Here is a 115,343-nt window from a genome sequence, read left to right on the forward strand (position 1 = left end):
TTCCGCGTGGGGCTCGACGCGAACCGGCTCACCGCGTCGGGAGTGCCCGGCACCCGCCAAACGTAGATCAGACTGTCGTTGACCACGGGGAGCTCGTAGCCCGCGGGTGCCAGCTTGTGCGACTGGTAACCCCGGTCGGCCATGGCCTCCAGCGCGTCGTCGAGAAGATCGCGCCACTGGCTGCCGAATCCCATCGAGTAGCGCGATCCCTTGGCCAAGTGCGCCTCGGCCTCCCTGTCGTGCCTGGACCGGACGACCTCGACGAGCAGGTCGCGGGCACCGGGAGCATGCGAGCCGAGAGCTTCGGCGGGAGATAGCGAGACCATCGTGGACCTCCTGAATCCGCGTCCGGAGCCGCGGATTCGGCAAGGACGGCGACTTCAGTATGGCACGCGTTTCGCGCACATGTACTTCAGCTTTGTGCTGAAGCGAGCAACCCCAGCCGTGCCCAGTGATCAACAGCTGTCCATCACCGGCCGTTCGCCGTGGGTAGGCGCCGGTGACGGTCACCGATAGCGCGGGATCACTGAGCGAAGTAGCTGTGCAGGGCGGCGCTGCATGCCGCCTGGCGGGTGGGTCGTGAGGGAACCGGCGGTGGCACTCCCTGCCGATCGAGCTCGGCGTCCGGTGCCGCGGCTCTTGCACCTGCCGGCCTCGGGAGTAGTGGAGGACGCGTCGGTGCCTGCGCTGCGTTTCGCGCGGAGCGGCAGTCCAATGCCGCTCGGTTGCTGTCTCGGTCTTGGGGTGCAGATCGGTCGAGGCGCCCCGCCGCCGGGGGGTGATCTCCGATCGTCCGCCGGGGTAGGCGAGGCTTGAGGAGACGCGCGCGGGGGGAGCGGGTCGGCTCCGTTCGCGGGAGAGAGCCGGGAGGTGCCCCTGTTTTCGCGGCTTGGAACTGCGGACGCTCGGCCTCTCTCGACCAGCGGCCGAGCGCGAACGCTGTGACGCTGCCGGCGACGAGAACGACCGAGTTGACGATCACGGCCTTCCATTTGCTGTCGCGCTGACGTCGTCGTCGGTGTCAACGGCGCGGCGCGAGGAGCCAGGTCTCGTCGAACTCGGTACGTGCATGTGATCCGGTCACCGGCGGGAGGTCCTTCACCATCGTCCCTGCCCACCGGGAGGAATGATCTCCCTTCGAGGGACGCCCGTCGCTGCTGCCGTTCACACACCGGAAGATGGTGATCGCTTGACGGATGCGCCGCCGGACGCCGACGCGGGTGGTTCGGTCGGGAGGGCGGTGGCTGCTTCAGTCGCTCGTGGAGGTGAGGGAGTGCAGCAGGGCGGCGAATTCGCGGTCGGGGCTGATGTGGCGCTTGTGGAGGGGGCTGCAGGGGACGGCCGCCAGTCGGGCGGCGAGCTCGGGCAGTTCGGGGTCGCCGTCTCGGTAGTAGGGGGCGAGCCGGGTGAACTCGTTCAGGATGCCGGTGACACTGCGGTTGGCGGTCTTGCCGACGCGGACCTCACGCATCCGCTGCGTCTCGTCGTCGATGACTGTCTGGGGCGCGCCGTACTCGGCGAGGACGGCGGCGACATGCGCGGGAAACCTGCGCAGCAGGTCGGCGGATGGTGCCAGCGGGATCAGGATGGGCAGCAGTGTCGGCTCGTTGACGAACAGGGCGACCTGGGGGCGCCAGAACAGGACGGTGGCGTACCACTGCCCGAGCAGCGTGTCGGGCTCCTCGTCGTCGAGGTCGGGCGGGTCGATACGGTCGAGGAGCTTCTTGGTTGCGCGCACCAGGAGCATCAACCCATTGTCGCTCAGCCCGTTCAGCGTGTGCCCGCCGCATCCAGCGTGCTGCCGAATGCGGCGAAAAGCGTCTGTGTGGGGAGGTATGCCGAGGCTTCCTGTACCTCGAGTGCGTTGTCAAGTGAGGTGATGTGATCGCAGAGCACCCAAGCGGTAGGGCTGACGCCTTCCCACCATGGTGGCAAAGCATCAGCCCTACCAAGCATGTCGGTCACGGAACTACGACTCGCGGGAACGCCGCAGGCGTGTCGGAGTTGTCAGCAGGGGCAGCGCTCCGTCCCGAATCATGTTGCGAGCCCATCGACACCCCTACCGGACGAGGGAGAAGCTTGATCGCTCCATCCTTGGGGCGTTCGCCAGATGACGGTGAGGTTGAAAATCGCGGATAGTTCACTGACCGCCCATTCCTCGACGGGAGGGCGCGGGAGGACCAGCACAGAGCTGTCCACTTTGGAGTCGAGGGCATGCACGACTTCCTTAAGTCGCATGGCTCCGGCTCTCATGCACCTGAAAGATTCGCCATTCACTCCCAGTACTTCGTACACCACCGTTTCAGTAGGCCCTCGCAGGATGATGTCAGCTATCGGTGATGATTCGTCCGGGGAGTGCCCTGCTCTGAGGAGCCGAACAAGAAGCTCGTTGCGAAGGCGTTCATGGAGGTCGTCCTCGCGGTCCTCTGCCACCTCTGATTTAAGTAGATCGAGGTATTCATTGGCTATCTTAGTCGAGTCGATGGCCGGGGCATTCGGCTTGAGGTCGACTTCGACGTCGTTTCGCTCTTCTGTTTCGTGGGAATATTTTGCCTGAAGTCGCTTGTGAGCAATGGGGAGCTGACGTGCCCATCCAGAAGCGTTCAACTCGGCAAGGATTTTGGTCAGCTCGGCTTGGTTTCCTGACTTGTAGGCCTCGCGAGCGAATTGTGCGAGACGGGCTAGCGTTTGCAGGTGCGGGCGCTCAGGCCGTCCCAGTAGCTCGAATACGCTTAGCCAGTCTTTCTGGTCGGCACGCAGGCAGCGGTTAGCCATCCCTTTCAGATCGGACAGCCGCTCCGGTATGTCGACGCTGCCGCCATCGCCTACTTCTTCGAAGGCCGTCAATGCTGCGGCGTAACGCTCGCGCATCGCATCGGAAACCGGCAAACGTCCGAAGGGGTTCCGTGAAACGATCAACTTGTCGGAGTTGCCTCGCACGACCCAGGCGCGAACCTCAGCGCCTGGAGCGGGCCGTGGATCCCCGTGGCGCAGGACCAATACGGCAGGAGCGGGAAGGGGAGTGGCCGGGTCGAACTCGAAATGGTGCGGAGCAATCTCCTTTCCTGCTCGGCCTTCCACCCATTCACCGAGGAGCGTTGTGAGGTCGCCCAGGATGTGAGTGGAGTTGGCGGTGGAACCGTGGATGTCGGTGGATGGATCGCCCCACTTGAGTGGCTGCAGCGAAGTAACGACCCGGCCGTCGAGAGAGAAACTCCAGATAAATTCCTCTCCGGTCAGGAGAATGTCGTGGTCTCGCATGAGGAGGCGGCTGCGCTGAAGATCGAGGCTGAGTCGCTCGCGGATCGCGGCATCAAAGTCGTCGGCGAGAAGCGTTCGACTCTCCGGCACGAGTTTGTCGAAGGACTCGCAGGCCCTTGCGGTAAAGAAGAGGGTGCTGACGTCGTTGTTCCGGATGGATTCGGGATTATCGAGAGGCATCCCGGGGCGCGGTCTAGTGCCCACCGCCGATCGCGTGGCCGCTTTGTCTTTCCTGCTGACCCGTGATGGCACGCCGGCTGCGAACTGAAAGTAGGTTCGGTCGAGATGTCCGGACCGGTAAGCAGTGACGGCATTTCCTTCGGGGGCGAGGACCAGTCGGTAGCCCTCCAGGTCCAGGAGCCAGTAGCCATCGACTTGTCGGGCGTGGCGGGCGGTGTTCAGGAATACCCGCAGCATGTTCCTGATCTCGGCTTCGGCCGTCTGCTCGTCACCGCCGTGCAACTGCGTGAACTGAGTGCGTGCCGCCCAGGTGACGTTGATTGATGTGTGTGCGTCTGCGGGTAGGTTCAGCTTGGCGGACAGGTCCGCGTCAGGGGCAAGGTGGAGCGTCCGGTAATGAGGCGATCGGTTCACCGGTGTGGGCCTGAGGAAACCCTCACACCCGTCGATGCGGCACCAGCCGTCAGCCTCGGAGGTGCGGTGCTTGCACCGTTTGCCGTTGGCGTGGAAGCGGTTGCACTGACGTTCAGCTGTGTCCTGATGGTCTGTGGTTGGGGTGTCTGGTTCAGGGCTTAGTTCGACGGGGAGCGGAGAGGTATGGACGAGGGTGAGTGACTGGGTGCATCGGGTAAGGGCAACGTAGAGGCGGTGCAGACCCGCGTAATCCAGGTTCGCGATCGAGGCGGGTTCCAGAACGACGACGTGATCGAATTCCAGGCCTTTAGCCAGTCTGGCGGGAAGCACGGTAATGCCTGTGGCGGATTCGGTTCCATCGACTTGTGTAGTCTCGATGCGACGCTTGACTTGGTCGAGGCAGCTGTCGTCATCTGGCACGATCAAGGCGATCGAGCGTGGACGGTCTCCATCGGTTTCGCCGAGGCTGATCGCCTGTCCGACCGCATCTTCGACGAGTTGCCATGGGTTGGATGGGATAACCGTGACGCTGGTTCCGTCTTTCTCTCGGAACGATGCAGGAAAGGCTGTGTTCGGAGAGAGGTGCGCGGCCAATGGGGCGACCAGATCCATCACCTCCCCAGGGACTCGGTAGCCGATCTTCAGTTCGGTGAGGAGCCAGCCTCGTTGAGCAGCGAGAATCTGTGCAAGCTCCTGCCATGAGGCATAAGTGTGCGGCCCCGTGGCCTGAGTGAGGTCTCCGAGTACGGTCATGGATCCGCTCGGGCATCGGCGCGCGATGGAGCGCGCCTGCATAGGCGTCAGGTCCTGTGCTTCGTCGATGACCACGTGGCGATACCGTCGGGGGACCTCGCCCGTGAGTAGATACTCGATCTCCTCGCGGCATACATGGTCCTCAGCCGACCAGGCGCGGTTCGGCGCCTCGATAAGAAGTTCACGCTCGTCGTCGGTCAGAATCTGGTCGGCTGCCGCGTCGAGAACTTTTTTGCTCGTGAGCAGCTGCTTGAGGATCTGGCGTGACGATCGTTCGGGCCACAGCTTTTTCATCAAGGACTTGACTTCAGAAGTGCTGCGGAGCCTTCCTCTGATTTTATTGTCGACGTTTGCGGAGATCCGGTGATCGGCAGCGATAAGTTGGTCGATGATGCTGTCGATGGCGCGTTGGCGTTGGGCGCGGAATGTGCCCGGTCCGTCGAGCGCCTGCCGGACGATTTCCTCGATCTGCGAGCAGGGGATCCGCAGTACAGCGCCCGGGCGGCGGACCTCGAAGACGCCGCTCTCGTATGAGTTGAGCGCGTCGAAATCGACGGTGTTGTGCACCGCGCGACGCAAGACTTCGGCCATCCGCTCGCTGGACTTGATCCGACGAACCTCGAGGGAGTCGGTGACGCTGCCTTCGTCCCAGAGTTTGTCGAGCACGATGCTGCGGACCTTCTCGACGCCAAGCTGGGGCAGCACGTTGCCGACGTAGTCGAGGAAGCCCTTGTGCGGGCCGATGACAAGAACCTCAGCTGCGGTGTAGCGCTTGTTGTCGGGATTGAGCAGCCACGCCACACGATGTAGGCCTACAGCGGTCTTGCCGGTACCCGGACCGCCCTGAACCACGAGGACGCCTTCGTGTTCGTTGGCGACCAAGGCGAGCTGCTCACGCTGGATCGTCTCAACGATGTCGCGCATGCGACCGTCGCGTGCCCGGAGGAGGTCTGCGAGCAGGAAATCCTCCATCGAACCAGCCGTGGTCTCTGCTGGGGCGCTCGCAGGCGGTGCAGGGGCCGGTCCAGTCTCGTCTGCTGTTTCTTGCGGTCGAGATGGTGCACTGACGATGTCGTCGGCGTAGTCGGTCACGATGCGGCCAGCGCACCGGAGCCGTCGCCGTAGCCGGACCTCGCCAGGATCGCTGGGCTGCGCCATCTGCCAGCGGATCGCAGCAGGACTCGACCAGTTGATGACCAGCCGCCGGTCGTCGGCCGGGTCCTTGACCGTGCGCCGACCGATGTAGAAGGTTTCTCGTTCCGCTACAGCTTCGTCCTCGACGTCGACACGCATGACAACCAGCGCTCCACCCCCGCTGTCGATCGCGGTTCGCTGCAACTCCGGCGGGACGTCGGGGATGAATGACGTGCCGGATTCTGGGCAGTCCTGTCCCCAGCGCTTCGGAGAGGCATGAGAGGCGGCAGTCGAAACCTGTAGGTCCAGGCACTCGTACACGTGCGTGACGGCGGCCTGCTCCTCCTTGAGGATTTCCCGACGGTCGACGGTGCCCACTCAGCCTCCAACTCTCCAGACATCGTTAAAGCTTGCGCACGGGTAGTAACGAAGCTGTTTACGCGATGTCGGACGACCTTGGGATATTACCGAAACTGAGCTTGACCTGAATATGGTCTTGCGACTGGTCAGGAGCGCTGGAGAGCGGTGAAGCAAGTGGCTTCGCCGAGGACCTTCTCTGCGCTGTCGAGGTCGGCGAGGCGGGCGGCCACAGTTGCGACCGCCAGGTGGGCGGGGAGGGCGGCGGAGAACTTCAGGCCGCGGACGGCTCGGGGGTCGACGTCCGGCAGCACCAGTGGTGCTTCTGCGCGCGCTGCTTTCCACATGTCGGGGGTGAGGTCTTCGCGGAGCCGCACGTACAGGTCGGTGGGGCGCTGGGCCTGGTCGGTCACGGAGGAGAGCGTCGCGGTCAGGGTGGCGTTGGCGCGGTAGCCCGCCCATGTCCACCAGCGCACGTCGGTGCCCGCGCGGGTGATGACCAGGCCGGCCGGGTGGACCGATGTGGGTGCGTTCTCGGTCCGCATCTGTTGGAGCCGTGTGGTGGCTCTGTGGGTGAGGGTGATGGGTGGGTCGGTGCCGAGCAGGACGTCGCGCATGGCGCGGGTGAGGGCGTAGGACAGGCCGGCGATGCCGCCGGCGGTCCATTTGGCGATGCCACCGCCTTCGGCGGGTTCGACGAAGCAGCGGCGCCGTTTCCAGTCGATGTAGGTGACCTGCCAGGTGCGGCCGGCGAGCAGGAGGCGGCGCGGGCCGGGGCGCTCCTCGGTGAGGACGGACGGGTCGGTGCGGCCGATCTCGGCACGCCCGGACAGGACGGTGAACTGCGGCGGTGCGGTGAAGGACGCAGTGAGGTCCATGAAGTGGCGGTGGCCGAAGCGTTTCTCGGCTTCGGGTCCGATGAACAGCATGCCGCCGTCCTGGTCGAGGAAGCCTTCGGTGACGAGGTGGCGCACGATCGGTTCGGCGGAGCGGTCGAACGGGGCCAGGTCGTTCCACTGCTTCGACCAGAGTCTGTCTCCGAGCCGGTGTTCCTGGAGTACGGCGGCGAGGACCTGCTGCGCGACCAGGTGGCGCGGCATCGGCGGGGCGGCGACGTCCTCGACCCATCCTCGCCCCCACAGCGTAAGCAGTCCCGCCGATTGCAGGAGCGCGGGTTCCTTGGAGGCCAGGAACAGGCAGGAGCGTTCGGCGCCGGCGCGGCGGCCGGTGCGTCCCAGGCGCTGCAGAAAGGACGCCACGGTGGCGGGTGAGTCGATCTGGATGACGCGGTCGAGGTCGCCGACATCGATGCCGAGCTCAAGGGTGGAGGTGGAGACGATCACGCAGTCGCGTGCCTCGGCAAACGCCTGTTCCGAGCGGTGCCGTTCGGCGGCCGACAGGGAGGCGTGGGAGAGGAAGGTGGTGACGTCGCGGGCCCGCAGGGCGGCGCCGAGCTGTTCGACCTGGCTCCGCGAGTCGCAGAACACCAGGCGTTTCTCGCCGCGGTGCAGGGACGCGATGACCTTGGCGGCGTTGTCGATGGATCCGACGTAGTCCAGTTCGATCCGCGCGGCAGGCGATGCGGAGGCCGGGGCCGAAGCGGTCTCCGGGGCGACGACACGGGCGGGCCGGGTGCCGGCTCCCGCGCCTTGGAGCCAGGCCAGCAGCTGGTGCGGGTTGCCGACGGTGGCCGACAGGCCGATCCGCTGGATGGGCTGGCCGGTGACGCGGGTGAGGCGTTCCAGGACGGCGAGCAGATGCCAGCCGCGGTCGTCTCCGGCGAAGGCGTGGACCTCGTCGACGATCACGGCGCGAATGGTGCCGAGAACGGTGGCGTGGTCGGTCTTGTAGCTGATGAGCATGGACTCCAGCGACTCGGGTGTGGTCAGCAGGATGTCCGACGGGTCCAAGCGGATACGGCGCCGCTCAGCCTCGCGGGTGTCGCCGTGCCAGAGTCCGGCGCGCCGACCGAGCCACTGCGCGTACTGGTCGACGCGGGGCGCGAGGTTATTGAGCAGTGCCTTGAGCGGACACAGGTAGAGCACCGAGATACCGGTCCACTGGTGTTCGGCCATGGCGGTCAGGACGGGGAACACCGCCGCCTCGGTCTTGCCTCCTGCGGTCGGGGCCAGCAAGAGCGCGTCGTCCCCGTCGAGGATCGGGCCGATGGACCGGCGTTGCAGCGGGCGCAGGTCCGGCCATCCGAGCGTGTTGACGATGTGGTGCAGCAGGACCGGGTGCAGCCGGTCCATCACACGTCCAGCTCGATGTCGTCGGCTGTGAGGTTGCGTTCCACGTCGGTGAGTTCGCCGCCGGAAACGGTGAGCTTGTAGTGGACGCGGGGGTCGAAGTCGGGGAACTGGTCGATGCGGTCGAGAACGTCACCGACCAGTTTCTTGAGGAACAGCCGGGGCGCGACGCCGACCTGTCCGCCGAGCGCGCCGCCGACGGCGCGGGCGAGGTCGGTGATGTAGGCGTCGTCGGCGAGCGTCGTTATCCGGTCGGGGGCGTCGGCGCCGCCGGCGTACAGGTCGCGGATGGTGATGCCGAGCCCGGTCAACGACTCCAGGGTGAAGCCGGGCAGCCGGACCTGGACGGCCCGGGGATTGTCGAAACGCGGGTCGGTGCTGAAGTCGGTGGCGAGGCGCTGAGCAAGCGGCGCGAGGCGCTGCACGCCCTGCCGCCCGTCGTAAAACGCAGGCGTTCCGGTGATGACCAGGTACAGGCCGGGGAACCGGCCCGCATAGACCTCATCGATGAGCTGCCGCAGCGCGTTGAGCGCTTTCTCCCGGACGTCCGTGCGAACGCGCTGCAGCGTCTCGACCTCGTCGAGAACCACCAGCAAGCCGGGATGTCCGCTGTCGCGCAGCACGGTCAGGAGTCCCTGCAGGAAGCCGAGCGCGCCGAAGTGGTCGAGGTTTCCTTTCACTCCCGCGCTGTGGCGGACGGCGGCGGCGACATGTGGTTGCCCTCCGAGCCAGGCCAGGACGGCAGCGGCAGTGGCCTCGTCGCCGGCGGCGAGGGCCGTCCGGTAGCCGCGCAGCGCGGCTGCAAACGCCGACGCCTGCCGGGACACCTCCGCGAGCCGCGCGGTCAGCAGCCGGTCCACTTCGCCGGGCAGTTCCTCCTCCGTGGCACCGGCGGCCAAGGCGTCTTCTTCCAGCGCATAGAACCAAGCGTCGACGACGGGGCGTAGCGCACTCGGCGGGAAGCTGGAGGTGGTGAGCCGTTCGGTGAGTCTCCGGTAGACGGTCTCCAGCTTGTGCAGGGGCGTCTCGGTCTCGGAGATCTGGATCTCGGCGACCGCGAAGTTGCGGCGTTTGGCGCGCTCACCGAGCCACCGGGTGAAAAACGTCTTACCGGACCCGTACTCGCCGCGGACGGCCTTGAACACCGAGCCACCGGACGCGACCGCGTCCAGCTCCGCGTCGAGAGCGGCCTCGAACCGGTCGAGCCCAGTGGCGAGCAGGTCCAGTCCGGTCTCCGGCACCGCGCCGCGACGCAGAGCATCGATGACGGCGCGCCGGCGTGCGGCACTGACCTGGGCGGATCGTGCGGTGCTCACACCCACCAGTGTCCCATCACCCCACCTCACCATCACCCGTCGCGCCGCACGTTGAACTGCTCGCGCAACAGAAGGGGGTTGAGCCGCAGCGTGCGTCCGTCGGGCAGGGTCTCCAGCACCTGGACGCCGTCGTAGTTGAGCACCTGGCCGAGCACGGCGGCGAAACCGTCGGCGCGGGCCGCGGGGTGTCCGGCGCGCTGTGCGAGGGCGGTGATGGGCAGCGTGCCGCCGGACTCCAGCAGTGCTCGCACCGCGGCCTCGATCTTGTCGAGGGGCGGTTTGCGCGCCACCAGGCTCAACTGCTCCTGGAAGATCTCCGACGCCACCAGCGCGGCCGCGAGGTCGGTACGCGCCGGCGCGGGCTTCGGAGCCGAAATCGGTTCGTCGGAAAGGGCGGCCTGCGTCTCCGGGACGTCGTTCTGCTCCGTCTCCAACTCAAACAGAGCGTCGACCGATTCCTTCACCGTGACCGGCGCCGGAGACGGCGCGGCCTGCGCGGACTGCTCGGTTTGCGTGGCGGGCTCGGACGATTCCTGCGCGGTCCGGTCAGCGCCTTCGGTCTCGAGCTGTTCGTGTTCCAGCCGCCACCAGGCGGGGTGCTGGTCGCCGAGCTCCCGCCACCCCTTCGGCGGTGCGGCCCGGAACGGCAGGAACGCCAGAATGGGGATCGCGACCTCGGCGAGCGCCGCGCCGCCGTGGTAGCCGGCGTGCTGCGCGGTGTACCGCAGGTCGCGGTCCCACAGCGCGACGATCTCCCCGACCGGCACGTCCTGCACGACGCGCGGCCCCGACAGCGCCACCTCGCCGTCCGCGAGCGGGTCTCCGGGCAGCCGGTGCCGCGCGGACGCGACGCCGGCGCCGTCGACCTTGGTTCCACGGCGCTCGATGACATGCCCGTGGTCACTGGTGAGCAGGACCGCCATGCCGCGCTCGGCGGCCTCCCGCAGCAGTTCACGCAGCGCGCTGATGTGATCGAGGCGCCAGGTCGCGTCGCCGAGGCGGTGCTCCTTGGCGAGACGGTCGTCGATGGTGTTCAACACGACCGCGATGTGGGTGCCGTCGTCGGCGAGGGCGTCGGTCAGCGCCTCGCCGAACGGGGCCCCGGCGGTCTGCCCGCGCAGGTCGTCCTTGTGGAACACGGCGGCCTTGGCGTTCCCCCAGAACCGGTGCAGGGGGAACAGCCGCTTCTCGTCGGCCTGCCCGCCCTTCACCAGGTCCGCGGCGAACAGCGACGTCCTGGAGACGGCGGTCACGGTGGGGAGGGCGGCCGCCATGGCCCGCCGCCGGGGTGCCGCGCCGGAGGAGTCCGGGAACGGGTCGTATTCGGCCCAGTCGCGTCGCAGCTCCTCGGCGAGCTCGGCCGCGATCGCGGCGCTCATGCCGTCCAGCACTAGCAGCAGCACGCGGCGCGGCGCCTTGCCCGTCACCACCGGTTTGACGATCCGGGGCAGGAACGTCTCCACGGTCAGCATCGAGCCGGGATCGGTGCCCGCGGCCGTCCAGGTAGCCAGTGCTTGCGCGAAGGAACGGTCGATTCGCCGACGGGCCTCGCGCACCCGCTCGCCAATGCGGTCATAAGCGGCTGTGAGCACCGGGTCGGAGTCGCCGCCGGCTTCGATGTGGTCGAGGGCCTGGTCGACCCAGCCGGTCTCGGCCATGTGCCGGTCGATGCCCGCCGCGACCGTCGCCACGTCCGCGTCCGGCTCGGTGGCGAGCCAGCGGACGAGCCGCGTCGCCATCGCGGCCCGTTCGACCCGCACCACGGCATCGCGGGTCTCGGCCAGCTCGTGCTCTTTGACGCGATCCAACTGCGACCGGATCGCGTCGACATCGTCTCCCAGTAGCGCGTGGCCGAGGCCGGTGAGCCGTTCGTCCAGTCCTTCGCGCAGCACGCTGCTGTGCCTGGCCTGCGCTTCGATGCCGAACTGCCGGGACAGTTCCGAGGCGCGACCAAGGATCCGGTCCGTGGCTCGCCGGGCCTCCCGTCCGGTTTCTCCGTCGCCGGTGGCGCCGGTGCGGAGCAGGGCATGGACAAACCTCTGGCAGGACCGGCCGAACGCGGTCAGCAGGGCGTCCAGGGCCTCCCCGGTGGCAGGTGGCGGGTCGCCCAGCCAGCGTTCGATCCGTCCGCGTGCGCGATAGGTGTCGGTGTCGTTGGGCGCGTCAAGCCACAGGACGGCACACAGCAGCCCGAACGGGACGGCGTCGGCGCCGTGGTCGGCTTCGACGAGCGCGAACAGGATCTGGCCAGGCGCCCCTGCCTGCTCCGGCTCGCCGAGGAAGGCGGTGAGCCCCTGGCGTTCCGCGCCGCGCAGAGCCCGCAGCCGCTCCGGCCCGCCCGGATCGAGCGACCAGCGCAGCAGCAGCCGGACGTCGACACCGTCGGATGCCGGAGCGGTACCGGAGCCGACCTGCGGCGTTTCGGCGGCGTAGCGGCCGATCCGCAGCCGCCGCTGCGCCAGCAGTGACAGCGCCGTGCGGCGGTCCAGGGTGCCGCCCGCGAGCCGGGGCCAGCCGCCGGGCGGGGCGGCGTCCAGCAGCGCTTCGGCCGCCCACCCCTCCTCGCTCAGCCGAGGATCGCGGTCCTTCGCGCCGAACGTCTCCAGCACCAGGTTCCAGTTGTCGACGACCTCGACGCGCTGGCGAAGGACACGGGCGAGGATGGCGGGATCGAGCTCATGCTCCTCCCGGTCGGTCAGCACCACGAGAATGTCCGGGCCGTCTGCACCCGGCGCGAAATGGTTCAGAACCAGTTCGTGGATTGCCAGCGGCGAAGGCGCGGGAACGATCCGCGCCCGCTGCCCGCTGCCCCACGACAATTCGGCCGGCCCATCCCACGCAGGAACGGCGCGCAGCAGCACGACCCGCCGCTTGGGGTTGTCGTTCAGGCTCTTGCGCGCGGCCAGATACTGCGTGACGGCCGCCACGGTGAGCCGCATCGCGCCGCTGCCGGTGGCGCCTGCACTACCCGTGGTACTACCAGTAGAGCTTGCAGTCGTGGTGGTGGCGGGCATCAGTCGACGACCTGCCAGGTGATCTCGACGGTGGCGTCCGCGGGCAGCTTGGCGAGTTCGTCACGCAGCTCGTTCGCCGCGCGGGACGCGGCCGTGCGCCTCCTACCGGCCCGCGGCGCGCCGTTTCCGGCGCCGGTCTTCTTCTGCCCGTCGTCGCCGGTGATGCGGGGGTCGCTGGTTTCGGTTCCGAGGTCGACGTCCTCAGGCTTGCCCGGGCCGGGCTTGGGGCCAGGCCCTGGCTGCGGCCCCGGTCCCTGCCCCGGCTCCGGGCCCGGTGGCGGAGGGGGCGGGGTGCGCTGCAGCAGCTTGGTGACATCCGTCCGGGCCTGTTTGAGGGCGTCGACGAGGTCGGCTGTCCGCTGGTCGACGCGGGCCTTGCCGCGAAGCGATTCCAGCAGGGCTTCGCCTTCGGCTCCCTGCCCCTCGGCGAGGCGGATGACGTCCCAGGCCGCCCCGGCGAGTGCCTCGGCGACGACGCCCGCACGCGTGATGGACGTCCCGTACCGGTCGGGCGTCACCCCGTGCAGATCGAACCGGGCGAACGTCTCGACGGTCTTCTTGGCACCCGAGACCCGCTGTCCGGCCGACTGCAGCTCCTTCAGCAGTTCCACCGAGCAGCGGGTGATCTGGAGCCGCCCGCCGTCGTCGGTCTCGTCCAGGCCGAGGAAGGCGGCGTGCTTTTCCAACTGCCGCAGGAGATCCTCGGCGGCGGTGCGGTACAGGCCGGCTTGCTCGGTGATCTGCCGTGCGAAATGCTCCACCATCCGGCCGCGCCGCAGTGTCGGCGCGGGCCGGCCGAAGATCGCCGCGAAGCGGTCGGACGCCTCCTGCCAGTCCTGCTCGCTGGGTAGCGGCTGGGCGCGCAGCGCGTCTCCGTCCTTGATCTGGTGCAGCTCCGGCGGCGGGGTGAGGGGGACGCCGCCGCGCACCCAGACCCGGTCGTTCATCTCGGCGAAGGACGCGACGATCAGGTGGGCCAGGAACGGGTCCAGCCCGCGCGGCTGCGGCCGGTCGATCCAGTCCATCAGCTGGATCAGGGTGAGGTCGCCGGTGACGCCGTCCTTCTTGGCCTGCTGCATGAAGTGGTCGGACCATTCGTGCGACAGCCGGAAGTACGCCTCATGCTGCGTGCCGAGCCGTAGCGGCTCCACCAGCCGTGTCATCAGCTTGCGGTCCTTGTAGGGGATCTCCGCCTGTCGGTCGCGTGCCTCGGCCGCGGCCCGCACGTAGCCGAAGACGGTCCTGGCCTCCGACGGCTTGACCGCGGTGCCGGTGCCGGCCGGGTCGAGGTCGGGACGCAGCGGGAACTGCGCTTCGAGCAGCCGGCCCGCGATGTGCCGGACCGCGGCGTGCATCGACTGCCCGAACTGCACCTTCAGCTCAAGGCCGTCGGGAAGCGGATGGAAATGCTGGTCGAAGCCGAGCTGGACGTGCGCGGCGTCCTTGCTCTTCAGCCCGTACGCCTGCCGGAACGCGTCCTTGACCTGCTGGAGCAGCGCGTCGCGCTGGTTCTCCAGTAGCTGCTTGGCCCGGTCGCGGTTGTCGGCGTTGAGGTGGCCGGCGTACTGGGTCTCGAACCGCTGGTCGTCGGCGAGCGCCCGGTCGATGATGACCAGTTTCTGGAAGTCTTCGTAGCGCTGTGCGGACAGGTGCGTGGGCAGCCAGGCGACGGTCCGGGGCGCCTCGCCCGGCTTCTCGCGGAGCTTCTGGACGCGGTTGACGTCCTCGACGGGCCCGTAGTTGCTGTCGTCGAACGGCAGGTCGATCACGATCCGCCAGTGGCCGTCGATCTGCGGCACCAGGTCGTGGTCGGGCAGCTGGTCCTCGTCGGCGACGTTGCCGAACACCACCTCCAGGGTGCGATGCGACCCCTTCCAGACCAGGTTCAGTTCGTCGGCGCCGCCGATCCGGCCCTGGGTGCGCTCGATGCCCATCTCATCGGTCAGCAGGCGGCGCGCCAACGCGGCGCGGTTGCCGGGGTTGTTGTTGACGCGGGCATTGGCGATGACGGAGTCGACGTCCACCCCCGCCAGCTCCAGCCGGACGCCTTGGGCGGCGCCGGTGCCGACCATCTTGATCTCGGGGAACTGCGCGGCCCACGCCTGGATCTTGCTGCGGATGATGCCGTCCTCGCTACCCGGAATCGGCGTGGACACCGATCCGTGGTTGAGCGCGGCGAGCCGCCGGAACGTCAGGTCGTGCAGCGCGGGTACGCTCGGGGCGAGCGCCGACAGCAGCAGCGTGCAGATCAGCCGGTTGTCGCCGACGAACGACCGGCACCGCTGCGCGAGCCGCTGGTCGGCCACCGCGTCGGGGTCGCGCAGGTACCGCTGGACGTCCTCTTCGGCGACGTCGTGGGTGTCCAGCAGGAACGGGCGCAGCTTGGTCTTGTAGAGCTTGTCGGCGGCGGCGAACACCACCTTCAGGTCGTCGACGAACGGCTTGTCGCCCCCGGCGGCGATCACCGGATACAGGTCGCCGACCGCGATCAGGTCACCGAGCCGCAGATGGTCGCGGTTGGCCGCGAGCAGCTCGCCCATCAGCTTCAGACCGGTCCGCGACCGCTGCAGCGCCGAGGAGATGTGCACGAGCGTGTCCATGAACGCCGGCGAGAACGGGTACGTCAGCCGGAACGACTCCTCGTCGGCGCCGGTGGTGCTCTTGTCGGAGCCGAGCAGGGTGTCCCATATGCCCGGACCGAGCCTCTTGGTCTTCTCGAATTCCGCGTTGATCTGTTGCGCGGCAGAACTGCCCGGACCGTCGATGGGGGTGAGCAGCCGCGCGTGCGCGATCTGCGGCAGGTTCCGGTCCTCCAACGTGATCTTGTCGAAGCGGCCGGACGCCAGGTTGAGGGTGTCCTGGATGGCGGCCTCGGCCGCCCCCGACACCTCCTCGCCGACCAGCTCGCGCAGGTCGCGCTGGCGGGCGATGAACGACACGATCGGGATGGCGCGCCGCGCGTCGCCCCCCTCCACGAAATTGGTGATCTTCCCCGCCTCGCGGGCGACGAGCTTGCTGTCGTGGATCAGGGTCGCCAGCCACAGCACCAACTCGTCCAGGAACAGGATCAGCCCGTCGTAGCGGAGCGACTTGGCGTGCTCGGCGATCACCGAAAGGCCGGCATCGAGGGAGATGAAGCCGTGCTCGTCCTCGGCGGCGTTCCTGGCGAAGCCGGGCAGCAGGCGGGTCGAGGCGTCCTGGACGAGCTTGGCCCGCAGTTCCGCAGGAGTCGACGGGTTCACCAGGTCGAGTGAGACGCCCTCCTCATGCGATTCGGGCGCGGCCAGGGCCTGGTCGAGCAGTTCCGCCGACCACCCGAAGGACTCGCCCCAGTCGTCCTCCTCCTCGTCGGTGCCGCCGTCCCCGCTGAGGCCGCGCAGGACGGCGTCGGTGCCCATCGTGGTGAGCAGCCCGCGGATGTCGTCGAACAGCGCGTCGGTCTTGTACACCTGCGGGACGGGCGCGTCCGGGTGCAGCTTCTTGACGTACTCGACGTACCGGCCGAGGACGCGCTGCTCCAGCGACCGCGCCCCCAGCATGTGGTACGGCACCAGCAGGAACTTCTTGCCGTCGTTCTGGATCCACTCGTGCCGCGTCAGGACGTTGTCGAAGTCGCGGTTGCCCCACACCTTCTGATTGCGCGACAGCAGCGCATACAGCACCGCCATGAAGTGCGACTTACCGGAACCGAACGAGCCGTGCAGGTAGGCGGCCTTGGAGGTATGCCCGTCCACCGCAGCCTTGATCAGGTCAAGGGCCTCGATGAAGTTGTCCCGCAGCCGCTCGGTCAGCACATAGCTGTCGAGGGCGCGCTCGGCCCCCTCGGGCGTGGTGGCCTCGGCGAGGCTCAGCACATAGTCCGAGGTGGAGATCGACTCCTTGATCGGGATGAGGTCGCGGAGCAGCGGCGGCCGCTGTGCCATCTGTTCTTCCCTGCCTTTCCGCCGTTGCCGGTACTGCCCGGTCCTGCGTCTGTCGCCTGGATGTGGTTCCGGACGACTACTGCTTGGCCCTGCGGCCCCGCCGCGCGGCCTCCGGCCGCCAGGCGCGCAGATCGTCGTCGGTCAAACCGTGCTCGTCCCTGACCTGCTGCCGGTAGCCGTCGAAGTACGCGGCCGGGGAACCGCTGTACGCCGGGTCGAAGTCATCGTGCCACTGGTTCAGCCACGGCTGGAGCTCCAGCAGACCCGCCAGGAACGGCGTGATCTCCTCGCGCGTCATCGACTGGCCGGTGAAGTACGTCGCGAGCGCCAGCGCCTGCTCCCGGTGGTCCCACCCGGCCCAACCGAACAGCTCCGGCTGCACCCCGAGCGCAGTCGGATACGAGATGAACCGCTCCTTTGGCACATCCAGCTTGCCGCGCGCCCGCCAGTACGACGGCTTCAGGAAGTCGGCCGAGGTGTACTTCGGCGGCGTGGGGATCGAATCCCGGATCTTCCGCTTGGCCATCTCGTCGGCCGCGGCGTCCTCCTGCCGCTGCAGATCCCAGACGTTCTCCCAGTCGGCCCGCTTCCTGAGCCCGGACGGCTTGTACCGCAACTGCGGCAGGAACGGGACATGCTCGTCGGCCATGAGGCCAGCGGCGACCTTCCGGAGCTCTTCCCGGGGCCGGTAGATGCCCGCCACCGACACGAAGTCCTCGTCCTGCCCGAGCATGCTGATCAGCCGCGACAGCGACTGGATGACGGGGGCGCCATTCGCGTCGAACCAGTACTCCCGGTTCTCGATCCGGTCGAGCAGCCAGGACCGCAGCGCCTTCTCCTGCAGCGCATCCCACCCCTCGGTTGCCCACCGTCGCTTGTACTCGGGTCGTTCGATCATCCCGATTGCACGTGACGTCTCGATCGCATCGATCCGCTTCTGCGCGATCGCCTTGTAGGACTCTGGCCAGTGCGCCGGAATCTCCGTGATCGGCATGGACCCATGCCGCTTGAACCACTCATCGGACGCCTCGCCCTTGGCGACCCGACGAGCCAGCACGATCTCGAACGCCCGCTCACCGAGAGCAAGCTCCGGCACGTCGCCCTGAGGCGCGCGCAGATCCTTCGGGTGAAGCCCGTAGATGGAGTAGATCTGCCAGTCCAACTCCTCCTGCAACGCAATCATCCGCGCCCGGATCGACTCCCACTTCCCCTTGGCCTCTCGAAGAACAGAGGAGGTGGGCGAACCCGACGAAGCAACAGCCGACGGCATTACTGCGGAAAGCTCCTGTGCAAGCCCGTCGAGCGCAGTGGCCAGCTCAGTCGGGTAGGTGCTGGGCAGCGGGAACTGCTGCAACTTTGTTCCAGTGAACTCGAAGAAGCGCTCCCAGTCGTCGCTGGTGAACCCGCCACCTTCGCCGCGGATCCCCTTGTCGTGGCTGACCATCTTGAGCCAAAAACAGGCAGTGGAGCTGTTCAGCAACCCGAGCAGGCGCAGGTGGTCCTCTTCGGTAGCGCCTTTGGGCAGCTTGATAACTGGGCTCGACTGCTTGAATACCCTCTTTTGTCGATCGATAATGAAGTGGTTGTGTGTCGCAACAAAGGCGAACGCTATCGATGTCTCGGAGGCGCCGGAGTCTTTGGGGAGCTGGTGCCACTCCCACCAGGGTCTCCCTTCTTGGAAGTAGGTCTTCCCTGAAGGTGACACTCGTTTGCCGAGTTCCGTCCTATATGGCCAAAGGAGGGGGGAATTCGACTCCTCTGCCGTCAGTTGTTTCAGAGAGTTATCGCGATAGTATGGAAAGAAGGCCAGGTTGTTGGTAGATGCACACCAGTCTCGCAGTTCGTCTCCTGCGACGAGTGGCCGAGTGATTTCTCTAAATCCCTCTCCCCAAGAACGCCGTGGGCGGACCATAAGTTCGTCAGCATGAGTCATGCCGACGAATCCTATCCTCGTCGCCAAATCGGCAAGGCGTGATCCTGGGGCAGCCTCAATTACTTCCTTCATTTCAAGGCCGTCATCAAGCAAGATCCATGGGTGGCGACTAAAATAGCGCTCCCGCTCTAGGTCTGCCGTAGACACCCACGGGTTGACGAACTCCGGATCATCAATGCTCCGGACGATCGCCCTCCACACTAGGCCTGCTTCTCCGTCTGTGGGCTCGGAGGGTTCGCCTTGGATGCTGCGGACCGTGCGGACTGATGTCGACCGGCCACTGCCGCCGCATGGCTTTCCGATGATGATTACTGTAGGAGTGCCGTGCCCAGGAATAAATGCACCCGAGGCGTCGATTACTTCAGTCAACTCAACCTGATTGGCAAAGTACTCGTTGATGAGTTTGCTGCCAAACTCTCGCTTCATAAACGAGTTTGACGTGATTTGCCCCGTCAAGCCGAATCCGCGACCGTCGACACCTCCACGCTTTGCCAGCTCAAAGAACCGCTGGGCAAAGGGAACGGTTAGGGCATAGAGACCGGTGCAGGCGTTATAAAGATTCCGGTAAAGATCCTTTAGCTTGCGATCCTTTACCGTGATGTACGGAGGGTTTCCGACGACGACGTGGTAGCGGCCGGGCTGCAGGATCTGCGGGTGTTCGTGGACGTCTTCTGTAGCGTAGGAGAACTCCGCCAAGGGGTCGCCGCTGTGTTCGCCTGTGAGAGTGAGTTCGAGTTGGCGTGCCTTGATCAGCGAGTCGCCGATGGCGAGGTGGAGGGGCCATTCGTACTTGCCGGCTTCGCCGAGGGTGCGGATGTCGGCGGCGGCCATCGCGGCGACCAGGAGGCGGAAGCGGGCGACGGCGATGGCGAACGGGTTGATGTCCACGCCGTGGACGGAGTCGAGGGCCGCGCGGACGCGCTCGTGGAGGTCGCGGTCGGGGCGGCGGTCGTTCCAGAGGCGGACCAGGCGGCGGAAGGCGCCGAGGACGAAGTGGCCCGAGCCGCAGGTCGGGTCGATCATCTTGAGTTCTTCGAAGCCGAACTCGCGGATCGCCGGGTCCATGGTGCGGTCGAGGATGAACTCCTCGACAAACTCGGGGGTCTGCAGGAGTGCGTACCTCTCCCGCGCCGACTCCGACAGGTCCTGGTAGAGGTCGCCGAGGAAGCGGGTGTCCCAGCCCTTCGTGCCGTCGTCGTTCAGGGGGTCGGTGAAGTCGTGGACGAGGGTGCCGTCCTCGTCGCGCGTCTTCCAGAAGTCGATGAGGGCGCCTGCGGCGTCGTGGCTGATCGGGATCTGGTACAGCGCGTTGTGGTCCGGGTCGAACAGCAGCCTGCCGGCCTGTCCTTCGCCGAGTTCGGCGAAGGCGTGTTCCAGCCAGCCGCGGTAGGTGGGGTCGTCGTCGGCTTCGACGTATGCCTCGTAGCGGACGCGGGCGAGGTCGTGGCGGTCGGGCTCCGGGGCGGCGAGGTAGGGCTCGGGGATGAGGCGGTTGTCTTCGCAGAAGCGGACGAAGACGCTGCCGAGCACCCACGCCACCGCGACCTGCGTGATGCGTTCGTCCAGCCAGGAGCTTCGTGTGGCGGCGGTCCGGCCGAGTTTGAAGGCCTGGTCGTACTCGCTGTCGAAGCGGGCCCTGATCTCGGGAAGTTCCTTGACCTGCTGGGCCAGGTCCTTCTCGAGTTCCTGGACCTGCTTCTTCAGGTCGGCCAGCAGGGCCTTGCGGTCGATCACGGGGGCCGTCCGATCCACTGTGAATCTCTGGGGTGTGTTAGAGCACAGGGTATCGGCGACCGCTGACAGAAACGGCTGGTGCGAACGAGGTCGTCAGACCTGATCAGGCCAGTGGTTCATGTCAACCGCGAAGCGTCCGGGTCACGCTGCGCGGTGAAGGTTGGTGACCCAGGGGTCCGGCAGCTTGATCCACTCGCCGAGCGCGTCCTGGTACGGGACGGCCGTGGTGCCTAGGCGCGGCTCCCGGAACGGGTCACCCTGCGGGCACAGCAGCCACAGGCCGCGTCCGCCCATGCGGGCCGCGGCCGCCAGCGACGACAGCACACCCATCGCCTGGTAACGGGCGAACACCGCGGTCTCGGTCAGCAGCAGCGGACCGGAGCCCGCCGCCATCCGCTCCCGGATGGCCGACTCCACGCGACCCCACGCAGTGCGCGCGTACTCACTGAACTTCCCGGCGGCCTTGCTGCCGGGCTCGGCGACGTCGGCGCGCAGGATCGTCTCCCACGTCGGTTTGGTGCCGGGTGGGACGAGGTCGTGCAGGGTCCGCAGGAACAGGGTCGTCACCGACAGCGGCTCGGCGCCGAACCGGGGACCCGACAGTTCCGCTACGGCCTGTTCGGTGAGGCCGGCGCGAACGGTCAGCACCCGGAAGCCGTCCCGGTGGACCGAGGCCTCCAGGCGTTCCTCGGCCTCGGCGGCCGCCGCCATCTGCGGGTCGGTGGCATACCGCGTGACACCGCCCTTCCGGGTCTGGCGGCGGCGGCCCGGTCCGCTGACGTAGCTGGAGACGAGGTCCAGGTTCGTGGGCAGGTAACGGTGGGTGCGGGTGTCCTTGCGTTCGGACAGCGTGAGGTCGAAGCCCGCCTCCTGCAACGCCCGGGTCAGCGCGCCGCCGGTGGGCAGCCGGTCGCCGGAGTCGTTGAAGCGGGGGAAGCGGGTTAGGACCCGTTCGTGGATCTCCCCGGCGGGCAGCCCCGGCTGGTACTCCTCCGGGACGCCCGCGATGAGCGGGACCAGACCCGCCTGGGTGAGACGCAGGGCCCGCACGAGCGACAGATCCCGCGGGTAGATCTCCAGCCGGGGTGTGACGGCGGCGTTCTTGGATGCGGCGACCGCGACCTCGACCGTGCGGCGCTCGTCCCAGTCGATCGTGCCGGGCGGCGGGCTGATCGCGCCGAGCTCTGTGAGGACCGTCCCCGCCGTCGGTAGCGTGCTCAGACCGGCCAGGCGGTCGGCGACCCGGCCCAGCCGGAACGCGTAGTCCTGCAGGCCTGGAGCCGACGGTGTGTCGGGGCCGTCGTCCTCGCCGACCTCCAGCGCCAGCAGGCCGCCGTTCGTCGCGTTCCCGTCATCGTCTCGCTTCGCGAAGTGGCGGAACGCGCTTTCCTCAGGGACGAACTGCTCGGCCTCCACCACCGCCCGCACCGCCGCAAGGCCCATCGCGCGCCGCAGCGCCGGGTGCTGGAAGCGGGTGCCGCGGCGGACGGTCAGCACCTCGGCGAGCTCCATCGCGGAGGCGATCCGGCCGAATCCGGCCAGCAGCTCCAGGATTTCCGCGCGCAGCTCCTGCATCACCGGTTCCCGGCGCCAGCGCCTGCGCTGCTCCCGGAGCATCTGCGGGACCCGGCCAGGCGTAATCCCCACAGCGTCGGCCACTTTCGTCTGCGTCGGCCACAGTGGGACGTCTGGCAGTGTGCCGCCCTCGTCGGGGAGCCGCAGCAGCAGCCGCATGCTCTCCACCTCGTTGCGGTTCGACCCGTTGGGCTTCAGCTTCGGCACCAGCAGCGCCGCCAGCGCGTCGAGGCTGGCGGCGCGCAGCACCTCAGCCGCCAGAGCCCCGGCCTGCTCGCTCGTCACCGCCCTATCGGCCACCGCGGCCTCGGCGACGCTGCGCTCCTTCAGTTCCTTCAGCTCACCCGCCGCGACCTTGCGCCCTTCGGGCGTCAGCGGGGACTGCGGGGTGCGGCCGAGCCGCTCGGCCCATTCGCGCTGCCGCTTCTGGATCTCGGCCCGGGTCTTCGGTCCGAGTCCGGGGCCGTTGACCAGGTTGCGGCGGCTGTACTCCAGCAGCTCGCCGACGGTCGTGACGCCGAGGCCGAACAGGAAGGACTCGGCGGTCGGTGTGAGGCCGGCCGCTGACAGGTGTGTATCGCGGGTGGCCTGCGCGGCGAGCCGGTCGCGCTCCTGCTCCGCCGTCGCCGGCTCCGCGTCGGCGATGCCGGCCTCACCGGCCTTGCCGTTCGCGGCGACCGGGTGCCGGCTTCCGGGAATTGTGGATGGCGTGCGATCGGCGAGGTCGAGGAAGATCTTCTTCCAGGCGTCCCGCATCGGCTTCAGCTCGGGGAACCGTTTCTCAGCGTCCCGGTGCAGGGCCTTGCGGAAGAACGCGACCAAGCTGTCGCGGATGTTCGGGTCGAAGGCGTCGGCGGCGATGTTCGGGTACGGCCATTCCTGCGGATCGAGCTGCCGCGGCGCCACCTTCCCATCACCCCACTTGGGCAGCTCTCCGGACGCCATCTGGTGCAGCGTGACCGCGACCGCATACCGCTCGGCGTGCGCGTCGTACACCGAACGGGTCAGGCCCCCGATGAACGGGTCCAGGTAGCCGTCGGTGCCCGCGTCGACCTCCTGCACCGGATACCCGGCCAGCGAGAAGTCGATCAGGACGAGTTCGCGGGTGCGGTTCGGGCGGATCCGGATCGCGATGTTGTCGGGCTTGATGTCGCGGTGCCAGACGCCCTCGCCCTCCAGGAAGTCGACCGCGCCGAACAGGTAGTCGCCGTAGGCCTCCAACTGGTCGATCTGGAGACGTCCGCGCTCCCGCAGCTCGCGGGCCACCGTCTCCTGGCGGTGCCGGGACGACACCGTGCCGGGCGGCTCGTCGCTGAAGCGCTCATCACCCACGTACTCCAAGGCCAGCACCGTACGTCCGCCGATGGTCAGCGGTTCCGGCTCCACCAGGCGGATCACCCGCGAATCGGCGCGCAGCCGCCGCATCACCTCGGCCTCGCGGACCAGGATCGCGGCCCGTGCGTCTGACAGCGCCACCTTGAGCACCACCGGCACGCGGCCGACCTTCCCGTCCGCGCCGGCACTCAGATCGCGTACGAGGAAGGCGCGGCTCGTCGAACCGGTGCCAAGTCGCCGCCGCACTTCCCAGCGGCCTGCCAGCACATCGCCGGGAACCGCCTCCAGCGGGTCCTTTTCCGGTGATGGCTCCACGGGCGTGAGGCCGGGATCGGTGCTGCCGGTCGGGGTGGTGAGCGCGTCCTCGACGCACTCCAGCATCTCCAGGAACTCATCCACCGTCGCCAGCCGCCGCTCCGGCCGGAATGCGGTGGCGGCCTGCACCAGGTCGTCGATGTCCTGCAACAAGCCGTCGACGACCCCGCTCGGACGCAGCCCGTCCCCGGTTTCCAGCCGCCCCAGCACCTCCGCCTGCGAGCCGCCCGGAGGCCTGCCGGTCGCCAGCAGATACGTCAGGACACCGAGTCCGTAGACGTCGAGTGCCACCGCGTCAGGATTGACCGCCGTCAGCTCGGGCGCCAGATAGGCGTCGGAACCGTCCGACAGGTGGATCGCCGACAGCCTCGTCGGCGCGAACCGCGTCGCCCCCGCCGACCCGGTCCGCTGGGTCGCGATCTGCCAGTCGGAGATCTGCAGCATCGGGGACAGCCAGCGGGCGTCCCCGTCCCCGGACGGATCATCGCGGCGGCGCGGACGAGGAATCACATGGATCGAACGCGCGGCCAGGGCGCGGTGATGGATCCGGCTGGAATGCGCGGACCGCACTGTCTCGGCGAGCTGCCGGACCAGCGCCATGCGGTCGAGAATGCCGAGCTTGTCGCCGTAGCGGACGAGATACTCGTCCAGCCGGAGCGTGTCGGGATGGTAATCGAAGATCAGCGCGGGGCCGGCGGAATGACCGGACGGGTCGTACTGCTTGAGCTGGACGACCCCCGGATGCCGGAACCGCTGCAGCACCGCGGCCTCCCGGCGCGCCGCGTTCTCCACTGAACGCCGGATGGACGCGTCGGCACCGCGCTCGCTCAGGTAGATCCGCACCCGCGCCGGCTCCCGCAGGTCGTTGTGCCGGGCGAAGTAGTCGGCCCAGGTCGGACCGGTGTCGAACGCGCTGCGGTCCAGCAGGTACGGCCCCACCTTGAACTCGGCCTCGCTGCGGCGGATACCGACCCGCTCCAACGCGGTCTTGATCGCCCGTGCGCGCGGACCGTCGATTCGCCGCCGCTCGTCGCTCGGCGGCCGGCGCAGCATCGTCGCGAGTTCGTCGATGGTGTAGACGCTGCGCTGCTCGCCCACCGGCAGCCGGACCCGCAACGCTGCGTCGGTGAAGCAGATACCCGCACCCACCCAGACGCGCTCGCCGTTCTGGGTCAACAGCCCGGCGAGCTCCTTGGCCTTCTGGTTCACCAGGTGCAGTGGATTGCCGTGCGACACGCGGCGTCCGGACGGGGTCGTCTGCACCCACGTGCCGTTCTCAGTGGCGAGGCGACCGTGCCAGTCCTTCAGCTCGATCATGTGGACCCCGCCGGGGGCGATGACCAGCAGGTCCACTTCACGGATGTGGCCGGTGTTGGCGGTGAACGTGAAGTTCGACCAGGCATGCCACGGACCGCCGTCCGGCAGCCGCTCGCGGATCGCGTCCAGCCCCCGCCGCTCATGCTCGAACTGGGACTCCGTGACCGTCGTCCACCGACCCTCGAGCATCCTTCAACCCGCCCATCGAGATCTACGCCTCACCGCCGCGCCCTGACGGGCACCGGAGCACAGATGCTATAGCCGCCCACCGACAACGAGGGGCCGCCAGCCGGGCACGCCTGCCTCACCGCTGCTGGCCGTGAGGTAGGTCGGCGGAGCAGGTACGAGCCGACCGTCGACCAGGGCGGCTGGTGTCTGCGTAGTGCTGCCGCTCGAACGCAACCGTAGTCAGTGCCGATTCGACGGTGGCGACGGCTGCATCCAGCCGCACTTGAAGGCCCGCCGGCATTGAACCTTGGCCAAGGCCCGACGAATCGGGTGTGCCTGGCGTTGGCGCTCCTGCCGCGGCGACAGACGGCGCCCATGCTCGAGGACGTCGCGTGCGGCGTAGCCATCCTTAGACGTCATCTCATTTGGCGAGTCGGCGGTGCCAGATGAGCGTGGCGGCGATGCCGACGAAAGCCAGGAAATGTTCGGGCTTGTGTTCGTAGCGGCGGTGCAGGCGGCGGCAGCTGCTCAGCCAGGACACTGTCCGTTCCACCACCCAGCGATGCCGCCCCAACCGGTCGGAGGGCTCGATGCCGCGGCGCGCAATGCGCGGGGTAATGCCCCGCCCGCGTAGCCAGCGCCGCAGGTCGGCGTAGTCGTAACCCTTGTCGCCGTGCAGTTTTGCCGGGCGGCACCGGCGCCGCCCGCGCCGGGAGCGGATCGGCGCGATGCCCCGAACCAGCGGCTCCAGCGCCAGCTTGTCATGGGTGTTGGCCGCCGAGATCCCGACAGACAGCGGCAGCCCGGCACGATCGGTCAGCAGATGGATCTTCGACCCACGTTTGCCGCGGTCGACAGGATTCGGGCCTGTCAGCTCCCCCTTCGCTCGCACGGACGCTGACAGAGTCGATCGCGCAACGCGACCAGTCCAGCTCACCGCGCGCACCCAGCTCGTCCAGCACGAGCCGGTGCAGCCTGGCCCACACACGCGCGGCCGTCCACTCGGTGAAGCGCCGGTGTGCGGTAGGGCCCGATGGCCCGAACACCGGCGGCAACTGCTGCGAGCCCGGAACGCACCCAGGCTGAGGCCAGATCTGAGGACTAATAGGAAACGCGCCATCCGGCAGCGGCCGCTCTGCACGGATTACACTCCATAAGTCGGCGCATATGGGCGGCCTAGTACGGCAGCAGCATTTCGTTAGGTGAGCTGCGGATATGCGTGTTCGAGTGGGCGGCGGAGGCGGGTTCGCTGGTGGTGCCAGCGGGCTCGTGCTCGGTGCCGGTCTCGCCAGTTCTGCCAGTGGATGGTGTGGTCGATGCCGTGGTGGCGGGGGTGCAGGGCGTTGACCAGGTTCTTGATCGCTGCGACGGACAGCGGGGTGTGTCCGGGGTCGGCGGGCGGTGGGGCGTCGGGGCCGGTCGGCGGGGGCGCCTGGGTGTCGGTGCGGGGCCGGGCGTTGGCGGCGGCGACCGCGTAGACCGCCAGGGCGAGCATGACCAGGATGGTGTGCCGGCGGATCGCCTCGTAGAGGCGGGCCTGGGACTGGTCGAGCCCGAACAGGTCCTTGCCGAACTCGAACGACTCCTCCACCGGCCACCGCAGCCCCGCCGCGGCGACCAGGAGGTGCAGCGACACCGGCCGCCCCGCGGGGACGTGGCAGTAGTGGAAGGCCAGTTCGCCGGTGCGCAGGTGCTTGCGGACCAGCAGCCAGTGCACCGCCGATGCGGTGGCCACCCACGCCCAGGCGTAATCGCGGGCGCCCCTGTCGCCGGGGCCGGCCGACAGGACCTGCCACCGCTCGCGGGGCCACAGCATCGACCGGACGATCTGCTCGCAGCGCCGGCGGGAGCCGTCGCCCAGTGCCACGGTGAAGGTGGAACGCACTCTCAGGACGTAGCCCTGCCCGGTGGTCTCGCAGTGGGTCCGCAGGTCGGGGCTGTGCCCGTAGACCTCGTCACCGGCGACCAAGTCCATGCTCACCCCGTCGTCGGCGGCGTCGGCCAGCAGCCGCACGGCCAGTTGCCCCTTGGTGGCGAACACCGCCCCGGCGGGCAGGCCCATGCGCCCGGCGAGGTCCGGGTCGGCCACCTGTTCGGCGGGGATCCACTGCCGGCAGCCGATCAGCGCGTGCCCGACCCGCTGACGGACATAGGCCAGGTGCACGGTGTTGATCCCGTTGTCCACGCCCCCGGCGCATCCCATGTGCTGGCGCTTGACCCCGGCGGTGGCCTGCCCCTTCTTCTCCTGGCCGGTCTCATCCAGGGCCCCGATGCGCAGGAGCTGCCCGTATCCGGCCCGGCCGGCGGCCTCGTCCAGCCCTGCGGCCGCGTACCGGCGGACGTGGGACATCACCCCGTCAGTGTCCCAGACCGCGTGGTTGAGCAGCCGCTGGGTCTTGTCCGGGGTGCGGTCGCCGATCCACTCGGCGATCGTCCACCCGTTGCGTTCGGGCAGGTCCGACGACACCGCCCGGACGTACCCGCAGGCCTGCACCCACGGCTCGATCCGGGCGAAGCAGCCCCGGACCCGGCCCATCAGCTCATGCAGGCCCGACACGGCCCGCTCAGCCTCTACGATGAGCGCAGCGGCTGCTCTGGATTTTGCTCTCGTCACACAGACTTGATCACAGAGCAGCCGTCTTCATGTCCGGTCTTCCGGTCACAAGACCGCATCAACCGGCCCGGCTTCCCCGCATCCTTCGGGACCGCCCATCCGCCCAGCTCAGGCCGCGAAGTGCTGCTGCCGTACTAGTGAAATACCCGCATGAACCACCGCGGGTGCGCAACTAGAATTCCCTTGACATTCATGCAATAGGTAGTGCCTGATGTTCCTCCAATGGTCAGCGTCCCAGCATTCAGTTGCTGTAGGGCTTTGGGGGAAGGTGGGGCGAGTGTCTGGCGCGGAGATCTTTGCAGGGGCGAGTGATGGCAGTGGCCAAGACTGCATCTGGAGCTATTCGACTCCGCATATGCTGCCGGAAATGCGAGGAAAACTCGCTGCGTGGCTGGATGAACGCGGCACCGAGTTCTACCTGGAGTCGTTGCTCGCGGGAAGCCAGGAGATCCGCCCGCCCGGCCCGCTGCCGCGCTCGGCCGCGCGGTTGGCCGAGGACGAGCGCCGCCGCGTCACCGAGGGTGAGCTGTACTGGGTGAGCCGGGAGATGACCGAACTGGCTCGGCACGCCGGTAGGCAGCTGAACCGATATGAGCTGTTCGAGCACGACCTGCCCAGCCGCAGCGGGTTCATGGTGTTCGAAACCCCCTTGAGCAGCGCTTGCGTTGACGGAATCCGCCTGGAGATCGTCGCGGTGAGTTGGGGGATCGTCCGGCCGCCGTTCCTCCTCACCGAAGACGGCCACGAGATACCGGTGGGGTTGCAGTGGGCCGCAGGGACCGCGGTGTGGTTCACCTTCTACAGCGATCCGAAGGGATTCATTAGGGCCAATCTGGGGCGGTTGGTTGATGCCCGGCTGGTGTGGCAGCGGCAGGTCGGGCCGTTCATGCCCGACAACGAGCTGGTGTGGCCGCTGGACCAGCCGGAGGAACTGCCCGAGCAGGAGGATGTGACGAGCGCGTGGGGTAGGACGGTGGTGGCGGCGTGGTTGCTGATGCGGCAGCCACTGGCAGCGCACGAGACCGAGCGGGCCCTGCGTCCTGCGCGGCGGAGGCTGGCCAGAGCGGGACTGCCGGTCAGTGACGTACGGCTGGTGCGCGTGCGGCGCCCCGAGCCGCGCGGCAGCGGGACGCGTCCCGGTACCGGCAAAGAGTATTCGGTGCGATGGTGGGTGGAGGGGCACTGGCGCCGCTACCACGTCGGCCCCGGGCGTGGGCGTGTGGAGCGCCGCTGGATCAGCCCCTATCTCGCGGGCCCGGACGACAAGCCCGTCAGAGGAGTCCAGCGGGTGAAAGTGTGGGATCGGTAGGCGATAAGCAACGCTGGTGCACCCGGCCGGCTCCTGCTCGGGAGGGAGACAGGCCGCCGGCTCGCTCCCGCGTCCCTTCCGCGAGCGCGTGCCAGGGTGCAGTGTCTGCTCGCTTTGCGAAGGAGTCTGCTAGGCGGCGTCCCAGCCGTGGGTGGTGAAGGGCGCGCCTTCCAGATAGGCGCGAATTCCGGTGGCCGGGTAGGGGATGGTGTTGGTCGGCAGGACTCTCGGGTCGCACCATTGGAGCTTGCCGCATTTGTGGGGTTCGGCGTTGAAGGGTTCCCCGGTCCAGCGGCAGGTGGCGAAGAACATTCCGATGCGGGCCAGGTCGGGGCGTTGTTGGTGGTGGACCACCGTGGCCAGGACGAGGTCGGCGGGATCGATGTCCACGCCGACCTCTTCCCGTGCCTCGCGCGCCGCGCCTTGCGGCAGCGGTTCGCCTGCTTCGAGGTGGCCGGACGGCAGGTGGAGCATTCCGTCGCCGTATCCGGTGCCTTGCCGTTCCAGGAGCAGGATGTCGTCGCCGCGTTCGAGGATGACGTGGACGTCCACGATGGGTCGGTAGCGGTCGGTCATGCTGCCCCTCCGGCGCGCGCTGGTGCTGCGGTTCAGGATGGGGCCGAGGTTAGCGGTAGCACGGCCGTGACCACCTGGGATGCGAGTGATTCGGTAGAGGTCTTGGTGGAATCGAGTTCCAGGACGCGGACTCCCTGGGCGGCGTATAGGGCGGATATGGCGTGGTAGCGGGCGGTCTCCTTGGTGGTGATGTCGGGGTCGTCTTCGAAGCGGCCGTGTGAGCCGCGCGTGGTCAGTCGGCGGCGGAGTTCGGTGTCGCGGCAGGTGAGGAAGACGGCCAGGTCTGGGTGTTGGGCGTGCCGGTTCAGGTGGGTGATGAAGGATTGCTCGACGCCGTCGAGGGTCTGGAAGACCAGGGAGGAGGGTGTGTACCGGTCGCACACGATGGTGGTTCCGGCGGAGAGTGCGGGCCGGATGAGGGTGTCGAGGTGGTGGTAGCGGTCGGCTGCGACCAGGCAGGCCAGGGCGTGCCCGTGGAACTGGTGGGTGCCGGCTCGGGCGAGGGCGCCGATCGGTCCGGGGGAGGGCTGGCTGGTGGGCTCGGCGGGTATCCCGGCTTGGAGGAGTTGGGTGGTGATGGCGTGGGCGAGGGTGCTCTTGCCTGCGCCGCCGGGTCCGTCGAGGGTGATGAGCAGGCCGCGGGTCATGGTTTGGTTCATGCGGCCGCCTTGTTGCGTGCGTGCTGCTGGCGGGTGAGTTCGACCAGGGTGTCGCGGATCTCGGTTAAAGTGGGCTCGCCGAACTGGAGGTTGACCGAGAAGTTGAACTCGTCCCGGCTCCGCATGGCCTCGTCGGCGCCGGCGTCGGTGAGGTCGACGGCGGCGTAGTTCAGCAGCTGCTCGGGGGTGTAGCGGCCGGTGGCGATGAGCCGGTCCCATTCGGGGGTGCCGGGGTAGGGGCGGAACTCGAACACGCTGGCGCGGAACCGGCCCGGCAGGGGGGCGGTGAGATCCCAGAGGTCCCGCACCAGGGTGACGGTCTGGGCGAGGTCGTCGCGGGTCTCGGTGGGCAGCCCGAGGATGAAGTACCCCTTCACGGCGATACCGCGTTCGGTGAGGCGGCGCACCACCGAGCGGACCATGGCCGGGGTGATGCGTTTGTCGATGTGGGCCAGCATCCGCTGGCTGCCCGACTCGATCCCGAGTGCGACCTCACGCAGGCCGTTGTCGGCGAGCTGGTCGAGGGTGCTGTCGGGGAGCCGATGCAGGACGTTGATGCGTCCGGTGGCGGCCCACACCGCCCACGAGCCGACGGAGGCGCGGGTGAACGCGCGCATCATCTGCTCGATGATGCGCCGTGCGCCCAGGAATAGGTCGTCGACGAATCGGAACGCGCTGACGCCGTGGGTAGCCCGTAGCTGGGTCATCTCGTCGATGATGTTGCTCGGTGTGCGGGTGCGGATGGTGATGTCGGGATTGGCGGACACGGCGGCACCGCAGAACGAGCAGTCGTAGGGGCAGCCGCGGGCCCCGACCATGTTGGCCATGAGACGGTCGCCGACCGGGTGCGGGTCCTGGGTCAGGAATGCCCGGTCGACGAACGGCAGGGAGTCGATGTCGGGCGCGAGGTGATGGCTGCTGCCGGGGTGGCCGCCGGTGACCGGGCGGTGCAGGACCGGGTCCTTCCACATCACGCCGGGGAGTTCGGCGCGGGTCCGGTGGTCCTCCAGCAGGGCGGCGACGCGGGTTTCGGCCTCGCCGAGCACGAGCGCTTCACAGCGCCGCATCCGCGGGTCGTCGAGGATCGGGCCGGGCATCGCCTTGGCCTGGTGTCCACCCAGCATCAGTTTGATGGTGGGGTCGAGCCGGTCGGCGATGTGCGCGGACGTCTCGTAGGTGGGGGCGAGGAGGTTGAATCCGACCCAGCGGGGCGCGGTGTCATGCAGGGTGGTGACGACTTCGCCGACCGGGAGGCCGTGGGCCTCGGCGTCCAGGACCGCGACGTTGAAGCCGCGGTCGGCGGCGACGGTGGCGATGTAGGCCATGCCCAAGGTCGGCAGGGTGTAGTCGTTGGTACGTGGACGGTCGGCGTAGTCGCGCAGCGGCGCGTTGACGAACACGGCGTCTAAGGGGCGGGTGGGGTCGTGTCCTTGGAGCAGGTCATGGGTCCGAATGTGCTGCACAGCGTGCTCCCCAGGCGAGGGTGAACAGGGTGATGGTGCCGATGTGATGGCCGGTGATGGTGCGCCATCGTTCGGCGAATTCGGGTTCGCTGGCGGGCCAGGCGACGTCGGGGGCGGCGCGCTTTGCCCAGGTGCGGACGGCCAGATCGCCGTAGGGATACAGCGACCAGTCGTGGGTGAAGTCCGCGACGGCGGCGCCGGCCGTCCACGGCCCGATCCGCGGGACGGACTGCAGCTCCTGCAGTAGCTGCGGCGGTGGCAGTTGCAGCCATGTGGCGTGGTGGTCCAGGTAGGCGACGGCGGCGTTGCGAAGCGCGTCGGCTTTGAACGCCATACCGAGCCGCTGGAAGTCGGCCCGCTCCAGGGCGGCGACGGTCTCCGGGCGGGGTAGGGCGTACAGCATGCCGTTACCGGTGGAGACGGCCGGGCCGTGCTGCCGACGGAACCGCTGATGGTGAAGGCGGGCTTGGTCTGCGCGGATGACTTGCCGGATGATCGCGGTGGCGATCGCGTCCCACAGGCTCGGGGTCGCCCAACGCCTCACAGGGCCCACGCTGGTCAACGCGTTCGCCAGCGTGGGCGGCATCGTGTCCGGCCACTGGGCGGGTGCTGTGAACGTGTCCATTGCGGACCCGTGCGGGGGCGGCTCGGCGGCAGTCAGGACGACGACGTCGCCGGTGGGAGTGTTGGCGGCGCGCAGCCATGCCGTGCCGGTGTTGTCCCAGCCGAGATGGTCTCGCATCACATACGTCATGCCGGTCATCGTCCCTGGTGTGCGTCGTTGGAGCGGGCTTAGGCGATCCCCGAGGGTCCTCAGACGTCGACCGTGATCGAGATGCGTTTGTGGTCGGAGTCGGGGTGCTCGGGGTCGCGGAAGTCATGGACGCGGTACGAGCCGGGCACGTAGGCGTCGCGGAGCGGGTCGTTGAGGAGGATGCCGTCGATGACCAGGCATTGGCGTCCGTTGGGCCGCTCGATTTGGGTCGGGGTGAAGTCCTGGGCGAGTTCGGCGGCGTGGTGGAAGCCGATGCCGCCCTCCCGCTGCCGTGTGTCGGGGTTCCACCATCCGACCAGGGCGTCCAGGGCGCGGGTGTCGTAGATGTGCGGGCCGGCCTGTCGGGGGCCGCCTTGGAACTGGACGCGGTAGTTGATCCCGCGCGGGTTGTGGACGCCGGGCGTGTTCATGTCGGTCGGTTCGAAGTGGGGGCCGGAGGGGACGGTGTTCCAGTCGCCGAGGAGGGCGCACGGGGTGGAGGGGTCGGCGAGCCGGTCGAACCGGCGGTTGTCGGCGAGGCGGGTGTCGCCGGAGTAGATGTCGCCGTGGGTGGCGGCGATCCGGATGGGGTCGGTGCGGCCGGGGAGGGTGAACAGCATCAGGTTGCGGTTGCGGGCGGCGAAGTCGGGGAGCCGGTGGGAGTAGAACCGCCGCACCACGACTTTGGTCGGGTTGACGTAGATGACGGGGGCGAACATGCCCCATTCGCGGGGCAGCGAGCACGGGTAGGGGACGTAGGCGGGGCCGCCGGCGTCCCGCAGTGCGGCGGCGGCCTCGTGGGCGCCTTCCATGCCGTTCAGTTCGTAGCGGTCGCCCTCGCCGATCACGGCGATGTCGGGCCAGTCGCCGTCGTGGAACATCCCGGTGACCTTGCTGTAGTCGTAGGGGCCGCCGTCGCCGGAGTAGGAGGAGTAGCCGGCGTCGGTCCGGCCGCCGTGCTCGACGTTGACGTAGCTGAGGCGAAGGTGCGTCATGCGTTCCTCTCGTTGTCGATGTTGGTCGAGGCCCACTGGGCTACTTCCAGCCGCCTCCGCCGTGGCGGCGGCGCCTCATCTGCCCGACGCGGGCGGGCTTTCTGGCCGTCCCTGTGATTGGTAGAGCCCGCACGTGTCGCAGTACTGGACGGAGATCGGCAGCTGCTCGTACCCGGTCTTGGCCTTCCGCGACCGGTACTCCTCCAGGTGCTGCTGGGCGTCGTCGTAGGTGTCGAAGCCCGGCTTGTCGCAGCGCGGCGCACGGTCACGGCACCGTCCGCTGGAGTTCTGGTCATCGCGCGTGCCCTTCCAGAGTGAGGTCTTTTTCGTTCGGCTGGCTCGGTTGTGGGGGCGGGTCGTACTTGGCGGCTGCTTCCAGTTGCCCGCGCAGGGTGTTGCGGGGCACGCCCAGTTCCCGGGCCAGGCTGTGCAACGGTTCGCCCGCCTCGACGCGTTGCAGCACTTGCTCTACCGGGACCGGCAGCTCCGTCGCCTGCGATCTGGCCGGTCCGCCGACCGGCCGCATCTTGGTTCCCGCTTCCAGTAGCCGGTGCCTGATCGTCCCGATGGCCACTGCCAGTTCTTCGGCGAGGTCGTAGAGGGATTCGCCGGCCTCATAGCGTTTGCGCAGTACCGGTGGGGGCACCGGCAGTTCCAGCCGTTTGCTGCCTGACTCTCGGGGTCGTGTGGTGGCGCCCGACTCTGCGAGCCGCATCTTCACGGTGGTGGGGGAGACATCCAGCGCCTTCGCCAGGCCCCTGATCGTCTCGCCCGCCTCATACCATTCCCGCAGCTCCTGCAGTTCGATGGGGAAGGTGTCCCAGGTTCGTCCGCCGGGCGGCCGCCGGTTGATCCTCTCGTGCCGCATCCAGCGGTAGACCTGCCGCGGGGTCAGTCCCATCCGCCACGCGATCGAGGGCACCGACTCGCCTGCGCTGTACTGTTCGCGCAGGGCCTCGACCGACATCTCCAGCTCCGCCGGTTCGGCTCGATTCGGCGACGGCTTCGGGAGATACGGCGCGGGTTGTGGCGCGGGTTGCGGCTCTGCGGGCGTTCGTTCGGCCGTCGTCGCTGTGCCGGGTGCCTGTTGCCCGGAGTCGGCCGCTGGTGAGAGGGCGAGTTGGTGCGGATCAATGGTGTCGCAGGCTGAGCGGGCGGCCGGGTGCTGGGATCCGACCGGTTCTTCCCGGCCGGGGCTGGGCGGCGGGACAGGTAGCGGGCCGCCAGCGTCGGGCGTCGCATGCTCGGCCGTGGGCGCGGGCTCGGATCCGGGCGTCGGCTCGGTGCTGATGGCGGGTGCGTCCAGGACAGCGGTGGCGGTGTCGGTGGTGTTGGCCCGCTGGCCGGGCTGGGCGGCGGGTGCTGTGTTGTCGGTCCAGGCGATTCCGGCGGCGATGAGGGCTGCCTCGTAGTCGCCGATGAGATCGGCGGGCGCAGTCGCCCCGGCAATGCCGGCGGCGTGCAGCACCAGGTCGGCGTAGACCTCCAGGTCCTCGGCGCACAGGTCGTCGAGCACCGCACAGAAGTCGTTGAGTTCGGCGGCGACGCGATTCCACTCGTCCGCGGCCAGAGCACGCCCCAGATAGCGGGTGAACCACGGGCGGTCGAGGTAGGCGACGGCGATGCCATACCGGCCCGCGAGCTCTAGCAACGCCGCCACCGCATCACCGCCGAAGTGGTCCTCGATCAACATGTTGATCGGATGGCGGGCCGTGGTCGAGGCATCGGCGGTGCCGGTGTCCGGGCCCGGTATCGGTCCGGGGGCGGCACCGTCCTTGGAGGCGTGCGTGGCCGCCGCCACTGGGGAGCGCTCGTCTTCCACGTCGTGGTCGTCAAACGCTTCGGCGGGCAGCCCCTCCCGCAGGATCCGGTCTACCTCTTCACAGGGGAACCGCCGGTGGCCGCCGAGGGTGCGGATGCTGGGCAGCCACCCCCTATCCGCCCAGCGCGTGACGGTCTTGGTGTTGACCTGGAATAGAGAGGCGACTTCTGACGGCGTGTAGTGCGAGGGCTGCACGTCGGATCGCTTCCCGGTTGTTGGGCTCATTCGGGCTCTCGGTCGTGAGGGATGAACGGTCGATTGCGTTCGGTGTCAGAGGCGAGTAGGTGTCCTCCCCACCCCGCGCCGGGCGGGGAGGACATGCCGGAACCGGGGGTTAGGCTGCGGGCTTGCGGAGCTTGGGCTGGGGGTTCAGCGCGGTCAGATGCGCAAACCGGACCGACCACTGGGGTCCGTGCTCGATACCGAGAGCGGCCTCGGCCAGACGCAGGAGTTGGATGTCGCCGGTTCCGGCGGGCGCGTTGATGCAGGCGGCATCGCGGTAGTACCGCTCTACCTGCCGGCTGGTGCGCAGTCCGGCGGCTGCGTGGATCTCCATCGCGGTGCGGGCCGAGTCCATCGCCGCCTCGACGTTGCCGTACTTGGCGGACATCAGCTCACGGTCACAGGGTTCGCCGTGGTCGAGCAGGTGCACGGCGTGGTAGGCGGCCACTCGCGCGGTGAGCAGCCGGTGCTGCATCAGCCCGAGCTTGTGCTTGATGGTGGGCAACTCGGCCAGCGGGGCGCCGTAACGGACCCGGGTGGTCACGAACTCGACGGTCGCCTCCACGATGGCCTGATGGATGCCCAGCGACACCGCGGTCAGATTCGGCCGGCCGTACAGGACCGATGAGCTGTAGGCGACGTCCAGGCCGTCGCCTACGCCGCCGATCATGTTGCCGGCCGGGACCCGGACGTCCCTCATGACCAGGTCGCCGAAGGAGAAGCCGTGCAGCCCCAACGGCGGCTGGTAGGGGACGAGCGTCAGGCCGGGCCGGTCGCGCTCGACTAAGAACGCCGACAGGCTCTTGGCGGGCCGGGTGTCGACGTCGCCGGTGCGGACGATGACTCCGTGGACATCTCCGATGTGGGAGTTGCCGACGTACTGCTTGCGGCCGTTCAGTACCCAGTCGTCGCCGTCGCGGCGTGCGGTGGCCCGCATCCCCAGCACATGCCCGCCCGACTCCTCTTCGGTGGTGGCGATTGTCGGCAGGCACGCACCGGCCGCGATCGGAGGCAGCCACCGCTGCTTCTGCTCCTCGGTCCCGAAGTGGATGATCATGGCGGCGCCGAGCTGGGACGCCTGGACCATGGCGCCCATCGCACCCGACGCCCGGGCCACCTCCTCGATCACGATGGTCTTGGCGAGGTGCCCGGCGCCCATGCCGCCGTACTCGCGAGGGATGGTCACCCCGACCAATCCCTGCTGGGCGATCAGAGCGGAGGTTTCGACGTCGACGGTTCGGGTGGACTCCATGCGGGCCACGCACGGCGCGACCTCGGCGAGCGCGAAGGCGCGCGCTGCCTTACGCAGGCTTCTGTGATCGTCGGTCTCGAACACGGCACCATCCCTTTCCACTTGGACCCACTGCCGGACGGCCCGGTCCGGCAGACGTCATCACCGCGGCCAGGTGTCAGCCGCTCGTGTCGCCGGAGCTGTGGCGGCCGCGAGTGCCGACTCGCTGCGCGAGCGCGTCCATGAGTGCGTCGCGGTGCCGCTTGATCAGTGCGAGCGAGGTTTGCCCGGTCTCCCGGGGGAGCGGGTCGGTGCCGATGACGCACACGGTGCCCAGCACGGTCCCGGTGGGCTCGTGGATGAGCGGTGCGCCGGCATAGGTGCGGACCCCGAGCTTGTCGACGACCGGGTTGGAGGCGAAGTGCGGGTTGGCGCACACGTCGGACAGGATCAGCGCCTTGGTGCGGTCGAGCATCTCGGGACAGAACCCGTGGTCGGGCCGCATGGTCCGGTCCACCGCGCGCATGCCCGGCGGAATGTGCAGCCCGACGAACGTCTGCTCCTGCTCGGTGAACAGGTTCACCATCGCGTACAGGTTCTTGCCGTGGTCGCCGAGTTCGGCGGCGAAGGTGCCGGAGATCTGGGCGGCGAACCGGTCGAACTCGGCGTCCGGGGCGCCGTCGAGGCCGAGTTCGGCGAGCAGCTTCATGCGCTGCTCGGCGGTGTCGTGCCAGGTGGGGAGGGACACGCCGGCGTCGGCGTCGTATCTCATGTGGAAGCTCCCTGGGCGATGGGCTGGTGCGGCTGCTCAGGTGGGGTCGGGTGGGTGAGTGCGTGGTCGACCAGGGCGAGCAGCACGGTGATGGACGAGCGCGTGTCGCGGGCGTCGCAGCGCACGACCGGAACATGGCCGGGGATGTCGAGGGCGTCGCGGACCTCGGCGGTTGTGTAGTGGTGCGGGGCGTCGGCGAACTCGTTGATCGCGACTACGAACGGGATGCCGCGCTGCTCGAAGTAGCCGACCGGGCCGAAGCTGTCGGGCAGCCGGCGGGTGTCGATCAGCACCACGGCGCCGACCGCGCCGTAGGTGAGGTCGTCCCAGGTGAACCAGTAGCGGTCCTGGCCGGGAGTGCCGAACAGGTACAGGATGAGGTCGTCGCTGAGGGTGAGGCGGCCGAAGTCCATCGCGACGGTGGTGGTGGTCTTGTCCTCCACGCCGGCCAGGGAGTCGATCCCGGCGCTGACCACGGTGAGCTGTTCCTCGGTGGTGAGCGGGTCGATCTCGCTGACCGCGCCGATCATGGTGGTTTTGCCGACGCCGAAGCCGCCACTGACGATGGTCTTCACCGGGAAGGGCGCGGAATTGCGTTGGCCGGTTTCGGTGGTCACAGGACGGTCAGGCGACATGGGACAGCCTCGTTTCCAGGCCTGACCGCAGCGCTTCCAGCAACTGCAAGTGGTCGGCGCCGGGGCCGGGCAGGGCCATGACCAGGGCGCCGCGGTCGATCAGATCGGACAGGACGACCTTGGTGGCCTGGACGGGCAGACCGAGACGTGCGGCGATCTCGGCGACCGGGCACGGCCGTTCCCGGCACAGCTCGACCGCTCGGGCCGATTCGGGACCGAGCCCGTGCACGGGTCCGGCCTCGGCGGCCTCCAGCAGGGTCACCAGCCGCATCGAGTGCTGCGGGCGGGTCCGGCCGCCGGTGATCGCGTAAGGGCGCACCTGTTCGTCGGCGCAGGTCTCCCACGCCTCATCCCACTCCGGTGCACCAGCCGGGCCGGGCATGGTCACCGGTTCCCGTCGGTGCGGCGGCCGCCGCGGGTCGGCGTGGTCAGCTGCTCGGTCACGCTCTTGACCAGCAGGGCTATCTCGTAGCCGACCACACCGACGTCGGCGCCCGGCTCGGCCAGGACACCGAGCACACAGCCGATCAGGCCCGACCCGGCACCGGACTTGAGGCTGGGCCGGGCCGCGGCGGCGAAATCGGCGCTCACAACGAATACCAGGAAGGCGGCGTTTTCGATGACGACCTGCCGGAAACCGCCGTCCGGGGCTCCGATGAGGGTGCCGGCGGACCGGGCCAGGGAGTGCAGGCTGGACATCCATGCGGCGGCCCGGTCGGCCTCAGCAGTGTCCAAGCCCGCCACCGCCATCTTCAGCCCGTCCCGCGACACCAGCACGGCATGGGTCACACCGGCGACCCGGCCGGTGAACTCCTGCAGAAGCCAGTCCAAACCGTCCGCCGTGAGCGGTGAGGCCGCGGTTACCGCGGGGGGTGTGGGAGTCGTCATCTGAACCTCTTCATGGATAGGAAATGGACCTGTCCCAAGGCGCCACGCGGTCAGCCGGACTCGTCGGTGGGCTCGCTGGCGGGCTCGTGCCGCTGCTCGGCCTGGCCGCGCCGGAGACCGGTGGCGAAACGCGCCATCAGCTCCGGTGACGGCGGCCGTGCCGGCGACGACTCCGGGGCAGGCTCGCCGGAAGGATGCGGCACGGCGCCCGCAGCAGGACTCGTTTTGCGGCGCCGGGGGAGCGGGGGCCGGCCGGCGTGCGTTGCTGGTAGGGCGGTCGGCGCGGTAGGCGGGGGCTGCTCGTAGGCCGGTGGTTTCTGCGCGGCGGCACTGGTCCGAGCCGGGTCGGGCGGCGGCGGGGATGCCGGCGTGCTGATCGAAGCGGCGGTGCGGCGGCGGAGAAGGGCCTGTGGGAGTGCTGTGATACCGGGCGGGGAGGCAAGGAGGGCGTGGGGCAGGACTACCAGTGCGCACATCCCGGGCGACTGCGGACGCAGCTCGATCCGGATGCCGTGCCGGACGGCCAGCCGCGCCGCGACCAGCAGACCGACCTGCCCCTGCCGGACTTGCTCACGCAGGCTGACCTGGAACGGCGCTTCCAGAATCCGCCGCAGTTCGGCAAGGCGCGCCGCCGACAACGCCCACTTGCCCTCGTCGCGTACCTCCACCCCTAGACCGCCGGGTGCCTGGACCGTCACCATCCGCACCGTGCCGCCGAAGAACCGGGTGGCGTTCTCCACCAGCTCGGCCAGGATGTGGATCACGTCCGGGCCCGCATACCCCGGGATCTCCATGTCATCGTCGGGTAGCGTCAGCCGGACGCGCTGGTACGCCTCGACCTCGGCCATCGCCTGGCGCAACACGGTCGAGAGCGGCATCGGTGCGGAGGCGCGCCGCGCGGTTTGGCCGCCCAGCACCGCCGACCGGGCGGCCGCGCGGCGCAGCTGAGTCGCCAGGTGGTCGATTCCGTACAGATCCGCGAGGAGATCGGGGTCCTCCTGATCGTTCTCGATGGCCTTGAGGCGCTCCAGCATCCGGCTCACCAGCGCGTGCACGCGGTGGCCGGTGTAGACCAGGACCTCGCCGTCGGGTTCCTCCACCGCATCCGGCCGAGCGGCCGAGGCGTGGCGCAGACGGGCACTGGCACGCAGCTCAGCCGCGATCACCGCGGCGATGGCGTCGGCGGTTTCGTCATAGGCGTACGCCGGTGAGAAGGGTTGGAACCAGCGGGCTCCGATCCACCGACTTCCCCGGAACGGCCGCTGCCAATGCCAGTACAACTCGCCGGAGCCGGGGCACGGCAGCAGTGCCACCAGCCGGCCGATGTAGGGATGGACGTCCGTCCGCTGCACGGTGACCGACATCGCACCGTCAGGGTTCCCCAGAGGTGCAGCCGAGGCGCGCAACCCGCGGTCCGTGAGGCGGTTGACGAGCTCACGTGCGTGGCCCAGGGGTTCGAGGGCCTGCTGGCGAGGTTCATCGCTGGCGGGTCGAACCGCGGTCTGGGGGAGTTGGATAGTCATGGCAGTACCCCAACCCCGCACCACAGGTCCACGTCGGCGGTGACCGGCCACGGGCCAGGTCCTGGCCGCCACGCCGGTGCCGACACCACGCCCGGCCGGATCATCACCATCCCCGCGCAGAACGCGGCGAGGGCGTCTGGGGTGCGGACGCGCGGCGGGCCGGGTCTGGTCTCGGCGCAGATGCTTCCGAGCGCGGCCAGGCCGCGGTCGTACTCGGCGGTCAGATGGCAGAACGCGATGTAGCTGCCGGCCGCCAGGGTCGCCCGGAAGGCGGCCAGGGCCTCGACCGCTTGAGGGTCGGTGAGGACGTCCAAACTGTTGATTAGTAGCACCGCCACCGGCTGGCCCAGGTCCAAGGTCGCGGCGGCGCCGCCCAGCACAGCGCGAGGTTTGTCCAGCCCCGCCCGCACGAACCCGCAGGTGTTGAGACGGCCCCTGAACATGGCCTCGGCGTAAAGCATCACCAGCGCGTCGGCGTCGGCGTACACGACGCGAGCGCCCGGGTTGACCGACTGGGCGACCTGGTGGACCTCGTCGTGCATCGGCATGTCGACGCCGACGACCAGCAACTGGTCGACACCGCACTCGCCGACCAGAGCCCGCACCACTCGGCTGCGGAACGCCAACCGATGCAGGGCCAACGTCTCGACCTGCGGAAAACGCGCGGCAACTGTCCCGCCAAGGGCGCGATCGGCCGGGTTGAAGTCCTTCCCGCCTGCCCAGAACGCCCACAGCCGCGGCATCGCCGCACAGTCGGGGTCGTATCCTCCGTGGAGGTCGTGTTCCGCCGCGAGCCAGTCAAAGGCCATGCCGCTCACCGGGCACCACCCGTCGCATCGCGGGACCCCTGCTGGGCGTCGGGAAGGCGGACGACCATACCGACGACCCGGACCGTCTCATATAGCTCGCCCTGGTAGCTGCCCTCCGGGGACCAGAGCTGCACGTCGACCAGACCGGGCGGTAGGAGATCCCACCCGTCCGCGAGGGCGGCGATGTCGGCTTCCTGGCGGAAGATGATCGGGCTGCGGCCCTTCTCGTAGGCCTTGGTCATCCCGCCGACGCGGTCCTGGCTGGTGCCGGTCCTGGTCGCGTGGGACAGCACGACGACGCTGCCGGGCGCCAGACGATCCCGCAGACCGGCCATCACGGCGGCGGGGTCGTCCACGAAGTGCAGGACGGCGGCCAGCACGATGACCGCCGGCTTGGTCAGGTCGGTACCCCCGACCAGGTCAGGGTGGTTGAGAAGATCGGGGTTGTTGAAGATGCTGTCGAGGTCGGTGACATCGCCGAGCAGCACACGGCCGTAGCCGGTGCGCAGCGCACGGGCGCGTGCAAGCACGACCTCGTCGTTGTCGAAGGCGACCACGACGGCGTCCGGGGCGACGTTGTGGACGCAGGTCTCCACCGAGTCCAGCGGCACGTCGTCGACGATGCCGACGCCGATGTCGAAGACCTGCCCGATGCCGTACTCGCCGACGGCCCACGAGGCGGCACGGCCCGCGAACAAGAAGTTCTCCCTCGCGACCGCCTGCGCGTCCGGGGAGGTCCGGATGACCGCGACCGCGGTCTCCCTGTCGGCGCGAGTCCAGGACTTGCCGCCCAGGTAGAAGTTGTAGACGCCGGCTTCCGACGATTGTGTGAAGTCGCGGGCAAGGCCGGGTGGGATGATCATGACTCCGCCGCCGCGAGCGGCTCGTAGACGTGCCATGTCTCGTTCATGCTGGTGTTCCCTTGTAGGCGAATGCGCTGGCGGTGGGTGGGCACGGTGACGGGGATCCGGTGTGGGTCGGTGTTCCCGCCGCGCGGTCGAAGAGAGTGCCGGTCATGCCGTCTCGGCTCGCCACCTGGCGTCACGTCCGGATGGTGGTGCTGCTCGGTCTGGTCGGCCTGGAGGCCGGTGGTCACGACTGCTGCTGAGCGTGCAGGTCCGCGGCGATGCGGGCGCCAGCCTCCGGGATGTGCTCGGGCTCGGCCTGGGCGATCGGCTGCTTCTTTCCGTTCCAGTACCAGTACCGGTCGCCGTCGGAGGGACGGGGCCGGCAGGTGATCGTGTCGACCTCTGGCTTGCCGGGCACGGCCACGCTCAGGCTGCCGTCGTTGAGGTCGGTGTCTAGGCGGCGGCCCCGCATGTGGGCGCCGAGCGCCGCTAGGCGCCTCTGCACCTCATGGGCGTCGCGGTCCTGGAGGTTGGACGGCTGCGGGTGGTCCTGCTCTCGGTAGGTCACCGGTCGGCCCGCCCGTGTGGTGAGATGAGGAGTTGCGTGTCCGTCGCGCACCGCAGGAGCACTTCGAGGGTGTCGGGGTCTTGCGCGTCGCAGGTGGAGTGCCCGCCGCGCCATTCGGGGGTGATGCGCCGCTGCGCGTTCCACGGGGCGACCTGGGTGGCGTCGTATTCGAACTGCCAGTCCGGCCAAGCGGCGCGGAGCTGCCGGAGGCGTGCCGCGTGCGGCGGGAGCCCGTTGGGGTCGGCGCTGGCGATGGGCTGTGCGTGGGGACTGCTCGTGCCGATGGTCTTCTCGGCGGCGTCCGCAACCTGGCTGGCCGTGATGGCCGCCTGGTGGAACTGGGCCGCGATCCGCTGCCGCTCGGTCGTGGTCATGGGCACGAGCGAACCGCAGTCCCGCGTGCTGCCGGAAGGCTCGAACCAGGGGCGGGTGCGTGCGCAGGGGGGTGGGGGGCGTGCGGAGGGGGCGTGGGTGGGGGCTGGAAACTCGGATCAGAACAGTGGGCTGTGCCACACTGCAAGTCACCGCCGGACAGCGAACCTGGGGCAGGATCCGATGGCCGGAAAGCCGGAGTCCAATCGCCAACTCGCCGCGCTGATCGACGAGGCGAAGTTCTCCCGGAAGGGCTTAGCCGACCGTGTCGTCCGGCTCGCCCGGCTGCGCGGCGTGCGAGACCGGCACTACAACCACAGCAGTGTGGCCCGATGGCTGCGCGGGGAACAACCCCGCCATCCCGCGCCGGAGATCATCGCCGAGGTCTTCACTATCGAGCTGGGGCGCCGGATCACTGTCGCCGATCTAGGCATGAAGGGGGTTGTGTCCCCGCCCGACCTCGGCCTCGGCCTGGCCATGACACAGGAGGCCAGCGTCCAGACAGCGGCCATGCTGTGGCGGGCGGACGCCGAGCAGCAACGCGCCCTGACCGTGGCCGACTTCGACCCCGGCGCGTTCTCGGTGGCCGCGCTGCGCTGGCTCATCGGCCCATGGGACGCGGCCCCTCCCGTGGCGAGCGGACGCCGCATCGGCGCCACCGACGTCGAAGAGATCCGGCAGGTCACCAGCGCGTTCCGCATCCTGGACAACCGGCTCGGCGGGGGCCACGTCCGCTCACCGGTCATCGAGTACCTGCACACGCATGTCGCCCCGCTGCTACGCGACAGCCGCGCCACCCATGAGGTCCGCCGGGAGCTGTTCGCCGCAGCGGCCGACCTGACGAAGCTGGCCGCGTGGCTGTACCACGATCTGGACCGTCAAGGGGTCGCTCAGCGGTACCTGATACAGGCTCTGGCGATGGCCCGCCACGCCGATGACCACGGGCTTGGCGCTGAGATCCTCGCCGCGATGAGCCAGCAGGCGCACTATGTCGCTCAGCCCGCCCAGGCCGTGGACATGGCGCGTACCGCGCAGGCCGCTGCGCGGCGCGCCGGCCTGCCGGTGCTGATGACCGAATGTCAGGTGATGGAGGCGCACGGGCACGCGGCCCAGGACGGCGGCGCGCGGGCGTGTGCCCAGGCGCTGGCCCGCGCTGAGGCCAGCTACGACCGCGCCACCAGAGCCGAGTTGCCGCCGTGGCTCGACTACTTCGACGAGGCGTACTTCGCGGCCAAGATCGCGCATTGCTTCCGCGACCTGGGCCGCCCCGCCGAGGTCGAGCAGTACGCCCGCAAGTCGCTCGACATGGACCCGACCTACCGGCGTGGCAAGACGTTCAACATCTCGATCCTGGCCATGTCGCTGGCGGCGCAAGGCCAGCTGGAAGAGGCATGCGAACAGGGCAAGACGGCGGTCGACATGGCGGCCGGGCTCACCTCCGAGCGGGTGTACCGCTACCTACGAGATGTGCTGGAGGCTCTGGAGCCGGCGGCAGCTGAACCGGGGGTGGCGGAGTTCATGGATTATGCCGAGGAGCGGTTGCCCGCGCTGCGCGTGCGTGGAGCACGGCCATGACCGTCGCGGCCCCGACGATCTCGCCGCGGTCGATGAGTTGCTGCGCCTCGTCCAGCGGCACCCACCTGACGGCCTCGGCCTCGTCCACGTGCGGCTCCCCGACCAGGTCGGCGCCGTGGGCCAGGTAGAGGTCTTGCGGCGCGTCAGCGGAACCGACCATCGGTTGGAAGCTGAGCAGGAACTCCACGCTGCGCGGCCGCCAGCCGGTCTCCTCTTCGACCTCACGCACGGCGGTGACGGCCGGGTCCTCTCCGGGGTCGGCGTACCCGCCGGGCACCTCCCAGTCCCAGCGGTCGATGATGAACCGGTGCCGCCAGATGAGCAGGATGTTCTCGCCGGCCTCATCCAAGACGGCGGTCATGACGCAACGGGGCAGACGTATGACGTACTGGTCGAAGTGGACGCCGTTGGGGAGTTCGACGCTCGCCACCGACAAGCGGATGTGACGGGTCTCGTCGACCACCCGCTCGCCGTGGATGGTCCACTTCGTTCGCTCGGTCGGATTCTGCGACACGGCCCGACGGTACCGCCTGTGCCCTTCGGCGCGAGCCGCGGCGGCCTGGTCAGCGACGAATCTGGCGTCTGGCCGCTAGCCTGCACTGCCATGTATCCCGTTTCGCACCGGTGACGGCGTGGGCCTGCGGGAGTTCGCGGCCGATGACGTTGACGCGGTCTTGGCGGTGTACGGCGCCCCGGTGGTCGTCGAGCACCTGTCGTTCGAGTCGCGCACCCGAGGGCAGGTGGCCGCGACCCTGGCGAGCGTGATCGAAGCGGCGAAGGAGGAGCCGCGGCGCGGGTACTCCCTCGCTGTATTGGCCGCCGACTAGGTGATCGGGTTCGCCCGGCTGGCCGTCGACGTCCAGTACCCGGGGCAGTCCAGCGGCGTTTCCGGCCTTGCGCCTTTCCTTCGGCATGGCCTCTGGGGAAGGCACGGGCCGATCCGCTTATGGGCCCCGATGGATGCCCCTGTTTGTGTGTGCTGATTACTCCGGGGGATGGGGTGTGACCGGTGAGGCAGCCACATCGCGGGCGGAGACGATTCCGAGCCGTCTGGCCAGGTGCGCCTCGGCTTGGGCGGCGCCGCCCGCCAGATCGACCATGGGCACCGCAGCGGCCAAGATGACGTCGGCGAGTTCGTCCAGGACGTCGTTTCTGTTCTTGTGGATGCCCTTGCGCGGGTTGCCGCCGGTCATTCCGCTGTAAGCCTCGGCGACCTCCCCCACCTCTTCGGCGACCTTCAACACCAGGGTCTGGGTCGGCACCTCGGCCAGATAGCCGGCCCGGATGCGGGCGGTGTCCTCCCAGAAACCGTCGCACGGCTCGGCCGGTCCAGCAGCAGGTTCAGTCGTCATCACGGTATTGAGGCTAAGAGTTGGAGGGCCAACCGTCTCGGCATTCTCGAACATCCGATCGAGTTTTCGGTCGGCGGCTGTCGGATCGAGGCGCGAGCGGCGTGCGCAGCCAAACGCGGGTTGCCTGTGCTCTGCGGGCTCGGTCCCATGCACCGTCCACGGGGTGCCCGGCGGCCAAACACTTCCAGGAGGAGAAGCCCCCACCCGGGTCCTCGGTAATCGCGAGCGCGTCGGCGGGCGGAGTGGCGTCGTCGGCCATGGGGGCCAGCGCCTCAAGAACGCGGCCGAGTTCACCGGCAACCCAGGGCTGAACCGGGTGGCGTCCGTTGATGGCGCCAGCGCCAGCGCACACGCTCCATGATCGTGGGTTAAGAGCAGCCACGGCGCCGGGGTGTGGTAGGGCAGGAGTTCCATGACGCCGTGCGTGCGGCGGTACAGCGCGGCTGCGTATCCGTCACGTCCGTCCCGGTGGGCGGTGGTGTTGGAGGGCTTTGAGGAGTTGGTGGGTGTGGTCGTCGGGCTCAGTGTCGAGGTCGGCGAGGCGGGTGGACAGGAGCTGGTAGGTGCGTTGGGCTGCGTCGGTGTGGCCGAGCTGGGCGTGGAGTTGCATGAGGTCGCGGTAGAGGGGCTCGGCGTACGGGTCGAGGGTGATGGCGTGTTCCAGAGCAGCGAGGGCTAGGTCCGGCTTCTCGTGCTGAAGAAGGCGGGCTTGGCGGGTAAGAGCGTCGGTGACAGTGCAGCGAAGGTGGTCGCGGTAGGTCTCAGCCCAGTCGTAGGTGAGGTCGGTGGCGAAGTCGGCGGTGTAGAGGTCGATGACGGGGGCGAAAGCAGTGATGCGGTCGGAATCGGTGGTGGCGTGGCGTGCATGGTCGAGGGTCTTGGTCAGGCGCCACAGGTCGGTGTCGATGAGGTCGGTGTCCAGGCGGTAGCTGCCCGCGGTGTGGATGACGTACATGGGTTCGCGGAGCCCCGTGGCGGTGCGCAGGAGCTTGCGGATGTTGGCGATGGCGGTGTTGAACTGGTTAGCGGCGGCCTCGGGGTCGTGATCGGGCCACAAAGCGCCGATTGCCCGGTCGCGGGCGACTCCATCAGGATGCAGTGCCAGGTAGGCGAGCAGGTCGCGGGCGCTGCGGCGGACGCCGGTGCTGATGGCACCGTTCGCGGTGTGAAGGCGGACCGGGCCGAGCAACTGCAGGGAGACGGGGCATGATCGTTTTTGACCGCCGGACTGCGGACGCGGGAGGGGCCGGGGGCTGGTGCCCGGACTGCTGTGGGGGGCGCTGACCTCGCCGGTCGGGGTACTGGGTTGTGGGGTTGATGGGGAAGCACCTGTTGCGGTGCAGAGGGTGTGGAGCATGGCGTTGGCGTCGTCGGCGGTCAGGTGGAACAGAGCCGCTCCGGTGAGGTTGTCGGCGTGAGGGCCGTCGGCTTGGACGACGGTGACGTCGTCCGAGAGGTGCACGGTGGTTCCTGCCGGGCAGCGACCGAGGACCAACGCGCCGATTCCGTAGCGGCGACCGAGCTGGGTGATGGCGTGAACGGTGGTTGCCGTTGTTTCGGGGATGGTGGCGACCAGCAGGAGGTTGGGGAGGGGCTCGGCCGGGTCGGTGACACGTATGGCGGCCAGGTCGGTTTCATTGGCGGCTTCCAGAAGCCGGGCGCGGCGAAGAACTTCGACCTCGAGTTGGGTGATGGCGGCCTCCGACGTCGTGGTGATGGTGAGCCCTGGGACGTCAGCGAGAGCGGTATCGGGGTAGAGGATCTCGGCGTCGGACCGGGGGATGAGGACTTCCGCGCGGTCGCGGTGAGCCTTGGCGAGGAGGTCGGTGGTGGCCGCGCGAGCGACGCTCCGTGCGTTGCTGCCAGTCAGCCCCAGGTTCAACCCGGGCAGCGGGAGGGCGACTGTTGTGCGGTCGCGGGTGCCCAGGGTGATGTGGTCGGCTGGCGCATCGGTGCGGTCTTGGATGACCAGGTCGGCGTCGGACGGTATCGGGGCGTCGTGGTCGGTGTAGGCACGATCCAAGTGGGCTTTCCGGGCCTTGGCGACCGGTTCCGGAGGGGCCAATGGACCAGCGGGAACGTCCGCGGTGTCGGAGAGACGGCGCCTGCGGCGGCGGTGCAAACGAGTGGCGGCGACGGCGATGCTGAGCGCGGCGGCGAGGCCGAAGCCGATGTAGGAGCCGGACGGCAGGGTGATGGCTGACGATGGGCGATCCTCCTCCACGCTCCGCAGCGTGGGTTGAGGCGGTGCGGCGGGTGAGCTTTCTGCAGGTGGTGCGACGACCGGGCTTGGAACCCGCGACGGCCTGTCCGCCGTGGCACCGGATCCGGTGTGTGGAGCGCGCGGCATATGGCTGCCTTCTTGAGGCTGCTGGGACTTGGAGAGACCGCCGGTATCCGCGGAGCCGGGTTTACGGGCTGATGGAGGAGAATCCGTCTTCTTCCGGACTCGGGGAATCTTGACGCGCTGGCCGGGGTGGATGTTGTCGGGGTCGGTGAGTGCCGGTATTCCGTCGGGCTGGTCGACGGCGCGGCTGGCCTTGAAAATCTCGAGATAACGGTCGCCCGAACCGTAGGCCCGGCGGGCAAGGTCCCACAGGGTGTCGCCGCGATGGATGATCCGGGTCCGCCATGGCTGCTGGTCGGGCTTCGGTGTCTGGGGTGCGGCGTCGCTGAGCAGGGGTTCCCACTCCCCGCCTTGGGCGGCGGAGGCGCTGGGCTCGTGCGCTGAAGGTGTGTCTGTGCTGGGGTGAGCGGTGGCCGATGCCGGTACGGACAGGGCCGCGGTAGTGCCGAAGACGAGGGTGGCGGTCGCTACCAGGTCCCGAGCCAGTAGTTGCAGGGGGCGGACGGGACGCGGCAGGGAAGGAGTCGTACGTCCGCCCAGGTAACAGACGGTTTCGGTGCAGGTGGCGGTGGCGAACAGCGTCCAAGCCGTCCAACCGAGCAGCCGGACCGCGGACAGGAAAAGTCGGTTGTCGGTGTCGGGGCGCAGCAGTGTGGCGGTGATCTGCTCCCACGTAGGAACGTGCGCGGGGATGGGAGAGCCGGCCACGGCGTAAAGCCCGGTCGGGACTCCTACCAGCAGGACGGCGAAGACCGCTAGGGCGCCGAGTCCTCGCAGGATCTCGATCGCGCGGGTGCGTCGGGCGTAGGTCATGGCTGGGTGGGTCCTCGCACTCCGGTGGTCAGATTCGCGGTCGCGGTCCCGTCGGCGCGCAGGTGGCTGATGCCGATGACGGGGAGGAACAGCGCGGGCCTGGTGATGGTGACGTGGACGCGGATGGCGCGTGCTCCGGATGCGGTCACCGTGCCCGTGTAGCCGCTCGCCCGCAGGTAGTCGCGCGCGGCGGCGATCGCGGCATGGCGGTCAACGGTGAACTCACCGTCGGAGTAGGCGCGGTTGAGATCGACGCGTCCGGCGCCGGCGCGGGCGGCCTCTTGAGCGACGGTGTTGGCGACCTGACGGGCTTCGAGTTTCTGCTCGAAATCGACGACGGCGCCGAAGAACACCACCACGACGAGGGTGAGGATGACGGCGAAGATGCTCACACTGCCGGCATCGCCGAGTCGCTGTCGGTGCCACCTAATCCATGGGGCCAAGGCGGTCATCGGGTCTTTCCCCGGTAGGGATCGAGAGGGGACCGGTGAGTCTTGGTCACGGTGCGTGAGCCGGGCATGCCCGGCAGCGCTACGTCGGCGAGCCGGATGACGCAGGTGACCCGCGCCGATACCGTCCCGGCCTGGCCCACCGGGCGGCGGAAGCCGGATAGATCGAGCTGGACGGTCGGACGGCAATGCAGTCCCCGGCCGCTGAGCGTCGCCATGGCACTGGCTGTTGCGTCCGCGCGGGCTCGGGTGGCGGTGCGTGCGATGGAGGCCTGGCGGGCCGCGTCGGCGGTGGCCTGGGCGACGACGGCGCTGCCGTGCTGCACGCGCATCACCAGCAGCAGCCCGGCCAGGAACGTGATGAACAACGGGGCGAGGATCGCCACCTCTACGGCTGCGTTCCCCGCGTCCTCGGTGCGCAGCGGCGTCCTGCGCGAAAAGCGGTTGGTCATGGCTGCTGGGTGGTGAAGCGTTCCCTTGCGCCGCGTGCCGTGCGGCTGATGGCGATGTCGATGCCTGGCAGGAAGGAAGGGGCGCTTCCGGACACTTGGACGGTGATGGTCGTGTCTCCGGACACGGTCACGTCCGGTGAACGCAGGACGGGTTCGGCGCGGGCGAAGGAGATGGCGGCGGAGCGGCCGTCGGCGGCGGTGCCATGCCGGGCGCGGGCCGCGCGTAGTCCTTCTTCGGCGGATGCCAGCGCCACGTCACGGGCGACCGAGACCATGACCGCCTGCAGCAGCCCCAGGAACAGCACACCGACGGCGGGGAAGACGATCGCGGCCGTGACGGTCGCCGACCCTGTGTCCCCTCCAAGCTCCTTGATCGGGTTGCGCCGGGTCATGGGCCGCTGGAGCCGGGGATCTTGCTGATCCAACCGTTCACCTTTCCGGCGACGGCAAGGTAGACGGTGAAGGCCAGGCCGGCGAATCCAGCCACGATGATGATGGTCTCCACCACGCCCGATCCCCGGTCGCGCCGGACGTCAAGGTCTGCGCAGCGGTTGAGAAAGGCGATCGTCATGCGTGTTGCAGCGGTATAGAGCGTGTTCATGGTCCCCCGAGTCGGTGATGCGATGTCGGCGTTAACCGGATGCCAGGAGCTTGGAGAAGAACGGGAAGCCGATCAGGATCACGAAGCCGAGCATCAGCAGAGAGGTCGGCACCCACATGGCGGTAGTGCGGGCATTGGCTTCGGCGCGTGCGGCAGCGGACGCCTCGTGCCGCATCGAGGTGATCTTGGCGATCAGCACGTCGTGCATCTTGGCGCCCTCGCCACCGGCGATCTCCGCGGTGTGGGCAAGGTCGGTCAGATCCCGGACATCGATGTCGGCGCCGAGCTGGGCGAGTGCGCGCCACGGTTGTTGCTGGCCGTGCCGGGCGCGGGTCAGCATCTGGTCGATGCGCTGAAACGGCCACCCGTCGGCGATCTTCGCGGGGTTCTCCAGGGCGGCGTTGAGCGCGGCGCCGGCTTGGCGTTCCAGGACGACCAGTTGCAGGTAGGAGGTGAAGGCGTAGCGGAAGTCCCGGCGCCGCTGTCGGGCCAGGGAACGCACGTTCCAGTCCGGGACCAGCGACAGCACCGCCGCCAGGACAAGGCCCATCACGAGCGGAAAGGCCCACGGCAAGCCACCGCCCGCCGCGTTGACGAGGCCGGTCAGCACGGACGGGGCTGCGAGGCCGGTGAGGAACAAGGCCAGCTTGTCGACCATGAAGCGTTCGCCTGAACGGTCCAGCAGCGCCAGGTCGGCACGAGGCACAGCGAGCATCCCAGCTGGACGCGCGACGCGTTCGACGAGCCACCGTCCGACCCGGTCAGCGGCCGTCGAGCCGCCAGCGCGCACCGAGGCGGGCTGAAACGGCACGGGTTGGACGCGGGCCAGAGCGGCATCCAGACGTGGCGGCGCGGGCCGGAACTCTCGGACGAGCACGATGACTCCGGCGGCGGCCAGGCATCCGGCGAACACGGCAAGGACGGTCACCGGCTCACCTCTTGTTTGGGTGCGGGGCGGGTGATAACCCTTACTGCTTTGGGTTCCTCGTGACGGGTTCCGTCGAGATGACCTCGTGGTCCAGGTGGGAGCGGGTTAGTCCGATCTCGTTGATACTGCGACAGTCGGTCGGGATTTCTGACAAAGTGCCGGTGTTCGTGTGGTTCTGCTGTTCTCGATGAACTAGGGAGTGCCGGGTGCTGGCTGAGGTGCGTTCGCTGGGCAGCCCACGCCGGCTGTGTACTCCGCGGGAGATCGAGGACTTCGAGCAGGAGTTGGTGGATCAGTACGCCTTGGCGGCCGTGGGGGCGGGGATCGCCGACTCGACGATCGCTGCGGAGCGGTCGGTGCTGTTCGATTTCGCCGGTTTCCTGGGGCGGCCGGTGTGGGAGGCGGCTCCAGCCGATGCAGACCGATTCCTCGCCGCCCAGCGTCAACGAGGATTGGCCAAGTCGACGCTGGCGGGTAAGGCGTGCGTGCTGGCCGGGTTCTTCGAGTTCATCATCTCCCGTTACCAGGGTGATGTGCATGCGCTGACCGGTCATGTGCTCATCCAGCCGATTGATGAGTTCAATCGGCCGTCCGGTGTGATCAGTAGCGGCTCGAGCAGGGTGCCGCCGCGCGAGCAGGAGGTGGAGGCATTGTTCACCGGCTGGCGTGAGACGCTCCCGGAGGCGAGGAAGTTCCTTCCCGCGGCACGTGACTATCTGGCGGCCTCGTTGTGGCGGCGCATCGGTTTGCGGATCAACGAGACCGTGATGCTCGACATACGCGATTGGCATCCGGAATTGGGTGAGCACGGAAAACTCCATGTCCGGTTCGGTAAGGGCGCCCGGGGCCGTGGCCCCAAGGTCCGGATGGCTCCGGCGATCAACTCCGTCGACGCGCTGTTGACCTGGTGGTTGACGGAGGTGAGGCACCAGTTCGGTGATGACTGGGCCGACCCGGACGCCCCTCTGCTGCCCAGCGAGCGCCGGGACACGCTGACCGGGCGGTGCACCCGGATCGGCAGCGAGGCATTGCGCGCGGGCCTGAGCGGCGCGGTTGAGCGCTGGCTTCCTGCCTGGTCGGGACGGCTCACCCCGCACGGGCTCCGCCATTTCTGCGCGTCCTCGATGTATGAACGCGGCGTCGACCTCAAAGCCATCCAAGAACTGCTCGGACATGAATGGCTGTCGACCACGACACGTTACATCCACGTCCACGACACCCATATCGAGAACGCCTGGGCGAACGCAAACCACCGGGTCGCGTCGCGATTCAACGCCGACGGGAAGTGACATTGTGCGCTGGAACTTCAGGATGAAGGCCGCCGAGGCCGGGATCTGGAAATCGACCGAAATGCGGCGGCGGCTGGCCGAGGCGGGGTTGGAGATCAGTGCCGGGAAGATGTCCGCGCTGTGGACCGGGACGCCGACCACCGTGCGGCTGGACGACCTGGACGTGATCTGCTCGGTCCTGGAGTGCACCCCCAGCGACCTGCTGATCTGCGAGCCCGAGGCGGTGGCCGCCCGCAGACCGGCCAGCACCGCGGCGGCCACCCCCGCGCCGTCGATCCAGCCCAAGCCGGGTCGGCACCGGTCGGTACCACCGGCGTGACGGCGCCGCGGATGTGCCGCCAGTGCGGCCTGCGGCCGCAGGCCTACCACGACCGCGGCCTGTGCTACGACTGCAAACCCGGGACCAACGGCCGGCCGCTGCCCTGCAAGCGGTGCGGCTCGACCGGCGACTACTGGTCGCAAGGGCTGTGCCGCCGCTGCCACCAGTACGCGCCCCAACTCCCCGGCTCCTGCCGCGACTGCCTGGCCTGGCCCGTGCTGCGCATCCGCGGGTGGAGGTGCGAGGCGTGCACCGGATGGCGGACCTGGAACCCCGGCACCGGGGTGTGCATCAGCTGCACCCGCGAACTGCACCTCAACAAGCACCGGGCGTGCCGGTTGTGCTGGCTGCAGGCCAAACGCGCCCGCCCCGACCAGGGACCCGTCGACGTCATCGCCGGCAACCGGCACGGCCAGCAGCTCATGCTCGCCGGCCTGTCCTCCTCCAAGATCGGATACCGCCCGCACCCCCGGCGGCCGTCCCCCAAACCCCGTCCCAGACCGGACCCGCCCCACCCGCCTGCGATACCGGGGCAACTCGACCTGCTGGCACCCGACCCGCTCGCCGACGCCGCCCGCCGCTACGGCGCCGGCGATCCACCCGGCCTCCTGCTGGCCGAACGACTCGACCAGCTCACCCTCGACCATGCCCGGCAGCACAGTTGGAGCCCGGTACAGACCCGGCGCGCCCGAATCGGCATGCGCGTGCTGCTGGCCATCGCCCAGGCCACCGAACCACCCATCCGCGCCGGCGACGTCGCGCGCCTGAGCACACTGGGGCTGTCGCCGACCCCGGTGCGCGCCGTGCTGGCCCAGGCCGGCCTGCTCACCGAGGACCGCATCCCGATCCTGGAAGCCTGGTTCACCCAGCACATCGCCGGCTTGCCCGACCCCATGGCCGACGAACTGCACCTGTGGTTCCAGGTGATGCACCGCGGCAGCACCACCCCGCCGCGGCGACGGCCACGAGCACCGGTCACGATCAAACTGCTGCTGCTGTGGGCCCTGCCGACCCTCAAGGGCTGGGCCGAGGCCGGCCACCGATCGCTGCGGGAGATCTCCCGCGACCAGGTCATCGCCGCGCTGCCCACCGGCGGCACACCCCGCGTCAAAGTCGCCCGGGGCCTGCGCTCGATCTTCAGCACGCTCAAAGCCCGCCGGATCATCTTCACCAACCCCACCGCCCGGGTCCGCATCGGCAGCTTCGAACGCCGCACCCCGCTGCCCGCCGACACCCGACGGCTCGCCGCCGCGCTGAACTCCACCGATCCCGCCACCGCCGCGCTGGCCGCCCTGCTGATCTTCCACGGCCTGCGCCCGGCCGAACTGCGCGACCTGCACCTCACCGACATCCACGACCGGCGCTGCCACCTCACCGACCGCACCGTGCTGCTCGCCGACCCGGTCACCACCCGGCTCGCCGCCTACCTCGACCACCGCCACCACCAGTGGCCGGGCAGCCTCAACCCACACTTCTTCGTGCACCGCCAGACCGCCTCGACCACCGGCCCGGTCAACCGCTGCTGGGTCAACAAACACCTCGGCATGCCCGCCGAAGCCGTCCGACAAGACCGCATCATCGACGAGATCCTCGCCACCGGCGGCGACCTGCGCCGCATCTGCGACCTGTTCGGCGTCACCATCGCCACCGCCCAGCACTACACCACCGTGCTCAACCACCCCAGCCTGACCACCGACGAGCCCGCCGGTTCCCCAACCCAAGGACTCATCTGAGCCCATCAGCCCCCACCCATCCTCGGGTTCGAGCCGATCGACCCTTCAGCTTTCGCGAACCCACCGTCTTTGTGCAGGAAACGGGTGCCGGTGGACAGCACGGCCAGGCGCCGCATCCACCACAGCCCTGCCGCGTAGATCCCGGCGACAACGGCCAGCACACTTTGACCGAGAGCGGTGTCGTAGGGGCCTGCAAGTGTGTCCGACGATGCGAAGAGCACACTGAGCACGCCGACGGACGACACGATCACGATCAGCGTGGTGCGCAACCCCGCCCGCTCGGCCTCTACGTCCCGACGGACGATCACCTCGTGCTCGACCGCGTCGGCCAGCAGGCTCAACGCCTCGCGGGTGCCGGGCCCACGGCGCCGTGCGGCCAGGAGAAGGGAGCAGGCGATCAGGTCGCCGATCGGGTCGTCCAACTCGTCGGCGAACGCCCGCAGTGCGTGCTCGGTGCTGGCGTGGCTGTTCAGCCGCCCGGACAAGATTTCGACCGGTCCGAGGATCGGCGCGGGCGCGATGCGGGCGCTGTCGGCCAGGGCCTGTTCCAGGCCGCGGCTGGCACCGATCATCTCGGCGAGCCGCCGCGACCACTGAGCCAGCGCCTCCAGCTGTGCGATCCGCCGCTGTGATGCTTGTCCGGACAGCATCGGCGGCAGCGCGTACACGCCGGCTCCGGCTGCCAGCGCCGCGACCGGCCATTCCGACAGGAGCAGGACCGCCAGGCCGGACACGGCACCGGCAAGCAGCCGATTACGGCGACCGGGCCATGCCGGAGACCGCAAAATGGTCTGAATCCGGGACGGCGGACGCCCCTCCGATGTCCCAGGAACGACACCGGCAACACCGACGGCGATGAGCAGCAAGGCCCCGGCGGTGCACACGCCGGCGAAGGCGGCCAGCCAGCCCATCACGGCCAGCCCCCATCGAGGACCGCGGGATCGAAGCCGTGCTCGATGAGCTCCTCCAGCAGGGCTGGGCTGATGTGTCCGCCGCCCGGTGCGGCGCGTCCGTCAGGACCTGGACCGAAGATGAAGTTGCGGGTCGGCTCCGCTGAGTCCGCAGGCGGGCCGACCTCCATCACCTGCGACACGTACCGGGCGTTGGTGGCCTGGTCGCGCCGCAGATACACGACGAGCGGCTCGGCCAGCCCGAACATCATGTGCACGTCGTCGGCTCCGAGGCCGAGGTCGGCGCGGCGGCCGAGCTGTACGACGCGGCTGAAGACGTGCTCGGGACGATGGACGTGCAGCGTGCACATCGAGCCGCGCGCCCCGGAGTACATCACCTCCAGCATCGGTGCGAGTTCGCCGTGACGGGCCTCGCCGACGATGACACGGTCGGGGTTGAGACGCAGGCACGCCGGAACCAGGTCCTGCAGCCGGACCTCGCCGGCGCCTTCGGAGTTAGCCTGACGTGCTTCGAGCGCGACCACGTCCGGGTGGCGGTGTGCCAGGCGGGGATCGTCCAGGAACAACTCGTAGTCGCTTTCCAGGGTGATGATCCGCTCTTCGGGCGAGATCTCTCCGGCCAGGGCGCGCACGAGCGTGGTCTTGCCGGTGTTGACCTCCCCGCACACGATGATGTTGCGGTGCGCGGAGACCGCCGCTCGCAGGAATGCCTCCAGCGGCGCAGTGAGGGTGCCCAGTTCGGTGAGCTGCCGCAGGCCGATGTCGACGAGTCGATGGACCCGGATCGCCAGATGCGGATGCCGCGATACCCAGCCCACCACCGCAAGCCGGACTCCGTCGGCCAGCGCGACGTCCAGCAAGGGAGACGCGTGGGAGAACTCCCGGCCGCTGTTACCGCGCCGCGCCAGCAACTGGACCCACTCGATCAGATCGTCGTCGGTCTCGGCGACTGGCGGACCGGGCTCCTTGGTGCCGTTGGTGTAGCTGATCCATGTCTGGTGGCAGCCGTTGACGACGATGTTCTCCACGTCGGAGCGTTCCAGGAACGGCTGAAGAGCCCCCAGCCCGAACCGGCGGTCGAACACCAGCTGCGCAACCCGTTGCTGCTCCAACGCCGAGCTCACGCGACCGGACGCCATCTGCTCGTGCGCCCATGCCTGCACCTGCGCTTGAATCAGCTGCCGCGCCCGCACCCGGTCCACTCCGTCGGCCAAAGCGTCGACCAGCTGTGCAGATATCTCACGCACTGCCGCCCAGATGTTCGTCTCACTGGCGGATGTGAGAGTGTTCGATGCCGCCTGTGGGCGGGGAGCAGAGCCGAAGAGCCCCGGCGTCGTGTTGGCCCATCCGGATACGGTCATCGGCGAACCCCCGAAGCCGCCAGCGGCGCTGACCGTCTTGCTCCATCAAGGGAAGTGGACGTGGTTCCCGGCCCGGCGACGGTCGCCCGGAGGCGGTTCCCGAGCACGCCCAGCGACCGAACCAGCAGCGAGGTCCTGAAGGTCAGCCGGGGACGCGCACCGTCCGACAGGACACGGGCGTCCGTCGGCGAACACGGCAACTCGGCAAGAACCGGGAAACCCAGCACCCGCTCGACGTCTGCAGCGCCGTAAGCCCCATCGGCGATCAAGCACAGTCTGATGGCCGCCTGCTCGCCCACCAACTCGTTGAGCGCATCCAACCGAGCCGCGGCGGCATCGACTTGCGTCACAGTGGGCTTGAGGACCATCACCACCGCATCGGCCGCCTTCAGCAACTCGATCGGAGTATCGCTGCCACCGACCCGGCCCAGGTCGGCGATCACGTCACCGTCCCTGGCCAGCAGCGCTTCAGTCAGCCGCGGCCAGACCGGCCTCAGCCGCACCCCATGACGGGGATCGCGGACACCATGCAGCAACCCCGCATGCCCGTCGTCTGGGATCGGCACCACGTACTCCTCCAGCGCGACCGGGCGCTGAGGATCGGCCTCGGCGGCCATCGCGAGCCCGAGCAGCCCCGGTCCGGCAGACGCACGCATCCGGTCGGCCATGAACCCTGGCAGCACCCGGCGCCCCATCGGGTCGCACTCGGCCAGCAGAACTCGGCCCGGCCACGCCAACGCCAGCCCGAGCGCGGTCGTCGACACCCCCGGGGACCCGCCCGGAGAGATCAGGCAGTGCAGCGCCATCGCCTCAGCCCCGCCTTTCGGTCACCACGAGCACGACCAGCCCGGCCGCCGCCTGTCGCGCCACTCGGCTGCTGTCGGCATCGGCCACCAGCAGCGCCACCGTCATCGCCCCCTCTGCGTCTGGGCCCTCCACCTGATCGACCACGCCTGAGACGTCCCTAGCCGCGACGGGCTGTTGTTGACCCGTCCTCGGACCGCCACCGGCGCCTTGCTCCTGACCGCTGGGCGTGAACACCACGCGGACGCGCCAGCCTGGAGCCAGCCCCGGCGGCATCGCGCTGGCCTTCAGCGGAACCGGCACCAGCGTCTGCCCAGGGGGCGGACTCTGCTGCGTCGCGAGCTGCGACGCCGCCAGCAGCGTCCCCTTCCGCAGGCCCACGGCGGCACGCCGCCCGACCACCTCACCCAGCTGACGTTCAGGAATTACCGGCACTGTGGAGCCGGTAGCGACGCGAACGACGTCCAAGTCCGCCTGAACGATCTTGTGCCCTACCGCAACATCACGCGCGAGCCGAACCACTGCGACCCGCTGACCCGATGACTGGAACAGGTACACGTTCGCCAAGACCGCGAACGCCAGCAGCATTACGCCGGCCACCACCCATCGGGGCCGACGCTGCCGCGCCAGCCTTTTGGCCGGCGCGGGGTTCGGGCCGCCGGTCAGCTTCGGAACCGTCGGCTTGGGCAGCGTGCCACTACCGGTCTTCATGCCACTCCCTCATCCGTAGAGACCCTGTGCCTCGGCCACCCGCAGCCGGAAACTCGTCGACCGTGTCAGCGGCGGCAATGCTCCACCCGACCCGTCCGAACCCCGCCAGGTGCCTCCCCACAGCACGCTCACCCGCACCCGGTAGGCCCCACCCGGCTGATGCGCCGATGAACGCTGAAACGTGTACGAGCAATCGGTGCGCTGCATAGATGCCGGACGAGATTTGTCATATGCGGTTCCAGGACCTGTGCACCGAACGGGGCTTCCATTGCCCGGGTCGATCGTCATGCTCTGCGGCCTCGCCGAGACCTCAACCCACACATCGCGTGCGGTGGCCCGGCTGGTGATCGTGCGCCAGTTCGTAACCCAGAACCACTCCGGCAAGCCCACCAAGCCAGCCGATCGCCGCGGCGGCGCGGTGCGCACCCTGGGCGCAGGAATCGGCATCTGCGCCCAGTTCGTCATAGCCAGTTGTGCGGGTGAAACCTTGGGCGGCTTACTGCCCTCGGGTTCGGGTGCGCAAACGACCTGCACGTATTCGCTGAGCTCCTGGCAATCCCGTGGCCCAGTCGCGTCGGATTCGCTGGACTGATGCTTGGTCGAGTGTGACTTCGGTCGGCGGCTCGGCCCGCTTCTTCCGGGGGAATTAGCGCCGTACTTGTACCCGTGGATGTTGGCCACCGGCGGCAGTGGATCCGCTGGGGGCGACAATGAGCTCACCATATTTGCTGAAAGCGGGCCTGCAATGATAATGGATATCGCAGTGGCGTACATTTCTCAGCAGCCTTCGCCGAGCGAGATTATCTTGACGACGCGCCATTGCCCATCGCTGCCTTTGGATAGGTGCGCCTTGACTCCTTCCTCCTTGAGGCCCCGATTCACCTTCTTGTGTGTGCGGGAATTCTGAAGACCGGCATTGCTGGCGTCCAAGCAGTCATGCAGGATTGCCTTGTTTCCGTCGACGTGGACGCTCTGCACGTGTGGAATTGAGTTTCCGTAGGAAGTGAGGTTCTCTGCCTTCAACTCCTCAACGCGATTGAGTACCCGTGACAGTTGGGGGTCGGACATGAATCTCGACAACTCTTGCTTCCGGGTGCCTTCAGGGAGGGAGTCGGCGGTATCCAGTTGCGCAACAACGTTTGTATAAGCAGTTGTTGCAGCGTCATCGTCAGCGGGTGGGGATGTTGGGGGCATGGTCTGGGCGGAAGGCAGCGTGGCCGTGCGGCCCTCGGCATCACAGCCTGTCAGCAGGAGCGCAATGCCAATGGTGCCGGGAAGGCAGAGCTGAGCGGCCACCCGTCGGCGGATTGCGATCAAGTATCTGCCTCCATGCGTTTGATCGTTCTCGGTGCTGCTGCGGCAGAGCTGCCGCAGCAGCTCCGAGAATGCAATGACGAGCGATGGTAGATGCGCACGGTGGCGTTCGCATCCGTGTCTCGCCGTGAAGAGAGTAAATCTCCGGATGCCTGTGGCCAAAGGTGAATGCATTCGTACCGTAATGCGGCGGTATGCTCACATTGTGAACCTTGGGATGCCACGCCCGGATGCCGGAATTGGAGGCATCCTGCTCATCACATCCCGGGCGGAACAGCGGAGTCGGCGGAAATCCGGCCGTCCTGAACGGCTGCGACCAGCAGGGTCTCGGCCGCGTGCCGCTGCTTGTACAGGCGTTTGGCTGGCACTCCCTGAACCTGGGCGTACTCCTGAACGGAGGTGCCGTCCAGCCGCGTGGCGATGATCAGTTCGGCGTTGGCAGGGCTGATGACCCCTTGGCGTGCGGCGTCCAGGAGCAACATCACCGGGTCCGAGTTGGCCGCAGCCGCACGGTGGGCCAGTTCACGCGGGTCACACGGGACGTGGCGGGTCTCCCTGCCTCGGGCGCGCAGGGCGCCCTTGCGAGCCCAGAACATCAGGCGCGCGGCGATGTGCGGACGCGAGGTGTCGATACGCGCCACCTGAGCGACGAACTCGGTCAGCAGCTCCGAGACGATGTCGTCAGCGAGATGGCTCGGGCTGGAACGGATGATGCGCGCTGCGATGCTCTTGAGACCGGGCATGGCCATTCCGACGCAGCCGACCACCCATGAGGGCTCTCCGGTCCGTGCCCGGCGGATGAGTTCGCACCACACCTGGTCCTTCAGATCGCTGGATGCGGAGCGCTCCAGCAGCAGGTCGCGCAGTGTGTTCAGGTCGATCGGCTGCTGGGGCAGGCCCTGCCCGATCACTCGGCCGTCCACCGTGAGCGGGCCCGGGCCCCTCGTCAGTAGCCGGAAGGAGTCCTCGGCAACGGTCAGCGCGTTGCGCGACCGGAACGCAACCGTGCTGGCCGGACGCTGGTCATTGGCGCGGCGGTGGCTCATGTCGTCATCCCCCGAAAGGTCGTGATGGATCGATGACCCCAGGTGTCCACCACGGCATGTGCAGATCATGAACACTTCATAGGCAGGACGCCCTGCACACGAAGTGTTCATGATGTGTTAGAAACGGCCCTGACCTGCGATGACACCCTCACCGCGATGTTCTTTCGTATGAACAGGCAAAGTCGGCCGAGTGTTTAAAACAGCCGCTGCCTGGCTGTTCATCCGCCGCCAGATTCCTTCGGTAAAGATCTCGGGAGGGGCTGGCAGCCCCCTCGGTCACTCGCTCGCCCGGATCCTTCTCATGCCGGTATGGGAACCTTTTGAGGATTTCCATCTGGTCGCGATCTGCTCCGCGCCACTGCCACGATGAGCCGGCGCGAGTTGGCTCAGCCGACCGCGCTCCACGGGACCTAACGTTCCGCAGCGCTGACTGTGTGCGCTTCATGAAGACACGGCAACGCATGTCACTGAAGTGCTCACGGAGTGCTCATAATCGCTGTGACCTGCGGTGTTGTCGTCGAACGGATGGTGTGCCTACGGCCGAGGTCGCACTCGACGAGGACCTGGCTGCCGCCGGATCGCCCGGCGCCGAGCGGTTGACGGGGCATGAAGACTTGCGGGACAACCATGGTGAGAGACAGGAACCGACAGGTTGGCGAGCGGCGGCTTGAGGACGGCTGATGGCGAGCAGCGGGGACAAGGGACGCGGCGAGGCGACCGAGGTGAGTGACGACCCCAACGGCGGGCGTGGGGACTCGTTCGCCTCCCTGTTGGCTGGGTGCCGGTTCTCGGCTGTGCATTTGGAGCAGAGGGACGTCTACACTCCGGCCGTCCCGGACTACTTGAGGTGGCTGGGCGGTGACCATTTCGACCCGGTCGAGCGGTGGCAAGGATGGATCGACCTCCTCGCACCCGTGGTGGCCCGTGGGGTGTCGATCCGCCGGTTGCGTATCGTGTCCGAGCCGGTCACCGATTACATCCGCTACGAGTACGGCGTGACGCCGATGAACGTGGCGGCGGGTGAGTCGGTGCGCTGGCTGCCGCGTCGGCGGGCATCGGATCTGGCGCTGCCGGGTAACGACTACTGGGTGTTCGACGACCGGGTCGTGCAGTTCAACCACTTCGCCGGGGACGGATCGTCGCTGGGCCCTGAGAATCGCACCGAGCCGTCCGTGGTGTCGCTGTGCTTGTCGGCATTCGAAGCAGGATGGAAGCGGTCGATCCCACACGCGGACTTCGAGCCGACCTGATAGTCGGGACCATCGAGGTTCAGCCCTGCTCGGCAGATGTCGGTCTCGGAGGGCTGTTCCACCTGGCGGCCGTGTCGTCGTTTCGCAAGGTGGCGAGCCGGTGAGCGACTTCTCGCCGAGCCCAATCGGTGCTCGGAGCTTTGCGAATGTAGGGACTCAGTCCGCTGAGTTCACGGACGTGCACGAGCACGTCGAAGCCCGGACAGGTACGAACGTCCCGTCCGTAGGCGGCTGTGAAGGCATCAAGATCTTGCTCAGTATGGCGGTTGAACCGGCGACGCATGTAGTGCGGCTGGATCAAGTCCCATTCCCGAGGGCCATGGGCGACGTGGTCCCAGTCGCCGAGCACGACCTCCCCATCGCGGACCCGGATGAGGTTATTGGTGTGGGCATCTCCGTGGATCAGCCCAGAGGGGAGCGTGCCGGCCAGTTGCGTCCAGGCGGTGCGGATCTCATTGATTCGGGTGAGCAGCCATGACCGGTCTCGGTTGCTCATGGCATTGGGGTGGCGTTGGGCTGCCTCGGCGACACTGCCCAACGGGTCGGTCATCGGTTGCAGCTTGAACGGCGGGACCGGCTGGTCGTGGAGCGCCCGGAGTATTCGGCCGAGGTCTGCGCCGGTTCCCGGGTGCCCGGCACAGACCTCGAGCAGCCGCCAGATCGACAACACGTGTGCGTCGATGCGGAAGGGATCTGCATCGGCAGGCTCGGTGCAGGGGAATCTGCGGCTGGCCAGCCATCGCGTTATTGCGACGGACTGAGTGACCCTGTCGAACGCCTTGGGGTTACCGGCGATGCGGACGACGAGTCGTGCTGCCGGCAGCGCGATGACGGTGTTGCTGTGCTGCCCCACCAGCCGAGCATCGCCCGTCGGAATCGCGCACCGCTCGCTGACCGTGTCAAGCAGGAGCCGGATCTCGTCGGGAAGGGCTGCCATGAAGGGTCACCTGCGGCTCACCGGGCGCAACGCGCCAACACCGGACGCGCGGCCTCGTATAGCTCGGTGACGGCGGGTTGGTCCTGGTGAGGGCGGAGGGCATCGAGCACTTCGGTGACCCGTAGACAGACACGGCGTGAGGAGATCTCAGCGGCGAGTGTGAGTAGCTCATGGCCGCAGGCACAGGCCTGCTCGATGTTCAGGTTCTGCGCGTGTGCGATCGAAAGGACGCCGAGGGTGAAGGCGCGGGGCCGTGGTTCGGTTCGGGTGGCCAGGCTCTGCTCGGCGGAGCGGATGGCGTGCCGTCCCATGCCGAGGTTGACATAGCAGCGGGCCTCCTCATGGCGCAGATGCCCGACTCCGTAGGCGTTGATCCAACTGGGTTCGGTCGTCGTTCCGGTTCGCTCGTAGGCGTCCCACACATCGCCGAGGATGCGCTGGGTGCGTGCACGGTTACCGGTCAGCGACCATGCGAGCGCGGCCTTGGTCGTCAGGAAGGCCCGCCCGAGCGGAGGGACCGCGCGCGCTATGCCGACGGCGCCTTCGGTGTAAGCCAACGCCTGGTCCACGTATCCCGCTTTCTGAGCGGGACGTCGGGCGAGTGTGGCTTGGTGCATTTCATGCTCCCCGCGCCGTGACAACACCCACGCCGTCAGGGAAGGGTCGCCCGACTCGTTGGCCATGCTCGCGGCCCGGCCCAGCAGGGTGAGAGAGGTATCCGGCCGGTCGGTGTCCAGATTCATCGCCGAGACGCGCAGGGTGAACTCGGTGGAGACCGCGAAGAGCCGCCGGCGGAGGGGATCGGATGCGTGTCCACGGAGCCGCGGCTCGATGACGTCGGTGAGGTACTCGGTGGCCTGCCGGCGGATGCGGGTGCCGCCGAACTGCCGATCGGAGGCCATCAGCGCTGCGAGCATGCCGCGGATCGCCTCGACGTCTCCCTCATTGGGATTGGGTGCGGGCGGCGGTTGAGGCCCGTCCTCGAACAGTTCGTCGTCACTCATGCCGAAGGCCCGGGTGTACAGGATGCGGTAGCGCTCGGTGACCCGCACGACCTCGCCCTTCTCCCACCGCTCGATGTAGCGGCGCAGGCTCCGAACGCTCGGCATCTTGTGGGGATAGTCGGCTGCGTCGCGCAGCTCCTGGGCCATGCGGGGGGTGTCCCATCCCCTCGTCCGCCGTTCGCGGCGCAGCCGAGCCCGGACCTGTGGGGTCGTCTCATAGGGCATGAGCGTGCACCTCCCTGTCTGTCGGTTGCCGGGCGAACGCTGAAGATGTCGCAAGCTGTCGAACATTGTCGTCTAGAGCTGTGGCGCCCACCACAGATTCACTAACAGTGACCAGATCGCCACGTCCTACAGAGAGCCGGTCATCGTGCACCGATTCCCAGAGGATCAGACGCAGCAAGCCGTCGCGCGCCTGCCCGCTGACCTCCTGTGCCAGACGATCGCCCAACCAGGGCCCGGGTCGCGCACTGCTCTGGGCGTCGTGTCGGCGTCGGCGTTGAGCAGATGATGGTGCGGCTGGTGACCGTCCTGACAACAAGCATGATCAAGGTTGCCCATCCGGGTCCTTGGCCAGGTCCTTCCGAGTTCTAGTTGCGGCGAGGACGGCAACAGGGAGAAGGCGCTGCCACGGTGTTGTTGACGAGATGAATGAACAAGACGGCTCTCCCTCGACTCCGGAAGACACATCTTTTGATCTGCCGGTTGTGCCCGCCATCCAGGCTTCTCCAGAACGGATAAGGCGGGCGTCGCTGCTGGCCTTGCAAGAGCGATTCCCATACCTGTGCGCTTGGTACGGGCAGTCCACGCGGCATTGGTGGGCGCTGCTCGGCGGCCAGCTCGTTGAGCAGGAGACCGCAGATGCCCTTGCAAGGCAGGTTGCTCGATGGAGAGCTGGCGACCCGCTCTGAACCGTCGGTGCGGATCCCTGTTTTTACCAGACCTATACACAGCTTGCTTGACGCCATGAACAGAGGCAAGCGCTGATTGTATTCCATCCGCCCGCTTCAACGGCCGTCTAAACGGCAGGGGCGGCCAAACGACAAGGGGAATGGAAAGTGGAAAAGAAAAGCTGGGGCATGTGCTCTCCGGGCGACTGGCTGCGGGGTTCGGGGCCGATGCAGTGGCGTCGGGTCTACCCGGGCCGAGTGGATCAGGTGCGTGCCGCTCGGGTGTTCGCCGCGACGCTGTTCGAGGGGACCGGCCGTGAGGAGGACGTGGCGCTGGTGGTGGCCGAGTTGTCCACGAACGCGGTCCGGCACTCGCGGTCGGGCAACGACCGGGGCTGGTTCGGCCTAGAGGTCACGCTGTCGGAGATCGCCTACATCGCGGTGACCGACCTGGGCGGGGGCTGCGTGCCCACGATCCGGTCGGAGACGCCGGGGTGCGAGCCGCGGGTGGGCGGCTACGGCCTGCTCACGGTGTCCAAGTTGGCCCTGACGATGGGAGTGCACGGCAGTCCCGGGGACGGCTTCACCGTGTGGGCCGACATGGACCTGCGCCGCCCCGCCCAGAACGGCCCGGGGCAGCAGGTGACGCTGGCGTCGTAGGGAGGGTCCAGCCTGCTGATACCAGGCTGGCCCCTCAAGGGACAGCGTAGAAGAACGCCGCTCGCGTCGGGAGGCCCCGTCCGCAGCCCGCATCAGCCGGTCTACGGACGGGGCCGAGGCGTCTGTGCCGGTTTGTGCGCCGAGGACCGCTGCGTAGACGGTGCGGCGTGCTGTCGTCTCTCCGCAGGGCTCCGGCGTAGTGGAAGTGACGGCCTGATTGTCCGGTTCGGTCGGCCGGGTTGGGGGCGCGGAGATGCGTGCAGGCACGGCCTCCGCGATCATGAAGTTGTCTACGCCTCGTGATCACAAGAGAAGACCGTGCCTGCCTGTTCATCATCGCTGATCTTTGCTGTTCTTGGCGACCTTGCCGGGTTGCCGGCCGCTGACCGTGAGGTGCTGGCGGGGAGAGTTCCGCAGCTCATGGCCCATTTGGCGTGGGTTCCAGACCCTCGGGATCCGCGCGGGGTGCGGCACTCGCTGTGCTCACTGCTGACCGTGGCCGTCGCGGCGGCGCTGACCGGTGCGACCTCGTTCGCGGCGATCGGCGAGTGGGTCGCCGACGCTCCGGACCAGGTGCTGTCGGCTCTGGGCGTCCGCTACGACCCGTTGGCCCGCGTGCACCAGGTGCCGGACGAGGCGACCATCCGGGACGTGCTGGAACGCCTGGACGCGACCGCGTTCACCGCGGCGACCGGCGCGTGGCTGACCAGCCTGACCCAGGTACAGGCCGACACCGGGCATACCGCGCAGGGGCCCTCGCCGCACAAGCCGCGCCGCCGGTCGATCCAGGTGGACGGCAAGGCACTGCGCGGCACTCGCCACCACACCGCCTCGGGCCGGGCCCGGCACCTGCTCGCCGCCTGCACCGGCCGGCACGCCACCGTGGTGGCCCAGGTCGAGATCGACGGCAAGACCAGCGAACTGGCGGCGTTCGAACCGCTGCTGCGGCCCCTGGAATTGACCGGCACCGTCGTCACCGCCGACGCCCTGCACACCCAGCGCGACCACGCCCGCTTCCTGGTCACCGAGAAGAGCGCCCACTTCATCCTCGTGGTGAAGAAGAACCAGCCGTCGCTGTATCACCAGCTCAAGCGGCTGCCATGGCGCCAGGTCCCGATCGGGCACACCGAGGATCATCACGGGCACGGCCGCACCGAACGCCGGTCGATCAAGGTCACGGCCGTCGGGCAGGGCCTGCTGTTCCCGCACGCCGCCCAGGCGATCCAGATCACCCGCAGAACCCGGCCCCGCCGGGGCGGACGCTGGACCGCTGTGACCGTCTACGCGATCACCAGCCTGCACCCCAACCAGGCCACCCCCGGCGAACTCGCCACCTGGATCCGGCAGCACTGGCAGATCGAAGCCCTGCACCACATCCGCGACGTCACCTACCGCGAAGACGCCTCACAAGTACGCACCGGCAGCGGACCCGCCGCCATGGCCGCCCTGCGCAACCTGGCCATATCAATCCTGAAACTCTGCGGCTGGACCAACATCGCCCAAGCCAACCGCAGACACCTCCAAAACGCCCACCGCTGCCTCACCACCCTCGGCCTCACAACCGGACACCACGACCCATAACGCGAGAACGCCGGAGCCGTGGTCTCTCCGGTCTTGTTTTCAGGGTTCTTATCGGTCTTCTTTTCGGGGTTCTGTCTATGAACAGAAGGTGCTGCTTACGGCGTCTGGGCAGGTCGCAGCGGGTGGTGCATATTCTGTTGGTGGCCCCGACTCGTCACCAGGACGACCCCTGGTAATAGCTTGCGATGTTGGCCTGGTTTTCCTCTGGCCTCTAACTATTTCCTCTGGTCGGTTCGCTGTCCCCCCTCGTCGATACGCCAGCTGTATGCCGGCCCGCCAGTGCCGGTTCGGCGCTAGACCCTTTGCGCCCGAGGTCGCCGTCGCCCGATGAGTCGAAAATGTGGGAAGAGGCGCGAAACGCCTCGCGCGAGGTGCCGTCGGGCCGCGCCGCCGCGCCTTTTGGTGCACGGGGACTCCGAAAAGGCGCGAGCGTGATGAGGTGCCCGGGTGTGAATTGGTGCAAATCTGCTTTACCGTCGGTTGGGTTTAGCGGGTGCGGGCGGGATTGGTTAGGTTGTTCAGCCGTTGAGGTGACTAAAAATGTGGCCGAAGGTGCTTGCCTAGTGGCGCGGCATCGAGAAATGGTCGAGCTCCCGATGAACGGGAACGGCACCGGATTTCCGGGCGCCGGTCACACCAAATGGGAGACGAAATGGCCGCGAAGAACATCACCGGAAATGGCGCCAACGGGAACGGCGTCACGGACAACGAGAACGCCGGAAACGGCGCCGCCGCTGTCACGGGCGGGGCGCGCCCGTCCGGTGCGGCTGGGGACGTGTGGGACGCGCTGACGGGCAACCCGGGTGCGACCGTGACCGCGCTGGTCGAGGCGTCGGGTGTCAGCCGCGCCACCGTCACGCGGACGCTGACCACCCTGGAGCGCGACGGGCGCGCCGCCCGGACGCGCGGCGGTCGGGACGGCGGGAAGCGCCAGCCCGACACCTGGCACCCGGTCACGGCCACCACCGCCGACGACACCCCGGCCACCGACCACACGCCGGACGCCTCCGACCCGGACGCGCCGACCGGTGACGCGGACACCGCCATCGACACCCCGGTCAGCACCGACGCGCCGACCGCCGACGACACCGCCCCCGGGCAGGACGCGCCGACCGAGGCACCTGCCACCGGTGAGGACGCGCCGACCGGCACGGACACCGCCCCCGTCACCGCCCCCACCGGTGACGCGCCCGCCACCGAACCCACGGACGCCGGGGACGCGGGGGCGGGGATGGACGCGACGGCGGTCGCAGAGGCGCGGGACGCGCTGACCGCGCTGCAGGACGCCATCGGGGCGGCGTTGACCGCACTGGACGCCGGGGACGGTGCGGCGGCGCTGACGGCGGCCGAGGGCGCCTACAGCGGGTCGGGGCTGGTGCGGCGGCTGGTGCGCGCCGCCGCCAACGGGCGCCCGCGCACCGCGTCGGGCGCGCCGCGTTCGGCGCCGGGTGAGATGCGCGCGAAGGTCGCCGGTCACCTGACCGGGCACCGGGGCGCGGCGTTCACCCCGCACGAGATCGCCAAGGTGATCGGGCACTCGGCGGGGGCGGTGTCCAACGCCCTGGACCGGCTGACCGAGGCCGGTGAGGCCGAGCTGGTGTGCGAACGCCCCCGCCGGTTCACCGCCACCACCGGCCGCCGCGCCGGGCGCGCCGCGCGCTGATCGTCCCGCACCGACCGCCACCCGGGGGCGGGTCACCGCGCGACCCGCACCCGCCCCCGGCGTCCCGACCACTCACGCACGCCAAGGAGCCATGCCATGACCACCGTTCACACCACCCCGACCACCACCGCGCCGACCACCGCCCCGACCGCGAGCACGCCGACCGGCAGCACCCCGGCCACGAGCCCCGCCGTCCCGGCGCCCGGTGGCACCGGTCGCCTCGGATCGGGTGAGTTGCGCCGCAGGGTCGCCGCGATCCTGGTGGACAGTCCGAGGGCGACGTTCACGCCGGGTGAGATCGCCCGGACCCTGGGCCGGTCGGCGGGTGCGGTCGGTAACGCGCTGAACGTGCTGGCCGACCGTGGGCAGGCCGATCTGGTGGCGACCGGGCCGCGCCGCTACCGGGCCACCGCGACCACCGGCGACGCCCTCAACGGCGGTGCGCCCGCCGCCCCGCCCGTGCGCCGCCCCGCCGCGCCCGCGCCGACGTCCGCCCCCGCGCCGACGTCCGGCACGTCGGGCGCCTCGGGGGCGTCCGGGAAGGCCGGGAAGGCGCCGGTGGGGCCGGTGGTGCGGCCGAACGGGCAGGCGTACCACCCGCGCCGGTTGGCGGACCTGCCGGACGTGGCGGCGCTGCAGCGGCTGCGTGAGGCGTCCATCCCGGCGCTGCTGTACGGGCCGCCCGGGACGGGGAAGACGTCGCTGGTCGAGGCGGCGTTCCCGGACCTGATCACGGTTGCCGGGGACGGGGACACCGCCGTCGCCGATTTCGTCGGCGAGTACACCCAGGCGCCCGGCGGCGGTTACGAGTTCGTCTATGGGCCGCTGATCACCGCGATGACCGAGGGCCGCGCCCTGCTCATCGACGACGCCACCCTCATCTCCCCGAAGGTCCTCGCCGTGGTGTATCCGGCGATGGACGGGCGGCGGCAGATCACCGTCAAGGCGCACAAGGGCGAGACGATCACCGCCGCCGAGGGGTTCTACGTGGTCGCCGGTCACAACCCCGGCGTTCACGGCGCCGTGCTCACCGAGGCGCTCGCGTCCCGGTTCGCCGCGCAAATCCGGGTGTCGACCGACTACGACCTCGCGCGGACGTTGGACATCGAACCGCGCGCCGTGCGCGTCGCGCGCAACCTGGCCCGCCGTCAGGAATCCGGCGAGATCGGATGGGCGCCGCAACTCCGCGAACTGATCGCCTTCCAAAAGGTGTCCGGGGTCCTGGGGCCCGAGGCGGCGGTGGCCAACCTTCTCGGCATCGCGCCCGAAGAGGACCGCGACGTGGTCGCCGAGGTCGTGTCCGCCGTCTACGGGCGCGCCGTCGCCCCGCTGGCCCTCGGCCAGCAGATCTGACCCGCACCCGCCCGCACATCACCGCACCGCATTCGCACGCACCCGCACGGAGGAACCATGGCAACGCACGTCATCCCCACACCCGCCCCCGCCGCGCCGTCCGGCGCCGGAACGGCCACCACCGCCCCCTCCTCACCCGCCCCGGTTCCGGCGCCCGCACCGGCGCCCGTGACCGGGTTGGGCGGGGAATGGCTGCGGCTGTCGGCAGCGTTCACCGACGCCGTGACCGACCTCACCGACCGGGAAGACCTCACCGTGCAGTGCGCGCCCGGCCTCGGGCAAGGCGCGCCCGGTTGCTTCGTCCCGGACCTGGCCACCATCGAACTGGACGGCAGGCACCTGCGTCTGGACCCGGCCACGTGCGACCCGTCCTGGCCCGCCGACCGCGACCGCTACCCCGCCCTGTGGGGCGTGCTCACCCACGAGGCAGCGCACGCCACCCACACCCGCTGGGCGGTCCCGGACGGCGCGCCCGCCGCCGCAGCCGATGCGGCGATGGCGCTGGAAGAGTCGCGGATCGAGGCGGCGCAGGTGCGCCGCCGCCCCGCCGACCGCCGCTGGCTGCGCGCCTCGGCCACCAGCCTCGTGTTGGCCGACTTCACCACCCCGCCCACCGCCGCACCCGCCACCCCGCCCGGCCCTGGCGCGCCCGCGCCGTCCGGTGGTGCCCCGACCGGCGCCCCGTCCGGCACCTCGTCTGGCGCTTCGGCGGGTGCACCGGCGACCGCGCCGCCGGTGACGACACCGCACGCGGCGATGACGCCGTGGAACGCCGGACGCGCCGCCGCGCTGATCCTGGCCCGCACCGACGCCGGAATCCTCGAACCAGCCGAGACCAAGCCTCTGGCCGAGGCCGTCCTCAACGTGCTCGGGCCGTCCCGGTTGAGCGCGCTGGCCGCGCTGTGGCACCGGGCGCACGCCACCGCCGACGACGACGCCGAGGCGATGATGGACCTGGGGCGGCGCTGGTGCCGGGTCCTGGACGTCAACCCCGACCGCCCTGTACCGCCCCCGCTACCGGGAACACCGGGCGCCTCGGGCGACCCGTCGCCGCTGGCCGAGGCGCTCGGCGCGACCATGGTGGCCGTGCACGCGGCCGCCGCCGAACCAGCCCCCGGCGCGCCCCGCCCCGACGACCCGGCTGAGAAGCGGCGGCAGGAGAAGGACGCCCGAGACACCGCCGACCGGGCCGCGCGCCGCGTGTTCGGCGCCAGCACCGCGCCGACCACGGCGCGCGGACGGACCGCGATCACCGGCACCCGCCCGCCCACCTCCGGTGAGCAGGCCGCCGCCCGCCGCCTGGCCCGCCGGTTGCGCGCCGCCGCGCACCGCGACCGCGTCACCACCACCCACACCTCACCCACCCCGCCCGGACGCCTGTCGATGCGGGGCGCGCTGGCCGCCGACGCCCAGCGCGCCGCCGGAACCGTCCCGACCGCCGAACCGTTCACCCGCACCACCCGCCGCCACGTGCCCGCGCCGCCGCTGCGGGTCGGCATAGCCTGCGACGTGTCCGGCTCCATGAACACCCTGGCCGCGCCGGTGGCATCGGCTGCGTGGATCATGGCCCGCGCCGCCGGACATATCCCCGACGCCGCCTCGGCCACCGTCATCTTCGGCGCCAACGTCCGCCCTATCGTCCACCCTGGACACACCCCGGGCACCGTGACCGAGTTCGCCGCACGCGACCCGCGCGAAGACTTCGTCAAGGCCGTCGACGCCCTCGACTCCGCCCTCGACCTCACCCGCCCCGGCGCCGCCCGCCTGCTGGTCATCGTCTCCGACGGCAGGTTCAAAGACGACCAGCCCACCGACGGGCAAAAGCGCATCGACCGGCTCACCGCCGCCGGATGCGGCGTGCTGTGGCTGTCGATGTCGGCCAAAACCCGCGCCATGAACGGCGCGCACCTGGTCACCCTGACCGACCCCGCCGCAGCCGCCGACGCCATCGGCGCCGCCGCCGCCCGCGCCCTACGCAACGCCTGACAACCCCGCCCGGTGCGCCCCGGCGTGGGCGCACCGGGCCCGCAGCCGTACCCGCCAACCCGCTACCACGCGCCCCGTGACCGCCTGGCGTGGACGGAAGGCGGCGGCGCTGGCATCGCCAAGAAAGCTCCAACACCGGCAGGAGAGCCGCACCGTGAACCGCATGGAGTCCTACATTCGTGACCGCCATGACGACGCCCACCAGCGGCGTTGCGAGGCAGAGGCGAAGATGCTCGCCGGCCTCGACGAAGGAGAGGACATCGCCGCCGCCGTTGCTGCCGTCGCCGCCGCCCGCGCCACCGCGTCCTGGTGGGACGAGCCGGTCACCGGCATCGACCAGGAGGGCCTGGACCCCGTCGAGGCGCTGTGGCGGGCCCGCGAGTCCGCCCGCCGTGCGCTGACCGACCACAGGATCCCGCGCCACGCCGACCCGTTCGCCCAAGGCTTCGCCGTCGCGTTCATCGAGGCCGCCCGCACCTTCTACCGCGACACCGCGCACCTGGACGCCCTCACCGCCCGCACCGAAAGGACCCACTCGTGAGCAACCTTTCAGCAGCCGTCACCCAGCCCGAGGCGACCGGCGCCTGCCTGGTCTTCGAGTTGTGCGCCCTCATCGACGCCACCGCCAGACTCGACGAGAAGCCCCGTGACCGGCTGCAGGGCGTGCATGAGGTGGTCGCGGTCGCCTACCGCGTCGCTGAGGCGGCAGGGCCGATCCTGGACAACGAGGCCGCGCTGCTCACCGCACTGCGCGAGGCCGCGACGGTCCGCCCGCCGATCCCCGAGTCCTGCCCCGGCTGCCAGAAGAAGGACGGTGGCCGGTGCGGACACCACGCCGGAAGCACCGACGTCGCCGAGACCTACCACGAACTCGGCCACGCCCTCAGCGGCCCCGTCTACGGCCCCGCCTGCGGCCCTTCCCGCCCTTGACGGCCTGGCGCCGACGGCCGCCGCCGACCGGCCCTCACGATGACCAACTGACGAAGAGGCGTGATGACCGCGACCGATTCGCTTCGGTGCGAGAGATCAAGGCGTACTGGGTGGAGATGGCGCTGGTCCCTGGGCGGGGGCGATGATCTGCTTGACCTTGCGCCGATCGATGCCGTGCTTGTCGGCCAGGTACCGCTGCGACAGCGGACGCCCCGGCCCGTTCAGGCTCGCCAGATACTCGGTCAGCACGGCCTGCTCCGGCGTCTGCTCCACTTCGGCGCACGCGGGCCCGGCCCGCTCCGTTGCGGTGCGCCCGCCCGTCTCACCCGGCCAGGACGGGCGCGCGTAGCGAGTGAGAGTCATCAACAACTCGAACGAGCCGACCAGCGCCAGCGCGGGCCACGCGCTGACCAGCGCACCGATGGGGCCGTGTGCGGCGCCGTGCGCCACGTTGGCGCCGACGGTGGCGCAGATGCCCGCCGCCAGGCTCCACCCAGCCAGCGCCGGTACCGGCCGGGCGCGGCGGCTGGCGTCCAGGATCACCATCGACGCCGCCCAGATCAGCCCGTCCACCGTGAACGGAACCAGCCGCGCCGTAACCCCGGCCTCGCCATAGGAGCGGACCAGGTCGAGCATGTGCGCGTAGGAGATGAGCGCGGCCACAGCGGCGACCGCCACCACCGCCAGCGCCGTGGTCGCCCGGATGAGGCGGTCGGTCACCGGCCGGCTCCTCTCACCGTCGTCTCTGCTTTTCGGTGTGCGGTGGGTCGGGTGAAGCCGAGCAGGGTGGAGCGGCGGTAGGACTGGACCTGCACCACGGTCCCCGTGTGCGGCGCGGCGACCATCTTCCCGCCGCCGACCACCAGGCCGACGTGCCCTGGATTGCTGGTGGAGGTGCCGGGACCGGAGTTGAAGAACACCAGATCACCTGGCTGTTCTCGGCCGTGCGGGACGCGGGGGCCCTGCCGCCACTGCGCACCGGACACGCGCGGGATGTCGACTCCGGCGGCACGGTAGGCGGCATAGGTCAGCCCCGAGCAGTCGAAGGCGCCCGGCCCGGTGGCACCCCACACATAGGGTTTACCGAGTTGCGCGCGGGCGTAGGCGATCGCTTTCGCGGCAGCCTTGCCGGGAGGCGGAGCCGTAGAGAAGGCGCCGGCGCACTCGGCTGGACTCGTCTCGGCATGAGCCCCGCCTTGGGCGTAGGCGCGGGCTTGTCGGAGGACCTTGCCGACGTAGGCGCGCGAGTGGTTGTACTGGAACAGCGCAGCCCGAACGCGTTCAGGAGCCCCGCCGTGCCGCAGATAGCGGGCGGCGGCCGGGATTGCGTCGGCCGGATCGTAGACGTCTCTGCGGCCGTCGTGGTCGCCGTCGACTCCGAAGGCGGCCCAGGTGCCGGGCATGAACTGCATGGGCCCGGCGGCTCCGGCATGGTTGCGGCCTGAGGAGATGCCGGGGCCGGTGCCGCGCCCGTGGTCGGACTCGACTTTCCCGACGCCCGCCAACAGGTGCCACCCGATCCCGTATCTGCTCCCGGCGGCGCGGTAAAGCCTCAGATAGGCGGGCGGGATGTCGCTGACGGACTCCCCCGGAGCGGGCTGGCAGGCCCCGCTTTGGGACCCGGATCCGGGGAGGACCGCGCCGAGGACGGCGACGAGCACCGCGACCAGGCCGAGCAGCGCGGCGGCCGCTCCGACCACCAGCGGCATCAGCCGCTCTCCGACTCATGCCGGGGCACCGTTCCCCAAAAGGTGGCCAGGTCGGCGAGCCGGAGCCTGCGGCCGGTGGTCCCGGCGGGCAGCCACACGGGCCCGGCGGGGCCGTCGGGCGAGGCGGCGGAGGTGTGGACGGCGGTGGCGACCGCAACCTCCGGGGCGCCGAGCAGGGCCCGCAGGTTGGCTTCCCGTTTGGGGCTGGGGAGCCAGAGCAGAACGGGTGTGGTGGTGCCGGTGGCTTCGGCGAGGTCGGCGTAGCCGCCGAGTTTGCGGGCGACGCGGGCGAGGGTTTCGGTGCCGGTGTCGTGCTCGAGGAAGAAGTCAAGTGTCTGCGTCGCCCCGCCAGGGTGGGGCTCGGTCCAGCGGCCGAACGCGTCCGGGCGGGCCAGGTCACCCCAGTGCGCGGCGCAGCGGTGCTCGGACCACCATTGGTCCAGGGCCGTTCCGTCGCCGCGTTGGTGAGCGTGGGAGTGCAGGCGGACGAAGAAGTCGTTGACGCCGACCTGATGGGCCAGGCGAGGCGAGACGGCGATGCCGGTCGCGGCATCTTGCCGGTATCCGAACTCGCTCATGGTCTGGCCGTGCTGGACGGCCAGCACGTGCGCTCCAGCGGGCCCGAGAACCCAGTGCCAGGGCCCGGACCCGACCGGCATCCAGGTCCGGAACCGCAGCAGCGCGTGCAGCCGGTGGAGCTGGTTGAGCCGCTGGCGGGCACGCTCGGGGCTGGGAAAGAACAGGGCGGTGAGTTGCCCGGTGGTCAGCACGCGGTGCTCCCACACCAGGGCGAGTAGTTCCCGGTCCCGGTCGGTGAGCCGGTAGGCGACCTCGGCCACCAGTTCGGCGGTCATCCGGGGCGGCCGGACCTGCGTGCCGCGTTGCCGGGTGGACGTCTTCGGCCGCCGGGTCACGACTCCTCCGCCTCGAGGTCTGCGCTGGCCGTCGGGCCGTCCGCCGTTCGGGCTGCTGGGCCGTCGCTCTCGGCTGAGGGTGAGGCGCCGGCGAGGTCCCGGAGCCCGACGGCCGGGATGAGGCGTTTGCCGCGCCCGGCGGCGAACTGCTCGCGGGATGCGTGGCGGAGGGCGGCGGCGCGTCCGGGGACCGGTTCGGGGAGCGGGCGGGTGCGGAAGGTGAATGCCGGGGTCGGGGCGTTCCCGTCCATCAGCCGGGCCGCCGCCTGGTACGCCCCGAGGTGGGAGAGGTCGTGTGGGGCGAGTAGGGGTGCGGTGTGTCGGGCCAGGTCGGTGGCGTCTTCGGGTGAGGCGGCGAAGTAGATCTTGTTGCGGGCGTCGGCCGATACCGCGTCGCGCAGGTCTTTGGGGAGCTGGGACAGGTGCTGGTGGGCCAGGGTGAGGCTGAACCGGTAGGCGCGGGCTTCGGCGAGGATGTCGGAGATGGAGCCGGGCAGGTTGAGGAAGTTGTGCGCCTCGTCGATGTAGGCGGACGCGTCGGGCCGTTCGCCTTCGTGCTGGGTGGCGCGCGGGGTGATGGCCTGCCAGGTGTGCGCCAGCAGCAGCGACCCGAACAGGCGGACGGCGTCCTCACCGAGCACGCCCTTGGGCAGCCGCGCCAAGATGAGACCACCGGTCCCGAGCATGCCGCCCAGGTCGAGGGTGGAGGCGCCGCCCGAGAGGGTGTGGCGGATGAAGGGCCGCAGCAGTACCGCGCGGAGTTTGTTCATCACCGGCCCGATCACCGTCGCCCGCGCCGCCGGAGTCAGTTCGTCGTAGGAGGCCCAGAATCCGCGCAGCAGTTCGTCGTCCAGGCGTGCGGTGACGCGGGTCCGGTAGGGGGTGTCGGTGAGCAGGCGGGGGATGTCGGCCAGGGTGGCGCGGGTGCCGTTGACACGGGTGAGGGTCAGGCACGCCGAGCGCAGCAGGTCGTCCAGGCGCGGGCCCCAGGAGGAGGAGAAGCAGCGGCGGAAGGTGGTAACGATCGACTCGGCCGCGAACGCCGGATCACCGCCTGCCAGCACGTTCAGGCAGGGTGGGCGGCCTCGGTCGGCCGGGTCGAACACCACCGTCTGCCCGACGGCCCGTTCGGGGAGGCGGTCCAGGATGTCGGCGACCAGGTCGCCTTTGGGGTCGATGACCAGCGCGCCGCGGCCCGCGGCGGCGTCGGACAGGATGAGGTTGGCCAGGAAGGTGGACTTGCCGACTCCGGTCTGCCCGAGCACGTGCAGGTGCTGGCGGGCGCCGGCGACGGTCAGCCCGACCGGGCGGGGCGCCCCCGCTTCGGAGTCGCCGAGCACGCGGACACCGGGCCCGGCCACCGGGACGGTCGGCGAGGGCGCGATGGGGCGGGCTCCGGCGCGGGTCACGCCGGGCGCGGCCAGGTCGTAGGGCAGGTGTGCCAGCGCCGCCAACTCCGGAACCGACAGCAGGTAGCCGCGGTGCAGATGCCGCGACTCCAGCCGCGCGGCCGGCCGGCGGAGGCGCCTGCGGCGCAGGCGCTGGTGGCCGGAGGTGAACAGCGCGAACGTCGACGCGACTTCGTGGGCGTGCGCCCGCAGCCACCCGGCCTCGGCCTGGTCGGGGTGGCGGGTGGCGACGCCGTAGCGGATCTGGACCTCGAATCGCGGCTGGGCGGCCTTGCCGAGCACGGCGCGGACCTGTTCGGCGCGTTCGGGGTGCTGGCGAGTGAGTTCGCTGGGGTTGTGGTGCCCGGACATGCCGGGGGTGACCAGGTCGAAAAGGAGGCTCTGGGGTGCGGTGGAGCGGCCTCCGCGCAGTGCGGATGCGGCCCGGTGGGCTTTGCCGAGGCGGCGGCCGGTGGCGGGGCGGGCCAGGATCTGCACGGCCAGGTGTTCGCCTTCGGCCAGCCCGGACGCGGCCCCCAACAGGCCCCGCAGGGGGTCGGTGTCGTGGTCGCTGGTGAGCGGGAAGTGGTCGGGCCGGGCCAGCACCAGTCGTCCGCCCGCCGCCCGGTACCCCTCATCGAGGGGGAGGGGTGGTGTGGCGGGGTGGGTGGTGAGGGTGGCGCCGGGCCAGGACGCCCGGATGGTCTTCTCCACTATTCCGGGCGGGATGGTGCCGGGCACCCAGATGTGGAAGCGGACGCCGTTGTGGTCGGCCCGGTACTCGAAGGCCAGGTGCGGCTGCCCGAAGACCAGCCGCTTCCAGCGCGGGTGGGTGAGGCCGATGAGGCGTGCCCACCAGGCGGCGGCGCTGGCCGGCTCCACCTTCGGCGGCACCGCCACCTCGATCAACCGGGCACCCGGGGCGAGTCGGCCGTTGCGCCAGTCCCACAGCAGCCAGCGGACACTCGTCCACGCGGCGGCAGCACCCAGGATGCTCAGCGTGGCGACGGGCCCGTATTGGGTGGCGGCGTCGATGAGCCGGTGCGGGGCGGGACGGAGGTCGGACAGCAGCCCGTACAGGCCGGTGCCGCCGCCAGAGTCGTGGAGCAGAGCAGCGTCTTGGAGCAGGGGCGTGCGGGTCATCGGTGGCCGGCCTCCGTGTCCGTGTCCGTGGCTGCGGTGACCGCGTCGTGCTGGTCACGGCCGCCGTCGAGTTCTGCGAGTTCGGCGGGGTCGGTGGTGACGAGTTGGTGCTCGTGGCCGCTGGCGATGGCGGTGAAGGCGGCCCGGTCGGATCCAGCGCCGGTTCCGCACAGCAGGCCGTGGCCGCGTTCGGCCGTGAGTAGGAAGGTCTTTTCGCCGTCGGTGAGGTCGAAGGCGTCGGTGATCTGGTCGATGGCCTGGGGCGCTTGGCGGAGCAGGATCTGGGTGGCGGAGTTGGCGATCACCGCCCGCCCCAGATCCGAACCGAGCAGGTCTCCGGCGTCCTGAGTGACCACCGCGAGGCCGGCCCAGTGCTTGCGGGCGGACTTGGCCAGCCGGTACAGGAACCGGGCGCCCTCGTCCTCGCGCATCAGCGTCCAGGCCTCATCCACCACCACCAGGCGGCGGCGCCGCTCGTCGGGGTTGGAGACGGTCCGCCAGATCGCATCCAGCGCCAGGAGCATCCCGACGGGGCGGACCTCGTCGGGCAGGTCCCGCAGCGAGAACACCACCAGGTGCCCGGTCGGGCGGGTGGTGGTCGGCCCGGCGAACAAGCCGCGGTACGAGCCGGTGGTGTAGGGGGCGAGCCGCGCCGACAGATCGGCCGCCGTGCCCGCCTCCGGCGCCTGCGACCCGGCGACCTGGTCGAGTTGGGCGGTGAGGTCGGCCAGGACGGGGGCGGGACGCGCCCAGGTGCGGGGGTCGGAGCCGATGCCGCGCGCCCGATAGGCGGCCAAGACCGCGCGGTCCAGCACCGCCCGCGCCGCCGGTGTGAGCGGCTCGTCCAACATCGCGCCGATGAGGGTCTGCACGAACAGCGCCCGCCGGATGAGGGTGTCTTCGCCCTGCCCTTCGGGGAGGTCGAAGGGGTTGAAACAGACGCCGGGCGCGCCGAGCGCGATGCGGGTGCCGGCGACGTGGTCGCACAGCCGCCGGTACTCGTCTTCGGGATCGATGACGGCGACGTGCACGTCCTGGTACAGCAGCCGCAGGGTTTCCAGTTTGGTGAAATAGGACTTCCCGGCCCCCGATCGGGCGAGGGTGACGGAGTTGTAGTTGTCCTGGGCGAACCGGTCCCACACCACCACTCCCGAGGAGTAGGCGTTCAGCCCGTACAGCACCGGCGTGTCACCCAGCACCGGCTGCAGGTCCGGCGAGGTGAACGGGAACGCGGCGGCGAGCGCGGCGGTGTCGAACACCCGCCGAGCCCCGATCGAGTCGGCCGCCAGCGGAAGAGTCGACGTCCAGCCCTGCAGGGCGCGGAACGTGGTGGGCTGGGCGTCCAGCAGCAGCGAGGCGGCCAGCGCCCGCACCCGCTGCACCTCACCCTCCAGCACACCCGCGTCCGGCGCGTGCACCGTCAGATACAACCCCACCCGGAACAAACGCCCGTGACCTCGGGCGAGGGAGGCGGCGAGTTCGGCGGCGTCGTCGGCCGCGGCTTCGGCAGCGAAGTCGGCCAACCGCCCCTGCTGCGCGTTGGCGCGTGATGCCGATTCCAGGCGCGCGAGCTGGCGGCGGAGCCGCTGCGCGGCGATCAGCGGCGGAATCGGGTCGATGTGCAAGGACACGTCGAGGCGCCCGGGATAGGTCAGCAGCGGCTCCAGCCAGCCCGCCCCGACCTCCCGCGGATACCCGGTAACCGCGAACGACGCGCACACACCGCCCGGCAGTTCCAGCGACCGAGCGTTGACGCGCAACGCCGACGGCCCCCACCCCAGGCCGCCCAGGCCGCCTTCAAGACCGTCTTCTGCCAGCTCATCCCCGGGGATATCCGGTCGGACGGTCGGGCCGAGCATGCGTGAGAGCGTGCGGAGCGAGGGTCGCATCAATCCTCCTGCCGATGAGTGATCACGTCGCCTGGAGCCGCATTGTCCACAAGAGGGAGTTCGCCTGGGGATAGAGATTCAGCGACGACAGCGGTAGCGCTCGCGGCGTCTAGGACCTCCGCTGGAACCGCGAGCGCGGCCAGGGCTTGTACGGCCTCGGCGGCGCGCCGCAATGCGACCGCAGCCGAGGCGTCGCGCCCTACCCGGCGTCGTCGGTGCTGCCGCCATACAGGAACCGACGCCGGAGGCGAGGAGGGGATGTCGCCGGTGATAACGATGAGGACCTGCCGGATGAGCAGATCATGCTCGGCGCCCAGGTCGGTGAGGAACGCCGCGTGCGCACCAGCGGCCTGCTCCAGCGCCGGGTCGGGCAGCGCGGGCGCGTGCCGAGAGATGTGGTCGGCCAGCCCGGTCAGATCGACCGGACGGGCCTGGACCAGCACCTGGACGGGCGCGTCCAGGGAGTTGAGCCAGCGGCCGAACACCGCCACCAACCCGGCCTGCTCACCGGCCGTCCGCAATCCGAAGGTCAAAGTGCCGGCGCGGACGAGGACGGCGACTTCGCCGCCGGCCAGCTCCAGTGCCCCGTCCTGGCGGACGGCGCGCACCGGCAGCCGCAGCGGTTCGGGGAGCCGCCCGCGCATCCGGCACCAGGCCGGTGGCGGCGCGACCGGCTCCCCAGCCGTGACGCGTTCCTTCCCGGCCCGCAGGTGGCGGAGGGCGGCGAGACAATAGCGGTCGAGGCTCATGCCGTCGTGGCGGGCGACCGCCAGCACGACCCCGACCGCGACCATCGGCACCAGCACCGCGACGAGGACCGGCAGCGGCACCAGCGGCCCGACAGTCACAAAGATCCACAGGCAGGCTGCGGCGGTGCCGGCCAAGATGCCCAGCTGCCGGGTGGTGAGGCCGTAGAGGATCTTGTCGGGCTGGTCGATGTCGGCCGGGATCTTCACACTCATCGGCGACTGATCGTCCTGGTGGCGGGTACTCATCGGCGTCTCCTGGTCTTGGGCGGGTCGGTCCACAAGGTCAGCTGCCGTCGCGGGACGGGCCGTCTGGGCATGCCGGGCAGCATCAGTTGCCGCGACCGCACCTGCGGACGCCCACCCACCGCCGCACCGCCGCCGGATGACGGCGGCCGGGGCACGCGCGTCACCGGGACCGGCAACACCAGCTGCGTTGGCCGCCGCGTGCCGCCGTTGCCGCCAGCGGGGATCGGCAGCGACATCTGCCTCGGCGCCCGGACCGTCCCCTGGCCGGAGCCGGGCCCGAGGCCGGACGGCGGGCCTGGCGGCATCGGGATCGCACCAGCGGGCATCGGGATCGCTCCGGCAGGCAGCGCCGGCAACGGATCAGAAGGGCCCGGCGACCCCAGCGCCGCGGGCGCGCCACCAGAGGCCAAGGCCAGACGCGACGGTCCGGGCAGCCTCGGCGGCAGCCGAAACAACTGCGGAGCCGGAGGCGGCGGTGGCGGCGGTGGCGGCGGGTTCCAGAACTTGCGGGGGGCGGGGACGCGGCGACGCATCAGGGCACCCAGACCCCGGTAGAGGATCAGGCTCTTCACCAGGCCCGTCAGTGCGCTCGGCTGGGCGGCACGCCAGATCGTTCGGGCGGCCCAGGACGGGACACGGACCATGATCCACAACAGGCACAGCGCCAGCAGCAGATCGATCCCCGTCCCCGAAGCCAGCCCGAGAAAATGGCCACCCGAATCGCCTGACTCGCCTCCGGGATGGTCGACGTCGGAGAACAGCAGCCGGAACGCGGTCGCCAGGATCAGCGCCTGGCACACCCCGATCGCCAGCACCCCGGCGATGCTGCGCCACCACAACCGCGCCAGCCCATCGGTGACCGGCAGAGCATGGAACATCAACGCCACCGGCGCGGCGGCGATCAACACCATGGTCAGCGCGATCCGGATGATGTAGATGAACACCACGCACAACGCCAGCACCACCACACCCAGCCCGATGAAAATCGTGAACGGCTGATTAGGCACCAGGCTCGCCACCAGGTATCCGGCGATCGCCTTGGCAACCCGCCCCGGATCGATCGCCTCCGCCCCGGCCGCAAGGAACGCCCCCGAAAGGCCGTTGGCGAAAGTGATCGCGTAGCCGATCAGGACGAGGCTGAGGTTGGAGGCCGCGAACGCCCCCACCAGCCGCACCACCAACTGCCCAGGCGTCAACTCACTACCGGGCAACGAATGCCCGGCGATCAGCAGCACCCCACCGGCCGTGACCAGCAGCACGTAGCAGGTGTTGGCGATGGTCTGCGACACGCGCCACAAATCCTTCGCCCGCGCCATGTCCGGCGAATCCAAAGCCGGGGTGCCCAGCGCAGTCTGCGACAGCACCTCGAACACCGGCTTGGCCGCACCGGTGACCAGATCGGCGAACCATCCATTTACCGCCTGCTTGGCCATGCACCCCACGTCCATGAACCCGCACCCCGCCTCCTCCCCACCACCCGGAACCTGTCCACCCGGCGCCGGCGACTGCCCCGGCGCTGGAGAAGGCGCCGGGACTCCGGGAGCCGACTGCGACGGCGACAGCGGTGAGGGCACTGCGGGTGTCCGGGGCGGCTGCGTGGGGGAGGGGGCCGACGGTGCATTCGGCGACGGGTTCACCGACGGCTGCGGCACCGGGTCGGCGGCGCCCCACGCCGCACTTGCACCCGTGCACACGACCACACCGGCCACCAGAAAGACCAACAAGACAGCCGTGGCGGGCGACGCCCAGGACCGGTGCACTCGGGCGGGCGCAATCGTGGTGGCGGTCACGAGGGCGCGCCGACGATGCCCTGCAGGATCTTCACCAGCAGCGGCGCCAGCACCGCGACCGAGTACCCGACAGCGGCGTACCGCAGCGTCTTCTTGGCCGCCTCCACCTCACCTGGATCGCCACCGGCCAGGATGTAGCGGACCCCGCCGATCGTGGCGAACAACGTCGCCAACCCCACCAGCAGACCGACGATCACGTTCCGCAGATTGGTGATCACCTCGTCCAGCGAGGCGGCCGCGGCCAGGCTCGTGCCGGCTTCGGCCACACCAGGGACCAGCAGCGCGCTCACCCCGCACCCGGCCGTCCACAACAGCGACGCGGCCACCAACCGGCCCTGGCCGCAACGGCGCCTCGCCGAACAACGGCCGGTGGCCGGCCTCGCGGCGGGCCGAGCGATACCCAGAGCATGCGGACGGTCATCGGGGCGAGGCGGGTGATTGCGGGTGTGCATGGCAGCGTCTCCGAGACTGAGGACGGGTTCGGGCTGCCAGCCGGATCGCCGATGACGGCGCGGTCGGGACTGCGGGTGTCCTCCTCTAAAGGAACACGAGTGACGGATGTGATGCGGCGGGGACCGGGTTCAGGCCGTCCGCCCCGAGGCCGCACCACCACCGGCGATCTCGACTGGCACTACTGAAGCACCGCGACTAAGCCCCGAATTCGCCCGCCCAGCCGCAACGATTACCAAAACTTGAACCACATCACTCGCAGATCACCACCCCAGCCGGACACCGCAACCCCTGCCACACACGGTCTTCGCGGCCCCAACTCGGTGACCGAAACCCACATCGGCAGGCGGTGGCCTGGCAAGCCGCCATCAGGGAGCTGATCAAGAGCGGAGGGGAAGCCGGGACAGAGTTACAGGCCAAAGAGCGATGCCAGGGCCCTCAGCGGGACGTCTCATGGGCGCGAGCTACTCGTCGCGCACCATCTGCGGCATGAGAGTGCGTTCGCCTTGCGGGCACCCACTCACCCCGAGTTGTCAGCTATCGGTGCCGCCGTCGCGGCACGAACTCCGGACCAGCTACCGCAGCTTCGCTACCGTGCTTCATAACCAAGGAGAGTCTGATGCGTTGGTGACTGCTGCACCCTCTGGTTCAGCTGCCAAGTACCGACGCTCAAGGTTCTTGCCCCGAAGATCCTTTCCACTCCCTTCTCGGTAGATTTCCAGTCGGCTGAACCCATAAGGTTGCGGATCTTGCACCACGCCCTAAGATTTGGCCGCTTGTGGACGTTTCGGGCGCCGAAGAATGAACATATCAATGGAGGAGCTTCGAATGGACTGCTACGCTTAGTGCGCTAGTGCGCTGCAGAGTCAAGCCTATCTACTGTGGTACGTCAGGCGCAGAAAGGGGTGGGAGATGGGATCCCGGCGAGCGTTGCTAATTGGGGCCGAGGCGTTCGGGCTGTCAGGTGTGGCCAGGGATCTTGAATTGATGGAAAGCCTTCTGGAATCGAAGGGCTTCGCGATCGACCAGTGCTCCGGACCTGACGCCACTTACGACGGCATCATCTCAGCTCTCGAGGAGTTGGCGGCCGCGGTTCGGGCTGATGACGCGGTAGTTATCTACTATTCAGGACATGGCGGTAGAGCGCTACGCCCCGATTGGCAGGCGCGCAGAAGCCGTGGTCAATCCACACATGTGCGATATCTGGTGCCGATCGACCTTGATGACTCCACCGACGAAGACTTTCGAGGTGTGCTGGCTTCTGAGCTCTCGATGAGACAGCGGCAGCTCACGGCGCGGACACGAAATGTCACGACGATTCTGGATTGCTGCTACGCCGGGGCGATGAGCCGGGAACCATCCTTTCAGCCTCGCTACCTACCTAAGGCCGTGCCGCTGAGGGCGCTGATGGCGAGGGAGGCCGCTCTTGGCGGGGCGGAGCCGGCGTTCTCGAACCCTGACGCGGTCAGGCTTGTTGCTACCGAGATCGACCGGGTCGCCTGGGAGGGTACGGGTTCGGACGGGATGCGCTGTGGGCTGTTTACCGGAGCGCTTGTGTCAGTACTGGACGAACTCGGTGACCGCACGGTGTCCTGGCGGCAGGTGATGTTCCGCGTCCGTCAAAGGCTGGCGTACCGGGCCGCGGAGCAGCGACCCGCAGTTGAAGGCCCCGCGGCTCGTCATCTCTTCTCCCTCACCGAGGGACCGGCCCGGGCTTCGTTCGCGGTGACGTGGCAAGATGGCCGTTTCGTCGTCGAGGCAGGACGGCTGCTCGGGCTGCACGGCGGGGACAAGCTCGTACTCACCGCCCCCGGTACCGACGAAGCGCCCCATGATGCCGTCGTATCGTCATTCACCGGCCAGGACGCGGTATTAACGATACACGGCACGGCCCCGCCGGAGCCGCTCGTCGCCACTCTGACGCAGAGCGCCGACCGCTACCCGATCCATGTCGCTGGTGCCGGGCCATACGCCCTAGACGTAGACCGTTATGTTCTAGCGTCTCCGTGGCTGATGTCCGTCGATTCGCCCACGGCGGCGTTCGCGACCGTGCGGGTCACCGACCAGGTCCAGGTAGAGACCGCGGGTGGCCTATGCGTCTTCAGCGGTGGCCCCGAGTCGTTGCCCCAGCTGCACGCGGTGGTCGAGCAATTGGTTCACGGAGACCGGCTCCGTAAGCTCGCCGATGATCTGGAAGCTCGAGAGCCGCTGCTGGAGGTCCACGTTCAGTGGCTCAAGGAAGGCGCGGTCGAGACGATCCCGCAGGGCGCTGCTCTCAATTGCGGGGATCGCCTCACCGTCCGGGTTGCCAACCTCTCGCGGACCCGGCTGTATGTGTGGTTGTTTGACGTCGGAGTGACCGGTCGAGTCACGCTACTGACAGATGACCAGCCCGATGGACGGCCCCTGGCGGCGGCAGGGTCGCCGGGTGACGTGCACACAGTCGGCGGCCCAGAGGGGATGGAACTGGCCTGGCCCACTTCGGTGCCGCCTCAAGGTCCTCGGCTGGAGAGCCTGATCGCGATCGCCGCTGACCGGTCACTGGATCTGTCGTTCCTGGAGACCGCCCCTGCGGCACCGTCCACCCCCACTCGTGATCTGCTTCCCGCGCAGCGCCTGCCCAAGGGCCATTTCGTCACCAGGTTCGACTTCGCGATGCATCCGCGTCCGCCCCACTCGGGAGTAGCAGGATGAACCAGCAACAGATCGTCGCGTTTCTCACCAGACTCGCTCATCAGACGAGCAGGCAGAACGGGGCCCTGGCCGGTGGTGACGACGTCGCACACGCGGTCGCTGCCCTGGTCGTGGCTCCCGATGCCGAAGCCAAGGTCGCCCTGATCGAGCGGGACCCGATGTTGCGAACCGACCAGGCCGAGTGGTTACTGGCACGGATGGCCGACCACGTCCAGACGGGGCCGATGACAGAGCAGCTCTCCGATATCAGCGAATACCTCCACAACACGCACACCATCATGCAGTCGGTACGAGCAGGGAAGCTCGATGTGGCCGAGGTACGCCGCATCAAGCAGCAATATCCCGTACCGGACTCGCCTTCTTCCGAGGACGACAGCGTCCGCGGCCAGGAACAGAAAGGTCGCCAGTTCCTGGAGGAGGGTCGGCTCGACCTTGCCGAGGCAACGCTGAGCCTGGCCGCGGAGGCGGCACGAGCGGCCGGGGAGAGGGAGGTCGAAGGCGACGCGGAGATCGCCTTGTTCAGGGTCTGGTCCGAACTCGCACCGGAAGAAGGCCATGGGCGGCTGGAAGGCCAGGGATGGAGGCGGATGCTGGCCCACGCACGCCGCGCCGAAGCCGCCTACCGTGCCGCGGGTGACTCGATCGGGCTGGGGAACGCGCTGGTCGCCATGACGACCGTTCTGGTCGATCATGGAGAACCGGTCGCTCTGGACAGTGTCCTGGACCGGCTTGAGGAGCACTGTGAACCGGTGGCGCGATGGTGGCGACGGTACGCGCGAACGAAGACGGCCCGAGACCATGCGACGCTGGTGGATGGGCTGCGATGGTGCAGGGACAACGCAGACCTTCTCGGTGAGAACGCCGACTTCTACAGCCAGATGTGCGAGAGCAAGCTCGCTTTTTTCGAGTCGCGGCCGGTCACGGTGGGCCGGCACATGAGCCCCGAATTCACCGCCCTCGCCTCCCTCGGCCTGAACCCGTCCGGCTCTGACGATGAGCTCATCGAACGCGGCGAAGAACTAGTGCGGGCGGCCGGGGAACTCCACCGGCGCACCCTCACCCAGCGAGTCCACCGCCAGATCTCCATGACTCACTATTTCACCTACCTCCTGCACGCCAAGAACCTTCAACGGATACGCGGCGCCGAGGCGGCGGTCGACGCTCTTGAAGCAGGCACCAACCGGGCCCTGCTCGCGCAGGTCTGGGCGCGTGAGTTATGGGTGGGAGCCGCCCAGCAGCCCTGGGCCAGAACAGAGCCACGGCCGACACAGCTGGAGCGTCTCCTCGGCCGTTACCTGACTGACAGGACCCCTGGCAGCCACAGTCTGCTCATGACCGCGTTCGGAAAAGAGCTGACCCGCCGTGAACGGCAAGAGACAACGTTGCTCGACCAGCAGCGGCGAACATCCCACGCCGCCGCCGGGCCGTTGCCTGTGGCGCAACTACGCCCGCTCCTGCAAGAAGAGGACGCCGTCGTCGTCTACGGCGCCAACGGATCGGTGTACCTCATCACCCGCAACGGCTGCGAAAGGATCGCCGAGTTCCAGCCCGACAAGAACACCGCTCTGGTCAAGGCGGGACTCTCGGCGATGACCGGCGCAGGCTCCGAAGGGACCTCTGCCCTGCGCCAGATCGCCGACGTCCTCCTCGCCCCCGTACTCGACCGCGTCTCCGCGGGAGCCCGACTCTACCTCGTTCCGCACGACAGCCTGTGGCATCTCCCACTCGGGCACATCGGGGACGAGCCACTCGCCGACTCGGTGGCCATCAGCTATGTGCCGAGCCTGACGCTGCTGGCATGGCAACTCACGGCACCTCGCCTGGAACGCACACTGAAGCGGTTCGTCGGTTTCGGTGACGGCGACGGAACCCTACCCCACGCCCGCCAGGAATTGGCTGCCGCGGCCGCCCTCTGGTCCGACTCCATGGTGCGAACCGGGAAGGATATGCAATTCAATCCTGTGGTTGCCAACATGGCCGACGCCGACATCCTTCATCTCGCCTGCCACGGCCTGTACTTCCCCACTCATCCCGACTTCTCTGCACTGCACCTGTGCGGGCCCCCGCAGGAACCCGAAGTCCTTTGGTACAGCGATCTCACCCGGATCAAGATGAACGCCGAACTTGTGGTCCTTGCCTCCTGCCACGCAGGCACCGGAAGCGTCCTGCCGGGATCAGAGTACGTCGGGTTTCCCGGCGCGTTCCTGAGTGCGGGAGCCCGCACCGTCATCGCACCCCTCTGGGCAGTCGATGACCACTCCACCGAATCCCTGATGGGCCATTTCTATCGGGCCTACGCATCAACCAAATCCGTTGCCGGTGCACTCCGAACCGCCCAGCACGCACTGAGGGCCGACCCCGAAACCTCCCACCCCCGCCACTGGGCGGCTTTCCAGATCTTCGGTGCGCCATGACCGACCCGCGTGACCTCCGGCCGCCACCAGCCACCCAGCCTCCACTGAAACGAGTCGAGGAATTGGTCATCGGTTGGGATATGGAAACCCTCTACCTCCACTATTCTGATTCGTTCATGGTCCTGGTGGGAGTCACCGCCGATCGCGCCGATGAACTCGCTGATATCGGCCACCGCCTCACCAACCATTTCGCCGATCTCGGCATGTCCTCGGACGAGCTTGAGATCCTCGATCACGACAACGCTCAGCTTCTTGTTCGCACCGGAGCCCGTGTGCTCCTTGATCGCGATGGCGTGTCGCGTCCACGTCGAGAAGCGGAGATCGGCGAGATAGCCGAGACGGGACGCCGCATCGAAGCCCTTATGGTCAAGGCGCGGAAATTCCTGCCGGCCCACAGACGCCGCTACTACGACATCGGCGTTATGTTCAACCGCCTCGCCTTATGCGCAGCCGTACCGAAGAACGCTGCCCTGAACCCCGGCAGCTTCCTCGATCTACCCGCGAAAATCCTCAACCGATACCGCGCCGAGTTTTCGCGAGTCGCAAGGAGACTGGTATCCCTCTGCCTCAGCAAGGATGACCTCCTCGACCCGAGCAACCACGCCCACGAGCCGGATTTCCCTCTCCTTGACAACCAACTCGCTGAGTTCGCACGCTGGCTCGCAGACTGGATCCGACACCACACCGAAGCAGACGACGAATTCTTCGAACGCCTGTCCGGCATATTTCACAATGTAGGCTTCTTCCGGCTCGACGGCCCCTACTACTACGCCGTCACACTCCCCGAACCTCTCGACGACACCGACGAGGTCCCGGAATCCAGCGACACCGTCGAAGAAGCCGATGACAGCCGCGTACCGTTGTGCTTGCCCTACTCGGCCAGTTCACTTCAAGGGGTGGAACTGACGTGGCAGGCGCTGAGGTCCACCCTGCTCACCGACCCGAGAGGCTGCCGGGACCGCCTGATCGAACTCCGCGACCTCAGCCGCTACGTGCTGGGCCCCGTTCACCCGCTGACCTTGGAGATGCAGGTCGACCTCGCCTACGCCTACGCAGCCGACAACCAGGTCGTGGTCGCCGTCGTCCTCGTCGAGGACACCATCGCAACCACCGTGCATTACTACGGTGGTGGCCACGCCACCACCTTCCTGATCATCGGAGCCGCCTACGAGTTCTACACGGCCATCGATCCGCAGGAGGCGGCTGTCCTGTACGACGAAGGACTGCGCCGATTCCTGGAGACTCCGCCCTCCGGACTTCCCGAACATCTGAGAACGGCCCACGCCACCCTGTCACGGACAGTCAAGAGACCCCCCGCACAGTCCTAGGCTTGGGCCGAACCGAGCAACTCCCCTGGCCAGCATGATGTCGTCGGCACGGCCGTCGTGTGGAGGTCCATGCCTTCCCTGGAGTGCTGGCGCTCCGCTGTGATTCGGGAACATTCGGTCATCGGCATGAGAGGGCGCTCAGTCCAGCATCGGATTGGGTCCCGGTGGTCACCTGGAGAGGTAGTTGCGTACGGCGGTGATGCACGCGGTCCGGCGGGTGGCGTCGTGAGGGAAACGTCGGCTGCATTCGGCGCGGACCCAGGCTGGCGCCCGACGAGGGCGTGGTGGCTCGTGTGCTCGTGAATGGTGGCGGCGCGGCGCGCTGCGGTCCTGACTGTTCCTGCTCGGCGAGCGCAGCGATGGAGGGAGCTGCTCGTTGGAGGCGGCGCTGGTCTGTGCGGGTGCTTTTGGGGCAGATACCGATGGTTCGGCATCGTGGGGAGGCCGATGGGGGTACGGCGGGCAGACTCCGGCCGCTTGGAGATGAGGGGCTGCGCGTCCGGTGACGGGCTTGATCGGTGCATTTCCTTCCCGGTGGCTGCCGTGTGGGAGGGACGTGGTGACCAGGGGCCTGACGGGTTGCCGGGTTGGAGGATGGCGATGGTGCCGAGGGATGCCAGCACGGCGCTGATCAACGGTGTCATCCAGTGGCGTCGGGGGGAGCGCCGACGGTTCCTGTGACGTGGGCGGACCCGCCATGGCTCGTCGGGCTCCGGTGGTACACGCGCGTGGGCTTCGGCGCCTGGGTCGTTGATCACCTCATTGACTACCAAGAGTGATGGTGATCGCCAATCAGACTCGCTGCCCAGCGCTCGGCGCACCCCTGTGTGAACGCACTGGCTGGCTGTTCTTGATCGGACCGTGACTCGGGCCTGGGGTGAAAACGGGCCGGGTCGGTGGTTCTTCATCGGTGCACGGGGATCGGGTGGCTGTCTTGGGTCACCCAGCGCATGAACCACACACCGTCCAACTCCGACCGGTCGACGACCGGCCCGGTCACCGCACGCCGGCTGGTCCCGCTGACCGTCTGGCTGTGCTCGGACACGGCCACCGCCGACACCGCCGGTGCTGTGAACCGCAGTTGCGGCCAGTCCCGGCCCAACGACACCAAAGACAACTGCCCGCGGCACCGGCAGCCGGCAGGCCGGGAACTAGCCCGGCACCTGATAGGCACCTGCACCCGCGAGGATGATCTGGTCGTCGAGGGCTTCACCACCAGCGAGGCCACCCTGGTCGCCGCCGCCGGCCTGGACCGGCGCGGTATCGCGCTGGTCCCGCACTTCCCGCTCGCCCAGCACATCGGCGCCTGCCTGCGCGCCACCCTGCCCGAAGAGCAACTGACCAGGGTGGCGATGAGGCCCGTGCGGCCGGATCAGATGGCTCGCGGCCTGGCCGACCACCTCGGCGACGTCGCCCTGGTCACCGCCGCGCCGCCGCCGTATGAGACCGGTGGCCGCCCGGCCCGCCAAGCCGGACAGCGCAACTGCCCGGCGTGCCGAGCGGACCTGTGGACGCTCACCAGCGAACAACTCGCCCTGTTCCTGGCCTCCGCATGGAAGGCACTGCGGCCGGGCGGTGTCCTGGCGATCACTACCACTGCCCGCCACCAGGCCGGACGCCTCATCGACCCGGCCCCGCGTATCATCCGCCTCGCCCAAAGCTTGGGATTCCGCTACGCCCAGCACATCATCGCGCTGCGCGTCCCCATCGACGGAGACGCCCTGGTCGTCCAGGCCGGCCCCTCTGACCTCGCCCAACTCCGCGACATCCGATCCCGCGCGCTGCCGTCGCCCGTCAGCGTCCATGCCGACCTCACCTTGTTCAGCAAGCCGCAGAACCAGCAGGCCGGAGGCACTCGATGAACCACGACACCTCCACCGCGTCGCCTCTGGCATCGGTTCTGGCTACCGGCCAGCGACCATCGAGGCTGCAGCGCCAGGGACGCTACACGCCCGAGTCGATGCGGCACCCCGGCAAGATGCTTCCCGCGATCGCCGCCACCGTCATCGAAGCCTTCACCCGTCCAGGGGACCTGGTGGTCGACCCGATGTGCGGGATCGGCACCACCCTGGTCGAGGCCATCCACCTGGGACGTGACGCTGCCGGCGTGGAGTACGAGCCCGACTTCGTGCACCTCACCCTGGGCAACTTGCAGTATGCCCACGCCCAGGGCGCCACCGGCACGCCGCAGCTGGTGTGCGGGGACGCCCGCAACATCGCCACCCTTTACCGGGCCCTGCACGGGAGAGCGGCACTGGTGCTCACCTCACCGCCCTACGGGTCGCACACCCACGGGCACGTCCGCTCCGGACGCGACAACGGCGGCGGAAAGATCGACAAACGCCACCACCGCTACTCCACCGACCGCGGCAACCTCGCCCACCAGCCCCTGCCCGGCCTCCTGGACGCCTTCGGCCACATTCTCGCCGGCAGCACCATTCTGCTGCGCCCTGGTGGGGTGATCGCCGTGACCGTCCGCCCGATCAGGATCAAGGGCGAACTGGTCGACCTGCCCGGTCAGGTCATCGACACCGCCCAACACCACGGTCTCACCCTCGCCGGACGACATGCCGCGCTGCTCGCAGGACTGCGCGACGGCGCCCTGGTCAACCGGGCCTCCTTCTTCCAGATGCTGGAAACTCGCCGCGCCCGGGATCGAGGCATCCCCGCCTGCGCCATCGCCCACGAAGACCTCTTGCTCTTCCAGGCGGCCCAGAGATCCACCGACCTGCCGGAGGCGGCCCGATGACCAACCACCGCCGCGAGAAGCCAGTCGGACGGAACCGGGTTGTGGAGATGCCCGCTGTCCTGCAGTTCGGCCTGTGCGGGCGGTGCGGACGCGCCCGCTACCCCACCCGCCGCACCGCCCGGCACGCCGCCCGCATTGCCGCCCCCGGCACCCGGCTGCGCGCCTACCGGTGCGGCGACACCTGGCACCTGACCACTCCGCCGGGCCGGCGGCAGTACACCGCCCCGCCCGTCACGGTGCCCTGCACCCGCCCCGGGACCAGGCTTGACCTCCACGGACGAGGCAGGCGTCGATACCGGGACCGTCACGGTCCCGGTAACGGCGACCCCACCCCACGGCGCACGCAGCGGACGGGCTCCGGTTCCCCAAGGGGACGACGGTGACCGAGACTGGCAGGAAGTTTCGCGTGGTCACGTCGGACGAGCCACCACAGCTCACCCCCGGCGCGGCCAAGGTGCTGCTGCGGATCCTGCTCAAAGCAGCCGAGAACCCTTCAAGACCTGAGGCAAGGAGCCAGACGCCCAATGATCGGATTCGCGATCTATAGCCGGACCAGCCTGAGACAGGAGTCCTACGGGACCGCGCGGCGCTCCAGCACCGAGGAGGACGCGTCGTGACCGAAAGGTCCACCAACCCGCAGCCGCAACCCGGCCGCGACAACGACACCCGGACTTCCCCACCGCCAGAGGCCAGCGCCGCAGCGGCCCCACCAGGCCTTCGGTTCGCCTTCTACGGGCGTGTCTCGACCGAGGACAACCAGGATCCCGAGGCGTCGCGTGCCTGGCAGCTTCGCCGGGCCCGCAGCCTTATCGAGGCGAAGGGCGGGGTGATCGTCGCCGAGTACTTCGACGTCGACAAATCTCGTTCCATCCCCTGGATGCGCCGTCCGCGCGCCGTGGCGCTGCTCGACGAAGTCAAGGACCTCCAGCGGAACTTCGACGCGGTGGTGATCGGGGAACCGCACCGTGCCTTCTACGGCAACCAGTACTCCCTGACCTTCCCGGTCTTCGAGCACTTCAAAGTCCCGCTGTGGGTGCCCGAGGTCGGCGGACCCATCGACCCCGCCAACGAAGCCCACGACATGATCATGGGCGTATTCGGTGGCTTGTCCAAGGGCGAGCGGAACCGCATCAAGATCCGCGTCCGGTCCGCCATGGCCGCGATCACCGTGACCGAGGGCCGCTACCTGGGAGGCCGCCCTCCCTACGGGTACCGGCTCATCGATGCCGGTCCGCATCCCAACCCGGCCAAGGCCGCCGACGGAAAGCGGCTGAAGCGCCTCGCGATCGATGAGTTCGCGGCAGCCGTCGTCCAGCGGATCTTCGCCGAGTACCTCGGTATCGACAACCACCGCAAGAGGGGCTGCTTCGCGATCGCCGAGGGACTCACACGCGACGGCATCCCCAGCCCGTCGAGTCACGATCCCGCACGTAACCGGCACCGGTGCGGTGTCGCATGGTCCAAGAGCGCCGTACGGGCCATCCTGAGGAATCCGCGGTACACCGGGTACCAGGTCTGGAACAAGCAGCGCAAGGACGAGGTGCTGCTGGACGTCGAGGACATCGCCCTTGGACACACCACCAGGCTGCGATGGAACCCAGAGGACCAGTGGGTGTTCTCCGAGGAGATGGTCCATCCGGCCATCATCGACCTGCAGACCTTCAAGCGGGCGCAGCAGCGGTTCGCCGAAGCGCCCCGGCCGAACAAGCCCAGGCAGCGGCACAGCAAGCGCTGCTATCCGCTGAAGGGCGCGATGTGGTGCGGCCTGTGCGAGCGGAAGATGCAGGCCCACCACAACGGGACCGCCACGTACTACAGATGCCGTTTCCCGGAGGAATACGGCCTCGCCAACAAGATCGAGCACCCGCGCAACGTCTACGTCCGCGAGGATCACCTGCTGCCTGAGCTTGATCAGTGGCTCAGCCTCGTCCTAGCCCCTCACAGGATCGGCGAAGCCATCACCGCCATGGGCCGGTCACAGTCCCCGACGTGCACGGACACCGCGGCGGAACAGGCACGAAGCAAGATCAAAGAATGCGACATCAAACTCGAACGGCACCGTGCCGCGCTGGAGGCCGGTGGGCACTCCGAGACCATCGCACGATGGATCGCCGAGACAGAGGCCCAAAAGGCCGCAGCCGAGGCGCAACTGCGACAGGCGCGCAAGCAACGTCGCTCGTACCTGAGCCAGGAAGAGATCGCCGATGTGGTGCAACGGGTGGACGACCTGCGCGCGGCCATCCCGAACGCCGAGCCGGTGGAGAAGCAAAAGCTGTACGAGCAACTGGGACTGAAGATGACCTACTGCCCCGAACGCGAAGAAGTCCGGGTTGAAATCAACTTCAACCCGGACCTAGATAGCTACCGTGGGGTAACTGGACGTGTCCGAGGGGGGACTTGAACCCCCATGCCCCGTGAAGGGCACTAGCACCTCAAGCTAGCGCGTCTGCCTATTCCGCCACCCGGACCTGGTCGCAGGCCGCAGCGCGGCTGCGGCGGGCTTCACTGTACCAAAGGAGACGAGTCGCGGCGAAGTCGATCGTCGGGGCACCATGGGACGGTACGCGAGGACGCGAGGTGATCACTGTGGATCGGCAGCCGACCGCTGAGGACGAGGTCGTCCGGCTCTGCCAGGAGCTCATCCGGATCGACACCAGCAACCCCGGGGACCACTCCGGGCCGGGGGAGCGGGCGGCGGCGGAGTACGTCGCGGAGCGGCTCGACGAGGTCGGGCTGGAGTCGCGGATCTTGGAGTCGCATCCGGGGCGGGCCAGCCTCGTGGCGCGGATCGAGGGCGAGGACCCTGGGCGGGACGCGCTGCTGCTGCACGGGCACCTCGACGTCGTGCCGGCGCGCAAGGAGGACTGGACGCGGGACCCGTTCGGCGGGGAGATCGCGGACGGGTGCGTCTGGGGCCGCGGCGCCGTGGACATGAAGGACATGGACGCGATGATCCTCGCGGTGGTGCGGCAGCGGCTGCGGGAGGGGCGCAAGCCCCCCAGGGACGTGGTGCTCGCGTTCCTTGCCGATGAGGAGGCCGGGGGCAAGTGGGGCGCGCAGTGGCTGGTGCGGGAGCATCCGGAGCTGTTCGAGGGGTGCACCGAGGCCGTGGGGGAGGTCGGCGGGTTCAGCCTGACGGTGCCCGGTGACCGGCGCATGTACCTGATCGAGACGGCGGAGAAGGGCATCGCGTGGATGAACCTGACCGCCGTAGGGACGGCCGGGCACGGGTCGATGGTGCATCCGGACAACGCGGTCACCGCGCTGGCGGGGGCCGTCGAGAGGCTGGGGACGTACGAGTTCCCGGTGCGGCTGACGAAGTCGGTGCGGGCCTTCCTGGAGCGGGCCTGCATGGCGTACGGGGTGGAATTCGACCCGGAACGTCCGGAAAAGTGCCTTGAGGAGATCGGGCCGCTGGCGCGGATGATCGGGGCGACGCTGCGGAACACGCTCAATCCGACGCGGCTGGACGCCGGTTACAAGACGAATGTGATTCCGCAGACCGCCACCGCTCAGGTGGACGGACGGTTCCTTCCCGGATATGAGGCGGAGTTCTTCGCGGTAGTGGACGAACTTCTCGGCCCGGACGTCCAGCGTGATTTCGTCCACCATGACCACGCGGTCGAGACCGACTACGAGGGGGCGCTCGTCGCGGCGATGGAGGCGGCGCTCACCTCGGAGGATCCGGGTGCGCTGCCGGTGCCGTACTGCCTCAGCGGCGGGACGGACGCCAAGTCGTTCGCGCGGCTCGGAATGCGCTGCTTCGGCTTCGCGCCCCTCAAATTGCCCCCAGAGTTGGACTTTTCCGGAATGTTCCATGGAATCGACGAGCGCGTCCCGGTGGACGGGCTGCGCTTCGGCGTCAGGGTCCTCGACAAATTCCTCGACCGCTCCTGAATTTGCCCTCTCCAATGCGCTCCGTGGTGCTACCGTTACCTTTCGTTGAGGACGATCCGGTCGCAACGGAGGTTGTCTGGTGTCTGGCGGCGCGGCACAGCTCGGGGCGGTCTCCGTCCGGCTGCGCCGCGCCGCCGCCGGGCGGGCCGTCCGGCGGCTGCTCGTCCTCGCCGGGCTGCTGATCGGGGCGTGGCTCCTCGGATGCGCGGCCCAGTCCGCGCACGCCGACGAGATGCCCGCGCCCGCCCAGGTCGTCGCGCGGACGCCCGTGCTGGGCCAGGCGATCGCGACCGTCCAGCAGCGGCAGCCGGTGCACCGGGTCGTGAAAGCGGTGGCCGGCGAGGCGCAGCTCCCCCGGGCGGTCGAGGTGCCGAAGGCGGTGTCGCCGTCCCGGCACGAGCCGCCCGCGGCGGAGGCCATGCCCCGCGTGACCGGCTCTCCGGTGCGGCGAGTCCATGGTCCCGGTGTCTCGCGCGTTTCGAAGGCATCCCCGGCGCGCATCTCTGAACCTTCCCGGCCGCGGGCTGAGGCCGGGGACGGCGGGCACCAAGCCGTCAGGCATCCCTCCCTGCCCGCACCGCAGCAGCAGGGCGGTGACCGCCCCTCCGGCGGCTGCGCCCCGAGCGGCATGACCGCCGGCTTCCCCGCCACCGCGATCCGGGCCGTCCCGGCCCCGCCGCGCGCCATGCCCGCGTGCACCCCCGGCGCGGTTCCCCCGGCCGTCCGCACCGCCGCGGACGAGCCGTCCTTCGCGCCCGACTAGCTCCCGCCCACAGGCTCCGGACGCGTGCCCGTGCGGCTCGGGCGCGCCGATCCGGTCATCCGCCGCGCCCCCGGCGCGGCATCCATCCCCACGAGACCCACGGGACACGTGCGTCTCCACCATCTCTCCCCGAACGGAGCATCATGCGAACGCGCTCAAGAGGCATCTCCCGTGCCGCGGTGCTCGCCGCGGGCTTTGTCGCCCTCGGTGTCACCGCCGTCCCGGCCAACGCCTTCGCCGACGTCACGAACGGCAGCGGCGGAGTCCTCAGCGGCAACCAGATCGACGTGCCGATCTCCGCGCCGCTCGACGTGAGCGGCAACGGCGCCGCCCTGCTCGGCACCGGCCGCGGCACGTCCCGCGGCGGCGTCAAGGTCCACGAGAGCGGCGGGAGCGGGCAGAAGACGTCCGGCGCGCACGGCATCGCGTCCGGCAACCAGGTCAACGCCCCGATCTCGCTGCCGGTGAACGTCTGCGGCAACGGCGCCGGTGTCCTCGGCCGGGCGGACGCGGGCTGCGCCGGCGGCGCCAAGGTCAACGGCAGCGGCAAGGGCGGCCAGGTCACCGACGGGACGGGCGGCGTGCTCGCCGGCAACCAGGTGAACGCGCCGATCTCCATCCCGGTCAACGTGTGCGGCAACGCCGTCGCGGTCGCCGGGGACGCGGTGGCCGGCTGCGAGGGCGGCTCCCTCGTCAAGAACGGCGGGAACACCGGGTCCGGGCAGCGGACGTCCGGCGTCTTCGGCATCGGCGCCGGCAACCAGGCCGACGTCCCGATCAGCGTGCCGGTGGACCTCTGCGGCAACGCGGTGGGCAACGGCGCGGCGTCCTGCGAGGGCGGCGCGTCCGTCCGCAACGGCGGGCACCGGACGGGACGGCAGATCACCGACGGCGCCTTCGGGATCATCGCGGGCAACCAGGCGAACGCCCCCGTCAGCGCCCCGGTGACCGCCTGCGGCGACGCGGCGGGCCTCGCCGGGCGCGCGTGGGCGTTCTGCGAGGGCGGCGCGCACGCGCGCAGCAGCTCCGGCGGCGACCAGCGGACGTCCGGGGCGCACGGGATCATAGCCGGGAACCAGGGCAACGCGCCGATCTCCATCCCCGTCGAGGTCTGCGGCGACGCTGCGGCCGCCGTGGGGACGGCGGCGGCGAGCTGCAACGGGCAGACACTCGTCGAGGGCTCGCACGGCTCGGGCGCGCAGACGTCCGGTGCCCACGGCGTCGGCGGCGGGAACCAGTCGCACGCCCCGGTCCAGGCCCCCGCCGAAGCCTGCGGCAACGCCGCCTCGGTCGTCGGCGTGGCCTCCGGCCTGTGCGAGGGCGGCCCCGGCTACGGCGGCTACCACCCGTACTCCCGCACCACCGGGACCGCCTCCAAGCTCCCCGAGGTCGCGACCGGCACGCCCGCGACGGACGGCCTGCCCGAGCTGCCGGGCGTCCCGGCGGCGACCGCCCGCCACACGCGGGCCGGCCTCCCCTCCGCGGACGGCGTCCTCCCCGAGAACGGCCTGCCGGGCGACGTCTCCTCGCCGGGTGACCTGCGCGAGCTGCTGATGCCGGTGAACCTGCAGGACGGCCTGTCCCAGACGGCCGGCCGCCCCGGGCTGCCCGCGGCGGGCGCCCGGCGCGGCAAGAAGGACCTGCCCTCCACGAAGAGCCTCGTCCCGCTGAGCGCGGTGTCCCCGGTGCAGGCGCTCGCCAAGGGGACGGTCGCGCTGCCCAAGCTGGACGGCTCGTCGCCGGTGAGCGACCTGGTGCGCACGGACGGCCTGTCGCAGGCGCTGAACCTGCCGGCCGCGAACCGCCGCGCGCAGGGCGGGCTCCTCGGCGCGGGCGGCCTCGTCTCGAAGAACGCGCTGCCCAAGATCGGCGGCGTTTCCGCGGACGGCCTGCCCGGCACGGGCGCCGCCCTCCCGAAGGCCGCGGTGCCGTCGGTCCAGGGGGTCACCAAGGGGACCGGCGGCCTGAACGAGCTGGTGCGGGTTCCGGCGGTGCAGGGGGTGCCCGGCGTTCCGGACGACACGCTGAGCCGGCGGAACGGCTCGCCGGTCGCGGTTTCGGTGCTCGACACGCGGGCGCTGCCGGACGGCGGCGTCGTGCGCAAGGCGATCGGCCGGCAGGCGCTCGACGCGCTGCACGGGGCCGCCGTGCCCGGCGCGCCGGTCGCGGGCGAGCAGCTCGTCCCGGTGACGGGCGAGCTCGGGGCCGTCCGGAACGTCGCGTCCGAGGAGGTCGTGCCGGACGGAGGCCGCGGCGGATCCCTGTGGGCGCTGGGCGCGAGCGGGATGCTGGGCGTCCTGGCCGGGGGGCTCGCGCTGGCGCGCCGGGTCCGGCTGGGCGGGCGCCGCTAGCCCCGCCCGCCGGTGCGAAGCCGGCGCATATAGATCTTCGCCCGTCCCGGAGGCGCGGTCCGGGGCGGGCGAAGCCGTGCCACGGCATGTCAACGGGGTGCTACGCTCCGGCCCGGGAACGGTCAGAACGTGCGGACGGCGCGGATGACCTTGCGGCGAAGCTGAATACGGCGGCGGCCGTCGGGGTAGAGGCGCAACCGATCGATTTCCCAGCCGCCGCGTTCCGCGTGCTCGGTCAAGATCTGCCGGGCGGTATCACGCGTGGTGCCGCGAGGCAGTGACAGGACGAGGTAGGTGTACTCCGCCATCGCGACCATTATTACTTGGTCTACCGTGCGTCCGGCACCTACCGTGGCGACCCGGTCCGCGCCGCGTCCGGCGGCATGTCATCCTGTCTGGGGCGCGGGGCGGTGAGAATCCCGTCTTCCGAAGGGGCGGCACGATGGTCGAGGAGTGCGCGGGCATGAACGCGCCGTCCTGCGACGTTGTACGAAGCCGGTAAGAAAGAGCCTGTGTAAGAGGATCGAGACAGCGAGGTTGGAGCGACTGTGCCAGCCAAGAACGGCACCGCGAAGGGCAACGGCGCGGGTACGCGCCTGGTGATCGTCGAATCGCCCGCGAAGGCGAAGACGATCGCGGGGTACCTGGGCCGCGGCTACATCGTGGAGTCCAGTATCGGCCACATCCGGGATCTCCCGGGGAGCGCCTCAGAGGTGCCGGCCAAGTACAAGGGCGAGCCGTGGGCGAAGCTCGGCGTGAACGTGGAGCGCGAGTTCGAGCCGCTGTACGTCGTCAACTCCGACAAGCGGCAGCAGGTGCAGAAGCTGAAGAAGCTGCTCGCCGAGGCCGACGAGCTGTACCTCGCGACGGACGAGGACCGCGAGGGCGAGGCGATCGCCTGGCACCTCCAGGAGGTCCTGAAGCCGAAGGTCCCCGTGCACCGGATGGTCTTCAACGAGATCACCAAGGACGCCATACAGCAGGCGGCGCGGAACCCGCGCTCGCTGAACCTGCGGCTGGTGGACGCGCAGGAGACGCGCCGCATCCTGGACCGCCTCTACGGGTACGAGGTCAGCCCCGTCCTGTGGAAGAAGGTCATGCCGAAGCTGTCGGCGGGCCGCGTGCAGTCGGTGGCGACGCGCCTGGTCGTCGAGCGGGAGCGGGAGCGCATCGCGTTCGTCCCCGCCCACTACTGGGACATCCAGGGCCAGTTCGACACCGGCAAGGACGAGGAGCCGAAGGTCTTCAAGGCCGGGCTCATCAGCGTGGACGGCAAGCGCGTCGCGCAGGGCCGCGACTTCGCCTCCGACGGCACCCTGAAGACCAAGGACGCGCTGCACCTGGACGAGACGGCGGCGCGGGAACTGGCCGAGCGGCTCAGGGACCGCCCGTACGAGGTCAAGTCCGTCGAGCGGAAGCCGTACACGCGGAGGCCGTACCCTCCCTTTCGGACGACGACCCTCCAGCAGGAGGCCAGCCGCAAACTGAACTTCTCCGCGAAGTACACGATGTCGGTCGCGCAGAAGCTGTACGAGAACGGCTTCATCACCTACATGCGGACCGACTCGATCACGCTGTCGGAGACGGCGATCACGGCGGCGCGCCGGCAGGCGGCGGCGCTGTTCGGCGGCGAGTACGTCCCGGACAAGCCGCGCGTCTACGCGTCCAAGGTCAAGAACGCGCAGGAGGCGCACGAGGCGATCCGCCCGGCCGGCGACACCTTCCGCACCCCGGCCGAGACGGGCCTGTCCGGCGACCAGTTCCGGCTGTACGAGCTGATCTGGAAGCGGACGATCGCGTCCCAGATGAAGGACGCGCTGGGCCAGTCGGTGTCGGTCCGGGTGACCGGGCTGTCGACGCGCGGCGAGCGGGCCGAGTTCGGCGCGACCGGTAAGACGATCACGTTCTACGGCTTCCTGAAGGCGTACGTCGAGAGCGCCGACGACCCGTCCACCGACCGCGACGACCAGGAGCGGCGCCTGCCGAACCTGGCGGAGGGCGACCCGCTGACCGCGGCCGCGGTGGACGCCGAGGGCCACTCCACCCGCCCGCCGGCCCGCTACACCGAGGCCAGCCTCGTCAAGGAGCTGGAGGAGCGGGAGATCGGGCGGCCGTCGACGTACGCGTCGATCATCGGGACGATCCTGGCGCGCGAGTACGTGTTCAAGAAGGGCACGGCGCTCGTGCCGTCGTTCCTGGCGTTCGCCGTGGTGAACCTGCTGGAGCAGCACTTCGGCAACCTGGTCGACTACGACTTCACCGCGCACATGGAGGACGGTCTCGACGAGATCGCCCGCGGCAACGCCGAGCGCGTCCCCTGGCTGAACCGGTTCTACTTCGGCGACAACGGCGAGGAGGGCCTCAAGGAGCTGGTCGGCGACATCAGCGACATCGACGCCAAGGGCATCAGCTCGTTCCCGATCAAGGGCACCGACATCGTGGTCCGCGTCGGGCGGTACGGCTCGTACCTCGACCGGAACGGCGAGCGGGTCAACATCCCCGACGACATCGCGCCGGACGAGCTGACCGCGGAGAAGGCGGAGGAGCTGTTCGCGCAGCCGTCCGGCGACCGCGAGCTGGGCACCGACCCGGAGACCGGGCACAAGATCGTCGCGAAGTCGGGGCGGTTCGGCCCGTACGTCACCGAGATCCTGCCCGAGGCGCCCCCGCCCGCCGATGGGAAGAAGCGGGCGAAGAAGGCCGACGCCCCCAAGCCGCGCACGAGCTCGCTGTTCAAGTCGATGTCGCTCGACACGATCACGCTGGACGACGCGCTGAAGCTGCTGTCGCTGCCGCGCACGCTCGGGGAGCTGGACGGCGAGCCGGTGACCGCGCAGAACGGGCGGTTCGGCCCCTACATCAAGAAGGGCACGGACAGCCGGTCGCTCGGCTCCGAGGAGGAGCTGTTCACCGTCACGCTGGAGCAGGCGAAGGAGCTGTTCGCGCAGCCCAAGCAGCGCGGCCGCCGGGCCGCGGCCGCCGCGCCGCTGCGCGAGCTCGGCACCGACCCGGTGAGCGAGAAGCCGGTGGTGGTGAAGGAGGGGCGGTTCGGCCCGTACGTGACGGACGGCGAGACGAACGCGAGCCTCCGCAAGGGCGACGAGGTCGAGTCGATCACGATCCAGCGGGCCGCGGAGCTGCTCGCGGAGCGTCGCGAGAAGGTGGCCGCGGGCGGCGGGAAGAAGAAGACCGCGACCCGCCGCCGAACCTCCGCAAAGTCCGGTTCCTAGGGACATCCACGCCGATACCCTGACCGACATGACCAGAACGGGCGCACCTCGGCCGCACCCCGCAGCGTCACAGCCGCCGGGCGTTTCGTCACCTTCGTCACTTTCGTCGAGCGGGCCGTTCCGGCGGCTCCGGACCGCGCTGTCGCTCGCGGGCCTCGCGCAGTGGCTCAGCGTCCCCGCACTGACCGCCATGGTCGCGGCGCTGACCCGCGACGACGACCTGTCCGCCCGCGCGCAGGCGGTCGGCGGCACGCTGGTGCTGATGCTGCTGCCGGCGGTGCTGCTGTGGCCGCTCGCCGGGCTGCTCGCGGCGCGCGTCGACCGCCGCCTCATGCTGCTCGTCGCGGACGTGCTGCGGCTCGTGGTCGTCGTGACCGTGCCGCTCGTGGGCATGCTCGCCTGGACGCTCGCCGCCGCGTTCCTCGTCTCCTGCCTGAGCCTGCTCTGGGTGGAGGCGGCGCGCGCGTCCCTGCCCGCCCTGTCCCCGGACGAGGAGCCGCGCGCCGCGCGCACCGCGACCCGCGTCGTCTACGGCCCGGCCCCGGCCGCCGCCGTGCTGTTCGCGGTCGTCGCCCTCGTCGCGGACGCGGCGCTGAGCCGCGGCTCCCGCGCCGACCTCGCCCTGTACGTGACGGCCGGCGTCTTCGCCGTCTCGGCCGCCGCCGTCGCCATGATCCGCGACATCCCGGCCGCCGGGGCGCCCGCGGCGCCCGCGCCGCTGAAGGTGCTGTTCCAGGGCCCGGGGACGGCCGCCGCGCGCGGCACCGGCCTCGCGATCGCCGCGGCGTCCCTCGCGGCGGCCGCGGTCGCGGCGGTCGCCCGCGTCCGCACCGGCGAGCTGGGCGGCGGCGACGCGGGCTACGGCACCGTCCTCGCCGGGCTGGTGTTCGGGCTCGCCTTCGGGGTGTTCCTCGGCCCGCGCGTCCTCGTCCCGTTCAGCCGCCGCCGGCTCCTCGGCCTCGCCGTGGTCGCCGCCGCGCTCGCGCTGGCGGTGCTCGCCCTCGTGCAGAACCTGGTCGTCGTCGTGTTCATGACGGCGTTCCTCGGGGTGTTCGCCGGGGCCGCCCGGTCGACGGCGACGGCCGCGGTCACCGACCCCGAGGCGCCGGAGGACACCCGCCCCACCGCCTACCTGAGCTCCGTCGCGCTCGTCGGCGCGCTGGTCGCGGTCATCGCCGTCCCGCCGGCCGCGGGGGCGCTCGGCTCGCACCGCCTCGACCTCGGCGACGGCGCCTACGACTTCACCGGCTCCAGCGCGGCGCTGCTGATCGCGGCCGTCGTCACCCTCGTCTGCGGGCTGCTCGCCTACCGGCGGCTGGACGACCGGCGCGGCGTCCCGCTCGTCCCCGACCTGCGCGCCGCCGTCCACGGCGAGATCTACACGCCGCCGCGGGAGGCCGCCGCGGACGCGCCCCAGCCCGTCCACCGCGAGCGCGGCGTGTTCATCGCGTTCGAGGGCGGCGAGGGCGCGGGCAAGACCACCCAGGCCCGGCTCGCCGCGATCTGGCTCCGCGACCACGGCTACGACGTGGTCACCACGCACGAGCCCGGCGCCACCAAGATCGGCATGCGGCTGCGCGCGATGCTGCTCGACCGCGACACGACCGGCCTGTCCGACCGCGCCGAGACCCTGCTGTACGCGGCGGACCGCGCCGACCACGTCGCCAACGTGATCAAGCCGGCGATGGAGCGCGGCGCGATCGTCGTCAGCGACCGGTACGTCGACTCGTCCCTCGCCTACCAGGGCTTCGGGAGGCAGCAGCCCGTCGAGGACATCGCGCGCGTCAACGCCTGGGCGACCGGCGGCCTCGTCCCGGACCTGACCGTCCTGCTGGAGATCCCGCCGGAGGCCGGGCTGCGCCGGCTGCCCGCCCCCGCCGACCGCATCGAGTCCGAGCCGCGGGACTTCCACGAGCGGGTCCGCGCCGGGTTCCGCGCCCTCGCCGAGGCCGACCCGGACCGCTACCTGATCCTGGACGCGAGCCGCCCGCAGAGCGAGCTGGCCCGGGAGATCCAGTACCGCATCCACGCGATCCTGCCCGACCCGGTCCCGGCCGGCACCGAGGACGCCACGAGCACCTTCCCGGCCATCCGCGACTTCTGACCGCCCGGGGCGGCCGGAGTCCGTCCCGCGGCGCGTGCGGAGCCGGTTAGCCTTTCCGCATGAGCGTGTGGGACGACCTGGTCGGGCAGGAGCCCGTCGTCGCGCAGTTGTCGTCGGCCGCCGAGGGGACGGGCGGGGTGGCGCACGCGTGGCTGTTCACCGGGCCTCCCGGGGCGGGCCGGTCGGCGGCCGCGCGGGCGTTCGCGGCGGCGCTGCAGTGCGAGGAGGTCCCGCGCGGATGCGGGCACTGCCCGTCCTGCCACCAGATCCTCCAGGGCACGCACGCGGACGTCGAGGTCGTCCGCCCGCAGGGCCTGTCGTACGGGGTGAAGGAGGCGCGCGCGCTGGTGCTGCGCGCGTCGTCGGCCCCGACCGGCGGGCGGTGGCAGATCGTCCTGTTCGAGGACGCGGACCGGGCCACGGAGCAGGCGGCGAACGCGCTGCTGAAGGCGATCGAGGAGCCGCCGGCCCGGACGGTGTGGCTGCTGTGCACGCCGTCCCCGGAGGATCTGCTGGTGACGATCAGGTCCCGCTGCCGGGAGGTGACGCTGCGCACCCCGCCGGTCGCGTCGGTCGCGGAGGTCCTGGCCCTGCGGGACGGGGTCGACCGGGAGACCGCGGAGGTCGTGGCGCGGGCCGCGCAGGGGCACATCAGCCGGGCGCGGCGGCTGGCGACCGACCCGGAGGCGCGGCGGAGGCGGGCGGAGGTGCTCGCGGTGCCGCGCAGGCTGACGTCGGTGGGCCCGGCCGTGGCGGCGGCCGAGGCGCTGGTCGCGGCGGCGAAGGCGGAGGCGAAGGCGCAGACCGAGGAGCTGAACGAGTCGGAGACGTCGGCGCTCCGGCAGGCCCTGGGGGAGAGCGCGAAGGGCCGGATGCCGAGGGGGACGGCGGGGGCGCTGAAGGAGCTGGAGGCAAGGCAGAAGTCCCGCGCGACGAGGCTGGAACGCGACGCGCTCGACCGGACGCTGCTCGACCTCGCGTCCTACTACCGGGACGTGCTGACGATCCAGCTGGGGGCGGGCACCGAGCTGGTGAACGCCGAACTGGGCCCGGAGCTGCGGGCGGCGGCGCGGAACGGGCGGCCGGAGGCCACCCTCAGGCGCCTCGACGCGATCATGGCGTGCCGGGAGCGGCTGGAGGCCAACGTCAACCCGCTGCTGGCCGTCGAGGCGCTGACGCTGGCGCTGCGGACCGGCTGATGCGGGCTTACAAGAGATCTCCCTTTTCGTTACATAACTGTACGCAACTCTCAACAGCCGCACGCGTACCTTCGCCTGGTTTACCCCCCGACAACCCCGGGCTAGCTCCCCCCACGGCCAGGAGGTCAGCTTTGCGGCGAGCCTTGATTTCGGCCGCGTGCGCCGTCACCACCATGACGGCTCTCGCGGCTCCAGCGTCAGCGGCTCCGGAACCGGCGAAGGGCGAGGTTTCGGAGTACGTCGTCCTCTACAAGGAGCACGTGTCCCTCGGCTCGGCCCACCGCGCTGTCCGCGCGGCCGGCGGCAAGATCGTCCACGAGAACCGCGACGTGGGCGTCGCGACCGTCCGGTCGGGCAACCCCGAGTTCGTCCACGCGGTGATGCGGCAGCGGGCGCTGGAGGGCGTCGCGCACAACCGGGTCATCGGCGAGGCGCCGAAGGCGAAGAAGAAGGCCGCGGCGAAGGTCGAGCAGATGACCGGCACCAAGAACACGGTGTCGCTCACGGGCGTCCCGTCCAAGAAGGAGGAGCCGCTCGCCGACCTGCAGTGGGACATGAAGCAGATCCACGCGACGGCGGACGGCTCGTACAAGAAGGAGCCGGGCGACAAGCGCGTGCTGGTCGGCATCCTCGACACGGGCGTGGACGGCTCCCACCCCGACATCAAGCCGAACTTCAACCGCAAGCTGAGCCGCAACTTCACCCACGACATCCCGACGGACGCCAACGGCGACGAGGTCGACGGCCCCTGCGAGTTCAAGTCGTGCGTCGACCCCGTCGACTGGGACGACAACGACCACGGCACGCACGTCGCGTCCACGATCGCCTCGCCCCGCAACGGCCTCGGCATGGCGGGCGTCGCGCCGAACGTGTCGATCGTCAACCTGCGCGTCGGCCAGGACTCCGGCTACTTCTTCCTCCAGCCGACCGTCGACGGCCTCACCTACGCGGCGAAGCACGGCATCGACGTCGTCAACATGAGCTACTACGTGGACCCGTGGCTGTGGAACTGCGGCGACAACCCCGCCGACAGCCCGGAGGACCAGCTCGAACAGCGCACGATCATCAAGGCGACGCAGCGCGCCCTGGACTTCGCGCACGACCGCGGCGTCACGCTGATCTCCGCGGCCGGCAACGACTTCGTCGACTACACCAAGACGAACGAGGACACCGGCAGCCCCGACTTCCCGTCCATGCCGGGTGAGCAGCCGTACGAGCGGACGATCCCGCCGAGCTGCGTGTCGATGCCGTCCGAGGGCGACCACGTCATCCCGATCTCGGCGACCGGCCCGTCCACCCGCAAGTCGTACTACAGCAGCTTCGGCAACGGGTACGTCGCGGTGGCGGCGCCCGGCGGCGACAAGGTCGACACCGCCGACCAGCACCCGGACGACAAGGCCGGCATCTGGGCGGCCTACCCCGAGCGGCTCGCGAAGGCACGCGGCGAGCTGAACGCGGACGGCACGCCGAACGTGCCGTACATCATCCGCAGCTGCAAGGGCGACGACTGCGCGTACTACCAGTCGATCCAGGGCACCTCGATGGCCTCGCCGCACGCCGTCGGCGTCGCCGCGCTGATCATCAGCAAGTACGGGCACCGGGACCGCCGGCACGGCGGCCTCACGCTCAGCCCGAACTTCGTGGAGCAGGTGCTTCGCGGCACCGCGACCGAGAAGCCGTGCCCGACCCCGCCGACCGTCGAGTACGTCTGGTACACCTCGACGGGCAAGCACACCTCGACGCAGACCTGCGAGGGCACGAAGGAGCAGAACGGCTTCTTCGGCAACGGCATCGTGGACGCGCTGAACGCGGTCAGCCACCGCTGACCTCATCGCCCGACCCACCCCAGGACGCGACCTCCGGCCACCCGGCCGGGGGTCGTGTTCTGCCCGGGGCCGTGCGTGTCGAGGACGGCGGCGGGCTCATCGTTGAGGGGGCCGGCCTCGGGCATGATGGGGGCATGTCGTACCGCGTCACGTTCGTCTGCACCGGCAACATCTGCCGCTCCCCGATGGCCGAATGGGTACTGCGCCACCACGTCGAGGAGGAGGGGCTGGACGTCGAGGTCGACAGCTCCGGCACCGGCGGCTGGCACGTGGGCGACGACGCCGACGAGCGGACGATCGCGACGCTGCGGCGGGCGGGCTACCGGTCGGCGCACATCGCCCGGCAGTTCGACCCGTCGTGGTTCGACCGGTACGACCTGATCCTGGCGCTGGACCGGGGGCACCTGCGGGCGCTGCGCTCGATGGCGCCGGACGAGGAGGCACGCGGCAGGATCAGGCTGCTGCGCGAGTTCGACCCGGACGCCGACGGCGACCTCGACGTCCCCGACCCGTACTACGGCGGCCGCGCCGACTTCGACCTCGTGCTCGAGCAGGTGGAGGCGGCGATGCCGGGCCTGCTGGAGGAGATCCGCGCCGCGCTCAAGGAGCGCTGAGTGCGCGACCGGCTGACGGAACTCCTCGGTACGGATGTCGCGAGCGTCAGCGACCTCGGTTCCAGCCATTCCTGGACGCTGCACCGGGCGTCCCTGGCCGACGGCCGCGAGGTGTTCGTGAAGGCGGCCGGCGACCAGGCGGGCGTGTTCGCGGCCGAGGCGGCGGGTCTGCGCTGGCTGGGCGAGGCCGGCCCCGGGACGCCGGTCCCGGACGTCCTCGCCGCGGACGACCGCATGCTCGTCCTGCCGTGGCTGCCGTCCTCCGGACCGAGCCGGGAGGCCGCCGAGCGCCTCGGCCGCGAGCTGGCCGCCCTGCACACCGGGAACCGCCCGGACGCCTACGGCGCGCCCTGGGACGGCTTCATCGCCGACCTCCCGCTCGACAACACGCCGGACGGCCGCGGATGGCCGCGCTGGTACGCCGAGCGCCGCCTCGAACCGTTCCTGCGCCTCGGCGCGCGGCACCTGTCGCCGTCCGACGTCCGGCTCGTGGAGCGCGTCATGGCGGACGTCGAGGAGCTGGCCGGGCCGCCGGAGCCGCCGTCCCGGATCCACGGCGACCTGTGGTCGGGCAACATCCTGTGGACGGACGGGCGCGCCGTGCTCATCGACCCGGCCGCCCACGGCGGCCACCGCGAAACCGACCTGGCCATGATGGCCCTCTTCGGGACGCCGCACCTCGACACGGTGCTGGCCGCCTACGACGAGGCGGCGCCGCTGGCGGACGGCTGGCGGTCCCGCGTCCCGCTGCACCAGCTGCATCCGCTTCTGGTCCATGTGGCGCTGTTCGGGGCGTCCTACCGGGGGTCCCTGGTGGACGCCGCCCGCGCCGCTCTCGGCTGAGCGGAAACGCCGTTCGCGACACTCCGGCGCCCCCGCGTTGCGTATCGTGACGACATCGTTGTGGAACGTGCCCGCACCGCGCGGCCCGCGCGGTGTCGCTGTGACGCTTGCGACTCGGCGTCGATGTGGTAACTCCCGCTTCATGGGTTTTTGTAGCGATGTAGATGAGATAGAAACGACGCGGTGACCCAGGAGTGGGAGAGGCAGGTGCGGGGCGTACCCATGGACGAGGGCAGGCGCGAGGAGCCGGGGAGACCACGGCTGGGCTCATGGAAGAGCCTGATCCCGCTCACCGTGGCCGCGACCGCGGCGCTGTTCGTCGCCGGCGGCGTGGACGTGGTGCACCGCCACCAGCGCGCCGCGAAGGAGGAGCACGCGGCCGAGCCGGCCGCGAAGGCCGAGCAGACCGACCCGCGGTTCGCCGTCGGGATCACCGGCGCGGGCACGGCGCTGGTCGTCCGCGACGTGCACACCGGCGCGGACGTGGGGCTGCCGGTCGCCCCGCCGCAGGGCCGCCGCTTCCACCGCGTCGCCGCCGCGAAGGACGGCTCCTACATCGTCGCGTCCTACGGCGACGGCGAGGTCGCCTTCCAGCGCCTGCACCTGGGCGACGACGGACGCCCCCAGGACCTGAAGGACATCCCGAAGGCCACCGTCGCCGGCGTCTCCACCTCCTGGTCGGACATCGCCGTCACCGGCGACCGCCTCGCCTACGTCACCTACAAGGGCAAGCGCGGCCGCGTGGACGTCCTCACCCTCAGCAGCGGCGCCCACAAGACATGGACGACCAAGGCCCAGGGCCGCGTCGGCAGCCTCTCCTGGGCCGGCGACACGCTCTCCTTCGTCTGGACGCCGGCGGGGTCCGCCAAGCACCAGCTCCGCACCATCGACACCAGCGCCGCCGCCGGCGACCTCAAGCTCAGCAAGGCCGTCATGACGCTGCCCGAGGGCGGCACCAGCGCCGTCCTGACGCGGGATGGCGAGCAGGCCGTCGTCGGCACTGTCGCCGGCTCTGAGCTGACCGTCCAGACCTTCAGCCTCACGGGCAAGCCGGGGAAGGTCCTGTGGCACCAGAAGGTGACGGGCCCGCTCACCGACCTCGACGCCGCCCACGGCAGCGGCGCCGTCCTGGCGACCGCGGGCGACCTGTACGCGAACGGACTGCCGACCGTCCCCGGGAAGGACCTCGCCGACGCGACCTGGTGACCGCGGCGCCGTCCCGGCTAACGTGGATCGCAAGAAACCGGGCGAACGGAGCGAAACCGTGGGCATGGTGATGGCCGTCAGCTTCACCCGTTACGGCCGGCTCTACTACCTCGACCCTGGACCGCACACCCCGAAGGTCGGCGACAAGGTCCTCGTCCCCACCGACTCCGGTCCCGAGGTCGCCGAGTGCGTGTGGGCCCCGCAGTGGGTGTCGGAGGACATCGACGGCCTCCCCGAATGCGCCGGCCTCGCCACCGAGGAGCACCTAGCCCGCGACGAGGCCAACCGCCGCCGCCGCGCCGAGGGCCGCTCGATCGCCAAGCGCCTGATCCGCAAGCACGAGCTGCCCATGAAGGTCATCGGCGTCGACTACCTCGACGCCGAGAACGTCTTCAAGATCTACTTCACCGCCCCGCACCGCGTCGACTTCCGCGCCCTCGTCCGCGACCTGGCCCGCGGCATCAAGGCCCGCGTCGAGCTCCGCCAGGTGGGGCCCCGCGACGAGGCCCGCCTCCAGGGCGGCATCGGCCCCTGCGGGCGCGACCTGTGCTGCGCCACCTTCCTCAAGGACTTCGAGCCCGTCTCCGTCCGCATGGCGAAGGAGCAGGACCTCCCCGTCAACCCCCTCCGCATCGCGGGCGCCTGCGGCCGCCTGATGTGCTGCCTGAAGTACGAGCACCCGCTCTACATGGAGTTCAAGGAGAAGGCCCCGCGCCTGGGCTCGCGCGTGTCCACCCCCGAGGGCGAGGGCCAGGTGATCGGCTACAACGTCCCCGGCGACCGCGTGACGGTGAAGGTGGGCTCCCGCCGCTGCTCCTGCCCCTCGGCCTCCGTCTGCTCCCCGCGACAACAACACGACGCCATGTACAACCCCGGAGACTGAGTCAGGGGCGGAGGGCGACGGTCTTGCGGGCGGTCTTGACGGCCGCGGTGAGGCCCTCGATGTCGTAGGCGCCGAGGTGGCGGCGGCCGTTGACGAAGAACGTCGGGGTGCCGGAGACGCCGCTCAGGTCGGCGGAGTCGACGTCCTCGGCGATCTGGTCGACGCCCTTGTGCGCGCGCAGGTCGGCGCGGAAGCGGTCGACGTCCAGGCCCAGTTCGGCGGCGTAGCGGACGAGGTCCCTGGGCTGCAGCTCGTCCTGGTGGGCGAGGAGCAGGTCGTGCATCTCCCAGAAGGCGCCCTGCGCCGCCGCGGCCTCCGACGCCTGCGCCGCCAGCTGCGCCTGCGGGTGGACGTCGGTGAGCGGCAGGTGCCGCCACACGTACCGGACGTCGCCGTACCCGGCGAGCAGCTCCCGGATGACCTCCTCCGCCTGCCCGCAGTACGGGCATTCGAAGTCGCCGTACTCGACGACGGTGACGGGCGCGCGGGCGGGGCCGCGGATGTGGTCGCGGTCCGGGTCGACCGGCGCGGCCAGGTCGACGATGCTCTCCGCCGTGCCGAGCAGGGCGCGCAGCCTCGCCTTCGGCGGCAGCAGCCTCGTCGCGCGGACGACGACCCACGTGACGGCCGTGGCGCACAGCGCGGCGGACAGGATGCCGATCTTCGCCTCTTCGAGGCGGGGGCCCGTGAAGGTGAGGGTCGCGATCAGCAGCGCCACGGTGAAGCCGATGCCGGCGATCGTGCCGCCGCCCCCGACCGCGGCCCAGCCGACGGGCGGCCGCAGGCGGCCCCGGCTGAACCGCGTGACCAGCCAGGAGCAGCCGAGCAGCCCGACGGGTTTGCCGACGACGTACCCGATCAGGATGCCGAGCGTCACCGGGGAGGCGAACGCGCGGCCGAGGACGTCGCCGCTGATGGCGATCCCGGCGTTGGCGAGCGCGAAGAGCGGGACGATCACGTAGCTCGTCCACGGGTGGATCGCCAGCTGCAGCCGCTCGTTCGGCGAGATCGCCGCGGCGACCCCCGTCTGCGCGGAGCGCGCGTACTCGGGGGTGGGCTGCTCCCGGAACAGCCGGAAGATCTCCGTGGCGCGTTCCAGGTCGCTGCGGGCGGCGGGGTGCGCGTACGTGAGCAGCCCCATGGCCAGCCCGATGACGATCGGCTCCACGCCGGACGACTCCAGCGCCCCCCACGTCGCCACGCCGAGCAGCAGGTAGACGGGGAACGCGCGGATGCCGGCCGCGCGGATCAGCACGATCGCCGCGAAGATGGCGAGGGCCGTCAGCAGCGCCGGCAGCCGGACGTCGTCGCTGTAGAAGATCCCGATCACCGCGAGCGCCACGACGTCGTCCACGACGGCGGCGGTGAGCAGGTAGGCGCGGAGCCGGTCCGGGAAGCCGCGGCCGACCAGGGCGAGGACGCCGAGCGCGAACGCCGTGTCCGTCGACATCGCGATGCCCCAGCCGTGCGCGGTGCCCGTCCCGGCGTTCAGCGCCAGGTAGATCGCGACCGGCACGATCATCCCGCCGAGCCCGGCGGCGAGCGGCAGCGCGACCCGCCGCCGGTCGCGCAGCTCGCCCATGTCGAACTCGCGGCGCGCCTCCAGCCCGACGACGAAGAAGAAGATCGTCATCAGGCCGCCGTTGACCCAGTCGCGCAGATCGCGCGTGATGCCCGCGTCGCCGACCCGGACCGACGCGTCCGTCCCCCACAGCCCCTCGTACGAGGACGCGTCGATGTTCGCCCAGGCGAGCGCGGCGAGCGTCGCGGCCAGCAGGAACACGGCGCCGCCGGTCTCGGTGCGCAGGAACTCGCGCAGCGGCGTCCGCAGGCTCCGGGCCCACGCCGTCCGGCCGGCGAGCGGCCCGGTCTCCTCTTGCGCATCGGTCATTACCGAATTCTCACCGCTTCCTTTCGCCGCCCGCCCCATGAGAACGTTCGGAAAACCTCGTATCGGTCACGCCTGTTCCAGGGCCGGGTGAAGTGGTGTTCAGAGGCCCTGGTGGGACGCACCCGGCAGGCGTCGTGATCCGGTCGGGTGATCCCGGCGCCCGTGGGGGCCGGTTAAATCGTTTGTGGGCTGGGGTGGGCGCTCCTAGCGTCATGGGCGTGGACGGCGGAGTGCGGTTGCTGGGGCTTGGTGACCTCGCGGCCTGTCAGCGGCTTGCCGCGGATCGTGAGTGGGGGCAGGAGGACCGCAAGTGGCGGTTCCTGTTCTCGGTCGGGGACGTCTACGGCGTCGATGACGGGGACGGGGAACTCGCCGGGACGGTGGTGTCGACCCTGTACGGCCAGGACGTCGCGGCCATCAGCATGGTGCTGGTCGCCAAGCGGTTCGAGCGGCGCGGCCTGGGCGGACGGCTGATGCGCCACGCGATGGACAACGCGGGCACGGCGAGCTTCTGCCTGACCGCCACGGAGTATGGACGTCCTCTATATGAGCGTCTCGGGTTCAAGGCCGTCGGGCAGTGCACGACTTATATAGGTGCGTCGGACGGGCCGTCCAGGCGAGGTGTGTCCGTGCCGGTGGAGGCGGCGGACATGCCGGCCGTCCATGCGCTCGACACCGAGGTGTTCGGGGCCGACCGGTCGCGGTTGGTCGACGGCCTGCCGTTCTTCTGCGAGACGCTGCGGGTCGTCCGCGACGGGGGCGGCATCGCGGGCTACGGCGGCGTGTGGAGGAACGACGACCGGTTCGTCGTCGGCCCTCTCATCGCGCAGGACGCGGAGACCGCGCTCGCCCTGGTGGACGAGATCGTCCCCGAAGGCCCGATCCGCCTCGACATCGACCACCGGCATCCCGAGATCATCGCCTGGGCGGAGGAGCACGGCCTCCGCCCGGCGTTCACCACGACGATCATGGAGTGGGGCGCCCCGATCGCGAACGACCCGGCCCGCCTCTTCCTCCCCGTCGCCCAGGCGCTCGGCTGACCGGCGCGGTCAGGCGGGCTTCGGGGCGCGCTTCGGGGCGGGCTTCGGGAGGCGCTTCGGGGCGGGCTTCCCGCCCGGCAGCGCGTACCGGACGATCTTCTTCCAGGTGCTGGTGACCTGCTGGGAGAGCGAGCCCGTGTGGTACGGCAGGTCGTACTTCTTGCACAGCTCGCGGATGCGCGGTGCGATCTCCGCATACCGGTTGCTCGGCATGTCGGGGAACAGGTGGTGCTCGATCTGGTGGCTCAGGTTGCCCGTCATCAGGTGGAACAGCGGACCGCCCGTGATGTTCGCCGAGCCGCACAGCTGCCGGACGTACCACTCGCCCTTCGTCTCCCCGTCCAGGCAGTCCTTCTTGAACAGGTCGACGTCGCCGGGGAAGTGCCCGCAGAAGATGATCATGTGGGCCCAGATGTTGCGGGCGACGTTCGCGGTGAAGTTCGCGGCGAGGGTGGAGACGAACTGCGGGCCGCTGAGCAGCGGGAACGCCAGGTAGTCCTTGCCCCACTGACGGCGGATCTTGCGTCCGATCTGGCGCAGCTTCTCCTTGGTGACCTCCTCGTCGGCCTTCCCGGCGAGGACCTTGCCGATCTCCAGGTCGTGCACCGCCACGCCGTACTCGAAGAACATCGCCAGCAGCAGGTTGTAGATCGGCTGCGCGAGGTGGGCCGGGCTCCACTTCTGCTCCGGCGCGATCCGCAGGATGCCGTAGCCGACGTCGTTGTCCTTGCCGAGG

At 69.6% G+C, this 115,343-nt stretch carries 87 protein-coding genes, 1 tRNA gene and 1 pseudogene (1 of these 89 running past the window's edge); 33 read left to right on the top strand and 56 right to left on the bottom strand.

Annotated elements, in window-relative coordinates:
• The 11 genes from ABTW95_RS17055 to ABTW95_RS17105 all read right to left on the bottom strand — a co-directional run.
• Nucleotides 1-326, bottom strand: a 326-nt coding sequence (locus tag ABTW95_RS17055) for a hypothetical protein (protein ID WP_500226734.1), incomplete at its 3' end; no start/stop codon positions are given.
• A gap of 923 nt (nt 327-1,249) precedes the next feature.
• Nucleotides 1,250-1,747, bottom strand: coding sequence for a DUF6933 domain-containing protein (locus tag ABTW95_RS17060; protein WP_500226735.1), 498 nt, complete (start codon nt 1,745-1,747; stop codon nt 1,250-1,252).
• A gap of 287 nt (nt 1,748-2,034) precedes the next feature.
• Nucleotides 2,035-6,120, bottom strand: coding sequence for a HelD family protein (locus ABTW95_RS17065; RefSeq protein WP_500226736.1), 4,086 nt, complete (start codon nt 6,118-6,120; stop codon nt 2,035-2,037).
• Between the two features lie 128 nt (nt 6,121-6,248).
• The gene (locus ABTW95_RS17070) at nt 6,249-8,351 is read right to left on the bottom strand and encodes a DEAD/DEAH box helicase (RefSeq protein WP_500226737.1); all 2,103 of its coding nucleotides are present in this window, start codon (nt 8,349-8,351) and stop codon (nt 6,249-6,251) included.
• Complete coding sequence (gene brxD / locus ABTW95_RS17075; protein WP_500226738.1) at nt 8,351-9,664, bottom strand: BREX system ATP-binding protein BrxD; 1,314 nt, start codon at nt 9,662-9,664, stop codon at nt 8,351-8,353. Before brxD ends, ABTW95_RS17070 begins: the two co-directional genes overlap by 1 nt.
• A gap of 32 nt (nt 9,665-9,696) precedes the next feature.
• On the bottom strand, nt 9,697-12,603 hold the full coding sequence (pglZ, locus tag ABTW95_RS17080; RefSeq protein WP_500226739.1) for a BREX-2 system phosphatase PglZ: 2,907 nt from the start codon (nt 12,601-12,603) through the stop codon (nt 9,697-9,699).
• 74 nt (nt 12,604-12,677) lie between these two features.
• Nucleotides 12,678-16,601, bottom strand: coding sequence for a BREX-2 system ATPase PglY (gene pglY, locus ABTW95_RS17085; protein WP_500226740.1), 3,924 nt, complete (start codon nt 16,599-16,601; stop codon nt 12,678-12,680).
• Between the two features lie 76 nt (nt 16,602-16,677).
• Nucleotides 16,678-20,268 (bottom strand): BREX-2 system adenine-specific DNA-methyltransferase PglX, encoded by a 3,591-nt coding sequence (pglX, locus tag ABTW95_RS17090; RefSeq protein WP_500226741.1) that lies wholly within the window; start codon nt 20,266-20,268, stop codon nt 16,678-16,680.
• 141 nt (nt 20,269-20,409) lie between these two features.
• Nucleotides 20,410-24,999 carry a BREX system serine/threonine kinase PglW gene (pglW, locus tag ABTW95_RS17095; RefSeq protein ID WP_500226742.1) on the bottom strand — a complete coding sequence of 1,530 codons (4,590 nt, stop codon included), beginning with the start codon at nt 24,997-24,999 and terminating at the stop codon, nt 20,410-20,412.
• A gap of 400 nt (nt 25,000-25,399) precedes the next feature.
• Nucleotides 25,400-26,195, bottom strand: a protein-coding gene (locus ABTW95_RS17100; RefSeq protein ID WP_500226818.1) for an IS5 family transposase whose coding sequence is annotated in 2 segments (ribosomal slippage) — nt 25,400-25,850 and nt 25,849-26,195 — 798 coding nt in all. Because the reading frame shifts where the segments join, the coding sequence is not laid out codon by codon here.
• The gene (locus ABTW95_RS17105; protein ID WP_500226743.1) at nt 26,177-27,535 is read right to left on the bottom strand and encodes an IS701 family transposase; all 1,359 of its coding nucleotides are present in this window, start codon (nt 27,533-27,535) and stop codon (nt 26,177-26,179) included. The genes ABTW95_RS17100 and ABTW95_RS17105 overlap by 19 nt, the downstream gene beginning before the upstream one ends.
• 334 nt (nt 27,536-27,869) lie before the next feature.
• Between ABTW95_RS17105 and ABTW95_RS17110 the strand changes: the two genes are divergently transcribed.
• Complete coding sequence (locus tag ABTW95_RS17110) at nt 27,870-28,901, top strand: hypothetical protein (protein ID WP_500226744.1); 1,032 nt, start codon at nt 27,870-27,872, stop codon at nt 28,899-28,901.
• A 129-nt stretch (nt 28,902-29,030) separates the two neighbouring features.
• Here the strand turns inward: ABTW95_RS17110 and ABTW95_RS17115 are convergent, their stop codons facing one another.
• From ABTW95_RS17115 to ABTW95_RS17195, 17 genes and pseudogenes are all read right to left on the bottom strand, one after another.
• Nucleotides 29,031-29,477 (bottom strand): NUDIX hydrolase, encoded by a 447-nt coding sequence (locus tag ABTW95_RS17115; RefSeq protein ID WP_500226745.1) that lies wholly within the window; start codon nt 29,475-29,477, stop codon nt 29,031-29,033.
• A gap of 32 nt (nt 29,478-29,509) precedes the next feature.
• Nucleotides 29,510-30,136 carry a dTMP kinase gene (gene tmk / locus ABTW95_RS17120; RefSeq protein WP_500226746.1) on the bottom strand — a complete coding sequence of 209 codons (627 nt, stop codon included), beginning with the start codon at nt 30,134-30,136 and terminating at the stop codon, nt 29,510-29,512.
• Nucleotides 30,133-31,599, bottom strand: coding sequence for a B12-binding domain-containing radical SAM protein (locus tag ABTW95_RS17125; RefSeq protein ID WP_500226747.1), 1,467 nt, complete (start codon nt 31,597-31,599; stop codon nt 30,133-30,135). The genes tmk (ABTW95_RS17120) and ABTW95_RS17125 overlap by 4 nt, the downstream gene beginning before the upstream one ends.
• Entirely contained in the window at nt 31,577-32,353 is a 777-nt protein-coding gene (locus ABTW95_RS17130; RefSeq protein WP_500226748.1) for a DNA glycosylase family protein, read from the bottom strand. The genes ABTW95_RS17125 and ABTW95_RS17130 overlap by 23 nt, the downstream gene beginning before the upstream one ends.
• Before the next feature lie 59 nt (nt 32,354-32,412).
• Complete coding sequence (locus ABTW95_RS17135; protein ID WP_500226749.1) at nt 32,413-33,348, bottom strand: endonuclease/exonuclease/phosphatase family protein; 936 nt, start codon at nt 33,346-33,348, stop codon at nt 32,413-32,415.
• Between the two features lie 292 nt (nt 33,349-33,640).
• A complete protein-coding gene (locus ABTW95_RS17140; RefSeq protein WP_500226819.1) occupies nt 33,641-35,041 on the bottom strand; it encodes a helix-turn-helix domain-containing protein in 1,401 nt (466 codons plus the stop codon).
• A 147-nt stretch (nt 35,042-35,188) separates the two neighbouring features.
• Nucleotides 35,189-35,395: pseudogene (locus tag ABTW95_RS17145) on the bottom strand (BldC family transcriptional regulator); the annotation flags it as partial.
• Nucleotides 35,396-35,504: 109 nt separating this feature from the next.
• The gene (locus ABTW95_RS17150) at nt 35,505-36,728 is read right to left on the bottom strand and encodes an acyl-CoA dehydrogenase family protein (protein ID WP_500226750.1); all 1,224 of its coding nucleotides are present in this window, start codon (nt 36,726-36,728) and stop codon (nt 35,505-35,507) included.
• Nucleotides 36,729-36,801: 73 nt separating this feature from the next.
• Nucleotides 36,802-37,395, bottom strand: a complete 594-nt coding sequence (locus tag ABTW95_RS17155) for a GAF domain-containing protein (RefSeq protein WP_500226751.1) — start codon at nt 37,393-37,395, stop codon at nt 36,802-36,804.
• Nucleotides 37,392-38,030 (bottom strand): GTP-binding protein, encoded by a 639-nt coding sequence (locus tag ABTW95_RS17160; protein WP_500226752.1) that lies wholly within the window; start codon nt 38,028-38,030, stop codon nt 37,392-37,394. Before ABTW95_RS17160 ends, ABTW95_RS17155 begins: the two co-directional genes overlap by 4 nt.
• Entirely contained in the window at nt 38,020-38,412 is a 393-nt protein-coding gene (locus ABTW95_RS17165; RefSeq protein ID WP_500226820.1) for a DUF742 domain-containing protein, read from the bottom strand. The genes ABTW95_RS17160 and ABTW95_RS17165 overlap by 11 nt, the downstream gene beginning before the upstream one ends.
• Before the next feature lie 2 nt (nt 38,413-38,414).
• Nucleotides 38,415-38,861, bottom strand: a complete 447-nt coding sequence (locus ABTW95_RS17170) for a roadblock/LC7 domain-containing protein (RefSeq protein WP_500226753.1) — start codon at nt 38,859-38,861, stop codon at nt 38,415-38,417.
• Nucleotides 38,862-38,968: 107 nt separating this feature from the next.
• Nucleotides 38,969-40,282 (bottom strand): ATP-binding protein, encoded by a 1,314-nt coding sequence (locus ABTW95_RS17175; protein ID WP_500226754.1) that lies wholly within the window; start codon nt 40,280-40,282, stop codon nt 38,969-38,971.
• Nucleotides 40,283-40,437: 155 nt separating this feature from the next.
• Nucleotides 40,438-41,250 carry an SAM-dependent methyltransferase gene (locus ABTW95_RS17180; protein WP_500226821.1) on the bottom strand — a complete coding sequence of 271 codons (813 nt, stop codon included), beginning with the start codon at nt 41,248-41,250 and terminating at the stop codon, nt 40,438-40,440.
• Between the two features lie 5 nt (nt 41,251-41,255).
• Nucleotides 41,256-42,113: an SAM-dependent methyltransferase gene (locus tag ABTW95_RS17185; RefSeq protein WP_500226755.1), complete on the bottom strand. Its 858-nt coding sequence runs from the start codon at nt 42,111-42,113 to the stop codon at nt 41,256-41,258.
• A gap of 229 nt (nt 42,114-42,342) precedes the next feature.
• Nucleotides 42,343-42,666 (bottom strand): hypothetical protein, encoded by a 324-nt coding sequence (locus ABTW95_RS17190; protein WP_500226756.1) that lies wholly within the window; start codon nt 42,664-42,666, stop codon nt 42,343-42,345.
• Entirely contained in the window at nt 42,663-43,040 is a 378-nt protein-coding gene (locus tag ABTW95_RS17195; protein WP_500226757.1) for a hypothetical protein, read from the bottom strand. Before ABTW95_RS17195 ends, ABTW95_RS17190 begins: the two co-directional genes overlap by 4 nt.
• A 181-nt stretch (nt 43,041-43,221) precedes the next feature.
• Here ABTW95_RS17195 and ABTW95_RS17200 point away from each other — a divergent pair, with 181 nt between their 5' ends.
• Nucleotides 43,222-44,613, top strand: coding sequence for an NsdA family TPR-like regulatory protein (locus ABTW95_RS17200; protein WP_500226758.1), 1,392 nt, complete (start codon nt 43,222-43,224; stop codon nt 44,611-44,613).
• On the opposite strand, the gene ABTW95_RS17205 is transcribed toward ABTW95_RS17200, so the two are convergent.
• On the bottom strand, nt 44,555-45,127 hold the full coding sequence (locus tag ABTW95_RS17205; RefSeq protein WP_131945164.1) for an NUDIX hydrolase: 573 nt from the start codon (nt 45,125-45,127) through the stop codon (nt 44,555-44,557). The two genes, ABTW95_RS17200 and ABTW95_RS17205, sit on opposite strands and share 59 nt — an antisense overlap.
• A 118-nt stretch (nt 45,128-45,245) precedes the next feature.
• On the opposite strand from ABTW95_RS17205, the gene ABTW95_RS17210 reads away from it, so the two are divergent.
• Entirely contained in the window at nt 45,246-45,440 is a 195-nt protein-coding gene (locus ABTW95_RS17210; RefSeq protein WP_500226759.1) for a hypothetical protein, read from the top strand.
• A gap of 156 nt (nt 45,441-45,596) precedes the next feature.
• On the opposite strand, the gene ABTW95_RS17215 is transcribed toward ABTW95_RS17210, so the two are convergent.
• The 7 genes from ABTW95_RS17215 to ABTW95_RS17245 form a co-directional block, all read right to left on the bottom strand.
• Nucleotides 45,597-46,019 carry a MazG-like family protein gene (locus ABTW95_RS17215; protein WP_500226760.1) on the bottom strand — a complete coding sequence of 141 codons (423 nt, stop codon included), beginning with the start codon at nt 46,017-46,019 and terminating at the stop codon, nt 45,597-45,599.
• A gap of 400 nt (nt 46,020-46,419) precedes the next feature.
• Complete coding sequence (locus ABTW95_RS17220; RefSeq protein ID WP_500226761.1) at nt 46,420-49,125, bottom strand: AfsR/SARP family transcriptional regulator; 2,706 nt, start codon at nt 49,123-49,125, stop codon at nt 46,420-46,422.
• Nucleotides 49,122-49,517, bottom strand: coding sequence for a pilus assembly protein TadG-related protein (locus tag ABTW95_RS17225; RefSeq protein WP_500226762.1), 396 nt, complete (start codon nt 49,515-49,517; stop codon nt 49,122-49,124). The genes ABTW95_RS17220 and ABTW95_RS17225 overlap by 4 nt, the downstream gene beginning before the upstream one ends.
• Nucleotides 49,518-49,573: 56 nt before the next feature.
• Complete coding sequence (locus ABTW95_RS17230) at nt 49,574-50,026, bottom strand: TadE family protein (RefSeq protein WP_500226763.1); 453 nt, start codon at nt 50,024-50,026, stop codon at nt 49,574-49,576.
• A complete protein-coding gene (locus ABTW95_RS17235) occupies nt 50,023-50,418 on the bottom strand; it encodes a pilus assembly protein (RefSeq protein WP_500226764.1) in 396 nt (131 codons plus the stop codon). The genes ABTW95_RS17230 and ABTW95_RS17235 overlap by 4 nt, the downstream gene beginning before the upstream one ends.
• Nucleotides 50,415-50,627 carry a hypothetical protein gene (locus ABTW95_RS17240; RefSeq protein ID WP_131943191.1) on the bottom strand — a complete coding sequence of 71 codons (213 nt, stop codon included), beginning with the start codon at nt 50,625-50,627 and terminating at the stop codon, nt 50,415-50,417. The genes ABTW95_RS17235 and ABTW95_RS17240 overlap by 4 nt, the downstream gene beginning before the upstream one ends.
• A 31-nt stretch (nt 50,628-50,658) precedes the next feature.
• On the bottom strand, nt 50,659-51,555 hold the full coding sequence (locus tag ABTW95_RS17245) for a type II secretion system F family protein (protein ID WP_500226765.1): 897 nt from the start codon (nt 51,553-51,555) through the stop codon (nt 50,659-50,661).
• Between the two features lie 206 nt (nt 51,556-51,761).
• Between ABTW95_RS17245 and ABTW95_RS17250 the strand changes: the two genes are divergently transcribed.
• From ABTW95_RS17250 to ABTW95_RS17260, 3 genes are read left to right on the top strand one after another with little or no spacing between them, the layout of a single operon-like run.
• Nucleotides 51,762-52,844 (top strand): tyrosine-type recombinase/integrase, encoded by a 1,083-nt coding sequence (locus tag ABTW95_RS17250; protein ID WP_500226766.1) that lies wholly within the window; start codon nt 51,762-51,764, stop codon nt 52,842-52,844.
• Between the two features lie 22 nt (nt 52,845-52,866).
• Nucleotides 52,867-53,163: a helix-turn-helix domain-containing protein gene (locus ABTW95_RS17255; RefSeq protein ID WP_240808274.1), complete on the top strand. Its 297-nt coding sequence runs from the start codon at nt 52,867-52,869 to the stop codon at nt 53,161-53,163.
• Nucleotides 53,160-54,896, top strand: coding sequence for a site-specific integrase (locus tag ABTW95_RS17260; RefSeq protein ID WP_500226767.1), 1,737 nt, complete (start codon nt 53,160-53,162; stop codon nt 54,894-54,896). Before ABTW95_RS17255 ends, ABTW95_RS17260 begins: the two co-directional genes overlap by 4 nt.
• Nucleotides 54,897-54,901: 5 nt before the next feature.
• Here the strand turns inward: ABTW95_RS17260 and ABTW95_RS17265 are convergent, their stop codons facing one another.
• From ABTW95_RS17265 to ABTW95_RS17280, 4 genes are read right to left on the bottom strand one after another with little or no spacing between them, the layout of a single operon-like run.
• Nucleotides 54,902-55,810 carry a type II secretion system F family protein gene (locus ABTW95_RS17265; protein ID WP_500226768.1) on the bottom strand — a complete coding sequence of 303 codons (909 nt, stop codon included), beginning with the start codon at nt 55,808-55,810 and terminating at the stop codon, nt 54,902-54,904.
• The gene (locus ABTW95_RS17270; protein WP_500226769.1) at nt 55,807-57,168 is read right to left on the bottom strand and encodes a TadA family conjugal transfer-associated ATPase; all 1,362 of its coding nucleotides are present in this window, start codon (nt 57,166-57,168) and stop codon (nt 55,807-55,809) included. Before ABTW95_RS17270 ends, ABTW95_RS17265 begins: the two co-directional genes overlap by 4 nt.
• Nucleotides 57,165-57,974, bottom strand: a complete 810-nt coding sequence (locus tag ABTW95_RS17275) for a hypothetical protein (protein WP_500226770.1) — start codon at nt 57,972-57,974, stop codon at nt 57,165-57,167. The genes ABTW95_RS17270 and ABTW95_RS17275 overlap by 4 nt, the downstream gene beginning before the upstream one ends.
• Before the next feature lie 4 nt (nt 57,975-57,978).
• Nucleotides 57,979-58,683 carry an SAF domain-containing protein gene (locus ABTW95_RS17280; RefSeq protein WP_500226771.1) on the bottom strand — a complete coding sequence of 235 codons (705 nt, stop codon included), beginning with the start codon at nt 58,681-58,683 and terminating at the stop codon, nt 57,979-57,981.
• Between the two features lie 268 nt (nt 58,684-58,951).
• On the opposite strand from ABTW95_RS17280, the gene ABTW95_RS17285 reads away from it, so the two are divergent.
• A complete protein-coding gene (locus ABTW95_RS17285) occupies nt 58,952-59,275 on the top strand; it encodes a hypothetical protein (protein ID WP_500226772.1) in 324 nt (107 codons plus the stop codon).
• A gap of 185 nt (nt 59,276-59,460) precedes the next feature.
• Here ABTW95_RS17285 and ABTW95_RS17290 read toward each other — a convergent pair whose 3' ends face one another.
• Both ABTW95_RS17290 and ABTW95_RS17295 read right to left on the bottom strand, forming a co-directional pair.
• A complete protein-coding gene (locus ABTW95_RS17290; RefSeq protein ID WP_131943185.1) occupies nt 59,461-60,000 on the bottom strand; it encodes a hypothetical protein in 540 nt (179 codons plus the stop codon).
• Between the two features lie 254 nt (nt 60,001-60,254).
• The gene (locus ABTW95_RS17295; protein WP_500226773.1) at nt 60,255-61,043 is read right to left on the bottom strand and encodes a hypothetical protein; all 789 of its coding nucleotides are present in this window, start codon (nt 61,041-61,043) and stop codon (nt 60,255-60,257) included.
• 680 nt (nt 61,044-61,723) lie between these two features.
• On the opposite strand from ABTW95_RS17295, the gene ABTW95_RS17300 reads away from it, so the two are divergent.
• Nucleotides 61,724-62,293 carry a DUF6879 family protein gene (locus tag ABTW95_RS17300; protein ID WP_500226774.1) on the top strand — a complete coding sequence of 190 codons (570 nt, stop codon included), beginning with the start codon at nt 61,724-61,726 and terminating at the stop codon, nt 62,291-62,293.
• Nucleotides 62,294-62,312: 19 nt separating this feature from the next.
• Here ABTW95_RS17300 and ABTW95_RS17305 read toward each other — a convergent pair whose 3' ends face one another.
• A complete protein-coding gene (locus ABTW95_RS17305; RefSeq protein WP_500226775.1) occupies nt 62,313-63,230 on the bottom strand; it encodes a phosphotransferase family protein in 918 nt (305 codons plus the stop codon).
• Between the two features lie 17 nt (nt 63,231-63,247).
• On the bottom strand, nt 63,248-64,381 hold the full coding sequence (locus ABTW95_RS17310) for an NsdA family TPR-like regulatory protein (RefSeq protein ID WP_500226776.1): 1,134 nt from the start codon (nt 64,379-64,381) through the stop codon (nt 63,248-63,250).
• A 1,001-nt stretch (nt 64,382-65,382) separates the two neighbouring features.
• Between ABTW95_RS17310 and ABTW95_RS17315 the strand changes: the two genes are divergently transcribed.
• The 7 genes from ABTW95_RS17315 (at nt 65,383) to ABTW95_RS17345 (ending at nt 73,297) form a co-directional block, all read left to right on the top strand.
• Nucleotides 65,383-65,784 (top strand): ATP-binding protein, encoded by a 402-nt coding sequence (locus ABTW95_RS17315; RefSeq protein ID WP_131943180.1) that lies wholly within the window; start codon nt 65,383-65,385, stop codon nt 65,782-65,784.
• Between the two features lie 420 nt (nt 65,785-66,204).
• A complete protein-coding gene (locus ABTW95_RS17320; RefSeq protein ID WP_500226777.1) occupies nt 66,205-67,365 on the top strand; it encodes an ISAs1 family transposase in 1,161 nt (386 codons plus the stop codon).
• A gap of 652 nt (nt 67,366-68,017) precedes the next feature.
• Complete coding sequence (locus tag ABTW95_RS17325; protein WP_500226778.1) at nt 68,018-69,028, top strand: MarR family transcriptional regulator; 1,011 nt, start codon at nt 68,018-68,020, stop codon at nt 69,026-69,028.
• Nucleotides 69,029-69,124: 96 nt separating this feature from the next.
• Nucleotides 69,125-70,381, top strand: coding sequence for an AAA family ATPase (locus ABTW95_RS17330; RefSeq protein WP_500226779.1), 1,257 nt, complete (start codon nt 69,125-69,127; stop codon nt 70,379-70,381).
• A 57-nt stretch (nt 70,382-70,438) separates the two neighbouring features.
• Entirely contained in the window at nt 70,439-72,367 is a 1,929-nt protein-coding gene (locus ABTW95_RS17335; RefSeq protein ID WP_500226780.1) for a hypothetical protein, read from the top strand.
• A gap of 163 nt (nt 72,368-72,530) precedes the next feature.
• Nucleotides 72,531-72,908, top strand: coding sequence for a hypothetical protein (locus ABTW95_RS17340; protein WP_500226781.1), 378 nt, complete (start codon nt 72,531-72,533; stop codon nt 72,906-72,908).
• Nucleotides 72,905-73,297 carry a hypothetical protein gene (locus tag ABTW95_RS17345; RefSeq protein ID WP_500226782.1) on the top strand — a complete coding sequence of 131 codons (393 nt, stop codon included), beginning with the start codon at nt 72,905-72,907 and terminating at the stop codon, nt 73,295-73,297. Before ABTW95_RS17340 ends, ABTW95_RS17345 begins: the two co-directional genes overlap by 4 nt.
• Before the next feature lie 96 nt (nt 73,298-73,393).
• On the opposite strand, the gene ABTW95_RS17350 is transcribed toward ABTW95_RS17345, so the two are convergent.
• The 8 genes from ABTW95_RS17350 to ABTW95_RS17385 form a co-directional block, all read right to left on the bottom strand.
• Nucleotides 73,394-74,017 (bottom strand): DUF2637 domain-containing protein, encoded by a 624-nt coding sequence (locus tag ABTW95_RS17350; RefSeq protein WP_500226783.1) that lies wholly within the window; start codon nt 74,015-74,017, stop codon nt 73,394-73,396.
• On the bottom strand, nt 74,014-75,006 hold the full coding sequence (locus ABTW95_RS17355; RefSeq protein WP_500226784.1) for a C40 family peptidase: 993 nt from the start codon (nt 75,004-75,006) through the stop codon (nt 74,014-74,016). Before ABTW95_RS17355 ends, ABTW95_RS17350 begins: the two co-directional genes overlap by 4 nt.
• Nucleotides 75,006-75,920 (bottom strand): replication-relaxation family protein, encoded by a 915-nt coding sequence (locus ABTW95_RS17360; RefSeq protein WP_500226785.1) that lies wholly within the window; start codon nt 75,918-75,920, stop codon nt 75,006-75,008. Before ABTW95_RS17360 ends, ABTW95_RS17355 begins: the two co-directional genes overlap by 1 nt.
• Nucleotides 75,917-78,451 carry a type IV secretory system conjugative DNA transfer family protein gene (locus ABTW95_RS17365; protein WP_500226786.1) on the bottom strand — a complete coding sequence of 845 codons (2,535 nt, stop codon included), beginning with the start codon at nt 78,449-78,451 and terminating at the stop codon, nt 75,917-75,919. The genes ABTW95_RS17360 and ABTW95_RS17365 overlap by 4 nt, the downstream gene beginning before the upstream one ends.
• A complete protein-coding gene (locus ABTW95_RS17370; RefSeq protein ID WP_500226787.1) occupies nt 78,448-80,211 on the bottom strand; it encodes a VirB4 family type IV secretion system protein in 1,764 nt (587 codons plus the stop codon). Before ABTW95_RS17370 ends, ABTW95_RS17365 begins: the two co-directional genes overlap by 4 nt.
• A gap of 128 nt (nt 80,212-80,339) precedes the next feature.
• Nucleotides 80,340-81,335: a PrgI family protein gene (locus ABTW95_RS17375; RefSeq protein ID WP_500226788.1), complete on the bottom strand. Its 996-nt coding sequence runs from the start codon at nt 81,333-81,335 to the stop codon at nt 80,340-80,342.
• Complete coding sequence (locus tag ABTW95_RS17380) at nt 81,332-82,768, bottom strand: TrbL/VirB6 family protein (protein WP_500226789.1); 1,437 nt, start codon at nt 82,766-82,768, stop codon at nt 81,332-81,334. The genes ABTW95_RS17375 and ABTW95_RS17380 overlap by 4 nt, the downstream gene beginning before the upstream one ends.
• A 353-nt stretch (nt 82,769-83,121) precedes the next feature.
• On the bottom strand, nt 83,122-83,415 hold the full coding sequence (locus ABTW95_RS17385) for a pilin (RefSeq protein WP_500226790.1): 294 nt from the start codon (nt 83,413-83,415) through the stop codon (nt 83,122-83,124).
• 1,072 nt (nt 83,416-84,487) lie between these two features.
• Here ABTW95_RS17385 and ABTW95_RS17390 point away from each other — a divergent pair.
• The 6 genes from ABTW95_RS17390 to ABTW95_RS17415 all read left to right on the top strand — a co-directional run bounded on the left by ABTW95_RS17390 (nt 84,488) and on the right by ABTW95_RS17415 (nt 95,161).
• Nucleotides 84,488-86,269, top strand: a complete 1,782-nt coding sequence (locus tag ABTW95_RS17390) for a caspase family protein (RefSeq protein ID WP_500226791.1) — start codon at nt 84,488-84,490, stop codon at nt 86,267-86,269.
• Nucleotides 86,266-88,683 (top strand): CHAT domain-containing protein, encoded by a 2,418-nt coding sequence (locus ABTW95_RS17395; protein WP_500226792.1) that lies wholly within the window; start codon nt 86,266-86,268, stop codon nt 88,681-88,683. The genes ABTW95_RS17390 and ABTW95_RS17395 overlap by 4 nt, the downstream gene beginning before the upstream one ends.
• Nucleotides 88,680-90,011: a hypothetical protein gene (locus tag ABTW95_RS17400; RefSeq protein ID WP_500226793.1), complete on the top strand. Its 1,332-nt coding sequence runs from the start codon at nt 88,680-88,682 to the stop codon at nt 90,009-90,011. The genes ABTW95_RS17395 and ABTW95_RS17400 overlap by 4 nt, the downstream gene beginning before the upstream one ends.
• A 950-nt stretch (nt 90,012-90,961) precedes the next feature.
• On the top strand, nt 90,962-91,873 hold the full coding sequence (locus tag ABTW95_RS17405; protein ID WP_500226794.1) for a hypothetical protein: 912 nt from the start codon (nt 90,962-90,964) through the stop codon (nt 91,871-91,873).
• On the top strand, nt 91,870-92,760 hold the full coding sequence (locus tag ABTW95_RS17410) for a TRM11 family SAM-dependent methyltransferase (RefSeq protein ID WP_500226795.1): 891 nt from the start codon (nt 91,870-91,872) through the stop codon (nt 92,758-92,760). Before ABTW95_RS17405 ends, ABTW95_RS17410 begins: the two co-directional genes overlap by 4 nt.
• 613 nt (nt 92,761-93,373) lie before the next feature.
• Nucleotides 93,374-95,161 (top strand): recombinase family protein, encoded by a 1,788-nt coding sequence (locus ABTW95_RS17415; protein WP_500226796.1) that lies wholly within the window; start codon nt 93,374-93,376, stop codon nt 95,159-95,161.
• On the opposite strand, the gene ABTW95_RS17420 is transcribed toward ABTW95_RS17415, so the two are convergent.
• Nucleotides 95,143-95,228, bottom strand: a tRNA-Leu gene (locus tag ABTW95_RS17420). The two genes, ABTW95_RS17415 and ABTW95_RS17420, sit on opposite strands and share 19 nt — an antisense overlap.
• Before the next feature lie 109 nt (nt 95,229-95,337).
• Here ABTW95_RS17420 and ABTW95_RS17425 point away from each other — a divergent pair.
• The 3 genes from ABTW95_RS17425 (at nt 95,338) to ABTW95_RS17435 (ending at nt 99,771) form a co-directional block, all read left to right on the top strand.
• Entirely contained in the window at nt 95,338-96,657 is a 1,320-nt protein-coding gene (locus ABTW95_RS17425; protein ID WP_396450458.1) for a M20/M25/M40 family metallo-hydrolase, read from the top strand.
• 79 nt (nt 96,658-96,736) lie between these two features.
• Nucleotides 96,737-97,420 carry a hypothetical protein gene (locus ABTW95_RS17430; RefSeq protein ID WP_396450460.1) on the top strand — a complete coding sequence of 228 codons (684 nt, stop codon included), beginning with the start codon at nt 96,737-96,739 and terminating at the stop codon, nt 97,418-97,420.
• Nucleotides 97,421-97,563: 143 nt separating this feature from the next.
• Nucleotides 97,564-99,771 carry a chaplin family protein gene (locus ABTW95_RS17435; protein WP_500226797.1) on the top strand — a complete coding sequence of 736 codons (2,208 nt, stop codon included), beginning with the start codon at nt 97,564-97,566 and terminating at the stop codon, nt 99,769-99,771.
• A 122-nt stretch (nt 99,772-99,893) separates the two neighbouring features.
• On the opposite strand, the gene ABTW95_RS17440 is transcribed toward ABTW95_RS17435, so the two are convergent.
• Nucleotides 99,894-100,079, bottom strand: a complete 186-nt coding sequence (locus ABTW95_RS17440) for a DUF5703 family protein (protein ID WP_021596264.1) — start codon at nt 100,077-100,079, stop codon at nt 99,894-99,896.
• A 240-nt stretch (nt 100,080-100,319) separates the two neighbouring features.
• Here ABTW95_RS17440 and topA point away from each other — a divergent pair, with 240 nt between their 5' ends.
• The 8 genes from topA to ABTW95_RS17480 all read left to right on the top strand — a co-directional run bounded on the left by topA (nt 100,320) and on the right by ABTW95_RS17480 (nt 111,676).
• A complete protein-coding gene (topA, locus tag ABTW95_RS17445) occupies nt 100,320-103,001 on the top strand; it encodes a type I DNA topoisomerase (RefSeq protein ID WP_500226798.1) in 2,682 nt (893 codons plus the stop codon).
• Nucleotides 103,002-103,029: 28 nt separating this feature from the next.
• Complete coding sequence (gene tmk / locus ABTW95_RS17450) at nt 103,030-105,105, top strand: dTMP kinase (RefSeq protein ID WP_500226799.1); 2,076 nt, start codon at nt 103,030-103,032, stop codon at nt 105,103-105,105.
• 59 nt (nt 105,106-105,164) lie between these two features.
• A complete protein-coding gene (locus ABTW95_RS17455; RefSeq protein ID WP_396450467.1) occupies nt 105,165-106,304 on the top strand; it encodes a DNA polymerase III subunit delta' in 1,140 nt (379 codons plus the stop codon).
• Between the two features lie 173 nt (nt 106,305-106,477).
• Nucleotides 106,478-108,130 carry a S8 family peptidase gene (locus ABTW95_RS17460; protein ID WP_396450469.1) on the top strand — a complete coding sequence of 551 codons (1,653 nt, stop codon included), beginning with the start codon at nt 106,478-106,480 and terminating at the stop codon, nt 108,128-108,130.
• Nucleotides 108,131-108,264: 134 nt separating this feature from the next.
• Entirely contained in the window at nt 108,265-108,744 is a 480-nt protein-coding gene (locus tag ABTW95_RS17465; protein ID WP_396450470.1) for a low molecular weight protein-tyrosine-phosphatase, read from the top strand.
• Nucleotides 108,745-109,587, top strand: coding sequence for a fructosamine kinase family protein (locus ABTW95_RS17470; RefSeq protein WP_396454767.1), 843 nt, complete (start codon nt 108,745-108,747; stop codon nt 109,585-109,587).
• 183 nt (nt 109,588-109,770) lie between these two features.
• A complete protein-coding gene (locus ABTW95_RS17475) occupies nt 109,771-110,793 on the top strand; it encodes a hypothetical protein (protein WP_500226800.1) in 1,023 nt (340 codons plus the stop codon).
• A gap of 64 nt (nt 110,794-110,857) precedes the next feature.
• The gene (locus ABTW95_RS17480) at nt 110,858-111,676 is read left to right on the top strand and encodes a PSP1 domain-containing protein (protein ID WP_500226822.1); all 819 of its coding nucleotides are present in this window, start codon (nt 110,858-110,860) and stop codon (nt 111,674-111,676) included.
• A gap of 1 nt (nt 111,677) precedes the next feature.
• Here the strand turns inward: ABTW95_RS17480 and nhaA are convergent, their stop codons facing one another.
• Nucleotides 111,678-113,567 carry a Na+/H+ antiporter NhaA gene (nhaA, locus tag ABTW95_RS17485; RefSeq protein ID WP_500226801.1) on the bottom strand — a complete coding sequence of 630 codons (1,890 nt, stop codon included), beginning with the start codon at nt 113,565-113,567 and terminating at the stop codon, nt 111,678-111,680.
• 218 nt (nt 113,568-113,785) lie between these two features.
• On the opposite strand from nhaA, the gene ABTW95_RS17490 reads away from it, so the two are divergent.
• On the top strand, nt 113,786-114,607 hold the full coding sequence (locus ABTW95_RS17490; RefSeq protein ID WP_500226802.1) for a GNAT family N-acetyltransferase: 822 nt from the start codon (nt 113,786-113,788) through the stop codon (nt 114,605-114,607).
• 9 nt (nt 114,608-114,616) lie between these two features.
• On the opposite strand, the gene ABTW95_RS17495 is transcribed toward ABTW95_RS17490, so the two are convergent.
• Nucleotides 114,617-115,343: the 3' portion of a fatty acid desaturase family protein gene (locus ABTW95_RS17495; RefSeq protein ID WP_500226803.1), read on the bottom strand. 383 nt of this gene lie beyond the right edge of the window; only the last 727 of its 1,110 coding nucleotides appear in the window; its start codon lies beyond the right edge, outside the window; it ends in the stop codon at nt 114,617-114,619.

It is taken from the genome of Spirillospora sp. NPDC127506 (assembly GCF_040302145.1).
GTDB lineage: Bacteria > Actinomycetota > Actinomycetes > Streptosporangiales > Streptosporangiaceae > Spirillospora.

Excerpts from the sequence above, each read along its gene's own strand:
- ABTW95_RS17060 (WP_500226735.1), bottom strand. The coding sequence starts at position 1,747 with ATGCTCCTGGTGCGCGCAACCAAGAAGCTCCTCGACCGTATCGACCCG.
- ABTW95_RS17070 (WP_500226737.1), bottom strand. The coding sequence starts at position 8,351 with ATGGACCGGCTGCACCCGGTCCTGCTGCACCACATCGTCAACACGCTC.
- pglZ (WP_500226739.1), bottom strand. The coding sequence starts at position 12,603 with ATGCGGCTCACCGTGGCGGCCGTCACGCAGTATCTGGCCGCGCGCAAG.
- pglY (WP_500226740.1), bottom strand. The coding sequence starts at position 16,601 with ATGGCACAGCGGCCGCCGCTGCTCCGCGACCTCATCCCGATCAAGGAG.
- pglW (WP_500226742.1), bottom strand. The coding sequence starts at position 24,999 with ATGCTCGAGGGTCGGTGGACGACGGTCACGGAGTCCCAGTTCGAGCAT.
- ABTW95_RS17115 (WP_500226745.1), bottom strand. The coding sequence starts at position 29,477 with ATGACCGACCGCTACCGACCCATCGTGGACGTCCACGTCATCCTCGAA.
- tmk (WP_500226746.1), bottom strand. The coding sequence starts at position 30,136 with ATGAACCAAACCATGACCCGCGGCCTGCTCATCACCCTCGACGGACCC.
- ABTW95_RS17130 (WP_500226748.1), bottom strand. The coding sequence starts at position 32,353 with ATGACGTATGTGATGCGAGACCATCTCGGCTGGGACAACACCGGCACG.
- ABTW95_RS17135 (WP_500226749.1), bottom strand. The coding sequence starts at position 33,348 with ATGACGCACCTTCGCCTCAGCTACGTCAACGTCGAGCACGGCGGCCGG.
- ABTW95_RS17140 (WP_500226819.1), bottom strand. The coding sequence starts at position 35,041 with ATGTTGATCGAGGACCACTTCGGCGGTGATGCGGTGGCGGCGTTGCTA.
- ABTW95_RS17155 (WP_500226751.1), bottom strand. The coding sequence starts at position 37,395 with ATGAGATACGACGCCGACGCCGGCGTGTCCCTCCCCACCTGGCACGAC.
- ABTW95_RS17160 (WP_500226752.1), bottom strand. The coding sequence starts at position 38,030 with ATGTCGCCTGACCGTCCTGTGACCACCGAAACCGGCCAACGCAATTCC.
- ABTW95_RS17165 (WP_500226820.1), bottom strand. The coding sequence starts at position 38,412 with ATGCCCGGCCCGGCTGGTGCACCGGAGTGGGATGAGGCGTGGGAGACC.
- ABTW95_RS17175 (WP_500226754.1), bottom strand. The coding sequence starts at position 40,282 with ATGTCGGTCACCGTGCAGCGGACGGACGTCCATCCCTACATCGGCCGG.
- ABTW95_RS17180 (WP_500226821.1), bottom strand. The coding sequence starts at position 41,250 with ATGGCCTTTGACTGGCTCGCGGCGGAACACGACCTCCACGGAGGATAC.
- ABTW95_RS17185 (WP_500226755.1), bottom strand. The coding sequence starts at position 42,113 with ATGATCATCCCACCCGGCCTTGCCCGCGACTTCACACAATCGTCGGAA.
- ABTW95_RS17195 (WP_500226757.1), bottom strand. The coding sequence starts at position 43,040 with ATGACCACGACCGAGCGGCAGCGGATCGCGGCCCAGTTCCACCAGGCG.
- ABTW95_RS17200 (WP_500226758.1), top strand. The coding sequence starts at position 43,222 with ATGGCCGGAAAGCCGGAGTCCAATCGCCAACTCGCCGCGCTGATCGAC.
- ABTW95_RS17215 (WP_500226760.1), bottom strand. The coding sequence starts at position 46,019 with ATGTTCGAGAATGCCGAGACGGTTGGCCCTCCAACTCTTAGCCTCAAT.
- ABTW95_RS17220 (WP_500226761.1), bottom strand. The coding sequence starts at position 49,125 with ATGACCTACGCCCGACGCACCCGCGCGATCGAGATCCTGCGAGGACTC.
- ABTW95_RS17230 (WP_500226763.1), bottom strand. The coding sequence starts at position 50,026 with ATGACCAACCGCTTTTCGCGCAGGACGCCGCTGCGCACCGAGGACGCG.
- ABTW95_RS17235 (WP_500226764.1), bottom strand. The coding sequence starts at position 50,418 with ATGACCCGGCGCAACCCGATCAAGGAGCTTGGAGGGGACACAGGGTCG.
- ABTW95_RS17240 (WP_131943191.1), bottom strand. The coding sequence starts at position 50,627 with ATGAACACGCTCTATACCGCTGCAACACGCATGACGATCGCCTTTCTC.
- ABTW95_RS17255 (WP_240808274.1), top strand. The coding sequence starts at position 52,867 with ATGAAGGCCGCCGAGGCCGGGATCTGGAAATCGACCGAAATGCGGCGG.
- ABTW95_RS17270 (WP_500226769.1), bottom strand. The coding sequence starts at position 57,168 with ATGACCGTATCCGGATGGGCCAACACGACGCCGGGGCTCTTCGGCTCT.
- ABTW95_RS17275 (WP_500226770.1), bottom strand. The coding sequence starts at position 57,974 with ATGGCGCTGCACTGCCTGATCTCTCCGGGCGGGTCCCCGGGGGTGTCG.
- ABTW95_RS17280 (WP_500226771.1), bottom strand. The coding sequence starts at position 58,683 with ATGAAGACCGGTAGTGGCACGCTGCCCAAGCCGACGGTTCCGAAGCTG.
- ABTW95_RS17295 (WP_500226773.1), bottom strand. The coding sequence starts at position 61,043 with ATGAGCCACCGCCGCGCCAATGACCAGCGTCCGGCCAGCACGGTTGCG.
- ABTW95_RS17300 (WP_500226774.1), top strand. The coding sequence starts at position 61,724 with ATGGCGAGCAGCGGGGACAAGGGACGCGGCGAGGCGACCGAGGTGAGT.
- ABTW95_RS17305 (WP_500226775.1), bottom strand. The coding sequence starts at position 63,230 with ATGGCAGCCCTTCCCGACGAGATCCGGCTCCTGCTTGACACGGTCAGC.
- ABTW95_RS17310 (WP_500226776.1), bottom strand. The coding sequence starts at position 64,381 with ATGGCCCAGGAGCTGCGCGACGCAGCCGACTATCCCCACAAGATGCCG.
- ABTW95_RS17320 (WP_500226777.1), top strand. The coding sequence starts at position 66,205 with ATGGCCCATTTGGCGTGGGTTCCAGACCCTCGGGATCCGCGCGGGGTG.
- ABTW95_RS17325 (WP_500226778.1), top strand. The coding sequence starts at position 68,018 with ATGGCCGCGAAGAACATCACCGGAAATGGCGCCAACGGGAACGGCGTC.
- ABTW95_RS17330 (WP_500226779.1), top strand. The coding sequence starts at position 69,125 with ATGACCACCGTTCACACCACCCCGACCACCACCGCGCCGACCACCGCC.
- ABTW95_RS17335 (WP_500226780.1), top strand. The coding sequence starts at position 70,439 with ATGGCAACGCACGTCATCCCCACACCCGCCCCCGCCGCGCCGTCCGGC.
- ABTW95_RS17340 (WP_500226781.1), top strand. The coding sequence starts at position 72,531 with ATGGAGTCCTACATTCGTGACCGCCATGACGACGCCCACCAGCGGCGT.
- ABTW95_RS17355 (WP_500226784.1), bottom strand. The coding sequence starts at position 75,006 with ATGCCGCTGGTGGTCGGAGCGGCCGCCGCGCTGCTCGGCCTGGTCGCG.
- ABTW95_RS17365 (WP_500226786.1), bottom strand. The coding sequence starts at position 78,451 with ATGACCCGCACGCCCCTGCTCCAAGACGCTGCTCTGCTCCACGACTCT.
- ABTW95_RS17375 (WP_500226788.1), bottom strand. The coding sequence starts at position 81,335 with ATGAGTACCCGCCACCAGGACGATCAGTCGCCGATGAGTGTGAAGATC.
- ABTW95_RS17380 (WP_500226789.1), bottom strand. The coding sequence starts at position 82,768 with ATGGCCAAGCAGGCGGTAAATGGATGGTTCGCCGATCTGGTCACCGGT.
- ABTW95_RS17390 (WP_500226791.1), top strand. The coding sequence starts at position 84,488 with ATGGGATCCCGGCGAGCGTTGCTAATTGGGGCCGAGGCGTTCGGGCTG.
- ABTW95_RS17395 (WP_500226792.1), top strand. The coding sequence starts at position 86,266 with ATGAACCAGCAACAGATCGTCGCGTTTCTCACCAGACTCGCTCATCAG.
- ABTW95_RS17400 (WP_500226793.1), top strand. The coding sequence starts at position 88,680 with ATGACCGACCCGCGTGACCTCCGGCCGCCACCAGCCACCCAGCCTCCA.
- ABTW95_RS17405 (WP_500226794.1), top strand. The coding sequence starts at position 90,962 with ATGAACCACACACCGTCCAACTCCGACCGGTCGACGACCGGCCCGGTC.
- ABTW95_RS17410 (WP_500226795.1), top strand. The coding sequence starts at position 91,870 with ATGAACCACGACACCTCCACCGCGTCGCCTCTGGCATCGGTTCTGGCT.
- ABTW95_RS17435 (WP_500226797.1), top strand. The coding sequence starts at position 97,564 with ATGCGAACGCGCTCAAGAGGCATCTCCCGTGCCGCGGTGCTCGCCGCG.
- ABTW95_RS17440 (WP_021596264.1), bottom strand. The coding sequence starts at position 100,079 with ATGGCGGAGTACACCTACCTCGTCCTGTCACTGCCTCGCGGCACCACG.
- tmk (WP_500226799.1), top strand. The coding sequence starts at position 103,030 with ATGACCAGAACGGGCGCACCTCGGCCGCACCCCGCAGCGTCACAGCCG.
- ABTW95_RS17455 (WP_396450467.1), top strand. The coding sequence starts at position 105,165 with ATGAGCGTGTGGGACGACCTGGTCGGGCAGGAGCCCGTCGTCGCGCAG.
- ABTW95_RS17460 (WP_396450469.1), top strand. The coding sequence starts at position 106,478 with ATGACGGCTCTCGCGGCTCCAGCGTCAGCGGCTCCGGAACCGGCGAAG.
- ABTW95_RS17465 (WP_396450470.1), top strand. The coding sequence starts at position 108,265 with ATGTCGTACCGCGTCACGTTCGTCTGCACCGGCAACATCTGCCGCTCC.
- ABTW95_RS17480 (WP_500226822.1), top strand. The coding sequence starts at position 110,858 with ATGGTGATGGCCGTCAGCTTCACCCGTTACGGCCGGCTCTACTACCTC.
- nhaA (WP_500226801.1), bottom strand. The coding sequence starts at position 113,567 with ATGACCGATGCGCAAGAGGAGACCGGGCCGCTCGCCGGCCGGACGGCG.